Source organism: Hanamia caeni (assembly GCF_003721595.1).
Taxonomy (GTDB): Bacteria; Bacteroidota; Bacteroidia; order Chitinophagales; family Chitinophagaceae; genus Ginsengibacter; species Ginsengibacter caeni.
Map to the genome: position 1 here is coordinate 115,344 of NZ_RJJR01000007.1, position 115,343 is coordinate 230,686.

A 115,343-nucleotide genomic window follows, 5' to 3' on the forward strand; every position below is an offset into this window, starting at 1 on the left:
GCATTTAATTTTTCAAATACCAGGGCATCCCATGGATTAAGCCAAACAAGGCTTTTTTGCTCAAAATCTACATCATCGTTCCAGAGAAGATTTCTAAAAAGGCCTTTCACATTTTTTACTTCGAAGTTCAAGCCTTGTTCGCTGCAATTCAAAATCACAAAAACCTGGCTCGATTTGTATTTCCGTAAATATGCAAACACATGCTCGTCTTCGGGATGGGATATAATTTTGGTGAGCACATCCGGGTCGCCACTTCGCAGTGCTTTATTAGTTGATTTTAGCGTGAGCAAAACTTTGTAAAAATTATGGAGCTCAATATGACCGTTCCATTCAATCTTATCCTTATCAAAAAATTTCAGTCGTTTTTTGTTGGGCAATTCCTGGCCGGAATACAGCAGCGGGATGCCGTCCCATGTACACGAAAACACGGCCATCAGCTTTACTGCATCCCCATACTTTTCATATTCGGTTCCGTTCCAGCTATTTTCATCGTGGTTAGAGGTGAAATAAACACGCATGGAGGTGCAGGGAAACTCTGTTACCGATTTATATAATACAGTGAGCAGGCTTTGCAGGCTCATCTTTCCATTGTAAAATTGCTCGGAAGCATGCATCCATTTCCATGTATAAGTGGCATCAAATACCGCATGATATTCAGGTTCCTGGCACTCGCCTAACCAAAACAGATCGTCTTTATATTTGGATACTTTCTTTTTAGCATATTTCCAAAAGTCCAAAGGTACCAGGTGAGCCATGTCGCAGCGAAAACCATCTATATCATATTCTTTAATCCATGATTTAAGGACTGCAGTCATTTTTTTCCAGACTTCGGGCTCTTCATAATTTAATTGAGAAACGTCAGACCAGCCGTGTGGATGCAGGAAGTCGCCGCCTTCGTGCCTTACAAAAAACTCCGGATGCTTGTCAATCCAAACATGGTCGTTGCCTACATGGTTAGCCACAAAATCCATTATCACTTTGAAACCCATATCGTGCGCCTCTTTTACAAGATTGATAAAATCGTCTTTGGTTCCGAACTCAGGATTGATTTCTTCAAAATCGCTGGCAGCATAATAGCTGCCGAGTGTGCCCAACCTGCCTGCTTTGCTGATGGGCAATATTGGCATAAACCATAAAACCTTTACGCCCATATCTCTCAAACGCGGTAAGTGTTTGGCAAAGGCGGTGAAAGTTCCTTCAGGCGTATATTGTCGTACATTCACTTCATAAATATTGGCAGAATAGCTCCACCCGGGATGGAAATTTTTTGACTTTTTATCTGGCATACTCAATTTTCATAAAGCGCTAAAATTAATCATAAATATTTTCATGCTATTTTTCCATGGCTTGTCCTTTGTAACTTCGCGATTGAAAGAAGTACGATATGAAAAAATTTGATGTTCCTGTTTTTTATAGAAGCCCCCTAATTACTGCTATAAAGAACAACCGCAAAGCTGATGATAAATTAAAAAAAGACTTTTCACCCACGCTGGTTGATTTTGGAAACCTGCACATTTATATGGCGCGCCATTTTGGATTTTGTTACGGGGTAGAAAACGCTATTGATATTTCTTTCAGGATTATAGAAGAGAATCGAGGAAAAAGAATCTATCTTCTCAGCGAAATGATTCATAATCCACAGGTAAATGAAGATTTGAAAAGCAGGGGTGTTCAGTTTTTAATGGATACAAAAGGCAACGTACTGATTCCCTTTGAAAACCTTCAACCGGAGGATATCGTTATTGTTCCTGCATTTGGTACTACTTTGGAGATAGAACAGAAACTTTTGGCTTCAGGCGTTGAAATAGAAAAATACAATACTACCTGTCCCTTCGTACGCAAAGTCTGGAATAAAGCTGAAGCAATTGCCAAACAAAATTATACCGTGGTGGTGCATGGAAAGCCCCGTCATGAAGAAACACGGGCTACCTTCAGTCACAGTGCAGTTAACGCGCCCACCGTGGTGATAAAAGACATGAAGGAGGCCATCCGGCTTGCAGATTATATTTTGGGAAGAAAAGAATTGGATAATTTTTATAAAGAATTTGAAGGGCAGTATTCCCCCGGCTTTAATGTGGAAGAAGATTTGAAAAGAATTGGCGTCGTAAATCAAACCACTATGCTCGCAAGCGATACGCAAACTATTGCCGAATACCTTCGCGAAGTGATGATAGTAAAATACCGGTTAACTAAAGAAACTGTGGAGAATCACTTTGCCGACACGAGAGATACATTATGCTATGCTACCAATGACAATCAGGGTGCTGTCTATGCTTTACTGGATACTCCTGCACATTTTGCCATAGTAGTGGGCGGCTACAACAGCTCTAATACTTCGCATCTTGTGGAATTATGTGAAAAAAAATTACCCACTTATTTTATCCGGTCGGCAGACGATATTGTGTCTTCAAGGCAAATTAACCATTACAAAATAGACCGTAAAGAAGAAGTAACCACATTAAGCTATCTGCCCGAAAAAAAGCCGGCGAAAATTTTAATTACCAGCGGCGCCAGTTGCCCCGATGCTTTGGTAGAACAGGTTATCCGAAAGCTTCTGGGATTTTATAAATGCCCTTCCACTATTGACGATGAGATTGAAAGAGTATTAAACGATTATTTTCCTAAGCAAACCATGGCACTTCAATAAGCCCGTTTATCAGTAAAAGAAGAAATAGTATATTTTTTTATTCTGGTATTTTTGGATGCATCTGATTAGCTCTCAGTCTTTTTTTTATTCTATGTCTTGGCTGGATAAAGGCCAATTCTTTGCATATTTTTTTCTATCTTGAATGTATCAAATTGTTTGAATTATGAAATGGATTTTTTTTATGGCACTATTGGTTTTTCTCGGAGGTTGCGGCCTGAGGCAAAGAGAAATTGAATTAAACAAAAAAATGAACGAATTAAATCAAAGAGAACAACAACTGAACCTGCGTGAACAATCGATTGACCTAAAGGAGGAGCAATTGAATCTCCGTGAACAATCAGTAGACAGCACCCAAAAGGTTATTAATGACAGTTTATTTCTTGAACACCAGAAATTGCCCGGCAAGTGGACCGTGGAAATGCAGGCCTCTGAAACGAACTGTGCCGGTTCAGCAGTAGGGGATATTAAAAATGAACAATGGGATTTTTTATTCCAGGATGATATGGTAATCGTTAAGGCTTTCAGTAATAAAAGGCTTGTACGAATTTACACCGGCAATTATATAGGAAATTCTTTAAGGCTTACAGTGAACCAGGATACATCAGAAACATCAGCAAAAATCACAGTTCGTTTGCAAAAAGCAAGTGATAAAGAAATGACTGGCGAACGGGAAATCATACAGGAAAATGGTTGCCGTATTTTGTACGCGCTTAGATTAAAAAAGCAATAATGCTCTCTTTTGATAGTTATAATCTACCTTATGATATTATTAGCAGACTTAGATTTTTCTTTACCTCTTACCAACCCGGTGATTATATTTTCACTGGTGCTTTTTATTATACTTTTTGCTCCTATTTTATTAAGTAAAATAAAAGTGCCCCACATTATCGGGCTTATACTTGCCGGCGTGTTGGTGGGGCCTTATGCATTAAATTTATTGAAACGCGACAGCAGCATTGTATTGTTTGGTACGGTGGGTCTTTTATACATTATGTTTTTGGCCGGCCTTGAAATTGATATCACCGAGTTTAAGAAAAACAGGAAAAAAATTGTTGTGTTTGGATTAATCACTTTTATCCTTCCTCTTGTTTTCGGAACACTGGCCAGTTACTATATATTGCAATACAATTGGCTTTCGTCGATATTGCTGGCAAGTATGTTTTCTACACACACTTTAGTTTCGTATCCTATTACCGGCAAATATGGGGTATCGCGCAACCGTGCTGTGGCTCTGGCAGTAGGCGGCACCATGATTACTGATATTCTCGCTTTATTGATTTTGGCTGTCATTTCAGGAATGACCAAAAGCGACGTGACTTCCACGTTTTGGATAACGCTCGGAGTATCTACGATTGTTTTCGTAGGGATTGTTTTTTTTATTTTTCCGATAATTATAAGATGGTTTTTTAAACGTTATGATGATAGTGTTTCGCAATACATTTTTGTGCTGGCTATTGTTTTTCTTGCGTCATTTCTTGCTGAAGCCGCAGGGATAGAAGCTATCATAGGGGCATTTTTCGCGGGGCTTGTATTAAATAATTTCATACCTCACTCTTCGCCGCTAATGAACAGGATTGGATTTGTAGGAAATGCTTTATTCATTCCCTTTTTTCTTATCGGTGTAGGAATGCTGGTTAATTTCAATGTCTTGTTTCATGGCTGGGGCGCGTTAAGGGTAGCCGGCGTGATAGTTACCGTTGCAATAGCCACCAAATTTTTAGCGGCATGGTTTACCCAAAAAGCTTTCAAGCTTTTGCCAGATGAGGGCAAAATGATTTTTGGATTGAGCACTTCTCATGCTGCCGCTACGCTAGCGATTATATTAGTTGGCTATAATATAATAATTGGCGAAACACCCGGCGGAGAACCTATCAGGTTATTGGATGAAGATATTTTAAATGGCACCATCTTACTTATCCTTATTAGTTGTGCCATCAGCTCGTTCGTGGTTGAAAAAGCCTCCGCGAATCTTGCATTGGAAGAGGAGAAAGAGAGCGAAATTCAGGTTGATTCAGGTGAAAAAATATTGATAACACTGGCTTATCCTGATACGGTAACCGAAATGGTAGACATAGGCTTAATGATGAAACCTGCGAAAAATAATGTACCTGTATATGCACTTACTATTATAAGCGATGATGAAAATAACGATACCTCTCAGGTAAGCGGAAAAAAAATGATGGAGAAAGCAATTAACCAGGCTGCAGCAACAGAAAATACAATTATCCCCCTGATGAGATATGATATGAATATCAGCAACGCTATCATTTATACGATAAAGGAACAAAACATAACTGACGTCATCATAGGGTTACATAAAGATGCCAACCAAAAAAATTTTTTAGGTACCATTGCTGAAAATATTTTAAGCAAAAGCAACGAAACTATTTTTATTTACAAAAGCCTTCAACCTTTCAATACGCTGAACCGCATCTTAGTTGTCATTCCACCTGAGGCGGAAAAAGAACCCGGTTTTTTACATTGGTTTTCAAGGTTGATGACGATTGCCAAAACAGGCGGGCTGTCTTTCCAGTTTTTTGCCAGCGAAGCTACGCTTGAGCAGTTGAAAGAATACATGCTTAATTCGCCGAATCCTGTGCCTAGTACTTATAATGTTTTTACCAATTGGGAAGATTTCTTGATCCTTAGCCGAGAATTAAAACCGAACGATTTATTCGTGATTGTTTCCTCCCGAAAAGGACATATTTCGTATGATGATAAACAGGAAAAATTGCCTTATTATTTATCAAGGTATTTTGTGCATAACAGTTTTATCATCATCTATCCCAAACAAAAAGAATCTGATATATCAGACGAAGATAAGCTACACCATGACAGTTCTTTACTCGATACATTATCCGAAAATTTGCAGGTAGTAAACAAAGCCGGAGATTACATCACCCGGATTTTTAAAAAGAAAAATCAATAGCCTTCTTTTTTTAATTTTTTTCACTTTACTTTTGTGCTTCATTATTAAAATCTAAACGATACAAAGATGAAAGAAACAAGCGAAGAAAGAATGGCCCTGAGAGGCGCTTTACTGGTAACTCTTTTCGAAATTTTAGGCATTCTTTTCCTGGTATCCATAAATCTTTAAACTTTCGCTGATTTCATTTTCTTTTCTGTTGGTTAGCTGTAGCTGACTCTTTTTTCTTTTTCTGTATTTTTCTTTCCTGAATCTGGACTATTTTTTGCGGAAATTTTTTTTGTTTTAATTATAAATTATAAATCAATATAAAAAGATGGACACAAACAGATTGAGCGAAACAATTTGCAAAGCTCTTAATTCCCAGATGACTAAAGAGGCTCATGCATCTCAAATTTATTTAGCTTATGCAAGCTGGGCCGACGCCCAGGGCTATGAAGGCATAGCCAATTTTTTATTCAGGCATGCCAATGAAGAGCGTAATCACATGATGAAATTTTTGGAATATATTCTTCAACGGGGCGGAACGGTAAAGATAGAAGCGATTCCCGATCCGGGGCCGCTACCGGTCAGCATTTATGATTGCTTTCAAAAAACTTTTCAGCAGGAAGTAGACAATACGGAATCGATTTATAAAATTGTGAAACAAAGTTTTGATGAGGCAGATTGGGCTTCATGGAACTTTTTGCAATGGTTTGTGAAGGAACAAACTGAAGAAGAAACTTTAATCATGAACATGCTTGATAAATTGAAAATCGCTGGTGGTGATAAAGCATCCGGAGAGAGTTTATATTCTATTGACAGGGATCTGAAATCTACACCTGATGAGGCAGAACTTGCGCAGGAAAAAACTGTTGAGCAACCTTAATGGTATCAGCACTTATTTAATTTCAACAAATGCTTTTGTATAATATCTTCTCAATGAATCAAGAATTCTTGTAGTATCTGAAAGTGGCAGGGCAAAAGGTTCTGCCACTTTGTATGTTATAGAATCATTGGTGTAAATTATCGCGTTCCGGTTATTGGTTTTTAATTGCTTCAATCTTTTTTCAGCGCTGAAAAGAGTGTGGTATTCATTTACGACTATATTGAATTGAACCGTATCCGAAGCCGCAGCAGCAACGGGTTGTGAATTGGCAATTGTTGTTGAATCTGCTTTAAATGCTGAATCTTTCACAGGCACGATGCCTTCTGTTGAAGTGATAGGCGGGGCTTCCTGCTTTTTTGTAAAAGCATACTTCCATACAGCCCACACTGCAAATCCCAGAATAAATATGACTAAAAAAGTAAGAATGGTTTTGCCGCTGTTGCTGGATTTTTTTTCGTTGGGGTATTCGCCGAAAAGCCGCTCCTGCTGCGCTTCCGTATCCGTTTCTTCTTCTTGTTTTAGCCGGTTAGGTTCCATCCTTTGGGCAACCTGGTGGCCGGGGACAAAAATCAAAGAGCCTGAGTTTTGCTTTTCCAACGTGCCAATATGAGGAAGATTAAATGGTTTGCCAATATTCAGAAACTGCCTGCCGAGCGATAAAAATGAATCAAGGTCAGAAGCTGCCAGCGGTTTTATTTTGCGTGTGTGTTCCACTATAAAATCTACCAGGCCCTCATCTTCAGTGACTCTGGGATTATAGTCGAAGGAAATTGCATTGTCAGGAATAGCAATCGGTTTGTCAGAATCTGAGGTGTCGGGTACCGCCGCGTCAAGGTGAAATGTTCCGATGCCTTGTAAGGTGAGTTGTTTGGTTTTTAATAAATAATGTACAAGTACTTGCTCAATTTTCACAGAGGATGTTTTAATAAGAGCAAACCTACATTTTATTAATTTAATTCACAAAAATGGCTTTACTGTAGCTTCGCTCATCTTTTTTCATTTTATACTCATTAACTTCGCAGCATGCTTACAGATGATGAAAAATCATTTATAATTTATTGGGAAAAAAACCGGGAAAAAGATAAAAAAATCGTTTCCAAATTTTTATATGGCTCGCCTTACGGGCTGCTGTTTGCGCTTCCTATCCTGGTAGCTGTTATATTTCATGACTGGTATAAAAATATGATTTATATATCACCAACTTTGATTACGCTGATTATTATCGGTGTTCTTGGGATAGCAGTTTTTTATACTTTGTTCAGTATGCAGTTTAAATGGGACAGGAACGAGCAGATTTATAAAGAGTTAAAATTTAAACAGAGCAGGGAAGACGCTGCGCATTTGTAAATTTTATGCTCTTTATTTGCAACTCTAAATTTTATAAATGGTTAAAAAGTTTTTTTTCCTGGGTTGTCTTTCAATAATAGTTTTTGCTGCATGCAAAAAAAATGACACTGGATGCAATCTCACAGATTCAAACGTGGTGGCACCTGTATCCGAACAGAAAGCTTTACATGATTCGCTGACAGCGCTTGGTATTAATGCGACTCTTGCTCCTTCCGGTTTTTATTATATAATACACCAGCCCGGCGACGGCGCATCGGTTCCGGCTCCTTGTTCAACCGTTGCGGTATATTATCGCGGTGGTTTTTTAAATGGCCAGGTGTTTGATTCTACCTCTGCAGGAAATCCAGCGGTATTTCAACTGGGACGTTTGGTTCCTGGCTGGATAAAAGGTTTGCCATTAATAAAAAAGAACGGAGAAATTACCTTGTATCTTCCGCCTGCTTTAGGTTATGGATATAAAGACGTGAAAGATAACAGCGGACAGGTGGTTATTCCGGCTAATTCAAACCTTGTATTTAAAATAACATTACTTGACCTTCAGTAGATGTTTACCAGAAAATAAATTTGAATTATTTATTCGTTTACTAAGGAAAATGGATTGAGAATAATTTAAATCATGATATTCCACATATTCCTTTGACCATATTCTCCCCAGGTTTTCATTAATTTTTTCAGTTCTTCTCTCAACTGAGCTTCGGTGATTTTGTCTCCTTTGGTTGGAGGAACAATCGTTTTGATGTCGACTGGTGTGGCTTCAACCTTTGTAGCATACCAGCTTGTGTGAATTCTGTTTATTACCAATCCCAAAATCATTCCCGGTAAACCGGAAAAACTTTCCGGGCCGCCCGGAACGGTTATTTCATCAGTATAAAATGCCACCACAAATACGGAATCCATAATAATGGTGGTAGCCCTTCTGCAATTAAATCCTGCTATTTCCCTAAAGTCATTTTTTATTTTCCATTCTGCATGTCTAAGGCTATCCCTAATCAAAAATGTTTTATCAAATACATCTTTCTGCGCCACAGATTGGCCGGCATTAAAATCGCTGAAAACAATATTTTCATTTGCGGGAAGATTAAAAAAAGGAACAGGCTTATCGCTGGATTCGCGGCCAGGCTTATAAACTGTTTTACTTCCATCGAAGATCAAATCAAAAAAGGAGCTTTTAAATTGAGGAATTGATTTTTTTAATTCTTCTGCGAAGCTGCCTTTTAAATCAGCCCATACATTTGTGCGTTTTTCAAATTCTATTTTTCCCTTGGATAAAAAAATTGCCTGGGCATGAAGCTGGTGATGCAAAAAAAATAGTATCGGTAGCAATAAAAGCTTCTTCATTATTTATAAAAATTTAAAACATTGATTTGGGGGCGCCGGCGCCTCCTTTATTATTGAAATTCCATGTGAAAGTGATTAATCCATACCGTTGATAGGTCAGATAATGTTTTTCTACAATAGCATAAGATTGTACTGTTCTGTTATATCCTTTGTTTTGGTTTAAAATATCGTGTATGCTAAACCGTAATACCAATGCATCGTTCTTAAGAAATTTCTTTTCGATGTAGGCATTCCATAAGATAACATCAGTGTTCACATCAAACGTGTTTAGCTTTTGACGGAAATTCATATCTACATCAGAACCTATTTCCAGTTTGCCCGGCAGCGAGTAACTACCATCAACAGAATAATTATAGCTCCAATAATTGCTACCGGCTACTTTGCTGATACTTGATTTTGAAATGTTGTACGAAGGCGATGCAGATACATTAAACTGGTATTTATCTTTTACATAAGTTCTCAAACTCAATCTCATGGATAGTCCGGTGTTTGTGGTTACATTTCTCTGGCCGTTTACAAAGTTGGTATTTTTAGAAAGATTAGCCTGCGGGCTTACACCTGCATTGATTTGAGTTTTCGGTATTTTGATATAATATCCGGCATAAAAATTTCCAAAATAATTGCCATTTACGTTCCTGAATTGTGTGGTTCTTTTTCCAAGGTTATCGATAGTATAGGTGCTGCTGATGGCGTCGCTTGTGGAAGTAAAATTGGTACCAATATAAATTGATCGCTGGCTAAAAACTTTGTAGTTATTAAAGCTCAGGTTAAATGAGTTGCGGAATTCCTGGCGTAGGTTCGGGTTTCCTATAACAACATTGAGGGGATCATCATTATTTCTTAAAGGCTGTAGCTGATCTATCGTAGGCTGATTTGTACTACCATTATAATTAAATCTTATTCCGCTATAGGCGTTGAATTTGTAGTAAAAATTTGCCCTTGGAAAAAGATTGTAATAGCTATATTTTCTTGAAGTGTCCTTTACTAAATCGGTTTGCTGAAATGCAGTATTTGCAATATTCCCACCAAAAGAGAAATTAAATTTCTTTTCGTTATACCGGTAATTTAGCCCGGCGCTATTGGTTTTATATAGATATTTAAATTCATTGCTCAGCGAGTCCACCAGCGCAGAATATTTACCACCAGCATCTTTATCATAACTGAGTCTGCTTTGAGAGCTGTTGTTGTTATAAAAGGAATAATTAATTTCCAGGTATGTTTTTTTTGAGAGTGGTTCAGTGTAGGTCGCTCTTATCCCCGCGATGTTTGAGGTAGTTGTGTTTATTTTGTTTTGATCGGTAGAATCTCTGCGAAAAACAGAACCGCCTGAATTGTAAAATTCAGATACATTATTCAGATAACCGTTACTGGTGTTGTCGGTATAGGTTTCATCAATATTTATTGAAAGGGTTCTTCCCTGTTTTTTAAACTTTTTTCTATAGAGCGCAGAGGCACGTAAACCTTTGTTGTCGCCTTTGCTGGATGTGAACCTTTTACTTGTATTAACTCTTTGATTATTTTCGTCAAGTGCTTGAGATTGATAGTCGCTGTTGGATTCGCTTGTCCCCACATATCCGTCGGCAGTAATTTTCACCGATGATGAAGAATCCAATTTTATTTCCGTCATGCCTGACAAAGCATGCCTCATTTTATCTGAATGGGTATTTTGGGATTCACGGGTGTAGTACACTGAGTCCTGTAAAATATTTTGCGTATAGGTATTGCCGGTGCTTCTCACTGCAAGTTTATTAAACAAGTAATTTCCACCGGCATTGAATTTATCATCATCCCATTTGTTAGAAAAATGGATACCAGCTTTCATACTCTCAGGCAGGCCTTGTCCATAAAAGCTTTGGGTTCCAAGGTCGTCGGAATTGGAGGTTATCATAATTCCTCCGCCTTCCATTACAGAGATGTTATCGTTGCTAAATCCATAGCTCCGCGAATCCTGCCAGTTTAAACCGGTTGCATCGGTGCTGCTGGCAATAGCGAAGGCCGACAGTTGCCTTTTACCTTTAAAGGCATTGATGAGCGCCTGACCATTATAATATTTATCAAGAGCGCCCCCAGAAAGCTTTCCGAAAAATCCGTGTTTGGCATTCTCTTTCAATTTAAGGTTTAATGTTTTTGTCGTTTGCCCGTCATCAATTCCTGTAAATTCCGCCTGGTCGCTTTTCTTATCAAAAACCTGCACCTTATCTATGGCATCGGCACGTAAATTCCTGGTAGCAACGGTAGGATCATCGCTAAAAAACTCTTCACCATCTACTAAAACTTTTTGCACCTGCTGGCCTTGCGCAGTAATTTTCCCATCTTTATCCACCTGCAGCCCCGGAAGTTCTTTCAGCAAATCTTCCACCGTGGCATTGGGTTTTACGTGAAAGCTGTCTGCTGTAAATTCGGTTGTATCGCCTTTAATTCTTACTGCCGATTGCCGTATAATAATTTCCTGCAAAAGTTTTGCCTTCTGAGTAAGATAAATTGTATTAAAATTAAAATCCTCTCCTTTTTTTAAATCAAACAGGTCAACATAATCTCCATACTTGGGGTAAGAAACAAGGATAATATATTTTCCGGAATCTAAATTTTGAATTTGAAAATTTCCGTTTTTATCGCTCCTTGAAAATTTAACTAACACTGAATCCTGCTGCCGCAAAACAGCAACAACTGCATTACTCACAAGTAAATTTGAGGAAGAGTCTGTAAGCTTGCCTTTGATATCTGAGATTTGACCAAAGCCGTTGTAAGAAGCAAATACGATGAAAATAAGACCAAAGAAAACTTTTTGCATTAAATTTTGGGTATATGTAATCATCAAAAGTGTCTCTTTATTATCAGTAAAAATATATATGATTCTTAAATTTATGTTAACGTAATCATGTTGAAGATGCACGATTTAAAGAATTCCATAAGGTTTATCCAACATATAAAACCGTAAATTGCATTATGGCTATCAGAAAGACCCCATACGAAGAAGAAAATTTTGTTGACTCCACTAAGCCGGTCTGGAACTATTCTTTGTTTGATGAGGAGGAGATACGCAACTTTCAAAATGGCACCAATTATAATTTGTATAATTTTTTCGGTTCTCATCCTCAAACGGTATTAGAAACGGAAGGGTATTATTTTGCAGTATGGGCTCCTAATGCCACTTACATCAGTGTTGTTGGCGATTTTAATAATTGGAATACAGAAAGTCATCCTTTGTTTGTGAGGCTTGACCATTCAGGAATCTGGGAAGGTTTTATCCCTCACATAAAAGAATTTGAAAGCTATAAATATTATATTGTCGGGTTCGAAGGCGCTCAGTTATACAAAGGCGATCCCTTTGCCAGGCATTGGGAAACACGGCCATTTACTGCTTCGAAAACAAAGGAAATTCGCTACGAATGGAGCGATATAACGTGGATGGATAAACGAAAAGATCACAATTCTCTGGAATCGCCATGGAGCATTTATGAAGTGCATCCCGGAAGCTGGATGAAACCTAATCCTTTTGACGAGGATTCTTTTAATTCTTATGATCAGCTGAGAGAACGGCTTGTGCCATACGTAAAAGATATGGGCTTTACTCATGTAGAATTTATGCCTGTTATGGAATTTCCTTTTGATGGAAGCTGGGGATACCAGGGCTGTGGTTATTTTGCGCCCACTTCGCGGTTTGGAATTCCTGAGGATTTTATGCGACTGATTGATGCCTGCCACAAAGAAGGTATCGGGGTAATTCTTGATTGGGTGCCTTCTCATTTTCCAAACGATGCACATGGACTATATATGTTTGACGGCACACATACTTATGAATATGCCGACATGCGAAAGGGTTTCCATCCAGACTGGAACTCTTACATTTTTAATTATGAAAGAGCCGAAGTGCGTTCTTTTCTAATCAGCAATGCGCGCTACTGGTTTGAAATGTATCACATTGATGGAATGCGGGTTGATGCGGTTAGTTCCATACTCCGGCTGGATTATTCGAGAGAAGAAGGAGAGTGGGAAAAAAATGAATTTGGAGGAAATGGCAATCTTGAAGCGATCGCATTTATTAAGAATCTGAATGAAATGGTCTATCGCGATTTTCCTGATGTGCAGATGATAGCCGAGGAATCCACCGATTGGCCGGGCGTGACACAACCTACTTTCGCCGGTGGGCTTGGTTTTGGAATGAAATGGATGATGGGATGGATGCATGATACATTGGATTATTTTGAAATCGACCCTCTTTACCGTAAAGATTACCAGAATAAATTTTCCTTTAGCATGGCGTATTATTACGATGAAAATTTTATTCTTCCGCTGAGTCATGATGAAGTGGTTCATGGAAAATCTCCAATGATTTATAAAATGCCAGGCGATGAATGGCAAAAATTTGCAAACCTGCGCGTGCTGTATTCTTATATGTACACACATCCCGGAGGCAAGCTGCTTTTTATGGGTAATGAATTTGGCCAAACCACTGAATGGAATTATAAAACTGAATTGGGCTGGTATTTATTACAATACGAGCCGCACCAGAAGCTTCACGCATTTTTTAGAGATCTTAATAATTTGTTTACATCCAACCCGGCATTTTACGAATACCAGTTTGATCCGAAAGGTTTTCAATGGATCGACCTGGATCACAGAGATGAAAGTGTGATCGTTTATATGCGAAAAGGTAAAAACGAAAGTGAAAATATTTTGGTGGTTTTCAACATGACACCCGTTGAAAGATATGATTGGAAAATCCGTGTTTACGGCAAAACCCACTGGAAGCAGATATTCTGCAGCGACGATGCAAAATATTGGGGCACAGGAAAATTTTCTGAACAGGAGATTCAACTGGAAGAACTCGATAAAAAAACCAGGCACATGGAAATAAATCTGAACCTTCCGGCGTTAAGTGCAATAATACTTCAATAGAAGTTTTCCCATTAAGCAGTAAACAAGCAAATAACCGGAATCTTATTTCTTAGTTATCAGTATTCCGTTATCGAAATTCAAAAACATGAAAACCCTTATCATTTTTTTTGCATCGTGCGTATTTTCCGTCATAACTTTTGCCCAAAATGCAGACAGCGCCAATTTTTATTACAATAAAGGATTGAAAGCGCAAACTGATGGATTGTTTGCAATTGCTGCAAAAGATTTTGAAAAGGCTGTCGACTTTAATCCTTCATTTACACAGGCGTATATAGCTAATGGCGAAACTAACCTATCAATGCGGGCGATTTCCAGAGCACAGGAAAATTTTAATAAGGCCTTCCAGTTGCAGCCAGACAATGCCGAAGTTATTCGCCATCTTACCACTTTATATTTTAATAATCATCAGTATCAAAAGGCAATTGAATTTGCGCAAAAATGCAAAGCCTGTGATGATGCTGGCCGCATATCGGGCATGAGCTTTTATCACCTGGAAGATTATGGAAAAGCTGAAAAATATTTAACCGGCTATCTAAATAATAACAGCACCGATGCTGAAGCCTTGTATACATTGGCGCAAACTTACGTTGAGCTTGAAAATGAAAAAGCGGCTATTAATGCAATGCAGAAAGCTGTGGAATTAACTCCGGGAAAAAGTGCGTGGCTGTATGATTTGGGAATGATGTATTATAGCCAAAACGATTTTAAAAAAGCGCTTACTTATTTCGATTTGGCCGCACAAAATGGCTACAATAAAACAAATGCATTTTATGAGAACTATGGTTTTGCTCAATTGTATTCCGGTGATACCGAGAATGGAATTAAAACCCTGAACATTGTTTTAGAAAGAAAGCCAAACAATAAAGAACTGCTGAATAATATGGCTCATGCCATGTATGATACCCAAAAATATAAAGAAGCATTAGACTATTTTACAAAAATCCTGGATACGGATTCTACGGATGCCACCACGCTTTATATGGCGGGCATGACTTTTCAAAAATTGGGTCAAAAAGAAAAAGGCCAGAAGATTTGCGATCATGCAATTGAAATGGATCCGTCATTAGCCAAATACCGGCAGAAAAATCAAATGCCAATGGGGCTTTAGAGGGGAATCTCTATTTAGTGCATTCTTTTTTGAGGCAATCATCATTGCTGAATTCAGTTTCCAGGGTTATATGCTGAATGTTCATGTGCTCCAGCCGGTGCTTCAATTTATTTTTAATCTCTTTTATCCCGTTAATATTATCGCAATGCTCAATTACCATGTGCGCCGTCATTGCATTTTCAGTGGTGCTCATTGCCCAGATATGGATATGATGCAAATTTTTTATTCCATCCAGATCTTCTGCATTTTTTTTAATTTCTTCTATACTGATATCCTTTGGAACGGCGTCCAGCGTGAGCGCGAGGCTTTCCTTAAGCAGGCTCCATGTGCTGCTTAGGATAACAATCACAATTATTAAGCTGAAAACCGGGTCAATCCAATAAAGTTGAGTAAAGTAAATAATAATTCCTCCTATCATAATTCCAACGCTTACCAAACCATCAGCAAGCATGTGGAGATAGGCTCCTTTAATATTTAAATCGCTGTTCTTGTTTTTCAAAAACATAAAAGCGGTTGCAAAATTTATGACGATTCCGATGCCGGCCACGATGGCAATTGTTTTACCAGGAAGGGGAGGGGGATGTGAAAATCGTTGAAAGGCAGCGTAGGCAATCGCTCCGACAGAAATAAGCAAAATAACACCGTTTACCAGTGAGGCAAGAATGGTAGTTTTTCTGTAGCCATAAGTATATTTATTATTGGGCTTTATTTTCAACATCCTGAAAGCCAGGAGCGATAGCGCCAGGCTTCCCACGTCTGCAAGGTTGTGGCCGGCGTCTGATAATAAGGATAAGGAATCAACCGAAAACCCTATGACAGCTTCTACCACCACAAACAAACTGTTCAGCACAATGCCAGTTACCAGCGCCGTGTTAACGTTTGTCAGCTTTTCAAAATGGTCATGAGCATGATGAGAATGATTGTGCTCCATCTGTAAAGTTTATTAAACAAAGGTATCTTTTTAAGCCAGAGATTATTCCTGAAATTATTTAGATAAATTTTAAAAAAAGCAGGATGCCGTGGGATAGTGTATTGAAATTATCCACATTCTTAAAATATTTTTATATAATTCCTTATATTGCAAATACATTTAATCCAAAATAATATTAATGAACCCTGTTGAGATGTGGAAAACTGTTGACGGTTATTCGCCTCTTGTTTCCTTTTTAAATACTGTTTCTCCGATATCCAAGGAAGCTATGGATTTTCTAGACAAAAGCACAACCTTGTTATCCATAGAAAAGAAAAAATTTTTACTTAAGCCTGGAGCTGTAGTCACTGATTTTTATTTCATTATCAAAGGTGTAATTCACGGATTTATTAAGGAAGGGGATAAGCAAATAACAACATGGATTAATGAAGAAGGAGAAATTGTGAGTTCTATCCGCAACCTGGGCACCAATAAGCCTTGCGAAGAATACCTGCAGGCGCTTGAAGATTGTGTTTTGATTGCCATACCTATCGCAATAACAGAAGAAGCTTTTGAAGTTTATCCGGAAACCAACGCCGTGGCTCGCCGCTTATGGGAAGACAATTACCGCGGCGCTGAAGAGCGGGCGTATCTGGGCCGCATTCCTTCGGCCGAAAAAAAATATAAAAAGTTTATTGAGAAAAATCCAAATTTAATGAACCGGATTCCCCTGAAATATATTGCTTCTTACCTGGGCATGACCGTAGAAACACTATGCAGAATAAGGGCAAGGCAACGATAAAGGCCGTATTTATAAATCTTTTTTTGAAGATCGTTTCATTGTGCAAATAAAAAATATACATTTTTTATTTGTTTACTGCCAGATACAAAGTTTGCAGACGAATCCCCCGGCGATTAAACAATCTGCTTTGTCCCGTGTATATAAAATTATTTTGATTTTTATCAATATTTCAATGAGATGAAAGTTAATTATTTCATTGTAGCATTGGATGATATCTTCTGAAAGTAAAGCTGGACAAGCATTTAAGGTCTATATAGCTCTTTTATATTACTTTTTTTAAAGATTTGCCTGTTTAGCCAAAATGTAGTTTTAATACTACAAGCTTAAAGTTTTCGTTTTCAAATTAAATATTCTTTCACTGGCAGAATGGTATTAGGCCGTATTTAAAAGAAGAACGTTAATTTATAAAGCAATAAGTGAAATTCCAAAATCTGATCATATTAATAGTTAAAAAGAAAAGGCCTGCCGCGTTTCCATCAAAAGGCTTAGCGTTATTTTTTTGGAATTTTTTCAAAACAGCTTTTTCTCATCCGATTTTAAATAAATTAGTACTTCTTTTTTTTGGCTCTGTTTTTATGTGTTTAAGCTCCTCCGCTGATTATATTGTTGCAAATGGAGTAACTATAAATGCCGCTTCTCTTGTTGGACAATCCGGCGTACTTACTATTAATGGAACAGTTACAGTTTCCTCTGACGTAACATTAGCTGGAATTACCGATGTAATTATTAATGCGCCAAATGGCAAAATTTACTGGTCTAATAACAGCAATCTGATTTTTTCTGTGGGAAGTAATATCACTATCAATAATTCTGCGCCGGGCCTGCAAGCGAGCGGAAGTAATGGCGCCCAAAGACTATACATTGGGAATGCAATAGTTGCGGTATCGAGCGACAATGCTAATAATGCTGATTTTAGTTTTGCAGAATTTAATCAGCTCGGAGGCCTGCCGAAATACAATATCAATTTCAATTCAAATGTATGTAGCGGCAGTGCAATTATTTCTTCCGTAATACCAGCAAAAAGTGCCCCGGGGGTAACGTACAGTTTTTCATGGTCAATCACACCTTCCGCCGGAGCCTTTACATATAACAGTGATCATTCTGTTTCAAATATCTTTCCTGCTAACGGAACTTATACAATCACTTGTATTGCAATTGCCAATACTTACGAAACAATTTTTAATTTCAATATCACAGTTAGCGCTGCTTATACATGGAAGGGTATTAATACCAATTGGAGTGATGCTGCCAACTGGTGTCCCGGAATTCCGGGAACTGCTGCATCAGTTACTATACCTTCCGGCGTCCAAAGCCCGGTTATTTTATCGGGGAATACAGCATCTGTCCATAATCTCAATATCGACAATGGTGCTTCATTAACCGTAAATGGAACACTGCGGATTGCAGGTTCTGTTTTAAATAGCGGATCACTTGATGTCACCAACGGAACAATAGAAATGAACGGAACTTCTGCTCAAATCATTGCCGGCAGCATGTTTACAAACAAAGCAATTAAGGATTTAATAATAAACAATACAAGTGGAGCAGGCTTATCTGTTTCATCAGCCGCCAATGACACCTTAAAAATAACTGATGCGCTTACATTTGGTAATGCTGGTAGCAAGTTTCATACAGGTGATAACATTACCCTTGTTTCAAATTCTTCGGGAACAGCAAGAGTAGGAATAGTAGGCCCTGGAAATTCAATCACCGGCAAAGTAATCGTAGAAAGATACATCAACACCGGCACCGGCGCGGGTCAGCACGCAAAGTCGTGGCAATTTCTATCCGTTCCCAGCAGCGGACAAACCGTAAGACAAAGCTGGATGGAAAATGGAAGTACATCCGGTAATTATGGAACCATGATAAGCGGTCCGGCAGGCACCGCAGCAGGCTTTGATATGTATTCCGTAGCACCTTCTCTGAAATATTTTGATGAAACCATAAACAATTGGAAAGGCGTGTCAAGCGCTAACGACCTGATAGCCAATACCGGCGGATATATGGTATTTATAAGAGGAGACCGCACCGTAACCGGGACCACCCAGGCCAGCAATCGGACGGTATTAAGAAGCAAAGGCACACTGTTTACAGGTACCCAAATGCCAATAACCGTAAAAGCCAACTCATTTCAATCTGTAGGCAACCCCTATGCATCGCCGATAGACTTCGCTTTAATCACAAAAGACCCCTCAATAGATAATGTCTTTTATGTGTACGACCCGTACCTATATGGCAGCTACGGCGTAGGTGGCTACCAGACGCTTAGCGGCGTCAATAACTGGAAGCCCGTTCCTGGTGGAACCAGCGCATATCCAACAACTATTTTTTCTTCCATTATCCAGTCAGGGCAGGCCTTCTTCGTGCATTCCGGCAGCAGCACCGATGGCAGCCTTACTATAGCAGAAGGCAGTAAATCCGCAACAGGAAGGCCCGGCCATTCCAACAGGGAAGCTACGGGCTCAACCGTTGAAGGCAGGCAGTTTTTACGTGCCAGCCTTATTACCTCAACCGGTGTCATGGCCGATGGCAATGTAGTGGCCTTCGATAAAACCTACAGGGATAATATAGATGGCAATGATGCCGTAAAAATTGTAAACAGCGGAGAGAACTTTGCTGTAAAGAGAGAAGGAAAGTTGTTGACCATAGAAGCCAAAAGCCCGCTTTCAGAAAACGATACCATCTTTTACAACCTCTCGAACCTCAGTAAAACGACTTATAAGCTCATTTTTGCTCCTGAGAATATGTCAGCTTCGGGGTTTCAGGGTATATTGATAGACAAATACCTGAACACAGAAACCGCGGTAAGCTTAAGCGACAGCACCATTATCGAAGTAGCCATAACCTCAAATGCAGCCTCATCGGCGGCAGCCCGGTTTAAGATGGTCTTCAGACAAATGGCCGCATTGCCCGTAAACATTACCTCTATTACAGCGATAAATAAAGAAGCAAAGAATATCATCCACTGGAGCGTTGAAAACGAAAGCGATATACGGCAGTACGAAGTAGAAAAGTCGACAGACGGAAATCAGTTCTCCGAAATGGCCGTGGTAAACCCGGAGAATACTAAAAGTGGAGACTACATTTCCGAAGATGGGAATGTAAACGCTGCCATCAATTATTACCGTATCAGAATCGTAAGCAAAGATGGTAAGGTAAGTTATTCGACGGTGGTGAAAGTAAACATTGGAAAAATAATAGCTGCTATCGAAGTTACACCCAACCCGATTCTTAACGAAACGATTCACCTTGTATTCAGGAATGAACCGCCCGGGAAATATACCATAAGCCTGTCGAACCAATTGGGGCAGGCAATTTTATCAAAAACGATCCTTCACACCGCAGAAAGCGCTTCAGAATCAATTTCGGCTAATTCGATTAGTAAAGGGATCTATAATTTATTAATTGTGAAACCGGATGGAAATAAAGAAGCTTTGAAGATCATTTATTAATTAGTAAATGTGAAAAAGTTAAATGATGTACTGATTTGTCAATTAGCCAATTACGATGAACAACGTGATTTACATTATAAATTAATTCATAATCTGGAAATACTGGAGTAAACAATAACGTGGCTTCTTTTTCGTTGGATTATCAATTCATGTTGATTTTGAATGAATGTTCAGCTGACCAACGCCATTAAAATAGGAACGAAACACTTCCTGTATTTCCTGATGCTCATTATTCTGATGTGCACTGGCACCGGTATGGCTTATGCAGCAGGTGATAACGGAAATCCGGGAACCATTAACTATTCATTAAAAACCTTAAGTACTTCCTGTGGTGTTCAGATGCAGGATTCAGTGGTTGGATATACCAAATCTAATACGAATAACCAGATATTTTACCTTCTTACCGTAAAAAATACTGGAAGTGCAAGAGACTCTTTCAACTTCAGCTATACCGCAAGAAGCACCCCATTGTACACCTTTATTGAGACAGTTAACGGAACAATTATTACAAAAACACCTGGTATTGAACCTGGGGCCAGCTATCAATTTATCATTCGCTTTGTGGTGCCAAATGGTTCGCCGGCTGAAACAACCAATTATACAAATCTTGTTGCATCTTCTTCAATATGCGGGACTACTACCACAGATACTACTCATCTTTTAACTAACCTGTATAGCGGTAAGGTTAGTACGGGGGATAGTTGTGATGTTCAGATAAAAAAAACATCTGATAAAGGAACGGTTACAGCCGGAAATACTATTACTTATACCGTTTCCATTATTAATAATCTACCTGGAATAGCCAATGATGTATTCGTAAACGACACACTTGCGTCTTCACTTGTTTACCAGTCCTCAGCGGTAACGGTGGTACCTTCCAACTTCAGTTATTCACTTACCTATAACTCAGCTTCCCGTGTAGTACAATTCAGGGCACTAACCGCCCTTGGGCAAAGCCAGCCCATTACGTTCACGATAAAGGTCAAAGCCGTTTGTACTGCCGTTCCTTCTGTTAATAATAAGGTGGTGGTAAGTTCTTCTACCTATGACAATAAATTCAGTAATGACACTTCAAGTGTTGCTACCAATGTCACTACCTCCTATACTAGCCCAACTGCAGTTCCTGTTACCAGTTGTTATAATTCATCAGCAACGTTAACTGCCTCCGGAGCTGCTTCAGGCATAGGATACAAATGGTATACTTCAAGTTCGGGAGGAATTCCCCTGACTACAGGCTCAACCTATACGACACCTGTTTTAAATAGTTCCACCAGCTACTATGTTTCGTATTACAATGTAGATACAGCAGTGTGTGAGGGTCCGAGGACAGCGGTTGCCGTAACTGTAAAGTCAGCGCCTGTTGTAACCGCCCCTTCCGGTACTACAGTATGTCCGAATGATGCTGTTACTTTTACGGAAAGTGCATCCGGCACAAGTCTTACTTACCAATGGCAGGTTAGTACCAATGGGGGAAGTAGCTGGACTTCATTAACCAACACTGCTCCCTATAGCGCGGTAACCGGTTCAACGCTTGGTATCAGCAGTGTGACCTACCTGATGAACGGCTATCAATACCGCTGTAATGTAGCTTCCGGTGGATGCACGAATACCATTTCCAGTTCCGCTGCCACCCTTACTGTAAGAAAATCTTATACCTGGCTGGGCGTAAATACAGATTGGGATGATTCGCAAAACTGGTGCTCAGGAGTGCCAGATTCATCTTCAGATGTAACAATCCCCCCGGGATTGACTTATTACCCCGTAATAACCGGAACGGCAAGTGCCCATGACATCTATACGGGTAGCGGCACGACGGTAACACTTGATGCGGGGACGATAAGGATCTTTGGGACAATTACCAACAATGGGGTTTTCGATGCGCGGACAGGAATCGTAAATATGAAAGGAAGCAGCGCACAAACCCTTGCAGGAAGCATGTTCACCAATAAAACCATAAAAAATTTAATCATTAGCAATATAAGCAGCTCCGGGCTATCGGTTTCCTCAGCTCCCAATGACACACTACTAATAACCGGGGCGCTTACCTTCGGTAACGCCACCAGCAAATTGAACACTGGTGATAACATCACACTGGTTTCAAATGCTTTGGGAACCGCCCGGGTTGGAATTATCGCCCCTGGGAATACCATCACAGGTAAAGTAACGGTTGAATGTTATATCAACACAGGCACCGCCACAGGCCAGCATGGAAAGGCATGGCAGTTTTTATCGGTGCCCACTTCAGGCCAGACAGTAAAGGAAAGCTGGATGGAAAATGGAAGCACTCCTGCAAATTATGGAACCATGATAAGCAGCCCCGGCGGCACAGGCGCAGGCTTTGATATGTATTCAGTAGCTCCTTCAATAAAATATTTTGATACCACAACCAATAATTGGAAAGGCGTATCCAACGCGAATGACCTTATTGCAAATCAACAGGGATACATGGTTTTTGTAAGAGGCGACCGCTCCGTTACTTCAATTACAGCGCCCGCCAACACAACAGTTCTTAGAACCAAAGGAACCCTATTTGCTGGAAACCAGCCGGCCATAACCGTAAAAGCCCACTCATTTCAATCTGTAGGTAACCCGTATGCTTCACCCATAGACTTTTCTTTAATCACCAAAGATGCCAACGTAGATGAGGCGTTCTATACTTATGACCCATACCTGTATGGCACTTATGGAGTAGGAGGCTACCAGACCTTAAGCAGCGTAAATAACTGGAAGCCCGTTCCCGGGGGAACCAGTTCTTATCCAACCACCGTGCTATCTTCCATCATCCAGTCAGGACAGGCATTTTTTGTGCATTCATCTTCTGCAACAGATGGTTCGCTTTCATTGACCGAGGCTTGTAAATCCACTGCTCCAAGGCCGGGCCATTCATCCCGCATCGCCGCAAAAACCAATGAGGGGCAAAAGCAGTTTTTGAGAGCCAGCCTTATCACCAATACAGGCCTTATGGCCGATGGCAACGTAGTAGCCTTTGATAAGAGATACAGGGATAATATCGATGGCAATGATGCCGTAAAAATAGTAAACAGCGGAGAAAACTTTGCCGTAAAGAGAGAAGGAAAGTTGTTGGCCATAGAAGCCAAAAGCCCTCTGTCTGCAGAAGACACTATTTACTATAACATCAGCAATTTAAATAGAACTAATTACCAACTATCCTTTGTACCCGAAAACATAAAAGCTACCGGTTTGCGGGGATTTCTTTTAGATAAATTCCTGGGTACAGAAACCCCTGTAAGCCTCACCGACAGCACCTCCATTAATATAACAGTCTCAACAAATTCTGCTTCAGCGGCACCAGATAGGTTTAAAATAGTATTCAGGCAAATGAGTGCATTACCCGTAACAATTACTTCTGTTACTGCGACAGTAAAAGGAATTGATAATAGAGTTCAATGGGCAGTTGCCAGCGAAAGCGGCATCAAAGAATATGAAGTAGAAAAATCTACAGATGGAAACCAGTTCAATCAAATACAAGTGGTAAAAGCAGTCAATATTGGAAAAGGGAATTATGAAGTGACCGACAAAAATGTAAATAGCGGCACTAATTACTACAGGATAAAAATCGTAAGTGTTGATGGAAAGGTAACCTATACCCAGGTTGTAAAAGTAATTAATGGAAAGCAGCAAGGAACGATTTCCATATATCCGAATCCAATTAATGATGATGTAATCCATTTGCAACTCAATAGCCAGCCTTCAGGAATCTATAAAATAAAATTATACAATGCAGCAGGACAGGTATTACTTTCCAAAAATATTTCTTATGCCGGAGGCAGCAGCGCAGAAGATATTAAATGTGATAATTTGCCTAAAGGGATTTACCAGTTACAAATCAACAAGCCTGATGGGAATAAGCATGTTGCAAAATTTATTTATTAACTCCTGGCGACCTCTTTTCACTATCAAAATTAAAAATGTTCTTTTTTATTCGTTTACTATATTCGGTCTTAAGAACTCCAATTGTAAGTCGCTCGACTCATTCATAATCAGGATTACTTAAGATAATAACCACAGAGCCATTTGAAAGAAAGCTATCATATTTAAGACCGCAAATGTTGACATCGCACTATTGCGTGAATTTACGCTTCGGAAAAGTTCACAAGGTTTCTATAGGGTTGCTTTTGGAAATGTAATCAGGATCAATTTCGGTAAATTGAAACCTGGGAAGCCATCTTATGTGGTTTTCATCAACAATCAATAGTATTATTACGAGTTTAAAAATAAATGGTTGCATTAATCCCTGATGATTTACGAAGGCTGATACGAAAAAGTACGAAAAAAATTTTCGAAAAAACTTTGAACTTCCATTACGGATATTATCTTTGTAGCCCCTAACAGAATATTTCATAACACTTACACTATTTGTCTGCTTTACAAGGCAAAAATTCCCAATTTTATCGTTCGCCTTTATCCCCTGAATAATAACCATCCTTTCCTTTCGGTTTAACCAAAACAATCCGCATCCCTTGTAATGCCTCATTACATTTTAAACCAAGGAAAAAATATTTAGTCATGAGGATCATTTTTATTCTTTTAATTGCAGGATTATTAAACACACTAACTGCCCAGGTAACTAACGCGCAATCACCTGTCATCAACAGCCTTGTTAAAAAATCATACAACGGATCGGATGTAAGCTGCTATGGCATAAAAGACGCACAAGTAACCGTAAATGCGAGCGGTGGCACAGGAATATTGAAATACTCTGTTAATGATGGTGCTTACCAGGAAAGCAATGTTTTCAGCAATCTTGAAAACGGGCATTATTTTTTTAAAGTAAAAGATGCAAATGGAAAAATTGCGCGCAGAATGGATATTGATGTTAGTACCCCTAATCCACTTCGCATCACCAGCCTTTATAATACAGGAGGAACTTATGGAGGAAGCACCTCTTGTTTTGGATCCGCCGATGGCTCATTTGGAATTTCGGTAGATGGTGGAACCGGAACCGTGCTGGCATCAAAAGATAACGGTGTTACCTATCAGTCGGCTTATTATTTTGATAAACTGACTGCCGGACCGTATGCCGTCAAAATTAAGGACGTGAATGGTTGTATGGCGACAGGCAATTATACCGTAAAGGGCCCTGACCCAATAACTGCAACTTTTAATCAGACAGATTTTTCCTGCAGTGCTTCAAGAGGTACAGTAGTAATCACCCCATCAGGCGGTGCAGGATCATATTATTACAACGTAGATGACGGAGCTACCACCTGGAGCACTAAATTACAGAACCTCTCCGAAGGGACTCACAACGTTAAAGTAAGTGACTACAGGGGTTGCAACGCTGTGGTGCCAGTCACTCTTTCTAAAAACTATACCGGCACGATTTCCGGCACTTCTGCTATTTGCACCGGGTCAACTACCACGTTCAACATCGCTATCTCCGGAAGTGTCAGCAATAGTTTTAGTGCTGTTTATCAAGATAATTCCGGTAATAACTTTACTGCGAACGGCCTCATCTCCGGCAATAACACTGTTATTACCCAGCCTGTGATTGTCAACAATCAATCTTATTCTCTTGTATCTGTTACCAGCCAAACCGGTTGCTTAGGTGTCGTAAGCGGATTAGCAACTGTTAGGGCTACCAATCCCGGCACATGGTTAGGCAACAACAGCAACTGGAATGATGGCAGCAACTGGAGTTGTGGCGCCATTCCTACCCTGAGCACAAATGTAACTATTCCTTTAACGAAAAATAACCCGGTTGTTCCTTCAGGAATTGCAGGTGTTAAAGACCTTACCATCAACCAGGGAGCGACTCTTACTATAATCGGTACTTTACAAATTGCAGGTTATATTGGAAATAAAGGTGAATTTGATGTAACAAACGGAACGCTTGAATTTGATGGAGGATCAACTTCAGCAAAGGGACCAACCGCACAAACCATTTCAGGTAGCTGGTTCGTAAACAAAACAATCAATAACCTTAAAATAAGCAATACCAAAGGGCTTAGCCTTTTCTCAACTGCAAACGACACTTTAAATATTACAGGAATTCTTTCTTTCGGTAAAAGCAACTGTACTTTTAATACCAACAATAACCTCACTTTAAAATCCACAGCCAAAGCCACCGCAGGTGTTGCGGATATTACGGCTAATGGTACATTGAAAGGCAACTCAATTAACGGAGATGTAACCGTAGAACGGTATGTAAATATTGGTGATTTGCCTGGCCAACATAACAAGACCTGGGTGATGGTTTCCACGCCAACAAAAGGCAAAAGTATTTACCAGACATGGATGGAAAATGGCGACAAAAATGTCAGCGGATTTGGAACACAAATAACAGGAAAAGGAATTGATTTTGATGCAAGCTCTGTAGCCCCGGCTATTAAATACTTCAGTGATGCCACTAATAATTGGGTGGCCGTTACCAACACAAATGATCCGGTGTATAATCCTCTGGGCTATATGCTTTTTGTAAGAGGCGACAGGAGAACCGTTTATCCAAACGTAAGTAATACAACGTTGAGAACTACCGGCAGTTTAATCACAGGCTCAACTAATGTTATTGCTGTGAAAGCTGGAAAGTTTCAGTCAATTGGAAACCCTTATGCTTCTGCGGTAGACATCAGGAAAATTTCAGCCACCGGAATAAATCCTGACATTATTGTTTGGGATCCAACGCTAACAGTTGGTAATCCTTATGGCGTGGGTGCTTATCAAACGCTGTATAAAGATGGCAGTAACTATCGTAACTTGTTAGCATCGCCAACCTTTGGCCCGGCAGGCACAATTAATAACAATATAGAAAGTGGCGTTGCATTTTTTGTACAATCATATAATACAAATGGACAGGTATATTTTACTGAAAGTGCGAAAGTTTCTACGGTCGGAAAAGGTATTGCAATGAGAGAACAAACTAATGCGGATGATGTGGCGGGCCTCAGCGTAAGATTGTTTGTAGTAACCGGCAACGGTTCATCGTACGTGGCTGATGGCGTTCTTCAACAGTTCAGCTCACAATTCAGCAATGAGATTGACGGTATGGATACACGAAAAATTTATAACAGCGCTGAGAACCTGGCAATCATTTCAAATAACCAAAAACTGGTAATCGAAAGAAGAAAGGAATTATCAGCAACCGATACTATTAACTATCAGATTACGAATGTAACCAATCAAAAATACCGGCTCGTATTTACCGCTTCAGGTATCGAAAATTCTGCAGTCAATGGCTTTGTCCTCGATAGCTATACAAAAATCGAAACTCCATTAAACCCTGATGGCGATACCCAGCTTGATTTTATTGTTTCTTCTGATGCTGCCTCAAAGGCTGCCAATAGGTTTAAAGTTATTTTCAGGGCTTTACAAACCACTCCTGTGACAATTGCCTCCGTAAAAGCGAATGCTCAGAACGATAAAGTGTCTGTTGACTGGAACGTCGAAAACCAAAGCAACATGAAACAATACGAAGTAGAAAGGTCTGCTGATGGAAAAAATTTCAGTATAGTGGCTCAGATAGCTGCGAACAACAATTCATCTTCTTCTTACAATTGGTTAGATGAAAACGCGGGTCAGGGGAATAACTACTATCGCATTCGCAGCGTGGATGTAAATGGCAAAATCGAATACTCATCCATAGTAAAAGCACAAATAAGCAATGTTTCTGTTGCGGTAAAAATATACCCGAATCCTGCAGTTGATGCAAAGGTGAATATCCGGTTTGAGAATCAGCCGGGAGGTGTTTATTATGCCCGCCTTCTGAATTCTATTGGACAGGTAATAACTTCTAAAAAAATCGTTCGCACCGCAGGCAACAGCATTGAAACTATTGAATGGAATAAAAATGCGGCAAGAGGAATTTATAACCTGCAAATCACTATGCCGGATGGAACGATGAATGTAAGCAGGATTCAGTATTAATTAATAAGCGCTTTTTAATCCTTACAGTCTATAAATTCAAAAAGGTTTTGTCATGCAATCGCAAGGCAAAACCTTTTTGTCAATTTATACAAAAGTTAAATCAACTATTACCACACTTCATAAGCGAGTAATTTATTTTCTTCTTTAATTCTTCTGCCTTCTTTAATAGTATAATAAACAGCGGCACTTACAATCACTGCACTTGTTATGAAAAAAAAGGCAGTGCTGCTTTTTTTCTTTTTTTTATTTGGGGTTTCTTTTTTCATCTTCTTCGCGCAAAAAATATATTGCAATATAAGAAAACAGGCTTTTAAAAAAAAGGCAGCATTTCAAAAATGTGTTTGTTTTTTGTTATCAAAATCATTAAAGATGCTGAAATGCAAGGCCGGTGACGTTTGCATTTTTTAATGATTTAAAATATTCACCGGCAAAATAATTTCCCACCGGTTGCTGCCTTTGTTTCCATATATATCGCTATCCAAAAGCCGGCTGTACCTGATACCAAATGAAATATTTACCTGGTTCCACCATTTTGTATCAAAGCTTAATTCTGAACCCAGCGAACGAAATGTTTGAGAAAATAAATTATTTTCTTTATCCCAGTCTTTAACCTCCGTATCATCATAAAAAATATTAGATCTTATGCGAAGAAGGTAGAGTATATTTCCGAAACCCTTATCAGGAAAGGCGAGCGGTAAATGATAATTAATTCCCCATTTAAACATTTTATAAAAATTCAAGGCCTGATAACCCCTTGAAAATGGAAACGCATTGGAGAAATTGAGTTGACGCAAGGTGTCTCTCTGTAGCCATGCCATATTCAAAACCAAACTGTGCGTTTTGCTGATTGCGGGTAAATAAAAATTTCCATTTGCTACAAACTGATAGCCCTTTACATTTTGAACTGCAGTTTTGTAAGAAAGAGAAATGCTTTGAGCGAAAGAAGGAAAAATTTGTTGTGATGCTTTTTGCTGCTGATTGTTAAAAGTCAAAAAATTATTGATATAGCTATACGAAGAGGATATCGAGTCTTTATAAATTCCTCTGAAAAATCCCTGGCTATACACGTATTGCGATCCAAAATTTAAATTTGTAAAAGACCGGCCCTTACTAAGGTTTAGCGGAATGCTAAAGCCTGCAAACGGTTCTATCTGGTTGTAGCGAATTACGTTCTGATGATACAAAACCTTTCTGTCCTGTAAATAATTTAAACCGCCGCTTACGAAAGGAAACCATGCTCCATAAGTACCGGCGAAAGAAATTTCTTTTGATTTTTCTGCGCTGTTGTAGGTAAGTGAAAGGCTCGATTGAAAGGTATTTAAAATATTTTCACCTACCACGCTCAGCGTGTACAGCGGATCATTAACAGCAGGTTCTATGCTATGGAAATTAAAAAGCCTGAAGCTTTTTCGGTATTTCGAAACAGCAAAAGAATCACCAGGAACTTCCTGTAATAATCCTGCGTTGGTGTTGTCTAAAACCGTTACTCCAAAATTTGATATCTTTTCTTCCAGTTCAGCCGGATTTATTTCTTCGAAAATCACGTCTGATTTTTTAATTTTTTCCAGCCGGTAACCTTCTGCTGTAAACGTGGACCAGCCTGCAAAATCTTCATTTATGAAAGGATGATATTTGCCAATGCCGGCAGATTTGCCAACATTAATTAGCCATAGCTTTTTATCAGAAAATGTAAAAGCAAAAAGGTCAACATTTTTTTTAAACGCTAAAGAAAAATAAAGTGTGTCATTAAAAATGAAAGGAAATCCGGAAACGTGATAGCTGAATGGCAGCAGAAATTTTGTTTCATTATTTTTCAAATCAATTTCGGCAATAGACATTTTTCCTGCCGGGTTTCTTACTGCTGAAATAATTTTATTGTTTCCATAATATTTGGGATAGGTATAAAAAAGATGATTCGGATTTGGAATTTCCTTTATCAGTTTTCCGGATTTGGAATTTAGCAAATGCAACGAGCTTTTGCCCGAAGGTGGTGCATTTACAACTATGATAGATTGCCCATCTTCACTGATATCCGGAGAAAAATATTTCGTTTTGTTAGAAATCGTGTATTCATCACCGTTAGTGACATCTATTATTTTTAAATTATTAAAATCACGATAGCCCCAGCGCGTGTCAGGCTTGTAGGAACTATAAATTATTTTGCCGTTGCGATAGCTAAAATAATTATCCAGTGAATAATCCTGTACTCTTAATTTATGTTCTTTGCCGTTCTTAAGAATGATAAACTGAGGTATCTCTTTTGAAGATGATTTTACGAAAATGATTGCGCCGTCCTCAGTAAACGAAGGAAACTGCTCATTTTTTATTTTGCCCGGAATGGGATGGTTTTTTTCTCTTTCATCATCAAACTGTCTTTTGAAAAACTCAAATGCATTGTTCCTGAAAGAGGCATAATTAACGCCGGCGTATTTTTTTATTGCATGTTGAAAGGGATAGATGGGGCTTTTAAACGAAGCTGCATCGTGCGTTACTTTTTTCCAAAACTCATCGCCATATTTTTGCCGCCCGTAAGCTACCAGCAGGTAGCCAAGCGCATAATGGTCAGGAACAAAATCTTTTAAAGATCCGTTTCTTAATTTCATCCAGCTATAATGCTTTCCCGCCTTCCACAGCGAACGGTAGGCATCGAAAAACTGTGGCAGATTTCCCCGGCCCTGGGCGCTCAAATTGGTCTCGTTATATACCGCATCGCCTTCGTAAAACCAGTTAGGGATGGCTGCGTTGTTGGCCACGGCTCTTCCTTCTTCACCAAAAATTTTACCCATTAATTTTGAAAGGCCAACGTTGAAATTGTTATATTGCTCCACGTGCCTGTATTCATGAATGGCCAGTTCATCGGGCCACGGAAGGCTTCCCATTTCAAAACTGTTGGGTTGGGGATTTAAAAGAAACTCGCTTCTGAAAGGGCCAAGACCTACATAACCATTTGAAACGAGGGTTTGATTTTGCAGCACTATGTTTATCTTTTTCGAGTAATGGCCAATGGTTTGTTGTGTAGGTTTTGCCGTAAACGAAATTATATTCGTAATCCGGTTTGCCACTGAATCAAGCCTTTTCGGGAAAATGACTCTCGAATAGGAGGTGTTGATCTGTCGCCATTTTATTGAAGGAGGATCGCCCCCGAATATTTGTGAGTAAGATGGAAAAGCAAAAAGAATGAAAAAAAAGATGAACAAAATTCTTTGTAAAAAGGGCATAGTATATTTTCTGAAATAAAGATAACAAATTGTTTTTCGGAAGATTAACGCACTTCTGATGGTTTTGAACAAACTCATTTATTTGCCAGTCAGATTTCCGTCCCGTTTTATCAAACATTTTATAATTTTATTATTCAGGCGGCGTTAGTAAGCAAATAACTTTCACTTCTTTTTCAATGAAAAGATTATTCACTTTTATATTTCTGGTATCGGTTGCTATTGCATTTTCATGTAAAAAAACTGTACATAATATCAGCAATTCGCTGGCGGAAAAATATTTTGAAAAATATGTTATTGGAAATGATTTTGTAGTTACCCTGGCAAAAGACAGCACTGCCGATTTTACTGCCGATTATAAAAATTATAAGTTTATTCTTTTGGAAACCGACTTACTTCACGGCCCGTTAAAAGCAGTTTCCGGAACTCAAACTTACATGGGCTCGTGGCAAACAAATGACGATTACAGCAAGCTTGATATATCACTTCCAGACTCGATAGTTGCATTTAAATTTCTTAGCCGGAGCTGGCGTTTTACCAAAAAAGCAAATCCTACACTTGAACTGGCGCCCTGGGGAAGTACGGCGCCCATTGTGCTTCACATGACGCGCAAATAGATTCGCGCATATTGCTGCTTACGCTTTTTTATTCTATAAGAAATTAAGATTTGTTTTAGTGAAGCAATAAATAACTAACGTTTTGCGTTTTAAACAGGTTATAATTTTATTGATCTTTTCTTAAATATCCAAATCTTGAAGACCCTAACCTTCTGTAACTATTTAATAAAAGCTAAAAAACACCTGTCTCTATTTGCAGTTTTTTTTCTGTCAGGATTTTTAGTAAAAGCCCAATTAAAGGCAAATTTTGAAGCCACGCCTACCTCAGGATGTGCTCCATTAGTCGTTCAGTTTTCTGATTCCTCTTCCGGAAATCCCAGCCAGTGGAAATGGGATCTTGGAAACGGCACCTCGTCTGTATTACAGAATCCCTCAGTTGCCTATTTCAGCCCTGGAACGTATACGATATCTTTAGTAATTAAAAATGCCTATGGCATAGATTCGGTTACAAAAGTCCAATACATAACTGTTTATTCAGCGCCGGAAATTAATTTCAATGCATCAAAAATTACCGGTTGTTTCCCCCTGACTACCAATTTTTTTGATTCCAGTGTGGCTGGCGATGGCACACTAAGCACATGGCAATGGGATTTTGGTGATGGAAATTTTTCTGATATCCAAAATCCGCAGCACGTGTATACATCTGAAGGCAATTTTAATGTGTCATTGAAGGCTACAAATATTTATGGATGTGTCACTTCCAAAACAATTAAAAATTACATCGCGATTAATACAGGGGTAAAAGCAGATTTTTCAAACTTAGCTTCTAAAACCTGCAATGCGCCTGCAACAATCAGTTTTGTGAACAAATCTTCGGGCGTGGGTAATCTCAGCTATACCTGGGATTTTGGAGATAGCGCCTCTTCATCGCTCGAAAATCCCAAACATACGTTTACTAATTCCGGCAGTTATTCAGTAAGCCTTATTGTGAATAATGAAGCAGGGTGCAGCGATACGCTCTTAAAACCAAAATTGATAAATGTTGGCAGCACTGTGGCCGATTTTGATATCCCGGCTGTAGTTTGTGCCGAAACCCCGGTGCTGTTACAAAATACCAGCAAACCTACGCCCTCAGGTGCTTCGTGGAATTTCGGGGATGGTACTTTTTCGGATTCTGTAAATGCAGTTAAAATTTTTAAACTCCCAGGAGAGTATTCCGTTAAGATGAAAAGTAACAACGGTGCCTGCATGGATTCTATCACGAAGCTTGTTACTGTTTTACCGAAACCGGTTGTCAATTTTACCACCGCCGATACGATCTCATGCGGCGCTCCCTTTACGGTAAATTTTCAGGACAAATCTTCAGGCTCGTCCAACTCATCCCGCAGCAGGATAGCAGGCCAAAGTTATCAGTGGGATTTTGGAGATGGTTCCATTTCAAATGAGCAAAATCCAACGCACACTTATACTAAGGAAGGAAGCTATACGGTAAAATTGTTTGTAACCAATGCAGCAGGCTGCACGGATAGCCTCGTGAAAAAAGCGTTTGTTAAAATAAAAGCGCCGGTAGCTGTGCTCAATGGTTTGCCGAAAAGTGGCTGCGCTCCGTTAACTCATCAATTTTCATCTTCCATCAACTCGCTGGAGAAAATAAGCAAATATCATTGGGATTTTGGTGATGGAACTTTTTCAGATTCAATCACCCCTACTCATACGTACACTTCCCCCGGATTTTATACCATCACACTTACCTACACAACAGTAGGCGGATGTACAGATTCAGTGGTGAAAACGAATGGAATTGTGATAGGCCAGAAACCAAAGGCTACCTATATAGCTGATCCGCTGGAAACCTGCGCATTTAAACCTGTAAATTTTAAGGATAACAGTGAAGGTAATCCCGACCAGTGGGTTTGGTTTTTTGGAGATGGATCAAGTGCTACAACTCAAAATCCATCTCATTTGTACAATGATACCGGCTTTTTTTCAGTAACACTGATTGCGATTAATAACGGTTGTGCAGATACACTGACAAATAAAAGCCAGGTTCACATCAATCCGCCCGTTGCGCGCTTTACTTATCAGGCAACCTGTTCAACCCCGCGCCAGGTGATTTTTAAAGATCAGTCTGTGGGCGCTGATTATTGGTTATGGAATTTTGGCGATGGAACTACTTCTACCGAACAAAATCCATCCCATGTTTATAACAATCCGGGCCTTTATGAAGTTACTTTGACAGTAACCAACCAGGCAAGCGGCTGTTCGGAAAGCAAAACAATATCAGTAAAAATAATCCGTGAAATCGCAGATTTTACCTTGAGTAATGCAGAAACCTGCAGAAACGCTCCTGTCACTTTTAATGCGGCCAATATTAACCCGGCCAACATCAATTTGTATACGTGGAAGTTTGGCGATGGTGCTACTATCTCCGGTACATCTTCCTCCGTGGTTCATAATTATAAAAATGCATCTTCCTACAACGTATCATTAATCATCCGTGATGTAAATGGTTGTATTGATTCAATTACCAAACCAACAGCGGTGACCGTTAACGGGCCTACTGCTGTATTCCGTTCAACAGTAGATGGAACTTGCATAAATTCAACTGTAAACTTTCTCGACAGTTCTTATTCTGACGGTAACCACCCCATCCAGCAATACAAATGGAACTGGGGCGACGGAAAGACTGAGGAATTGAGTTCCGGATCTTTTAATCATGCCTACACTACTTCGGGCAATTACACAGTTTCGCTCGTCGTAACTGATACCAAAGGTTGTTCCGATACATTGAAAAAAGTAAGTGCGGTTGTTATTTCGAACCCTGTAGCGGCTTTTAAAGCAGATACCTTATCATGCACCAGTAAAGCAATAAATTTTACTGATTCTTCTTCCGGCCCATCTTTAACTTATACATGGGATTTTGGTGATGGAACTACGTCTAACCAAAAAAGCCCGGTTCATCTTTATCCCGTTGAAGGATTTTACAATGTAAGCCTTTCTATTGTTGATAAATATGGTTGCAGCAGTTCTGTATCCAAACCATCTTATGTGCATATCGGAAATCCCGTTGCAGATTTTACCGTGAGCGATACAATCGGAACTTGCCCTCCTTTAATTGTAAATTTTACCAACACGTCTGTAAATTATTCAAAATGGAGATGGGATTTCGGCGATGGCACTTCCTCAAATGAACGCAATCCTTCGCATTTTTATTCCACTGCGGGCACGTTCTATGCTGTGCTCACCATTTATGGTGCTACAGGATGTGAATCTTCCAAAACACAAAAAATTGTGGTGAAAGGGCCTTCCGGTGCGCTTTCTTATACAACAGTCAGCGGATGTGCGCCTTTAAAAGCCACCTTTCAGGCACATACAAAAAAGAACATTTCATTTGTTTGGGATTTCAATGACGGAACTACCATCACCACCAATGATTCGAATGTGGTGCATACGTACACTTCGCCCGGCAAGTATTTACCTAAAATAATACTGCAGGATGCAAGTGGCTGCAAGGTAGCCGTGAAGGGAAAAGATTCTATATCAGTGTATGGAATTACAGCGTCTTTCGACCATAATGGAAGACTGGTATGTGATTCAGGCGAAGTAAGTTTTGCCAATACAAGCCTTACCAATGATGTGGTTTCCTCCTATTATTGGAATTTTGGTGATGGCACAACATCTTCTTCCGCATTTCCAAAGCATGTATATACCACGCCGGGAAGTTATAAAGCTTCTTTAAAAGTTGTAACAAAAAATGGCTGTGTAGATTCTGTTCAAAACCCTGCGAAAATCATTGTAAATCCGAGCCCCAAACTAGCTATTAAGGGAACTGCAGGCGCTTGTGTTCCTGCCACTATCAGCTTCACGGGTGCAGTTTCTAACCCGGATACTTCAGTGGTTTCATGGAAATGGGATTTGGCAAATGGCAATGTTTCAACACTTCAGAACCCGGTAGCCCAAACGTATGCAACATCCGGAAACTACACGGTTAAAGCAATCGGTTTAAGCACTAACGGATGTAGCGACACAGTAACCAGGCAGGTAGAAGTGTATCCTTTGCCAAAATTATCAATTGCCGCTGATACCGTAGTTTGTTATGGTTCTTATCAAACCTTAACGGTGAGCGGCGCTGAAACTTACTCATGGAGTTCGTCAAAATATTTATCATGCACCAATTGTGCTGCGCCGGTTGCACGTCCTGATTCTGCCATTACATACCATGTAAAAGGCACCAGCAGCAAGGGTTGTGTATCTTTTGACTCTATTTCGATTTCTGTTAAATATCCGTTCAAACTTTCTGTAAGTAAAGCCGATACTTTATGCATAGGTAAATCTGTAAAATTAACAGCCAGCGGCTCTGAAAAATATTCATGGTACCCGGCGGCCGGCTTGAGCAGCGTTTCAATTGCCTCGCCGGTTGCTTCGCCCGATAGCAGTACCACCTACCAGGTAGTAGGTTCTGACTCAAAAGGATGTTTTACCGATACTGCCTACATTCCCGTGAAAGTGTATCCTATTCCACAAGTGGATGCCGGCGCGGACCAAAGCATTAATGTAGGAAGATCCATAAAGATTACGCCTACGCTCTCGGCAGATGTAACAAGATTCGAATGGTCGCCCACTATTGGGATTGTTTCGCAGGAAAATCCAGACATTACAGTGAAGCCGACGCAGTCTGTCGAATATACGTTGCGGGTTAAAAATGCGGGCGGTTGTATCGCTGAAGATAAAGTATCGGTGTATGTTTTGTGCGACAACTCTAACATTTTTGTGCCCAACACTTTCTCTCCTAATGGCGATGGAAATAATGATGTTTTCTTTCCAAGAGGAAGCGGTGTATTCAAAATACAAAACATCAAAGTGTTTAATCGGTGGGGCGAAGTGGTTTTTGAAAAATCAAATTTCAATGCCAACGATGCGGCCGCCGGATGGAATGGGACTTTCAAAGGAAAGCCACTTGCTGCAGATGTGTTTGTGTATATCATGCAGGTGATTTGTGACAACAACAGCACGCTGACTTTTAGAGGAAACATCACCCTGCTACGATAGAAAATTAAGAATCCAATTAAGAAAAAAGAATAAATCCTTATGAAAACTGTTATCCTGAAATCCATTTTTGTATTGGCCTTGTTTTGTGTTTTTCAAAACAAAGGCGCAGCACAAGACCTTCATTTTTCCCAATTTTTTGAAACGCTTCTTTTGCGAAATCCCGCGCTGGCTGGTGTTTTCAGCGGCGATGTAAGATTGCAGGGCGTGTTTCGCAGCCAGTGGGGTTCCGTTACAGTGCCGTTTCAAACCACATCACTTAACGGAGAATACAAATTACCTGTAGGCAATGCAGATGATTTTCTTACGCTGGGCGGCGCCATTCTATATGACAAAGCCGGAACAATTGGTTTAAATTCCACAAGCGTGATGCCCGTTTTGAATTATCACAAATCATTGAGCGAGGTAAGAAATACCTATCTGTCGGCGGGTTTTTCTGCAGGAATAGTGCAGCGTAAATTTGACCCGTCAAAAATGACAACCAACAACCAGTACGATGGTTTTGGAGGCAGTAATTCCATGCCAACCGGCGAGGAATTTGGTGAAAGCAACTTATTGTATTTTGATGGAAGTGCAGGATTGAGTTTTAATACGCAGGTGGGCTCGCGGCCAGATAACAACCTGTATTTTGGAGTGGCCTATCATCATTTTAATAAGTCTGCAAAAATTTCATTTTACAACAATAGCAAGGTGCATATCGATCCGAAATGGGTATATTCTGCGGGACTAAGAACGACGGTGAACGATTATGCCTATATCACTTTTTATGCTGACTATTCCACACAAGGGCCTAATTCGGAAATCATCGGAGGAATGTTGTACAGTTTGAAATTGGATGCTTATCCTGACGATCCGCAATACGTTATTTCCGGCGGTGGCTTTTTAAGGTGGAACGATGCTTTTATTCCCGTGGTTAAACTGGATATGAATCCATTTACATTTGCCGTAAGCTACGATGTAAATGTTTCAGCCCTCAAAACCGTCAGCCAGGCCAGGGGAGGATTTGAACTCTCACTTTCTTATCAAAGATTTCTTGACAGGAACAACTCCACTAAAAATTCAATCAGGTGCCCGAGGTTTTAGAATCGTTTTAAATATGCACGCCTCGCACATCCGTTCTTTTTTTGTAGTAAAGCAATAAAAAGAACGGATTTTTATTTTCGCTTTCGCGTGATTCTTTATTAAGGATTATCTTTAAAATTCTTATTGTTTACAACAATCTAAACTGCCCCGAAAGCAAATGAAAATAAAAGACATCACCCAATTTCTTGAAACCGTTGCTCCGCTTGACTTACAGGAATCGTACGATAATGCAGGACTTGTTGTAGGCGATGCTCAAACAGAATGCTCAGGCGTTATTACCTCGCTGGATGTTACGGAAGAGGTGATACAGGAAGCCATCGATAAAAAATGCAACCTCGTTGTAGCGCACCATCCTATTATTTTTAAAGGATTAAAAAAACTTAACGGCAAAAATTATGTAGAGCGAACCGTGATGATGGCGATAAAAAATGATATTGCGATTTATGCGATTCATACCAATCTTGATAATGTTTTAGAAGGAGTGAATCAAAAAATTGCTGAAAGGTTGCAGCTTCAAAATTGCAAAGTGCTTTCACCACGGGAGGGCACATTGGAAAAGCTGGTCACCTTTGCACCGGTTGACAAAGCCGCCACGGTTAGAAATGCTTTATTCACTGCCGGGGCAGGAACGATTGGAAATTATGACCAATGCAGCTATAATGTAGAAGGCACGGGCACTTTCAGGGCTTTGGAAGGCAGTAATCCTTATGTGGGACAAAAAGGCACGCAGCACGAGGAAGAAGAAGTCAGGATAGAGGTAATATTTCCTTCGCGGTTACAATCAACCGTAATTGAAGCGCTTAAGAAAGCACACCCTTATGAAGAAGTGGCCTTTTATGTTCAATCGTTGAAAAATACATTGGAGACTGTTGGCAGCGGCCTTGTGGGTGAATTGCCATCTGCGCTCAGTGAAAATGAATTGCTGCAATTGCTCAAATCTGCATTTCACGTTAAGGTAATCCGGCACACAGAATTCCTGAATAAGCCTGTTAAAAAAATAGCTGTTTGCGGCGGCTCCGGATTTTTTCTGTTGCCAGCCGCTATTGCAAGCGGAGCGCAGGTTTATATTACCGGCGATGTAAAATATCATGAATTTTTTGACGCAGACAAACGCATTCTGCTTGCGGATATAGGCCATTACGAAAGCGAGCAGTTTACAATAGAACTATTAACTAAACTTTTGCAGGAAAAATTCAGTAACTTTGCCGTCCAAAAAACGGAAATAAATACAAATCCTGTAAGGTATTTCAGCTAAAACAGGAAGCATCATTTGCCGTTTAAAATAATAAATCATCAAAAAATATGGCACAGGTTAAAGATTATTCTGTAGAAGAAAAATTAACATCACTTGTAAAACTTCAAAAAGTTGACAGCAAATTAGATGGAATCGAAATCCTCAAGGGAGAATTGCCAATAGAAGTAAGCGACCTTGAAGACGAAATTGCCGGACTGAATGCACGCCAAAACAGGATTGAAGAAGAAATAAACGGAATGCAGCAGTTTATTGAAGATAAAAAAGCTGCGATTAAAGAATCACAGGAGCTTATCAAAAAATATGAAAAGCAGAGTGATAATGTAAAAAATAACCGCGAGTTTGAAGCCATCAATAAAGAAATTGAAATGCAAACGCTGGAAGTGAAGCTTTCAGAAAAACATATTAAAGATGCCACCGAAGATCTTGCTGAAAAAGCAAGACAACTGGAGGGCGCCAAAAAAGCCATTAGCGTAAAAGAAGGAAACCTGAAAGGGAAAAAAAGCGAGCTTGAAAAAATTATAGAAGAAACAGACAAAGAAGAAAAGCATTATAAAAAAATGCAGGAAGCCGCCCGCAGCGCTGTTGACGAAAGGTTATTAACCAGCTACGACAGAATAAGGAATAATTACCGTAACGGGTTGGCCGTGGTGCCGATTGAAAGAGATTCCTGCGGAGGCTGCTTTAATGCTATTCCCCCTCAAAAGCAAAGTGAAGTAAAGCAGCGCAAAAAAATTATTGTTTGTGAAAACTGCGGTCGCATTCTGGTAGACGACGATTTGGAAAGCATGGTTGAAATTCAATAACCGCAAAATTGAAATACAGAAATCGGGGCGCAATGATTTGCGCCTTTTTTTATGATTAAAATTATCCCGGTTTCACGGAAAAGGAACGGGATAAAAACAACAGAATATTGTAATTTGCCCTCGTATGCTTCAGCAATTACAAATCCATAATTACGCAATTATTGACTGGCTGGAAATTAATTTTTCAGGCAATCTAAATATAATCACCGGCGAAACCGGCGCAGGTAAAAGTATTTTAATGGGTGCGCTTGGGTTAATCCTGGGAGAAAGAGCTGATACTTCGGTTTTGCTTGACAAAGGAAAAAAATGCTTTATTGAGGGTGTTTTTAAAACAGATTATTCTTCAGTAAAAAACTTTCTTCTTAAAAATGATTTAGATGCTGAACAGGAAATGCTTATCCGGCGCGAGATTTCAACGAATGGAAAATCGCGTGCCTTTATCAACGATACGCCCGTTACGCTTGTTCAGCTTAAACAATTATCTCAATTGCTTGTTGATCTTCATCAACAGTTTGATACGCTTGAATTAAACAATAACGATTTTCATCGCGAAGTAATTGATGCCCTTGCAGGAAATGGAAGGCTGCTGGAAGATTACCAGTCTGTTTTTAAAAAATATAAAGCAGATCTACATGAATTAGAAAAATTAAAAACTGAACAACTCACTGCCAATAAAGAGTTTGATTACAACCAGTTTTTATTTGATGAGCTTAACGAAGCTGATTTTTCCGAAAATGAGATTGAAAATATTGATTCGGAAATTAAGTTAATGAGCAATGCTGAAAATATAAAATCAACATTGTCGGAAATTTATTTTGCAATGGAAGAAAGTGAACAACCTTTGGTTCAGCAAATAAGAACAATCCATCAAAAATTGCAAACGCTGCAAAAAGTATATCCTGAAATAGAAAATCTGAGTGAAAGATTGTCATCTGTTCAAATCGAATTGAAAGATATTTCTTCGGAAATAGATTTTATAAACAGCAAGGTAAATTATGATGAAGAAAAAATAAGTCGGCTCAATGACAGGATGGCTGTGGGTTACGCGCTTTTAAAGAAACATAATGTAAACACTACTACTGAATTAATTGAGATAAAAAATCAGCTGGAAAGCGAATTGGAAAAAGTGACCAATCTTTCTGAAGCCATCGCGGCAAAAGAAAAAATGGCGAACCAACTTTTTGATGAAGCAATCAGTAAAGCCAAAACAATTTCTTCAAAAAGACAAAAAGAAATTCCTTCTTTCGAAGAAAAAGTAAATCAGCTTTTATCGCAAATGGGAATGCCTAATGCAAAAATAAAAGTCGAAATAAAGGAAGATGAAAATTTAAATCTTTTTGGAAATAATAAGATGGAATTTTTATTCAATGGGAATTTGTCTTCCGGCCACCGACAATTTGAGCCGGTGCGTAAAGTAGCCAGTGGCGGCGAATTGAGTCGTTTGATGCTCAGCATAAAATCATTAGTGGCAAAGAGTGTTCAATTACCTACTTTAATTTTTGATGAAATAGATTCAGGCATCAGCGGGGAGGCTGCGCGACAAGTTGGGATAATTATTAAGGAGCTTTCTTCGGCACACCAGGTTGTTGCAATCACGCATCAACCACAGATTGCTGCGAAGGCCAACACTCATTTTTTTGTTTACAAAGAAATTAAAGATGATAAGATCATTACAGCAATAAAAACACTTGACCAGGATGAAAGAATTACGGCTATCGCAACCATGTTGAGTGGTGAAAAGCCCACTGCGGCTGCGTTTGAAAATGCCAGGGAAATGATTGGGAATTAATTTGAAAATTTGATGTCGTAAGTAAAAATCTGGATTTTGGTTTACCGGGGAATGAATGAGAATCAACGATAAAACAATATAGCAGTATAACAATAAATAAGAATTCTTACTTTGTAAAAAAATAAAACTATGCCGTACAATTTATTGAAAGGGAAAAAGGGAATCATTTTTGGAGCGCTTGATGAAAGATCCATCGCCTGGATAACAGCGGTGAAGTGTTACGAAGAAGGCGCTGAAATAATTTTGACTAATGCGCCAATCGCAATGAGGATGGGAGAAATAAATAAATTGGCTGAAAAAATCAGTGCACCCATAATTCCCTGTGATGTAACAAGCAATGACGATATGCTTAATTTGATCACCAAAGCGAAAGAACATTTTGGCGGCAGCTTCGATTTTATTTTACATTCTGTGGGCATGAGCATGAACATGCGAAAAGGGAAACCTTATACAGAAATTGATTACGGATTCAATCAGAAAACACTTGATATCTCTTCCACAAGTTTGCATCGATTATTGGCGACTACTTATAAACTGGATGCTTTAAAAGAGTGGGGTAGCGTGGTGGCGCTTACTTATATTGCGGCCCAGCGCGTGTTTCCCGATTACAGTGAAATGGCGGATGCAAAAGCTTTGCTGGAAAGTATTGCGCGTAGTTTTGGGTATCACTATGCGCTTAAAAATAAGGTGAGGGTAAACACGGTTTCTCAATCGCCCACCAGGACTACTGCCGGAAGTGGCGTAAAAGGTTTTGATGGCTTTATAAATTATGCAGAACAAATGAGCCCGTTAGGAAATGCGACTGCTGAAGATTGCGGAAATTATATCGTTACTCTTTTCAGTGATCTGACTAAATATGTGACTATGCAAAATCTGTTTCACGATGGAGGTTTTTCATCTACCGGCGTAACCCATGCCGTGATAGAGCAGATGGAAAAGTGAAGCCTCCTAACCTCCAAAGGAAGGACATTAGAAGGTTCTGAAAAAAACAAAAAACCGCCTGGCAATAGGCGGTTAATTTTTTTATTTGAAAATGAAGGTTTTTTTCTAAACAATCTAAACCTTCCTAAACTTTTCTAATCGCAATTCATCAATATTCATCTTCATTAAAGAAAAAATCTTCCTGGCTGGGATAATCAGGCCATATATCTTCAAGACTTTCATAAATATCTCCACCGCCTTCGTCTTCCAATTCCTGCAAATTTTCAACAACTTCCAATGGTGCGCCACTGCGGATTGCATAATCAATCAGCTCGTCTTTCGTTGCCGGCCAGGGTGCTTCCTCCAGGTGAGATGCAAGTTCTAATGTCCAAAACATATTTACTAATCTTTAATTATTATAGGGTTTAAAAATTAAAAAGAGGCTTTCTAATTTTCCGCAAATGTAAAAGTTATATTGAGAAAACCAAATATTGTTTTTGACGCGCCTCTGTCTTGGTAGTTTACGATTTTTAACCGATAATATTGCATACCTCTGTGATTATTTTTTTATTTTAAAATTTCTGTTTATCCTTACATTTAAAGATGTTAATAGCAACCGACATTCATAAAACTTACGGTCCACTCGAAGTGTTAAAAGGCGTGGACATCCGGATTGAAAAAGGTGAAATTATCAGCATTGCCGGTTCTTCCGGTGCAGGCAAAAGTACCTTGCTGCATATTCTTGGTACGCTTGACCTGCCAGACAAAGGTGAAATTGTAATTGACAATGTGAATGTGAGCAACTTGAGTGGCAAAAAACTGGCAGCCTTTCGGAATGAACACATTGGCTTCGTTTTCCAGTTTCATCATTTACTTCCCGAGTTTTCCGCGGTGGAAAATATTTGCATTCCTGCCTGGATTGCTGGCAAACGAACCAAAACCGTTGAAAAAAGGGCTCATGAATTATTAGAATTGTTAAATCTAAAAGAGCGTGGCGACCACAAGCCGGGCCAGCTATCAGGAGGCGAACAGCAAAGAGTGGCCGTCGCCCGTGCGCTCATTAATAATCCTTCTGTAGTGATGGCAGACGAACCCACGGGCAATCTCGACTCGGCAAATGCAAAAGAATTACACAATTTGTTTATCGACCTGCGAAACCGTTTTCAACAAACGTTTTTAATTGTTACACATAATGAAGAGCTGGCGCAGCTCAGCGATCGCCTGCTGCATATGAAGGATGGAAGAATTATTAATGAGATGGCAAATTCAACAAAATAAAAATCCTGGTTATTTATGGGTTTTCTGTCCAAATTGGAAGGAACTTACTTTCAAAAATTGATTAAAAGATTTTATGATTAGGGAAAAGATATTGGTAATTGGAGCATGTGGGCAAATAGGCGTGGAGCTTACTCTAGAGCTTCGCAAAATTTATGGCGGCCATAATGTAATCGCCTCTGATTTGCGCGCCGAAAACGATCTCTTAAAAGGAACGGGGTCTTACGTAAGCCTTGATGTAATGAACAAAGAAATGTTGCACGTGCAGGTAATCCGGCAGAATATTACCCAGATTTATTTATTGGCTGCTATCCTTTCAGCTACAGGAGAAAAAAATCCAAATCTTGCATGGAGCCTGAACATGACGAGCCTTTTGAATGTGCTGGAAATTGCCAAAGATGAAAATGTACATAAAGTATACTGGCCGAGCAGCATCGCGGTATTTGGCCCTACCTCACCGAAAATAAACTGCCCCCAGCAAACCATTATAGAGCCTATAACTGTCTATGGTATCAGCAAATTTGCGGGCGAATTCTGGTGCAATTATTTTAATCAGCGTTATAAAATTGATGTCAGAAGCCTTCGTTATCCGGGCCTTATCAGTTATAAAAGCGAGCCTGGCGGAGGTACCACTGATTATGCCGTTGAAATTTTCCATGCTGCTGTGGAAGAAAATCATTTTGATTGCTTTTTAAAGGAAGACACGTACCTGCCAATGATGTATATGCCGGATGCCATCAGGGCCACCATTGAGCTGATGGAAGCGCCGGTTGAGGAAATTTCTGTGCGCACTTCGTATAATATTTCAGGCGTTAGTTTTTCACCTAAAGAAATTGCGGATGAAATTAAAAATCATCTGCCGCGTTTCACCATTTCCTATCATCCTGATTATCGCCAGGCCATCGCACAAAGCTGGCCGCAAAGCATTGACGACTCTTTAGCAAGAGAAGATTGGGGTTGGAAACCTAAATATGATCTTCCTGCTTTAACTGCTGAGATGTTGAAAAATGTAAAAAAAGAAACCGAAAAATAAATTCCCGAAATGTTACCTGAATCGGATTTACTTTTGTTATCAATTTGAAATTATTTAAATCTATTTAACCGTATTTTTTAATTGTAAAACTAAAAAAAATGAAAAGGACAATTTTAATTTTAGCACTTGTTGGATTGTCAACATTAGGCGCAAACGCTCAAACTAAGCCAAGGCTAAGCATTGCAGCTAACATTGGCGCGCCCACTACTTCAGGATATTCTTTTGCATACGGCGCAGACTTGCAGGCAGATTTTGGGGTTGCTTCTACTACTTTCATTACTTTGAGTGGCGGATACGAAGGCTATTCATGGAAAGGAGGTGGAAGTTCAGGAATAATTCCATTGCTCGCAGGTGCTAAATTTTTCTTTGGTGAAGCCAACAAATTATATGGCCATGCGCAATTAGGTTATGCATTTTCTTCCAAAGGCGGCGGTGGCGGCGCTTTTGCTTATGCACCCAGTCTCGGCTATTATGTAAATCCGAATTTTGATATCGCACTTAAATACCTTGCCTCAAGCAAAAATGAGTCTACCGTGGGTTCCTTAAATGTGAGGTTTGCATATAACTTTTAATTCATTTTTATCTTTATAACAAAAAGGCTTCCATTGTGGAAGCTTTTTTATTTTGCAAAGTTTCTAAAACCAAGGCTGCCAGTAAATAAACCTGTTTACCAGTAGATAAACAAATTTCAATGATTTTTATTTTGCTAAAAATTCAAAACATCTTTCATTGAAAAAATACCTTTCCGCCCGCCGATATACTCGGCAGCCAGTACAGCGCCTTCGGCAAACCCTTTGCGGTTGTGGGCTGTATGAATAATTTCAATATCATCAATATTTGAACTATATTTTATGGAATGTGTTCCCGGCACTTCATCAATCCGTTTGCTGATGATAGAAAGCTCATTATCATTATCATTTTCGCTTTTCTCGTTTATCCATTTATTTTTTGTGTCAGAAACAGAAAGAATTTGTTCTGCCAGCGTAATCGCAGTGCCGCTTGGTGCATCTTTTTTATGAGTATGATGAATTTCTTCAATTGCTACATTATAGGCGTGGTGCGGCTTTAGCAATGAAGCCAGCTTTTTGTTGAGCTCAAAAAAGATGTTGACACCCACACTAAAATTACTTGCATATAAAAAACTGCCATTTAATTCCTTGCATGTATTTTCAACAGTTGCAAGATTTTTTAACCATCCCGTAGTACCGCAAACGACTGCCACATTTTCCTTTAAACAAAACAAAATATTTTCCATTGCGCTATCCGGGTTTGAAAATTCAATAGCTACGTCTGCCTTGCGGATATTTTCTCTCGTTAAATCATGCAGGTTTAAATCATTTATGGTAAGCACTATTTCGTGGCCGCGGTTTATAGCGATTTCTTCTATAGCGTGTCCCATTTTTCCATATCCAAGTATTGCTATTTTCATAAATTTATTTTTTTTAAAAGTAAAATTAGGGGAGTGGCGACAAAGGCCGTGAGCTTTTATCTTTGAAAAAGAATACCAGCGAAAGCCCCTTCACGTCGCCCGAAAGGCTTGGCGTTAATTTCATTCCGATATCCGGCGATACATCAAAAGCTTTCAAATGTGCATCTACAGTGGCGTCTACTACATTCAATCCCCACAATGCGAGGAAAGCCAGCACAGAATAATCAATATTTTGCCGGAACGCATTCCGGTTTACGCGCAAAAATTGCGTTGAAAATGACCTGAATTCCTCCGGAACCAACAAACTATCTGCATGGGTATTTCTTGCGCGGTAGATTACTGATTGCCTCAGTTCGCGGTAAGTTTTCAGGTTGAAAAAAAACACGCCGGCGCTGATGCCCAATGCGCCGTAAATAATCGGGATTTTCCAATATTTTTTATTATACCATTGGCCCCATCCCGGAATAATAGCCGAACGCAGCATCGCTACTTTTGGATTGAATTTTACGCGGGTGGTAGTATCTAATGCAAGTATATTTTTTCCTGAAACGCCTGTGTCACGACTGGTTACCACCAGCGTATCGCTTTTTTTTAATTGTTCTTTTAAATGAAAAGTATCAGATAACGGGGTTAAAGTATCAGGGCTGTTGGTGTGCAAAGTATCCCCGTTCTGTTGCGCAAAAAGCATTTTCCCCGGCAACAAAAAAATTAGAAATAAAATGAAAAAAATGCCTGGACGTGCCATAATTAATCTACCGAAACCTGCATCTTATCTAAAAGTGAGCTCAATTCTTCAATAGAAAAATAATCAAAGGTGATGCTGCCGGTTCCTTTTTTACTGTGAGTCATTTTTACTTTGGTGCTAAAGTGGGATGCTAAATTATCTTCAATTTTTTTCAGAGATGGTGGAAGGCTGCTTTTTACCGAATTATTAACAGGTATTTTCGGCGTATAGATGCGCCTTACCAATTCTTCAGTTTGCCGTACGGAAAGTTCCTTGCTTCTTATTTCATTAAAAATATACAGTTGCTTTTCTACCGCGTCTACGTTGATGAGCGCCCTCGCGTGCCCCATGCTGATGGCGCCGCTGCGCACTGCGGCCTGGATATCAGGCGGCAATTTCAAAAGCCGGATATAATTTGTAACGGTGCTTCTCTCTTTGCCCATGCGCTCTGCAAGCTGATCCTGTGTATAATCCAATTCTTCCATCAGTTGGCGGTAGCTCAGCGCAATTTCAATTGCATTTAAATCTTCGCGTTGAAGATTTTCAAGCAAAGCTAATTCGAGGATTTTTGAATCCTTAACATCGCGAATGTAAACGGGAATGTCGGCCAGGCCGGCAATTTTTGCTGCACGAAATCTTCTTTCTCCTGCTATAATCCTGTATTTGCCTGCGGCGGTTTGCGTAACTGTGATGGGCTGTATAATATCGTGCATCTTTACAGAAGCAGCAAGTTCGCTCAGCGCATTATCGTCAAAATCATGCCGCGGCTGTTCCGGATTTGCCTCTATCTGGATGAGCGGAATTCTTTTTTGCGCCACATGTGTTTTGTCTGAAGACTCTTTTATGAGGCTTTTCTCTGTAACTGACAGGTCGGTGTCGATATTTTGCAAAAGTGAACGGATGCCTTTTCCTAATGCCTCTTTTCTGTTGGGTGTACTTTTCATGAACTTAAATCAATAATTTTTACAATTTATGGATGCTCCAATATTTTATCAGATTGACTAATTTTTGTCATGTTATTTTTTTGCAATACCTCCTTTGCAAGATTCAGATAATTGATGGCACCTTTGCTGTCTGCATCATATAAAATCGCCGGCTTACCAAAACTTGGAGCCTCGCTCAGCCTTGTATTGCGGTGAATGACACTGTTGAAAACAAGCTGTTCAAAATGATGTCTTACTTCATTTACCACCTGGTTGCACAAACGCAATCTTCCATCATACATAGTCATCAACAAGCCTTCAATCTGTAAATCAGTATTGAGCCTGCTTTGCACAATTTTAATCGTATTTAATAATTTGCCCAACCCTTCCAGCGCAAAAAATTCTGCCTGAACGGGAACCACTACGCTATCTGAAGCTACCAGCGCATTCACCGTGATCAAACCTAAAGATGGCGAACAGTCAATGATAATGAATTCATACTGATCACGTATTGGTTTTAAAACATTTTTCAACACAGTTTCCCTGTCAGGGTAGTTTATCATTTCAATTTCTGCGCCTACCAAATCAATGTGAGAGGGCATTAAATCCATGTGCGGAATTTCTGTTTTCAAAATAACATCTGCTGCCGGTGTTTCGTTCACCATGCAATCATACAACCCGGTGGTAATGTTATGCAGATCGAAACCCACGCCCGTAGTGCTGTTAGCCTGCGGGTCTGCATCCACGAGCAGCGTTTTATATTCAAGCACAGCAAGGCTTGCCGCAAGGTTAATTGCTGTAGTTGTTTTGCCAACGCCGCCTTTTTGATTTGCAATTCCTATTATTTTTCCCATAATTCCTTTCGGTTAATCTCTGAATTTGTGCCGGACAAAAAAGTGACTTATTTCTCTGCCTACCGGCAGGCAGGTTCGTTTACTATAGGTGAATATAAATTTTGGCATTGCCCTGATAATTTTTCCTATTTGACAAAGAATTCCTTTTATATCCAGGTTAATAAGCCATTATGGCAAATTTAATTATTAGGCATAATATTCCGGCAATTTATAGGAGCTAAATGGCTTTATTAATCCCCTAACTTCTAACATTTTGTTATTTATGAAGAAGGATAAATTGAAAAGCCTGTAATTTTATAATATGTATACGATAATAAGCGGCACGAATCGCGTGGGAAGTCATACAGAAAAAGTAGCGAGAGAATACCGTGAAATTTTGGAAACTAAAAATATCAAGGCTAATCTTTTTTCTTTAAAAGGGCTCGATGTGCTTCACCGCAATGAGGCAATCAAAAAAGTTGAAACAGAAATTCTTATCCCCACCCAAAAGTTTATTTTTATCATTCCTGAATACAATGGCTCTTATCCCGGCGTATTAAAAGCCCTGATTGATAACAGCGATATCAACACGGTGTGGAACTTTAAAAAAGCTTTGCTTACCGGCGTAGCCACAGGAAGAGCGGGCAATCTCAGGGGCATGGATCACCTGTCGGATACACTGCATTACATGAAGATGAATGTGTATTATAACAAGCTTCCTATTTCAGTTGTAAACAAAGTAATGAACGAATACGGACATTTAAACGATGAAACTTTGCTAGCTGTCAACCGGCAATTAGATGGTTTTATTGAATTTTAAGTTTAAAAATTATCTTCACTTATGCGCACACCCATGGGAACGGCAATCACAATCTGCATAATGATTTTGCTTGATTTGTACGTTTTTGCAGCCATAAAATCAGTATGCAATGGCGTTTCCGATAGAACCAGAAACATCATTTATATTTTGTACTGGTTGATTGCTATTACCGCTCTTTTTGGGTTGATACTTTTTATTTTTACCGACAGGACTTTTTTGTCAAAAAAAATAAGAACGTATTTTTTTGCATCAGTTCTTGCTTTCGTGTTTGCCCAAATAGTTGCCGCTGTATTTTTTTTGGTTGACGATATAAGACGCGTATTGCAATGGACTGTTGGCAAAGTTTTCTTCCGCAACACGGAAATTTCTACAATGAGCGGAGATGGAATTAGCCGGTCTGTATTTCTTAGCTGGTTAGGCCTGGCAGCCGGAACTTCTCTTTTTGGCTCTTTGATTTATGGCTATTCCAATAAATACAAATACAGGGTAAAAAGAATAAAAATTCCTTTTGATAACCTGCCTGAAGGATTTCACGGGTTTCGCATTGTTCATTTCAGCGATGTTCATTCCGGAAGCTTCATGAATAAAAAAGCAGTCATGCATGGAGTGGAAAAAATTGTGGCGGAAAATGGCGACATTGTTATTTTCAGCGGCGACATGGTAAATGATCGCGCGACTGAAATGCAAGACTACATGGATGTGTTTGATAAAGTGAAAGCACCGATGGGCGTATACTCTACCTTTGGAAATCACGACTATGGGGATTATGCCAGGTGGCCTTATGAAGGCGTTACTAAAGAACAAAATTTAATAAACCTGGCAAAGGTGCACCAGCAACTGGGATGGAGACTGATGATGGATGAACATTTGGAATTGGAAAGAAACGGTGATAAGATTGCGCTTATCGGCATTCAGAATTGGGGCGCAAAAGCCCGGTTCCCAAAATATGGAAACATGAAAAAAGCATACGCGGGAGCTGAAAAATACCCTTTTAAAATTCTAATAAGCCATGATCCGAGCCACTGGGATGCGCAGGTGCGGCCGGAATACCCCGACGTAGATTTAATGTTAAGCGGCCATACGCATGGGATGCAATTTGGGGTAGATATACCGGGATTTAAATGGAGCCCTGTGCAGTATATGTATAAACAATGGGACGGATTGTATGAGCAGGGAAAACAAAAATTATATGTAAATCCGGGCTTCGGTTTTATTGGATATCCGGGGCGTGTGGGCATTTTGGCCGAGATAACTGTGATTGAATTAGTGAAAAGTAATGAGGTATAAATTGAAACAGATCAAACCAAGAAAGTTTACTAAGAAGCTTTTTGTTTTTAGTTGTCTTGAAATATGTTGGCACAATCGTACGGCAAAAGTTATTTAGATAAAACATAAGCAAATAAAAAAGCTTGAGTTAGTAACTGAAAAAATTACTTCTCTGTGTTCTACTAAAAACGAACTCAATGGTTGATGAAGGTGTAAAAAATATGGAAGAACTAAACCTTTGTAGACAACTAAATTGTATTTTTATACCTGCCTTTTTTACGAAAACTTCGTCCACTTTATTTTTTCTAAAACCATTATCATGAATATAAAATTTAGAAAAGCCGCTCATTTATTGTTGGCGGCCTGTTGTTTCACCATTCTTTTTTCTTCCTGCAACCAGGCTAATAAAGATACTGCCGGAAATAACTACCTCGGCAAAAGCGGGATGGATACTTCCATTCGTCCGCAGGATGATTTCTTTCATTATGTAAACGGGGGATGGATAAAAAAAACAGAAATTCCTGCATCGGAAGCGGACTGGGGAGCGTTTAATATTCTTCAGCAAAATACAATGCTGGAATTAAAGTCGCTGCTGGATTCATGTGCCCGATTAAATGCACCAAAAGGCAGTAATGCCCAAAAGGTAGGAGCCTTTTACGCCAGCGCCATGGACTCTGCTGCTATTGAACAAAAGGGTCTTACGCCTTTGCAGTCTGACCTTGAACGTATCGCAGCCATTAAAACTGCTAAAGATCTTTTACATGAAGTATCAGTAGAATATAAGATGACAGGGATAGGTGCAGTTCAATCTTATTTATTCTTGTTTTATGCGTTGCCCGATCAAAAAAACAGCGATAAAATGCTTGCTCATTTTGACCAGAATGGACTAGGGCTGCCAAGCAAAGATTATTACGAGAAGCAGGATTCTTCTACCATCAATATCCGGAAGGCATATCTAAATTATGTATCCGGCATTTTGCAATTAACCGGTGACGATACAAATACCGCTGATAAAGATGCAGCCTCTGTAATGGCAATAGAAAGCGCTCTGGCAAAAGCTTCTAAGAATCCTGTTGAACTGAGAGACCCTGAAGCTAACTATCATAAATTAACTTTGGAGGAATTGAATAAGGAAACTCCAAACATCAACTGGAACGAACTAATGGATTTTATGGGAGTAAAGCAGGATACTGTTTTAGTAGGCCAGCCTGGCTTCTATAAAGAATTAAGCAATTTATTACAAAAGGTTCCTATAGCTGATTGGAAAAGCTATTTGCGTTTTCATCTTATTGATAATTATGCAGATTATTTAAGTTCTCCATTCGTAAACGCCAGGTTCGTTTTCAACAAATTACTTACGGGTCAAAAAGAATTACAGCCACGATGGAAAAGAATGGTTGCATTTACCGATAACCAGTTGGGCGATGCTTTGGGAGAGCTATATGTGGCAAAATATTTTCCACCCGAAGCCAAAAAAAGAATCCTGGATTTGGTAAATAATATCCAGCAAACCTTCGGTGAAAGAATTCAAAACCTTTCATGGATGAGCGATACCAGCAAACAAAAAGCCATTGTGAAATTAGATGCCATTGTAAAGAAAGTCGGCTATCCCGACAAGTGGAAAGATTATTCATCAGTTGAAATATCTAAAAATGACCTGATACAAAATTATAAGAACACAGGTCATTTTGCATATCAATACATGATCAATAAAATTGGTAAACCGGTTGACCGCGCAGAATGGTTTATGACGCCACCCACCATTAACGCTTATTATAGCCTCGCAGCCAATGACATCAACTTTCCGGCAGGAATTCTGCAGCCTCCTTTCTTCTATAGGGATGGTGACGATGCTATAAATTATGGTGCAATCGGTATAGTGATAGGTCATGAAATGACGCATGGCTTTGATGACCAGGGCAGGCAATTTGATGCGGATGGAAATTTAAAAAACTGGTGGTTGCCTGTGGATTCAGCTAATTTTAGAAAGCGTGCCAACCGTGTGGTAAATCAATACAATCATTCATTGGTGGTGGATACATTGCACATCAATGGCGAATTAACTCAAGGCGAAAACATTGCCGATATCGGTGGTGTTATGATTGCCTATGATGCTTTTAAAAAAACAGACGGAGGCAAGTCTGATAAAATGATCGATGGATTAACGCCCGACCAGAGATTTTTCGTGTCGTACGCAGAAATCTGGCGTAGTAAAATGCGGCCGGAAATTCAAAGAACACAAGTGTTGACAAATCCACATTCCACGCCGCAATACCGGGTTAACAATCCTCTGTCTGATATTCCAGCATTTTATAAGGCATTTAATGTGAAACAGGGTGATAAGATGTACCTGCCGGATAGTTTGAGGGCCCAGGTTTGGTAGTCTAAATTTTTTCAGATTAATAAAATTGACAGTAAATAAAGAAATAACAATGTTTTTTATTTCTATATAAAAATAATCCCGGAGGCAGGTACCTGTATTTTATATTGCCCTGCTGTTGCCAACTCTCGACAAGCCAATTTTAATTCTGGATTTCAATAAAAGCTTGAGATATATACTTACCTCGCTTCTTTATTTTTTAGAATGGAACAGCTTTAGCTCTCAATAAGATTTATGGCAATTATTTTGAAAATAGTTATATTGCTTAAAATCATTTATTATGAAATGTCTGTTAATTGCATTTTTCGGTGTGCTTTCTTTATCAGGAACTTGCCAGCATAAACTGGAAAAAATCTGGGAAACTGACTCAATAATCCCGGTTCCTGAATCGGTACTTTTTGATGGAAATATTTTATATGTTTCTTTAATCGATGGCGGAGGCTGGGATGCTGATGGCGTTGGCGGTGTAGGCAAATTATCTTTGAACGGAAAAGATTTTGACAGCAAGTGGATTACAGGTTTAAATGCGCCGAAGGGGCTGGGTAAGTTTGGCAACAAATTATACGTAGCTGATATCAGCGAGGTAGTAGTAATAGATATAAAGAATGATAAAATAGAAAAGAAAATTCCGATAGAAGGCGCTTCGGGCTTAAATGATATTACCGTTAGCAGCAAAGGCATTGTGTATGTTTCCGATTCCAAAACTTCAACCATCTGGAAAATCCAGAATGATAAAGCTTCAGTTTATCTGGAAAATATCAAAGGCGCAAATGGCTTAAAAGCTATCGGCAACGATTTGCTTTTTGCACAGGGGAAAGATTTGATGAAAGCTGATGCAAAAAAAAGTGTGAGCAAAATAGCAGAAGTTACCGAAGGAATTGATGGCATAGAGCCTGTTGGCAATGGCGATTATATTGTTACCTCCTGGGTGGGTTATATTTATTATGTGCAGGCAAATGGGCATTTTGAAACTTTGCTGGATACCCGTTCTCATAATAAAAATGCCGCCGATATTGGCTACGATGCCGCAAAGAAAATTGTGTATGTGCCTACTTTTATGGGCAAAACGGTAGCTGCCTATAAGCTGAAATAAAAATCTTAAAATTCGCGCGGTTAAAATTTATTTTTCCACATCATGCTTTCTACGGGTGTGTCGGGCTGGTTGCTGTATTTCGCATTCTTTTTGGAATCGTAAGAAACTTCTACTTCTCCTTCTACCGGAAAATAGATGAGTTGGCCAATGGGCATACCGGCATAGATTCTTACCGGCACTTTGCAACTGATTTCTAATGTCCAGTGGCCGCAAAAGCCTACATCTCCTTTTCCCGCCGTAGCATGAATGTCAATGCCCAGCCGCCCTGTTGAAGATTTTCCTTCCAAAAACGGAACGTGCGCATGTGTTTCAGTATATTCAGCCGTTACGCCAAGATATAATTCGTTTGGCTGCAAAATGTATCCTTCTTCAGGAATTTCAAAATGCCTGATGGTGTTGTGCTTTTTAGCATCCAGTATTTTATCAATATACACGGCTATATTTTTTCCTAAATGCACATCGTAACTGTTCGTTCCTAATTTGCTGCGATCGTATGGCCTGATAATAATTGTTTTCTTTTCAATTTCTTCCAAAATTCTCTTGTCAGATAAAATCATTTAATTGCCGTTATTTTTATAGTTGCAAAATAATTCATCAATTTGCAAAAAGACGGATAAATATTGATTCATGCCCTTGTTTTATCAACATAATATCAACCAGCACACTAAGCTGGCGGTTTGGAAGATAGCAGAACCTGAAATTTTTTTCTTGGAAAAGGTATCCCTTCAAAAGGAAATTACCCACATGCACAAAAGGCTGCAGCACCTCGCGGGCCGCTATCTTTTGCAGATTTTATATCCCCGGTTTCCCGTTGAATTGATTGAAATCGCTGAATCAAAAAAACCGTTTTTGCCTGAACAAAATTTACATTTTTCAATTTCTCACTGTGGTGATTTTGCAGCAGCTATCATCAGTAAAGATAAATTGGTAGGCATCGATGTAGAAACGGTTTGCGCTAAAATTGAAAATATTAAACACAAATTTTTATCAGCAGCCGAGTTGGAGATTGTTGCAACAGCCGGGCAGCAATTGAGTATTAAAGATTATGTTTTTCTCACTCTTTTCTGGAGCGTAAAGGAAACCATATTTAAGTGGGATGGAAAAGGAAAAATAGATTTTAAAAAAAACATGACTATTCAGAATTTTTCATTTAAAAATGATGAGGGATTTGTAGAAGCGCGTTTCGAACACGGACAACCCGTTTTACTGAAAATAAATTTTAAATTCTTCGAAAACCTTTGCCTTACCTGGGTCTACTAAAAATAAAAATGTTTTTTTATTGATTTACTATGGCACAGGTATGCAAATCGTGCTGTCGCGGTCGTATTTTGGCAAAAACCACGAGCCATCATGATCACCGGTTACATCCGCATGAAAATGAATTCTTTCATCTCCTTCTTTAAATCTTACACTTACAGAAATATAGAAAGTAGGGCTTACAAAGCTATCAAGTGTCGGCGTTTCTAAGATAGTGCCGCAGCGCATTTGTCCTTCCGTAGGGTCAGTTGTTTTATCAACGTCAGTTTTGTTTTTGGTACAAGCTACAGCCGAAAGCATAAACACGGCTAACAATATTTTTTTCATTTATTATTTAGGAAATGTCTGTTTATAAAATTCTATTGATTCATTTATAATGTCAAAAGCAATTTCCTTTTCCTGGAAATCATTTATTTCGACTTTTTTATTTTCTAAAACTTTGTACTGCTCAAAATAATTTTTCAATACTTTGAAACTGTGGGGCGGCACTTCAGCAAGGCTTTTTATGTAGTTCACCGAGGGGTCGTTTACAGCAACTGCGATAATCTTATCATCTATGAGGTCGGTGTCAATCATTTGCATATTTCCAATCACCAGCGCTTTTACGAGACACAAAGGTTGTATGGGTTCTGAACACATTACCAGGATGTCAAGCGGGTCGCCATCCTTGCCCAGCGTCTGTGGAATAAACCCATAATTAACAGGATAATGAAATGAAGAATAAATCACGCGGTCTAATTTTAGAAGCCCGGTTTTTTTATCAATTTCATACTTCGACTTGGATCCCTGAGAAATTTCAATGAGCGCGTTAACTATTTGCGGTGCCTCTTCGCCATGTGAAGCACCATGCCATGGATGTAAAACGTACATAAGGTTGATTTTATTGGTTGGTTTATTATTGATTAATTATTATTATTTAATTATTTTATTAATCAATTATTAATTATTGACTTTCGCTTTTCGCTTTTTGCCTCTTGCCTTTTTTGCCTTTCGCTTCTTACTCTTTTACTTTCTGCCCGATTGATAGCGGATGACTTGTGCTTTTTCAATGGTAATCAACCCGCCCGATTTAGATTCTTCAAAAAGCTGTTCCACAATTGCTATAAATGCATTTATTTTTTCGAGCGTATCCACAATCTCAATTATAATGGGAAGGTCTGTCGAAATATCAAAAAGTTTGGAAGTATGGATTCTGCTGTTGGGCCCAAAGCCCATAATTCCGCGCAAAACTGTAGCGCCCGAAAGCCCTTGTTTTTTTGCATCAAAAACAATCTTTTCATAAAGTGGCTGCTGGTTGTATTTATCCGCTTCTCCCAGGAAGATGCGGACTAATTTAGCATCGGGATTGTTTACCATTTTATAAATATTTTATTAATGATATTCCGCCAATCGTTGCCGCAAGGCCGATGATAATGCTGAAGGCTATGTAGGAAAATGCAGGCACATATTCTGCATCGCGAAGCATACTAACAGTTTCATTTGAAAAGGTAGAAAAAGTAGTAAAGCCACCCATCATGCCGGTCGCAAGAAACATCCGCCACAAAGGCGAAAGGCTTCCACGGTCGCTTAGTGCATATATAATGCCTATTAAAAAGCATCCCAGTACATTTACGAACATGGTTCCAAAAGGAAAGGTAGTAAGAAATTTATTTTGGATAAATAAAGTAACCAGGTATCTGCAGATTCCACCGATAAAGCTTCCTAATCCGACGGCCAGGATAATTTTCATCTTTTTGGATTGTGATTGAAAGACCGAAATTTAATTATCTGTAAATGTATATTTAAAATCCACGAGCCATTCATTATTCTTTTCTACGAGTTTTATTTTTGAAGGTTTATTTTTAAAGCTGTTGGTATAATAGATAATGTCTACAGAATCGGATTTTGAAATAGAAGAATCGATAATAATATTCGCATCGCTATAGCCTCTCCTGGTTTCGGCATCCAGCTTTGAGTTGAAATCTTTAAGCCCCTGGAAATATTCCATGTTGGTGCTGTCTTTCAATAAATATTTTTCTGCTACTTTATAATTTCCCTTCAACGAAGCTTCAATAAATCCCCTGCCAGAAATAAGCGGGTCGCTTTTGTCAACCTCCTCGCTGCTGTTACATGATATGGCCCAAATCGCGAAGACTGACCATATAATCAAACGGACTTTCATTGTTTATTTTTAAGCCTGAAGGTAATTATCTTTGAGCTTACAATAAAAAAACACCTTTTAGAGCGGTGTTGCAGATATTCAAAAGAGTTATTAATTAATGGCTGTTAGAATCGCTTCCACTATGAATTTCGTTTAATTTTTGCATAGCACTGTCCATTTTATCTCTTGCCTCAGGGCTATTCAGGTCCATGCCGTGTTCTTTCATTTTTTTAGAATCCATCTTCATTAAAGTGGACATATCAAATGCTACTTTCCAATCCCCTTTTTCTTTTTTCAGCAGAAAGTCGGTTGATTCATTCGATTTTGAATCTGTTACTTCTACCGTAGCTTTATCTCCTTCAATTTTAGCAGGACTCATTTTCATGTTTTTTACCAGCTCCATCATTTTGCCGGCGTGACCTTCATCAATATTGTTTCCCATTTTTTGCATGCCCATCTCCATCATACTTATCATCCCATCGCTATCTTGTGTGGCATAGGTTTTTGCTTTCGGGAAATCTCTTTGTGATAAAGCCATCAAAAAATTGTGAAGCACTTTTTGCGGATCGCCCTTGTCAGATGATTGGCAACCGGAAAAAAGCAACAACGAAATTGACAAGGCGCATATTAAAAACTTTTTCATAAAACAAAACTGTTTTAATTGTTTCACAAAAGTAGGGTATTCAATAAAAAAGGCGGCTCCGGGCCGCCTTCCTTGTTGAAAATTTTTACTTTAAGTCTTCGAGCTCTTTTAATTTTTCCTTGTCGTAAGCTTTGATAATTGCCTTCACCAGCTTATGTCTTACAACATCTTCTTCATCCAATACCACATGCCCGATGCCTTCAATATTAGCGAGAATCCTCACAGATTTTTCAAGTCCGCTTTTCACTTTTGGCGGAAGATCTATCTGTGTAATATCACCGGTAATGATTGCCTTGGCGCTGGCGCCGATTCTTGTCAAAAACATTTTTAACTGAAGGTCAGTAGCATTCTGCGCTTCATCCAAAATGATAAAAGCATTATCAAGCGTGCGGCCACGCATATAAGCTAATGGTGCAATTTCAATGGCCCGGGTAGTCATGTAATATCCTAACTTGTCACTGGGAATCATGTCGTCAAGTGCATCATAAAGCGGCCTCAGATATGGATCAATTTTTTCCTTCAAATCGCCTGGAAGAAATCCCAGGTTTTCACCTGCTTCAACTGCGGGGCGTGTAAGAATTATTTTCTTTACCTGCTTGTTTTTTAATGCCCTTACTGCCAGGGCCACAGCAGTGTAGGTTTTCCCGGTTCCGGCAGGTCCAATGGCAAACACTATATCATTCTTATCAATAGACTTTACCATTTTTTTCTGGTTAGACGTACGTGCCCTTACGCTTTTGCCGTGTGGCCCAAATACCAATACATCTGTCTGGTTTTTATCTAAAAAATGATCAATTGCATTGTCATCATCTCCGCCTAATATTTGCTCAAAATAATTCTCGCTCATGTTGCCATTGCGTTCAAGATATTGAACCGCAAGATTTATTTTATCTCTTGCATTTTCAATTTGCTCAGGAGCACCGCTTAATTTTATTTGCGTGCCACGGCTTAAAATTTTGAGAAGCGGAAACTTCTTTTTTAGTATATCAAGTTTAGCGTTGTTAACACCAAAAAATTCAAGCGGATTAACTGTTTCAAGGTTTATAATTGTCTCTGTCAATAGGGAAATTTTAATAGGTTATAGAATGTAGTTAGTTCATATTCAAATATAAAAACCAGCCTCTATACTTACTAAATTACTTATTAACATCAGAAGAAAAATGTTAAAAACTTAATATGTATTCGAAAATAAAAATATGTTGAGGTGAATATTTTTTAATACATTCGAAAATAAAAACGTTAGATATGAAAAAAAGTTTTCTGATTGTACTTGCATGTATTGCTTGTGTTTTTTTATTCCAGGCGTTCACTAATCATCAACAACCTCAATGGAAAAATTTGAAAATTCTTCCGCAGGATATCTCTAAAGATGGTCTTGATAGCGTAATGCATCATTTTACTCATTCGTTGGGTGTTAAATGTACTTATTGTCATGCCGGTAATCCTGCAGAACGCAAAATGGATTTTCCAAGCGATGAGAAACCCGAAAAACTGATTGCCCGAAAAATGATGGAGATGACGATTGACATTAATAAAAATCATTTCCAGCAAATCGCAGAAATGATGGACAGTGGAAAAGTAGCTGCAAATACTGACACTTCCTCTGTAAGTTATATGTTGAAATATGTGACATGCTATACATGCCACCATGGTGATGCTCATCCGGAGAATCATCCTCCAAAAGGAGCTGAAGAGAATCGCCTTCCTCCTCCACCGCCTAAGCCTTCAAATAATTAAGAAATTAATTTTGCATCTTTAAATGCCAGGGAAAGGAAACTTTCCCTGTTTTGTTTTAATCACAAAGCAGTAAACAAAGAAAAAATCAGAATTTTTATTCTACTTCAAATAGCAGTACCTGCGCCCGTTCCAGCGGATTAAAGTTGTTGTCGGCAATAAAAATTAATGACCTTTTACCATTAGATAACTTTGGGCCAAATGTTACCCCTTCTATGTTATCAATATAGATTCCAAGATCGTCCATGTTTAATAATAATTTTTTACTGAGCACCGGCACGTTGGTTTTCCCTTTCAGTGAATCAAACGACTGAATATTTTTAGCGTTATCAATACTGGCAAGAAATACTTTGATAGTGCAAGAAAGCGCTCCTGTAGAAAACGAACGCTCAATCACCAGCAGTTTATCATTACCAAACGACAGAATATCAGAAATACCATTTATTCTGAATCCGGAAGATGGAGCCGGAGGATGAGCCACCGGGTCAATTTTGTATGCATATTGTGCCACCGGTTTCCTGGAAGCAACATCAAATTTTATCATCCTGATGATTCCACTGGAATCACCGGCGCCTGCCTCTGGGCCGTCCTGCAACAACGGAACTTCCACGCTTACGAGCAATGATTTGTAATCATCTGAAAAAGTTAATCCTTCAAAAACGCCATTTCTGCGCGGGCCATAGTTGTGTGTCGTCATCAACATTTGCCGCGGCAATGTAAACGTGTCGATAAAATTGCCGTGTGAATCAATAATGGTAACTGCAGGATTTACAAGAATAGATTTGGTGGCTGTAACGATTCTTTCTCCTTCGCTGCCCCAGATAAAAGTGTTATTGTTTCTATCAAAGCGCAGGCACTCCGGATCAGGTGTACGATAAGGATTTAGTTGAGATGAAGGATAATTTTTTCCATCGGGGCCCTTTAGGAAAGTGGATTTTAAAAAATAAATGCTGTCAATTTTGTCATCGTTTAGTGTAATACCCATGGTGTAAAATCTTGCAGCATTTTTATCGGACCTGTCATCAGAGATGCAATAATATTCATTTTTTACAGGGTTGTAATCGATTCCTGAAAGGCCGCCTACCGTGGTATGATCGTATTGGTAATTGTAAGGAATTACATAACTGCTTAAAAATTTGAGCTGGCTGATTTCTTTGAAATCCTGGCTCGATTTGGAGGAAGTGCACGCAGAAAAAAGAAAGAATAAAAGAATAAAGAACCGGGAGATAATTTTCATGAAGGTTAAATTAGAAAAAATTTTCAAAAATGAAACTAAGATATTCTTTTGTATACGAAAAATTAATAGATTTGAAAATCGTTTAAAATCCATTTTAATTATACCAGAATTAATTTTTAAAATAACGTATTGAAATTACCTGTCATCAACTGACTTTTTATATTTTTTAAATCTTTATTAACAAACAAAAATTGAAATGAAAAAGATTATTCTTACGGTCGTAATTATACTTTTTGTTATAGTTGCCGGCGTAGCTTCGTATGTTAAGTTTGGATTGCCAAATGTTGGGGACCCCGAAGATATTCACATTCAAAGTACGCCGGAAAAAGTAGCCCATGGCGCCTATCTCGCTAATCATGTAACGCTCTGCATGGATTGCCATTCTACCCGCGATTGGTCTGAATTTTCCGGGCCACTGATGGCCGGAACTGAAGGTAAAGGCGGTGAAAGATTTGATCAGAAAATGGGATTCCCCGGCGTATTTTATTCTAAAAATATTACCCCTGCAAATATTAAAGATTGGACCGACGGCGAAATTTTCCGTGCCATCACTACGGGCGTAGATAAAGATGGCAATGCGCTTTTTCCTGTGATGCCTTATCATTATTATGGAAAGATGGATAGGGAAGATATTTATGATATTATCGCCTATGTGCGGACGTTGGCACCAATTGAAAATGAAACGCCTGATCATAAAGTAGATTTTCCAATGAACTTTATTTTGAATACTATTCCGGTGAAGGCTGAGTTTACGCAAAAGCCACCAAAATCTGATACATTAAAATATGGCGCCTATCTTGCTAATGCCGCAGCCTGTATGGAATGCCATACACAAGTAGATAAAGGCCAGATAATTCCATCGCTCACATATGGCGGAGGAAGGATGTTTGAAATGCCCGGCGGAAAAGTATATTCTGCCAACTTAACTCCCGACCCTGAAACGGGGATTGGCGGTTGGACAGCAGAACAGTTTGTGGCAAGGTTCAAAGCCTATTCTGTACCAGGAAATGTTCCGAAAATGGCTGCCGGCCAGGTAAATACAATTATGCCATGGGTAATGTATTCAGGGATGGATAGCTCCGATTTACGCTCCATTTTCGCTTATTTAAAAACCGTTAAGCCAATAAAAAATCAGGTGGTGCATTTTGTAGCAAACAAATAGGCTTTCAAAAAGGAAATTGTTTTACAGCAAAATGTGTCTATATTTTTATACTTATGATGTAGATGAATGAAAATAAAAGTTCACCTTATTTGTGCTTTTACTGCGGTTCTTAAAATAGTCTTAATTGAATGTTTTTCTCTTCGTGAAGGGAAGGCTTCGCATCTCCAAAAACGGTTTTGCCGCCATATTTCCATGAATCATTTCTTTCCTTTTCAATCACGGAATCCAAATTGTTATCAGGCATAAAATTTTTTTCTGCCCGCGATGAAATTTCATGGAGTTTTTTTATCGCTATATTTTTTTCAGATACCCCAATTTTTGCTTTGTGAACTGCATTGTGCAAGGTTTGTATTGTTTCATCATATACTTTTAAAGGCACCGGAAATGGGTGCCCATCTTTGCCGCCATGCGCAAAAGAAAAACGGGCAGGATCTTTAAACCTTGTAGGCGTGCCATGGATTATTTCACTTACCAGGGCCAGGGACTGAATGGTGCGCGGCCCAACGCCCTGTAATAACAACAGAGATTCAAAATCTTTTGGCTGGTGCTCGTGGGCAAGCCACAATATGCTTCCAAGCCGCTTAAGATTGACGTCTTTGGATGTTACGTCGTGATGCGAAGGCATTTTCAATTGCTGGTAAGTATCGATAATTTTTTCGGGTATTTCTGAATTGATTTTTAAAATTCCATCCCTTGTGCGGCTGGCTTCTTTGGCAGTAAGATTTAAAATATTTCCCTGGTTGATACCCGCAATACCACTGTGTGGCTCTTCCACAAAGGATTGGAGATTTTCAGAATGCCAATGATACCTGCGCGCTAATTTGTCGGTTGTCCGCATTCCCTGTTGAATCACAGTCCATTCGCCCGTATTGCTTACAATAAAATTATGCGTGTATAATTGAAAGCCGTCCTGTATAGCTGAATTGTCCACCTTAGCGCTAAGCTTGCTGCATCTTACTAATTTATCTCCATTGAGACCTGTGGAATCAGCAATCCTTGTTAATTCAGCAGGTGTTTCTTTCGAAAATTTTCCCTTCCCGCCACAGATGTAAATACCGAGCTCGCGCGCATGGGGATTAACCGCCCTTTTTAAAGCGCCCATGACTGAAGTCGTAATTCCTGACGAATGCCAATCCATGCCCATCACAGCACCAAAGCTCTGGAACCAGAAGGGATCAGAGAGCCGGCGTAACATTTCTTCTTTACCATATTCAGTAATGATGGATTGCGTAATGGCAAGGCCCAGCCTAGACATACGTTCAGCGAGCCATTTAGGCACATATCCATAGTGCAGCGGAAGGTCAGCGGAACCGGATCTTTTCATTAGATAAAAATACGGCTTTCAACAAAGTGGAATCGTTAAAAAAGTATCGAAATTATGCCAAAGGAACGTTTGTGTTTGACACAAATGCTCTTACAATATGCCTAACAATTTCCACATTTTTTTTCTCACCTCATTTACTTTGCCATCATAGTTGTTGATAACAAAAGAAAACGTGTATTCGTTACCGTTAGTTCCTTTGATGTAGCCCGTATAAGAAACGACTCCGGTGATGGTGCCGCTTTTCATTTTGATTCCGCTTATGGTAGGTAAAGCATTGTAGAACGATGAAAACCAGCTCTGCTTGCGCGCATATTCCATTACGGTTACCAGTGATTTTGTGGTTACCCGGTTGGAAGGGGAGAGGCCGCTGCCGTCGATAATATTAATGGCGTACGGCTCAATGCCTTTGTCTTTCCAAAAATTATGAATCACATTTACGCCGCTATCTGTTACGCCATATCCGGCAAACTGGTAGCCAAGCGTTTTTATCAGCGACTCACCATACAGGTTAATACTTCTTCGGAGAAAATGAAAAATAATATCGTCCAACGGGGGAGAAGCGTGTGTGTAAAAAACCGTAGCTTTCCCCGGATCATTTTCTTTAGTGTAAGCAGTGGCAAGTTTTTCTACTGGCTGTTTTTTCACAGAAGCTTCAAGCGTTAAAGCAAGTTGGGCCGCAGCATTGGGCATAGCGCCCGAAATCGTGAAATGATTTTCATTCACGGGTGTAGTGCCCCTTACATATCCATACTCATCGCCCAATGGTGAATAAATATAATTATTGTCGCCACTCCCTTTTGCCCCTGACGTAACTTTCGATTTCAGGTGCAAACCGTAAACGAACGAAGGCTTTGTGCCGGTGATCAATACGGGATCGCCCACCTGTTTTCCCGACTTTAAATAAAGATCATATTGATTTTCGCGCCAGTTCAATGGCCTCGCACCGGCGCCGTAATAATTTCCAATGTCCTGCCATATCCATCCATCCGGTGTTACTTCACTGTTCCAAATGCTTTCATCTGCCAAAACATGGCCGGTAATTTCGTGTATGCCTTCCCGTGATGTTGCTTCTTTAAATTCCTCAATGATTTTATCTTCCTTCGTTTCATCATATCGCCAGCTTCCAAGCGTTGGATCGCCGGTGCCTTTCAAAATAAGATTTCCATTTAAAACTCCGTTTACTAACTTGCCCGTATAGGCCAGGGTCGTTTTATATCGGTAATCGTGACCTAATAAACTGAAGGCAGATGCTGCTGTTATCACCTTTTGGCAACTCGCCGGCGCCACGCCCGTTTCAATATTTTCTTCGGTGACAGTTTTGCCTGTTGTTGTGTTGATTACATAAAGGCTAATGGTGGCATGACTGAAAGTGGGGTCCGCTTTCATGGTTTTAAAAGCGCTGTTAAACTGGTTTTCTGCGTCCTGTGCAAATGCGACTGATGAGGCAAGAAGGCAACAAAAGAAAAGTAATTTTTTCAAAATGATAATTTTTGTCCAAAGGTTCAAATCTAAAGATTCTGATGAATTGTTGTGCATTCATTTCGAAAATCTGCATAGAAATTCCCTAATAACAATAATTTATACAAACAATTAAACAATTAAACCATGCAACAATGAAATAATAAAATAATGAAATAATAAAATAATAAAATAATGAAATAATAAAATCATTAAATAATTATCCCGTTTAAATCTCTATATCTTTAATTTATGAAATCAGAAAAAGAAAAAATGGTCAGCGGGGAAATGTATAACCCGCTTGATGCAAGGCTTACAGAAGACAGGCAAAAAGCAAGATTGTTGCTGAAGAAGCTGAATGATTCGCTGGGAAGCGATGTTCAGACAGGAACAGCCATCTTGAAGCAGCTTCTTCCAAATGCTGGCGATGGAATATGGATACAGCCGCCGTTTTATTGCGACTATGGATATAATATAGCTACGGGTAGGAATGTTTTTCTGAATTTTAATTGTGTGATTCTTGATGTGGCGCCCGTCACTATTGGCAGCCGTGTGATGATGGGGCCTAATGTGCAAATTTATGCGGCTACCCATCCTTTGGATCATAAAGAAAGAACATCAGGATTAGAATTTGGAAAGCCCGTAATTATTGGCGATGATGTCTGGATTGGTGGCAGCGCTATCATTTGCCCGGGCGTTTCTATCGGCGAGAAATGCGTGATCGGCGCAGGAAGCGTTGTCACAAAAGATATACCTGCCGGCGTTTTTGCAGCAGGAAATCCTTGCAAAGTTATCAGGGAATTATAAAGCGGCACTTCAATTAGTTTATAAAATTTTGAATCAAATTTTTGCTTTTTAAAACATAACGGCGATCAAATCATCTATTGTCATTTTATGAAAATATTTTTCAATCTCGTATTTGCTTAAGATATTCCTGATTTGCTGTTCCTCGTGCGGAATATTTTCCAGCGCTTTTTCAATTTCAGAAATGTCTTTTTCATTAAAAAAATCTCCATAAATTTTTACTTTCTGAATCACACCTTTATGGACGTTCAGGTTCATCTCTATGGTGCCGCCTTCTGTCCTGGCGCCTTTTTTAAAATTATAATCCGGCGATTTTCCATAGTTCCATTCCCATGTAGCATATTTCTCATCGCGTATCTTTTGAATGGCAGCAAGGTCTTCTTCACTGAATTCATAAGAAACACAATCCGCATAGGTAGCAATAATGTGATCCATTATTTTGTGCGTAAACTCTTCCAGCGTAATTGGCGTTTTCAAATGCTCGCTTATGTTTGTAACCCTTTTGGGAACTGACTTTACTGCCTTATCTGAATATTTCAATGGGTTAATTTTTAAGGCTCCGCTTACGTTTTTCATTTCAGAAGTAAACAACAAAGTGCCATGATGAAGCACTTTATTTTTAAAGATATGCTCTGCGTTTCCTGAAAATTTTTTTCCGTCGATCGTGAGATCGTTCCTGCCTTCAAATCTGGCATCTACGCCCAGGCTCTGCAACACTTCCAGTATTGGCAAAGTATATTTTTTGAAATCCACCATTTCAGAGCTGTCACCCGTTTTGGTGAACGAATAATTAAGGTTACCCATATCATGATACACCGCGCCGCCGCCGGAAAGCCGTCTCACCACTTTGATACCGTGTTCTTTTACATAATCTACGTTTATCTCCGACAAGGTATTCTGATGCTTGCCCACGATAATCGCATTATCATTCTGCCAAAGCATAAAACAATCTTCATTGATGTGTTTAAAAATATATTCGTCGGTCGCAATATTGAAATACGGGTCAACAGAACGATGGTAAATACAAAGCATTTTGGTTTTGACCAAAAGTAATAAAGGTTAATTAAAATGTTAAGTGATTGTCAACAGTAGACAAACAAATAATTTATGTTTTCATTTTGTCCGGGACAAACCAACTACCCAATCAACCAACATAAAAAAAACAGCAAAAAATATTTTGATAGCTAATAAATATTTTCTTACTTTGTATTTCAAAGTACTTTTAATAAAATGAAATCAGAAATTATTTTAAAAAGCAAAATGAGCAAAATGCTTTCCCTTCTGACAGTGGTTTTAGGAATTGTGCTGCTTATTTATATGATTATGGTAGAAGATGAACCCGGCGCGTTGCCGTTGTTATTAATCGTTACCGGCGTGGTATGGTTTATTATAAGCAGAAACCAAATTAAAAAGAAAGTGCAACAATGATAATGTAAACTTTAAGATTGTTGGGGAGATTACTTTGAAATGAGAAAAAATTGCCACCAAAATGAAAAAGATATCAATAATATTTTTCCGGGCCCTAATCGTCATTACCGGTATTGCCGTGTTTGTTATGCTAATCAGGTTTCCGTTAACTGAGGGAAGAGCTGCACACCTGGACTTGTTCAGCATCTACTTTGACCCATTTATTCTTTATGGATACGCCGCATCCATTTCTTTTTTTATTGCACTGTATAACGGTTTCAAACTGCTTGGATATTTCGGCCAGCATCAACTTTTGTCGTCTAACGCAGTGAAGGCTTTAAAGAATATCAGGTTTTGGGCAATCTTATTTAGCATTTCAATTGCGATGGCAGGAATATTTATAGCACTGTTCCACAATAAAGAAGATGACCCTGCGGGATTTCTCGCTATTTGCATAGTGGTTACTTTCGCCTCCGCCGTGATTGCTACTATTGCGGCAATATTTCAGAAACGTTTGCAGAGCGCAATAGCTATGAACGCTGAAAATGACAACATTTAGTAAAGAATCTTTATTTGTTTATCAGCTTACTGGCTGATTTTCGGATAATGTCGTCCTGGTGTGCTGCCGATATTTTTTTCAGGCGCGCTTTGAACTGATCTGCCATCTTTAGATCATGTACAGCACTGATACCCATTTTGAGTACGCCTGAATCATTATCATTCATAATTTTTTGCAGGACAGCATTAGCGGATGCCGGTGACAATTTTTTAGCGCCAAAGCCTGCAGCGATCCTTACCGTTGCAAATTTATTGGACGCGGCTTCGGCGAGAATGTTAGGAACTGATTTATCGTTTATGAATCCCGCGAGGTAGGCCGCTTTGGTAGCCAAATTTTCATCATCGGTTTTTATTAATTCCTGTAAAATAGGGAGGCTTGCAGGGCCAAATTTGGCAGCACCTGCAGGATAATCCAGTTCATCCTGTCTTAAAAAACTTATCAGCTCCTGGTTTAACTTATCGTTATTTGATTGCATTTTCTTTATTTTTAAGTGATTCAAATCGCAGTACTCAGATTACTCCCGATCATTGAACTTATTTCTGAAGAAATCAGATCCGGCGGCGGATTCGTAATATTGAAGGTGCCGTTCCCTGTCATTAGCCTATTGTTATCATCGACATGTCTTAGAGATAAAACATGCCCTAATTCATGTCCGAGTGTCCACCTTGACGCGCTTCTTACAACTACGGCCCCTGGCCTGCCTGATGGATAAGCTGCACATCCGTTGTAGGCCGGTATCGTACTTCTCACGAAATATACAACGGCTTCGTTAGCACCTACAAAATTACGGTGACCAAAGAGCGAAACCTGTTCTGAAGTAGTGCTTCCCATAGTGCAACCACCAACATCTACGTCCTCTAAAGAAGGAAGACTAAGGTTTTCAGTTGTAACCCAGTCTACCCTTATTCCTGCTATAGCATACACTTCCTGCATTGCCGCAAATTGCTCATTGAGTGTAAAAGTAACAGGCGCTACCAGACATTTTACGTGCACCCGATATTTTTCCTTTAATACTCTGACGCCTGCTGTAGGCGACCAATAAATGCTGCCTGTTTGAAAATGAGATATTCGTCCAACGCCACCATACACAGGCAATTCATCAGAAATAGGATATTTAAGCGTGCTCTTTTCCCACCCGATGGAAGCCCAGTAATTGCGTATGGCACCATGTACTTCGTGCGCGCCGGTCGCCGGGCTCCAGTAAATACTGCCTCCCTGGAAGTGATTGTACCTACCTATTCCGTCCGGACACGTTGATTCATTGGTAAGCGGGTACTTCAAAAAACTTTGCTCCCATCCCAGGGCTGCATATTTATTTCTTATGTCGCCGTGCAATTCCCAGGCCCCGGTCGCCGGGCTCCAATAAATGCTTCCTCCCTGGAAATGATTGAATCTACCTACTCCGTCAGGACATTTGCTTTCATCCGTGAGCGGGTAGCCTAGAAAACTTTTTTCCCAGCCCAATGAAGACCACCTTGAACGGATTAGGCCATGAACTTCATGAGCGGCCGTTTGCGGGTGCCAGTAAATAGAGCCATTGGCATAATGCTGGTACTTGCCTACGCCGTCCGGACAGGTATTAATTCCGGTAAGCGCAGCGCCTAACCACCCTGATGCGCCACCCAATGAATTATATTTTAATGTGATTGGATGCAAAAATTTAAAAACATCCGGGTCAATCCTGATGTGGTCAAGAATAGGATTGGCCTTAACTTCCGTGATTTTTTTAAGCTTTGATGTTGAGATTGATTTAGACATTTGGGGAATATTTTGGGATGAGAAGCGTGAAGTATATTTTCCTAATTTTTAAATATAAAATTAAAATAGTATACGAATTCTTTCGAATTAGCAAGCGGGATTATTTATTGGGTAAACGGGGTATTATCAAAAGCAAATGGTGAAATTAACTTCTACTAATCAGGCACGCGCCGATTTATCCTATGCGGTGTAGCACGGAGAAGCAGAACCGGATTCTAAAATTCACGGGCAGTCCTTATTTTCTTCCCATAAAAAAAATCATTATTATACGTTGCTTTACTGGGTTTCGATTTTTAAATGAAGCCCAAATATCAATTGAAGGCAGATAGCCATCCGGTACATTTACGATGAATAGTTACGAAAAATAAAAATGTCTTCACATCAAAACGCAATCTTTTTAGTTCTTGATCTCAAAAAAGCTTCTACCTCGCTGGAAGAATGAAATTTGTCGCCGAGACTAACAAAATTTTTGGCAAGAAGATCATAACGTTTTCTCATCAGCCACATAAAAACATGAAGAAAGTGAATGCCATCAAACACGATGGCATCGTTGCTCACATATTTATCAAGTGTCTTTTTAAAATACAGGGGATGTTCTGTCCAATGCATTGTTTGCTTTTCATGATGGCTTATGTGATAGCCGTCGTTCCAGCATTTCACGTTATATTTGGTATTGATGCAGGTGATACTGTTTTTATATTCATTTCCCGGATCTGAAGCATCTACGAATGAATGCTGCGCCCAGTTTCCCATCATGGCCACCAGCCTGTAAATGAACATCGGGATAATGAAAACCCATAACGTGGCTTTGAAGCTGACAAAACTCATTGCAACACAAAACAGGATAAACAAAAGCTCGCCTCGCACAGAACGGAACATCAGCTTCTTTCTTTTTCTGTAAAAAAAATATCTTGCCAGATCATACACGCCCCTGATTAAAAATTTTCCAAAATAGATTGAAAAATCTCTTATTGAATCTCTTTGAAATGGCATAGTGCTGCTCTCATCAGCTTCCAGGTTATTTTCCGCGTGGTGCATGCCGATATGATGTGTGAAATAAGTTTCAGGAGAATGCCCGAAAAACGGAGCTACTACCCATGGCAAATAATAATTCATAAAAGAATATTTCTTCTTAAAAAAAACGCGGTGGCTTGTGCAATGTAGCATCAAACCAAACGGGCCTTTGAAAACAAAATTATTCAGATAGGCATAAGCAGCGGCGATAAGCCACCAAACCCAGCCATTGATAAAAGGCATATACAATAATATTCCGACAGGAATAAGCGTCAGCGAGATTTTGAGGGTCAGGTATATAAAAGGAAGATCGCGTTCATCACGGATAAATTTTAAAAAGAATAAATCAGCGAATGTATATTTTATTGGCCGGGCAAAAACCGGATCAGTAATCGTTGTGAGGTTTTTCATTTATTGATATTGGTTAGGTGCTCAATTTTAAGCACTGGTGTTTAAGGTTATTTAAAGAATTTTTTTCAGCGGAGCTGAACCAGTGCGAAGTTTTACCGGTAAGAATAATGTAGAAAAAACACAAGATCCGTGGAAAATCGTACAATAAAAGTATCGTGCTTCATGCGCAGGCCTAATAAAGATAGCCTTATTATTTTGTTTTTCAGGAAATAAATTTTGTGAATTTGAAGCTATTTAATTCTTAACTCTTGACTTTTCAACTTTTAACATCCGGCTTCCGGCTGGCAAAAAATGTCACAAAATACCACCAAAATTGACCTGTTTACGTATCCTCTGTTTTTCAGGCCCGCGTTACTTTTGAAATTGGATTGATAGCATCTGGCTAAGATAATGTCCGTAAAAAAATAAAAATAATTTTTTAGAAAATATTTTCTAAACTGATTTCAAAATAAGAAACGCAAAAATTAATAGTATGCAAAATCAAATGACTGACAGGATTTGCTTTGAGCTTTCCAATAAATCGACAAATTATCTACCTGAAGATCTGATTGAGCTTATTGATAACGAACGGGCGACTGTGGCTGAACCAGATAATAATAATGATTCACCTAATCTAGGCAGGCTGGATCATATAAAAGACCATAGTTTGATTGATGATGCAATCAAACCATTCTTAGAAAATTTTTCTTTTCAGCAACAGGCAGAAATTTTATTAGTAGCAGGCCGAAAGAAAAAGACGAGACTTATAGTAAGACGTGGCGCTACTTACTTTGCATTGAAACACTCTGATATTGCCCTTATCTATACGAGCGATAAGCTGGTGTATGTGATTGACCGCGAATCAAAAAAATACATGGCGGACAAGAGTTTGGCTGAACTTGAAAATGAATTGGATCATTCTATATTTTTCAGAGCCAACAGGCAGTTTATTGTCAATTTTAATTTTATAAAAAGTTTTAAATCGTATCAAAAAGTGAAGCTGCTGGTGACTATGGATGTTCCGGATTTTGAAAAGCCTGTTATTATCAGTCAGCAGATATCTTCGGCCTTTAAGAAATGGATGAATGATGATTAGCTATTTGCAGATAGTATTCTTTTCTTTAAAAAAGATAATTGAATATATGTTTTGCTAAATATGGCAACAACGAACGCGCGTAAAAGAACAAAAAACTGTTCAAAAATTTTATTTAAATTTTTGGCGGTACACTAAAGGAGACACACCCGATACTTTTTTAAAAGTAGCCCGGAATGCTTTTGCATCGCTATATCCTGACTCATACATCACTTCCTGAACGGATAGTTTATTTTCCTCTAATAATTTTTTTGCAGCTTCAATTCTTAGCTTTTGAACATATTCTTTCACCGTAAGATGAGTGGCTTTCTGAAATCTTCGCTGAAAGGTTCTCCGCCCGAGATGTACAAGGTCTGCAAGGCTATCTATATTTAATTTTTCAGTGAAAGAAGTTTCAATGTGATTTTGCGCTGCAAGTACCGCGTCATCACCATGCAGTTTACTGCCTTCAAAAATCGTAAATAAAGACTGGCTATCACGGTTGCGCTCCACTTCAAAATATTTGGATGCCCAGATAGACGTTTCCCGGTCCGTAAATTTTTCAATCAGGTACACCAGCAAGTTCCAATACGAATTAGAACCGCCACTGGTGTACAAGCCGTTGTGATCAGTAATTATCTTTTCATCCACCAAATCTATTTCAGGAAAGCGGTGTTTGAATTCGTTGGCAGACTGCCAATGTGTTGAACATTGTTGCCCGTTCAATAAACCTGTGTCTGCCAAAATAAAAGATCCTACGCACAGGCTGGCCACTTCTGCGCCACGGCTGTGCTGATCAATAATCCAGGAAACATATTCCTTATTGAGATCAACGTTTTGAACCATGTCGCCGCTCATGGGCGGAATAATAACCAGGTCAGTTTCATTGAATGTATCCGTTGTGGTATCCACGTGTATAGTAAACACACCGCCATTTAATTTCATTTCCTTTTTTGATCCGACAAGCTTCACGTCGAACTTTGGCTCTTTGCCGGATTTTTTCAAAAAATTATTAACCATATCAAATAGATACCGGGTATTGCCGATTGCGGCAATAATCGCATGGTGAGTGATAAGTATCGCTACGCGTTTCATTTTGCAAAATTAAGGGGATATGCTTTTGTCCGGGATCTGGTGTTCCATTTTCTACTGCTGTAATCAACGGGCATGAAAATTCTGAAATCGTACGATGAATTTTATTGCGTTCAAATTAGCAGCAGATGGAGAAATAACGCGATTTTTTATTTTGGACTAAAACGTAGAGACAAGGCATGCCTTGTCTCTACCCGATTCACGCGGTCTTTTGAAAATTTAATCAGCAATTTTTCGCGTTATGAATATCATCTGTTATTCTAAATTTGCAGCTTGTTAATGATTATTGCGTATCGCTTTTAATGCTAAAACGCGAAAAAAATTTATAAAAGTAAAATTTAGTCATGAGTAAAATCATCTTTGATAGTGGGATATCCCTTGATGGCTTTTTCGCAGGTGATAACAGGAGCCCGGCCAACCCGATGGGCGGCGTTTCGGGGAAAATACACCAGTGGATGTTTAAACAGAAAGCATTCTGGAAACACATCAAAATGGAAGGCGGTGAAGAGTATGGTGATGATAGTAAGTTGATTGATGATGTATTTGAAAGAACAGGTGCTTATATAATGGGAAAACGAATGTTTGAAGAGGGAGAGGTTCACTGGGCAGAGAATTTATATGAAACAGATGTTTATGTTTTAACTCATGAAAAGAGGGAGCCCTGGGTTCAGGAGGGAACAACTACATTTTATTTTATTAATGATGGAATACATAGCGCTTTGGAAAAGGCACGACAATCGGCCAAAGGAAAAGACGTAAGAATCCAGGGAGGCGCAAATACGATTCAACAATTTTTAAATGCGGGCCTTGTTGATGAATGTATGATTCACATTGCCCCTGTTATTTTAGGCAGTGGCATAAGGCTTTTTGACGGTATTGATAAAAACAAATACGATATCCGGATTGTAGAAGTCATACCCTCAGAACTGACAACGCATTTACGATATCAGCTGGTTAAAAAATAAATGTATTTATTTGCTCAAAGGTATTCGGCAGTTAAAAATAACTTGTTGCCAGCCGGGTAATTTTTAGAGCGACCCTGTCTGTTACCAGGAGCGAAGGCAAAAATCATTACACCTCACGATAATGGTTCCGGGGGAGGGCCACTTGAAGCAGGCTTTGAGATTTCATTTGGAAGCGGAATAAACACTTTATTATCCGTAGGAGGAAGCTCAATCCTTCCGGCTTTCCAGTCAGCTTTAGCCTGTTCAATCCGTTCTCTTCTTGAAGAAACAAAGTTCCACCAGATGAAACGTTCTCCCACTGGCTCGCCGCCTAAAAGCATCAGCGTCGAGTGTTCTTTTGCAAGTAGCGAGGGATCTTCTTCTTTCGCAAATACCAACATTTGTCCGGGAGTATAGGTTCTGCCCGAAAGTTCAATGCTTCCCTTGGCAATATAAATGCTCTTTTCTGAATGTTCTTTTGGGAGGTTGAAACGGGTGCCCGCGTCTATGTTCAAATGGATATAGAATAAAGGGGAATGCGTTTTTACATCGTTTGCCAGTCCGTAGGCATTACCGGCAATCAAACGCATCCAGATGCCCTTATCAGTATATGTTGGCAGAACTTCCGGCTTATAGTTGTGGAATTCAGGATTCGATTCTTCGGCTCTTTCGGGTAAAGCCACCCACGTTTGAATCATTTCCAACACGCCTCCCGCAAGTGCATCCGGCTCTTCAAAGCGCTCGGAATGAGAAATGCCGCTTCCTGCCGTCATCCAGTTTACCTCGCCCGGCCTGATGATCTGCTCCACTCCTAAACTATCGCGGTGCGTAACCTGTCCGCCAAATAAATAACTTACCGTTGATAAACCGATATGTGGATGCGGCAAAACATCCATGGACGACATAGCTGCAGGCTGTATATCAACCGGGCCCGCATGATCCATAAAGATAAAAGGACCAACCATTCGCCTTAACCGGAAGGGTAAAATCCTCCTGACACTCAAACCCGTACTCAGCGAAGCTTTGCGGGCTTCAATGATAATTTGTGGCATAGCTGTTCGTTTTCCTGTTATAGGAATTAAAAACCCTCCAAAGTTTCGGAGAAATACAATTTAATGATTAAATCAAAAACCATATTGAAATTAATTCGTTCGTTTTAACGCCGGGTGAATCGTGAAGATGCTGCAAATAGAAATATCCATGTGATAAAAATTGTAAGAATTAAGATATTGCAGTAATGCCTTTTAAAATTTAATCATTGCGTATTGGCGTGTAAATTTGAATCAAAATTGAAAATACAATCTTAATGTTCATTATAAATCTAATATACAAAGTGCCGCTGGAAAAAGTTGACCAGTTTTTAAACCAGCACAATGAATACCTGGATAAACATTATGCGCTTGAAAATTTCCTTGCTTCGGGGAGAAAAGTGCCAAGAACGGGTGGAATAATATTATCCAAAATTCACGATAAAGCAGAAGTAGAAAGAATTATCGAAAATGATCCGTTTAAAATAAATGATTTAGCCGATTACGAATTGATTGAATTTATTCCCGGCAAGACTTCTGAAGAAATGAAATTTCTGATGAAGTAAATGCGACGCACGTAGTATTTAAAAAAAAACTGTACTGCTCCAGCAAAATAAACTTCTGTAGGTTTCCGTTTGCAGACATTGTTTCCGGCCGTAACCGGGCTGCGGGTCGAAATCTTGCAAGGGATCATGATAAGATAAAAGCCGACTGTCGGGCGCCTGCTGTGACACTTGCTAAGCTATTCACCCTGAGAACGAATCCAAATTCTTTGTAAATTTGAGAACGTTTATTGTAAATCTTTTTAAAATAATCCACCATGTCAAATAAAAATTATCGCAGACTCTTTTTAAGTTTTGGCTTTTTATTCTTCATTGCTCCCTATAGCTTTGCTCAAATGAAAGTATTGTCAAAAGGGTCCAAAGCGCCCATGTTTACCAGCGAAGCAAGCCTGGCTGGCAAAGAATTTGTTTTTTCCTTAAAAAAAGCACTCGATAAAGGCCCGGTAGTATTGTATTTTTATCCCGCTGCCTACACAGGCGGCTGCGACTTAGAAGCGCATACTTTCGCCGAAATGAAAGATAAGTTTACCGCGGCGGGCGCTACCATAATTGGCGTGTCAGCAGATGACATTGCGCGGTTGAATTCGTTTTCGGCCAGTCCTGATTATTGCGCCGGAAAATTTCCCGTGGCTTCAGACGCCGGGGGCAAAATCGCAGCCACATATGGTCTTGAGCTAACCCCTCCGAAAGCCGGTGTTAAAGATGTAACGGGGAAATTGGTTACACACGGCTTCATCCCGCGCACCACATTTGTCATTAATAAAAACGATGAAATTGTAGCTGTATTTTCATCAGGTGCCGATCATATATCACCCGATGAGCACGTGAAAAAATCATTAGAAATAGTGAAGAATCTTTAGTGGTTCTTAAAGTTGCGAAAGCCTGACCGTTTAATATTCTTTCGGGATAAAATCTCTCTTATTTGTCTACCTACCGGTAGGCAGGTTCTTTTACTATCTCAGCTACTCTCGTGCTTTGAAATGGCGCCTGTAATTTTTCATATTTTATTTTGCAGAAACTAATCGCACTCAAAATTGAAAACATTGAGCGAAGCCATTGGGTGGCGATTCAATAACGATGCCCGACACAGATTAATTTTAAATAACCAATTTTATCAACCGCATAAAAGCAAATCAGCCTGCTACAGCACTAAGAACAGCTTTATGGAGAGCCCTGCACGTTTCATTTAAAAGTTTACCCGTGGCAAAATATAAAATCGGGCTAAAAGTTCTTTTACTGTGCCGCAAAAAAGCAAAGCCTTTTAATTGCCTCCGGAGGTCACAGCTTCAGGTTTTATTTCCCAAACCAATGCACTGGCGCCAAGAATAGCCGCGTCTGATTCTTTTAATTCGCTGAATAACAGTTTTACTTTATTCTGAAAAATGGGAAGAAGATTTTTTTCCATGCTTTCTCTTGTGGGGTCTAATAAAAGCTTTCCGGCTTTAATCACGCCTCCAAAAAGAATGATGGCTTCGGGTGAAGAAAACATTACAAAATTAGCGAGCGCTTCCCCCAAAATATGCCCTGTTACCTGGAACACTTCATTGGCGATGGTATCGCCTTTAATAGCAGCTTCGCATATTTTTTTGGATGTGATTTCTTCATTGGATAATTTTCTTAACAGGCTGTCTTCATTTACTCTTTCTGCCAATATTTCTTTTGCAGTAATGACTATGCCTGTAGCAGACGCATAGGTTTCCAGGCTTCCTTTCATCCCGGTGCCCCAATGCAGGCGTCCTCCGGGCCTTATGATGGTGTGGCCAAGCTCGCCTGCAAATCCATCGTGGCCATAAATAAGCTGACCGTTTGCCACAATGCCGCTGCCAACGCCGGTTCCCAATGTTATCATAATAAAATCCCTCATGCCGCGCGCAGCGCCATACATCAGTTCGCCGATAGCCGCCGCATTTGCGTCGTTGGTGAGCGTGCAGGGCTTATTAAATTTATTGGTGATCATTTTAGCAATGGGGATAATTCCTCGCCACTGCAGGTTTGGCGCGTAATCAATTGTGCCTGTATAATAATTGCCGTTGGGCGCTCCCAATCCTATGCCTTTTATCACGTCTAATCCGCCGACAGACTTTATAGCAGGCTTAATCATGGCGTATAGCTCGTCAATAAAATCATTAATGTCATCGTGATTGGTGGAAGAAATTTCTCCTACATTTGAAATATCACCCCTATGATTTACAATACCGAATTTTGTATTGGTGCCTCCAATATCTATTCCGATGGCATATTCTGCGGCTGTCTCCATAATTTTCGTTTTAATATAAAATGCTGTTAGTAATGGGTTGAAAGTTACATCCTAAAAATACTTTTCTTTTATTAAAGACTAATTTCTACCAGTAAATAAATAAATACGACTGATTTTTATTTTTGATTTGGCGTTTGATCAAAAGCGCTCTCGGGCGCTGTTGGCATATCTTCCATGTCTACCGGGTTTTCATAATCAATTCCCTGGCGTTTCAATACTCCTTTCACAAAAATGGCGAAGAAAGTGATGTATGCATAGCATAGCAGGGGTATCCAGTAAGATTCATGGATTCCTGCACCGGGAACGTCGCTCCTGGAATCAAGAAAATCAGCAAGCTTTCCCTGTATTGGAGGAATAACGCCACCTCCAAGAATCATCATGATTAAAAATGCTGAGCCTTGCGTTGTGTATTTCCCTAAACCTGCAACAGATAAAGTAAAAATCGCCGGCCACATTATCGAACAAAATAATCCACCGCTGATAAAAGCATAAATCGCAATTTTACCGGTGGTGGCCAGCCCAACTGCCATCGCTATCACGCCGAGGAATCCAAAAATCATCAGCATCCGGGCGGGTTTGTCTTTGCTCACATAAAAAGCGCCCACCTGTATTAGCACACAAACGATATAATAATACAGTATTTGCACCGCATAGCCGGAAGCCGCGTTAACCAATAATACAATCACAAAGGCAACCATCGGAACAATAAAGGTGAGCCATTTTTTGGCAGATTCCGAAAGCTCAAATGCCGATATGGAGCCCACCCAGCGCCCAATCATCAAGCTGCCCCAATACATGGAAATGTAAAGCGCAGCCTGCGAAGAAGGTATGCTTCCAAATTCGGGCTTGCTTAGCAAATCGCTCAAATTACTTACAATGGTTACTTCCGTTCCTACATACAAAAACAAGGCGAGCATTCCCAGAATCAATTGAGGATATTGCATGGCGCCCCAGCCACTGGGTTTTTTCTGGGCGCTTATGTATGAAATTAATAAACTCAGGATGACTACCGCCAATGCGCCGAACAGCCATTTTACGCGGTAAGTTTCCATTGCTATCTTGTCGGTTTCAGAAGCATTGGTAAGGTCCACTTTATAGCTGCTGAATACCGGCACAAACATAATGATCAAAAGCCCTGTCATTATGAGCAAAGAATATAAAGCCTTATTCGCTTTTTCGGTTTTTTCGGTGGAAATACCGTGAGGCACTTTTTTTGAAAACTGGAAAAGCAAGGCAGCCGCAATAAAAAGTACGCCCACGCAACTGTATAAAATAATCACCTTGCTAAGGCTAAGGCCAGCAATCTGTTGATCGGTGATGGCAGCGGTGGTTCCAAATAAAGCAAACGCTACTACCAGAGGGCCAATCATCGTTCCAAAAGAATTTACGCCTCCGCCCAGATTTACGCGGCTGTTTCCTGTGGAAGGGTCTCCCAGTTCTATGGCAAAAGGCTGCGCTGCCGTTTGCTGCAATGAAAATCCAAGCGCTACAATAAATAATCCGGCCAGCATGCCTACAAAAGCATCTGCATTTACGGCGATTATCATTGCTATAGCGCCGATAGCAGAAAATACTAATCCATACACAATGCTTTTTTTATAACCCCATTTGGCCACCAAATCTTTTCCCCCAAAAGAGCCGTAGGCAAAAAGGGCAAGCGCTCCGATATAATAGGCAAGATAAAATGCAAAGTCAATCAATTGGCTTTGAAACTGGTCAAGGTTAAAATAATGTTTGCAAAAAGGAATAAAAACACTGTTGCCAGCGGCAATAAATCCCCAGAAAAAAAAGACAACTACAAGAGTGCTCAAGGCCCCGTAATTAGTAGGTTGCAGTTTTCCACCGGAAGCTTTTGCGGGCCTCGACAAATTCATTGAAGGAGTCGCCATTGAATATTTAGTTTATTAAAAATTAGGATTGAAAATAGAAATTTTTTTCAAAGTAAGGCCTTTTATTATATTTTTTAAAAAGAAAAATCATGCTTAATTTGAAGCGCTAATTAATCAGTATGGAAATAATTCACGTAAGCGCAGAGTGTTATCCTGTTGCAAAAGCCGGTGGTCTCGGGGATGTGGTGGGCGCCTTGCCAAAGTACCAGAATAAGCTTGGACATATTGCCAAAGTAGTGATGCCGATGTATCGTACCAAGTTTTTATACGCCCATTCTTTTGATGTGGTTCATAAAGGCGCGTTTGGAATGTCACATTATTGGTTCGAGTATACAATTATAAAAGAAAGTTCAAATGTGCTCGGATTTGATTTGTACCTCGTGGATATTAATAACCTGTTAGATCGTGAAAAAGTATATGGATATGATGATGATATTGAAAGATTCGTAGCATTTCAGATTGCTGTAGTAGATTGGCTTAGCAAATGGCAGCATCATCCGGATATCGTTCATGTTCATGATCACCAGGCGGCGCTGATTCCTTTTATGATGCAGAATTGCTACGCATACAGGCACCTGTCTTCCATAAAAACAATCCTTACGATTCACAACGCCCAATATCAGGGCTGGATGGATTGGGGCAAATCGTGGTATATCCCTGATTGGGATAACTATAAATGGGGGATGCTTGAATGGAATCATACAATTAATGCACTTGCTTGTGGCATTAAATGTGCTTCAAAAGTGAATACAGTTAGCCACGGATATTTGGAGGAGCTGCGCTATAATGCCAATGGGCTGGAAAGCCTGTTTAATTATGAAAGAGGAAAATGCTTTGGCATCCTCAATGGGATAGATAATGAAGTGTGGAATCCGCAGACGGATCATTACCTGGATGTAAAATTTGGTACACATGACTTTAAAGAAGGCAAAAGCAAAAACAAAAAGGATTTGTGCATGAAGTTTAATCTTGATGAAGATAAACCGCTTATTATTTTTATCGGCAGGCTTGTTGGTGAAAAGGCTGCCGATCTTTTGCCCGCTGTGATTGGTGATTCAATTCATTATATGGAAGGCAGAATGAATTTTCTTGTGTTAGGAAGTGGTGAATGGTATATTGAAGACCAGTTAAGCAAAATGCACAACCATTTGTTCGGATATTTTAACTCCCAAATCGGGTATAATGAATTGCTCAGCCACAGGATGTATGCAGGAGCCGATTTTTTACTGATGCCAAGCAGGGTAGAGCCTTGCGGGTTAAACCAGATGTATTCGTTGCGGTATGGAACTGTTCCAATCGTCAGGCGCACTGGTGGACTGCGCGACACGGTGAAAGATTTTGGAGAAGATGGAGGATTTGGAATTTGTTTTGATACAGCTTCGGTGGGCGACATCTGCAATGCCATTCATCGCTCGCTTGAATTATACGATGATCAGAAAAAGATGAACAGCGTTATTAAACAAATTATGGAGATTGATCACAGTTGGGAAAAGAGCGCCGGAATTTATATTAACCTTTATAATTCTTAAGAGAAATCAATTGAGCTTAAAAGCGCTAATAAAACAGAAATTGCTATTAGTACGGTTGAGCCAAATATATTTACTGATACGGAAAGAAACCTTAATATTTTTTTAAATAATAAAATATACCTTTTAATTTTAAAACATGAAAACAATGCAGACTAATATGTGGATCAGTAAATCACTGATAGCAGTAATCCTTGGCGGAGGAGCCGGTAGCCGTTTGTATCCCCTTACACGAAGCAGAAGCAAGCCTGCGGTTCCCATAGCTGGTAAATACCGTCTGGTTGATATCCCGATTTCAAACTGCATCAACTCCAATATCAACCGGATTTTTGTATTGACACAATACAATTCGGCTTCCTTAAATAAGCACATCAAAAACACTTATCAGTTCAGCAATTTCAGCAGCGGTTTTGTTGACATCCTGGCGGCAGAACAAACTCCCGAAAGCTCTGAATGGTTCCAGGGAACAGCAGATGCGGTAAGGCAATCTTTAAAATATTTAGTAACCAAAGAATGTGATCATGTATTAATTTTATCGGGCGACCAATTATACCAGATGGATTTTGGAACGATGTTCAGAAACCACGCAAAGGAAGGTGCAGATATTACGATTGCCACTATCCCTGTTACTGAAAAAGAAGCGACAGAATTCGGCATTTTGAAAGCAGATGAAGAAAACAAGATCACTTCATTTATTGAGAAGCCTGCATTAAACCTTTTGCCCGATTGGGTCAGCGAAACCAGCGAAGAAATGCAGCGCCAGGGCAAACATTACCTCGCCTCCATGGGTATTTATCTTTTTAAAAGAGAAGTATTAATCGATCTTTTAAATAACGAGAAAAAAAATGCCACTGATTTTGGAAAAGAAATTATTCCTTTTGCTATCCAGGGATATAATGTTTGCAGTTATCAATACAGCGGTTACTGGACTGACATTGGAAATATCGGCTCCTTTTTTGAAGCCAACCTGGCGTTAACAGACGAGCTGCCGCCTTTCAATTTGTTTCATAATGAGCAAAGGGTATATACAAGGCCAAGAATGCTGCCGCCGGCTAAGTTTAGCGGCACTTCAATGGTGAACAGCATCGTATCGGATGGATGCATTGTTCATGCTGAACGTCTGGAGCATTCAGTAGTAGGCATCAGAACAAGAATCGGCTATGGCACCAAAATATACAATACGTATCTTATGGGAAGTGATTATTACGAGACGATTGAGGATATGGGCGTTGATGAAAAAAAGGGCGTTCCAAAGCTTGGCGTAGGCGATAATTCATATATCAATAATGCAATTATAGATAAAAACGCACGAATAGGAAATAATGTAAGAATCAATGGTGGTGCCCATTTACAGAATACCGACCATGAGCTATATACCGTTAAGGACGGCATTGTTGTAGTGAAAAAAGAATCTGTCATTCCGGATGGATACGTGATTGACTAGGCATAATCTGGCCGAGGATATTAGTGCAAAAGGAAAAATAAGAAGAGGAAGATTTTAAAATCTCTTCTTATTCTTCCTTTTTTCATTTGTATTTTCTTTGGGAAAACAAAATAAAACCGGGCTTTTTTGTGCGTTTACTGTAAAGCCGAATTATCTGTCATTAAATTTCCCTAATAAAAGCTAACTATCCTTTTTTGCTGTATTTTTATCAACGTGTATTTTTTACATAAAATTTATTGAAAAAACGGATTGCTATGCCTTCAATACATCCTGTACCTAAACACAGGCTCACGTTCAGACAGATTATCAATATGAGCTTTGGATTTTTCGGAATCCAGTTTGGCTTTGCGCTTCAGAATGCAAACGTTTCACGGATTTTTCAAACCCTGGGGGCAGAGGTAGATAAAATAGGATTTCTGTGGGTAGCAGCGCCTTTAACAGGATTGCTGGTACAGCCGATAATCGGCTATTTAAGCGACAGAACATGGCATCGTAAATGGGGTAGAAGAAGGCCTTTCTTTTTTATCGGCGCTGTGCTTGCTTCCATTGCGCTTTTTCTAATGCCTCAATCTACCATGCTTTGGATGGCGGCGGTTTTGCTGTGGGTGCTGGATGCCTCCATCAACATTTCTATGGAGCCTTTTCGGGCATTTGTTGGCGATAAATTAATTTCAGCCCAGCGCACTACCGGTTTTGCTACGCAAACTTTTTTTATCGGCCTCGGCGCTGTTATCGCTTCTTTGCTGCCTTATATTTTTACGAATGTTTTCAACATAAGCAATACCGCACCCGAAGGTCAAATAGGCGATTCTGTTAAATACTCTTTTTACATCGGCGCGCTTGTTTTCTTTCTTTCCGTTTTGTGGACCGTTATTTCTTCCGACGAGCTTCCACCTGAAAATATTGAGGAATGGAAGCAGGAAAAGGCACAATCGAAAGGCATATTTGCTGCCTTGCGTGAAATCAACAATGGGATTTTTTCAATGCCCAAAACAATGAGCCAGCTTGCAGTTGTACAGTTTTTTACGTGGGTTGGATTTTATTGCATGTGGCTTTATACCACAGCCTCTATTGCCCAAAACGCTTATGGCACTGTCGATACCACTTCAAAAGCCTTCCAGGATGCGGGCGATTGGGTAGGAGTAATGTTTACGGTTTATAATGGAATTTCGGCTATTGCCGCCTTTCTGCTTCCGTTGCTGGCAAAAAAAATTAAGAGAAAATATACCCATATGATTTGTCTGGTCATTGGAGGCATGGGGCTCGTATCGCTTGTATTTATTACATCTCCCCAAATTCTTTTATTGCCAATGGTAGCGATTGGCCTTGCCTGGGCATCAACGTTGACAATGCCTTACGCCATCCTCGCCGGCGCTTTACCACCTGCGAAGATGGGATTTTACATGGGCGTGTTTAATTTTTTTATCGTAATTCCTCAATTGGTCGCCTCATTTGTAATGGGCTTTTTGATAAGAGATATTTTTCATGACCAGGCGATTTATGCGTTGGTAATAGGCGGAATTTGTATGGTTGTAGGCGGAGTGATGAATTTTATTGTGGTGGATAAGGATGAGAAAGAGCAGGACGTAATTCCAATGCAGTTGGTAGTGGAGTAACATGCGGGATTTTAATTAATTTTATAAAAAAAGAAATGAATAGTTTTCGGAATTTTACTGCAATAATAGAAAAAGAGGATGATGGATATGTCTCTCTTTGTCCTGAAATCGATGTGGCCAGCCAGGGCGATACTATTGAAGAAGCGAGGAATAATCTGAGGGAAGCAATCGAATTATTTTTTAAATATGCTTCGGAAGAAGAAATTCGCACAAGATTAAAAAGTGATTTTTTTATAACAAATATGCAAATCAAAGTTGGGTAAACTAAAAGTACTTTCTGGCAAACAAGTTTGTAAAATCTTATCTCAGAATGGTTTTATCTTAGTCCACCAGAAAGGAAGTCATATAATTATGCAAAAGAAAACGGCCAATTCTACGATCACTGTTCCTGTTCCAAATCACAAGGCAATCAGAATTGGAACTTTACAATCTATAATCCGGCAATCCGGTATTTTGCGTAGCAATTTTGAATTGTAACATTTTACTTTTTTTCAAACCAGCTTTTTCGTTTCTAAAACTATTGCTTGTGAAAAAAATATTTTTCCTCCTCTCTTGCTTCCTTTTCTCCAATCTTTTTGCCCAAAATAATTCCTTCCAATGTTATCCTACGAATTGGTGGACAGGGATGAAATGGAACCATGTGCAAATTATGATTTATGGAAAGGGCATAGGTAACGCTACCGGCTACATGATAAACTACCCGGGCGTTACGTTAAAAAAGTCACATCGTGTTGACAATATCAATTATGAATTTCTTGATATCGTGATTGCGCCATCCACAAAGCCGGGCATTTTGAAAATTCACGTAAAGCAGAAAGACTCTTCATTCGTGATTAATTTTCCGATAAAAAAAAGAAGACCAGGTAATGGAAATTCTTTTGCGCAAGGCGTTACTTCTAAAGATTTTATTTACCTCATCATGCCCGACCGGTTCAGTAATGGCGATACCACCAATGACCGGATCGCCGGAATGCGCGATCAGAGCTTAAATCGCGATACAGTGTTTATGCGACATGGCGGAGATTTGAAGGGAATTGAAAATCATCTCGATTATTTGAAATCACTTGGCGTTACTGCGCTCTGGCTTAATCCCGTGATTGAAAATGACATGCCCGAACGCACAGAACACGGATATGCATTTACCAATCATTATAAAATTGATCGGCGCCTTGGCGGTGAAAAAGCGTATCACAGTTTGGTAAATGCCGCTCATGCAAAAAATATGAAAATTATCCAGGACGCGGTGTATAATCATATTGGGAGTTACCATTTCACCGTGCTTGACCCGCCGATGAAAACCTGGCTGCATCAATGGCCCGACTATACGAATACCAGCTATAAAGACCAGGTTCTTTTTGACCCGTACGCAAGCGATAAAGAAAAAAAGATCATGCAGGACGGCTGGTTTGTTCCTTCCATGCCCGACCTGAACCAGGGAAATCCTTTCGTGGCTAATTTTTTAATTCAGCATGCGCTGTGGACGGTAGAAGAATTTGGAATTGACGGGTGGCGTATTGATACTTACATTTATAATGATCTTGATTTTATGAACCGGTGTAATAAGGCGCTGATGGACGAATATCCGAAGATCACCATGTTTGGCGAAACATGGGTACACGGCGTTTTGAATCAAAGCTATTTTGTACAAAATAACTTCAACATTCCCTACAAAAGCAATTTGCAGGCGGCTACTGATTTTCAGACTTTGTGGGGAATAACAGATGCCATGACAAAAGATTTTGGCTGGACGGAAGGCGTGAATAAGTTGTACACAACACTTGCACAGGATTTTGTTTATAAAGACCCGATGCGCAATGTAATTTTTTTAGACAATCATGACCTGTCGCGTTTTTATTCGGTGGTGGATACCAATATGCTGAAGTATAAAGCTGCGCTGGCGTGGCTTTTCACCTGCAGGGGCATTCCGCAGATTTATTATGGCGATGAAATCGGGATGCAGGGGTTTACTACTCCAAACGACGGCCATGTTCGGCTGGACTTTCCGGGAGGATGGGCTTCAGATGGTTCCGATAAATTTACAGAAGCCGGCCGCACAGTAAATGAGCAAAAAATCTGGATTTATATTTCCACGCTGACGAATTTCAGAAAAAATTCTTCTGCAATTACTACGGGAAAGATGATGCAGTTTGCGCCGGTAAAAGGCGAATATGTTTTCTTTCGATACGACAGTAAACAAACAATTATGACCATTTTAAATACTTCGAAAGAGAACGTAAATATTTCTATAAAAAATTATTCTGAAAGAACAAATGGCTTTTCCAAAATGAAAAATATTATTACCGGTGAAATCTCGCTATTGGAGGATTTTTCTATGAGCCCGATGGAGAGTGGTGTATGGGAGTTGGAAAAATGATGGGTGGAGGTTTTGAATTTTTAAACACTATTTTTTTCGTGAAGAAAAAAGATTTTGCAGTAAAGCAACAAATAACCGGGATTTTATTTTACCGTTAACGATATGCCACTATCATGCAAAGTTGCTGAGAGGCTATAAAAAGTAACGGTTATGTACAGGTCCGGCTTATGCTACATTTCCCTTGCTACCAGACCTGCGCCAGAGAGGATGTAAGCGGCTATTATTTCTGTCTTGCTATTTTAATTGCAAAATTTAGTTGTACATCTTTATTTTCAATAATATCACTAATATTTGGTTTTACAATATAATCTGGAATAATTCCTCTGTCTCTAAACTTTTCCTTTTGTACAGCCATAATATATTTAGTTGTCGGTATAGAAATAGTAATTTTAGAATTTGGCAAAGTCGTGTCAACAAATTTTCCGGATGTGTTTCCATAATACCCTCCTCCAGTTTCTTCTCCGATGAATTTTCCTCTTTTATTGCTTCGTGCTATTGAACAAAATTCGGCTGTCGCAGAAAAGCTCAAGCCATTTATTAAAAAGAACACTTTTCCGGTAAAGTTGTTTTCATTTGGTATTTGTGTTTGTAAATTAGGATGTTCTTCTGCTGTTAATTTTCGTTTAGTTGTTTCTAATGATGCATAATACCTAAAATTTTTATCAGTCAAATAAGAATAAAGTAAGGAACCATATATATCTCTGCCTCCGCCATTTCCTCTTAAATCAATTATCAATTTATCAATTCTTTTTTCTTTAATTTCTTTGAATGCGGATTGAAGAAAAGTAGGAAAATCTTCTTTATTTTCTGATAGTTCTTGATAAATGAATGTCTTAATAGTAAGTAGGGCGATTTTATGTGAAGGGAAAGAAAGTTGAAGATTTTTTTCTTGCGGCAAATTATTTTTATCACATTCGATATTCTCCTTCAATTCTGAATTAACTATCGTGCTATCGATTTTTCGATTTTTTTCTTTGTATTTAATATTAAAAAATGACTTTTGTCCATAAACCATATTATAGTAAAACCAAAAAGTGTTGCTTAAGATATAATATTTTTTAGTTTGGATAGCGCCATCAGAAACTATATATTGGAAAAGATTTTTCCTGATAGTATTAATTGGAATTCCGTTAATACTTAATATTTGTGTTCCCGGCACCAAGTATGTTTTTTTGCTGCAAACGACAAAAGCATTATTTCTTATAAATTTGAGTTGCAACGGAAAATATGTTTCATATTCATCGTAATATTTTCTGAACTCGTCTGAAGGGCTACAGTACAAATGTCCATCTTCAAGTGAACTTAAGAGAAACTTTATTATAGAATAAAACTTTACTTCTGTTGTTGTTTGATTAATTTCTGAATAACAACTATCAAATAATTTATCTATTGTTTTTTTGTCGTTGTACCGATACAGAGAAGGATAACTTTGTTTTAATGCGGTTTTGAACACAAGGAAGTCTTTTTTGAAAAGCGAAGGGTCAATAATCTTTAAGCCGTCATTAATTGACTGGCTAAAAGAAACTGCATTACAAAATATTAAAAAGAAAACTATTGTAATATGTTGTCTTGTCATTGATGTGCTAATTAGTCGCGTTCAAATAGCCGCTTACTTGCTAATTTAGTTATAATATGCTATAGCTTTAAAAAATTGCATTTCATAATCATAATGTACCGTTATCAATTCCATTTTGTCATTAATGAAATAACTAAACATGATTTCGTGTTGCAGTAATAAATAATGGTGATTATTTATTACTGCTTATCAAATCCCATACTTCCTTTTGATATCCCGGTCGGCTTCTCTTGATTTGATGGTTTCTCTTTTGTCATAAATTTTCTTTCCTTTTCCAAGGCCGATCTCGATTTTTGCAAAGCCGCTTTGCGAAAAAAATATTTTTAGCGGAACAATTGTGTAACCCTTCTCTTTAATTTTGTTTTCGAGCTTGCGCAATTCCTTTTTCTGCAATAATAATTTGCGCTCCTGCATGGGTTCATGGTTATAATGCGTACCAAAGTTATATTCAGAAATATGCAGGCTTTTTACATACAATTCCCCTTTATTAAAAATGCAATAGCTGTCGTTAAAGCTGGCCTTACCTGCTCTTAACGATTTTACTTCTGTTCCGGATAATACTATCCCCGCAACATATTTTGTTTCTATATTGTATTCGTAATAAGCTTTTCGGTTTCTGATATCCATTGTAATGAATGGTAGTGAGTGGTGAATGGTGAGTCGTGAGTTGTGATTATTACGATTCACGCTTGCCTTTCCCGATCCCCTTTCTTGCTAATGACTGAATAAAATCAGAAGCTGTTTCAGCTTTTCTCTTAAATCTTTTCTTGAAACTATAAAATCAAGGAAGCCATGTTCAAGCAAAAACTCACTTCTCTGGAAGCCAGGCGGAAGGTCTTTTTTAATCGTTTCTTTAATCACGCGGGGACCAGCAAATCCGATTAGGGCGCCCGGTTCGGCCATGATGATGTCGCCAAGCATCGCAAAAGATGCAGTGGTTCCACCAAATGTTGGATCAGTACATAGAGAGAAATATGGGATCCTGTTATCAGTGAGCAGGGATAATTTTGCGGAAGTTTTTGCGAGTTGCATCAGCGAAAAAGCGCTTTCCATCATCCTGGCGCCTCCGCTTTTGTTGATGATCATAAAAGGAATGGAATGTTTTACACAATAATCGCACGCTCTCGAAATTTTTTCACCCATCACACTTCCCAGGCTTCCACCAATAAATTCAAAATCCATGCTGGCAATCACGATATCGATTTCGTGAATTTTTCCATGCGCTACGGTGATGGAATCATGAAGGTTTGTTTTGGCATACGCTTCTTCCAGCCTTTTGGAATAAGGCTTCAAATCCACAAACCCGAGCAAATCCTTTGATTTAATATTGGCAAAAAGTTCTTTGTAGCTGCCTTCGTCAAATAATATTTCAAAATATTCAGCGCTTCCTATCCTGTGGTGGTACTCGCATTTGGGGCATACAAACAGGTTTTCTCTTAATTCTGTAACGGTACATGTATACCGGCATTGCGGGCATTTGGTCCACAAGCCATCGGGTGGTTCTTTTTTATCCTTTGTTGAAGTGGTGATTCCCTTTATCTTTCTCCTAAACCAACTACGCTTTATTTCTTCCGCCTCACCTTCTTCACCCGCCAGATTAGCATCGAAATCTTCGTCTTGTTTCATTTATATTTTTTTGTAAATCAATACTGATTTCCCTAAATAACGCCATCCGAATTTTCTCCAAAACCTGAAAGGCCTGCTACGGTTATTGCCAGGCAGCAAGCCTTTATTAATACAACATACATTTTGCTAAGCTATCGTAATGCTTTCATCCAAATATACATCCTGCGAAGCAATTAATAATTCCACGCCTTCTTTAAATGGCCTTTGAAAAGCCTTTCTTCCCATAATCAAACCCATTCCGCCCGCACGTTTATTAATAACAGCCGTTTCAACTGCTTCTTTTAAATCAGACTCCCCGCTGCTTGCGCCGCCGCTGTTAATCAAACCAATCTTTCCGCTATAGCAGTTTAACACCTGGTAACGGCACAGATCAATTGGGTGGTCTGATGATAAATTTTTATACACCAGGGGTGAAGTTTTTCCGTATTTTACCGCATTATAGCCTCCATTGTTGGTAGCCATCTTTTGCTTAATAATATCAGCCTGTAAGGTTACTCCAATATGGTTTGCCTGGCCGGTAAGGTCAGCGCTGGTAGAGTAATCGGTTCCGTTTACTTTGAACCCATCGTTGCGAAGATAGCACCATAGGATAGTACACATGCCTAATTCATGGGCCAGTGCAAATGCTTCGCTTACTTCCTGCAATTGGCGGGTGCTCTCTTCACTTCCCCAGTAAACTGTAGCGCCTACGCCAACAGCTCCCATATTATAAGCCGTTTCAACTGAGCCATACATAGTTTGGTCAAATTTATTTGGGTAGCTTAATAATTCATTATGGTTCAATTTCACAATAAATGGAATCTTATGCGCATATTTTCTGCTTAAAATTCCTAAAACGCCAAAGGTGGATGCTACGCCATTGCAACCTGCCTCAATAGCCAGCTTTACTATGTTTTCGGGATCGAAATAAATGGGATTGGGAGCAAAAGAGGCTCCGGCACTATGTTCAATCCCCTGGTCAACCGGGAAAATGCTGCAATAGCCTGTGCCGCCTAACCGGCCATGATCCAATAATTGTTGCATGCTGCCAACTACCCGGTTGTTACGGTCGCTTTGTACAAAAATATCATCAATGTACGAGGGAGAAGGAAGCGTTAGTGTTGATTTGTCTACTTTACATTTGTGGTTTAAAAGGTCTTCCGCTTTGTCGCCTAAAATATCCGCGATCTTTTTTGATGCCATTGTTTAAGTTTTAATTTTCGCAAAAATAGGAAATTACGCGCTTAACCTGATTTTGGTTAAAAAATAGCAGCGTCGCTAATATTCAGCTTATGACTTTGAGAAAGGGATGAAACATTATCTACTCATTTCAATCTGGCTTTAATACCAGCTTAATATTCGCCATCTGCAATTCTCATTAATCTTTAAGCAATAATCGGGTGAGTTTGCCCATTAGGTATAGATATTAAAAAAAACTTCTGCAATCAATCGACTGCAGAAGTAAATTTTTTACTGCCTAAGCAGTTCCTCTGGGATGTTTACCGGGTAAGTTAGCCGGATTTTAGGTTTTTACAAGGATAAGATTCAGTTCTCCCAGTTTTTTCGGACGGTTTTCATAAGATAAATTCGGATTTGAAACGGGTAACATTTCAAAAAAACGGTTTTTGATTTCCTCTTTAATTTCATCAAAGAGCGGATATTGGAAAAGTTAGAAGTTGACTGATATCGGATTTTCCGGTTTTCAAAAGGAATTTGGATAGATTCTGTCTTTAATTGGATATTGGATATTTTTGATTAATGCCTGTCGCAACATCAATCAACTTCTTATGCAAAGATAATTACGCTCACATTTCCATGAAAGAGCATTATTGACCATTTTTTGAAGATATAGAAATACGGTTAAAATCGTAAATGACGCAAAACTTATCCGTATTACTGCGATTTTATCCGCAAGTATTTTTACGATTTAATTTATTTAGCAGACTGATTATAAGTTGATTATGGTCTTTACGTGAACTTTTATACACAGGTAAAAATTAAATTACAATTATTTATTTATTCACTGTTTAAAGTGTTTATCGTACAAGTTAAACGCTATTTTGCCAGACTCTGGATAATGTCATACTTAGTAACAATATGATAGTTGCCGGATTCATCTTTACTCAGTACGGCGCCGTTATGTTTTGATATTAATTTGCTCAACTTTCCAACCGGCATCGTAAACGGAACCACCGGATATTCGGCTTCCATTACGGAAAAAATTTTTTCTTCCTTAATGCGATGGTCGGATAAGATTTTATTAAACAATCCTCCTTCACTCAACGATCCCACCATCCCTTCCTCGTTCATTACGGGGATGTTTTCAATATCATATTTGCTCATCAGGTTGATGGCTTCAGATACCGGCTGCTCAGGATGAACGGTAATTAACTTTTGGCTTCCACGCCCCGACACCAGGTCTTTAAACGTTTTCACTTCCAAAAAGCCCCGCTGCATCATCCATTCATCATTGTATATTTTACCCACGTAGCGGCTTCCATGGTCGTGAAAAATGCAGACAACCACATCTCCCTTTTTTAGCCGGTCTTTTAGTTGAAAAACTCCCTGCAAACAGCTTCCGGCGCTGTAGCCAATAAACATTCCTTCTTCTTTTGCAATACGGCGGGCCATTACGGCGCCATCCTTATCGGTCACTTTTATGAAGTCATCAATGTATTGCATATCAAAATTTGCGGGAACAAAATCTTCCCCAAAGCCTTCGCTGATATAAGGGTATACTTCTGTCTCGTCAATTTCTCCTGTATCAAAGTATTTTTTCAATAAAGAGCCATAACTATCTATTGCCCAAACCTTAATATCAGGATTTTTTTCTTTTAAATACTTGCCGGTCCCCACTATGGTTCCTCCGGTTCCGCTTGCCACAACAAGATGCGTTACCTTTCCTTCAGTCTGTTCCCATATTTCGGGCCCTGTTTGTTCATAATGCGCCAGGCGGTTTGCCAAATTATCGTATTGATTTACATACCACGAATCAGGAACTTCTTCGGCTAATCTTTTTGAAACGGAATAGTAGGAACGCGGATCTTCAGGCTCTACATTGGTAGGGCAAACAATTACCTCGGCCCCAACGGCTTTCAATATGTCAGCTTTTTCTTTGGATTGTTTATCAGTAGTGGTAAAAATACATTTATAACCTTTGACGATTGCCGCCAGGGCGAGCCCCATTCCTGTGTTGCCGGATGTGCCTTCAATAATGGTACCGCCGGGCTTAATTTTCCCTTCCTGCTCGGCTACTTCGAGCATTTTTACCGCCATGCGGTCTTTAATTGAGTTGCCGGGATTGAAATATTCCACTTTTGCCAATACGGTACATGGCAAATCTTTAGTAATTTTATTGAGCTGAATAAGCGGAGTGTTTCCTATCGTTTCCAGGATGTTCTTTTTCCACATAACAATTTTTTTGGCTAAAGATAAAAAATTTAGTGCAGTGGATTTAGAAGAAAGGCTTTCTAATTTATGTGAAGGAACTATTTTTTCTTTGGCTTTTCAGATTCTGTTTCTTTCTTGTTATGAGTTATATCATCACCTTTAAACTCCTGTTCTTCGTTTTTGCGGCTGTCAAGGTTGTCTCGTACATCGGGCCGGGAGGTGTTTTTACCTTGCGGAGTTTGCGGCTTTTTATTTGTATTCATGGTACTTGTTTTTAATAAAAGCGCTTAAAAACTATGCCATAAACATGGGAATTATAGTAAATGAAAGCGTGAATTTATTTTGCTGATAAAATATCTTTCATTGGTTTCATTAATTGCAATGCCCTCTGAACGGTAGAATCAAACTGGTTGTTTACTTCGTAAAAGCCTTCCGTACGCCATATCTCCCGCGCGGTCAATACTTTAATTTCGCGTTTGAGCATGGCATTTACCCTGGGATTTTCAACAGATAAATGAATTGAATCGTTTTGGGCATAATTTTTTAAATCGCGGAGCATTGAATCGCTAACCTGGAATTTTTGTTCAAATTGCCGGGGAGAAGTAAATTGTTTGAACTCCTTTTCATTTTTCAGGTAATTCTTATAAACAAATTTCGAGAGCGTTCCCTTCATCATGGCATGCATCACTTCTTTGATAAACAGAGAAGTGTCGTAAGGAACAAAAATATCCGGTGTAATTCCACCTCCTCCATATAAAACTTTCCCTGAAGCAGTCTGGAATTTCTTTTCATCGGTATGCTTAATTGAATCAGCAAAAGTCATTTCTCCTCCCTTAAAGCGCCTTACCAAATCGCTATCATACACGGCAATTCCATCCTTATACGATTTTTGGATGCTTCTGCCAAGAGGTGTAAAATACCTGGCAACCGTTAACCTGAGGCCCGATCCGTCGCTTAGCTCAAATTGCTCCTGCACAAGCCCTTTCCCAAACGTGCGCCTGCCAACTATGATGGCGCGCTCCCAGTCTTGTAAAGCCCCGCTTAATATCTCACTCGCCGAGGCCGTTCCTTCATTCACCAATACAATAACTTTGCCTTTTTCAAATAAACCCTCTTTTTGGCAACGATAATCTTTCCTGGGAGAATGTGCACCTTCTGTATAAGTAATTAATTTATTCTCATTCAAAAATTCATCTGCGATATTGGTTGCCTGGGTAAGAATTCCTCCTCCGTTGTCGCGTAAATCAAGAATCAATCCTTTCATCCCTTTCTTCAATAAGGATTCCATAGAATTCATAAATTCTTTATAGGTTGTCTCTGAAAACTTATTCAGCCGGATATAACCCACCGTGTCAGCAATCATATAAGCTGCATCCAGGCTATAAAGCGGAACCGGCCCGCGAACAATCTTAAAATTTTTTTCTTCACTATTTCGATACACTGTAATATTTACAGGCTGGCCGGCATCGCCATCAATTAACTTTCTTAGTTTTTTAGCTGAAATATCGTTTCCCGCCACTACAGAATCACCTACTTTAATTAGCTGATCGCCAATCAGCAATCCCGCAGTTTCAGCCGGTCCTTTGGACAACACGTTTACCACATTAACCGTGTCATTTATAATGTTAAATTCTATTCCTATGCCGAAAAACTGCCCTTCCAAATCTTCGTTTACCATTTTCAGCTCCTGCGCCGGCAAATACACAGAATGAGGATCAAGCCTGGAAAGTATGGTTTGAATGGCAAGATCTCCCAAAGAATCCATGTTCTCATTATCTACATATTTCCTGTTTATCAAATCAAGCACCTGCGTTACCGGCTTTTCTCTTTCTATATAAAAAATCCCATTATCAGGCATGTTCCCGTTGATCCTGTAGCCGATAAACATACCTGCAACCACACACAAACTAAGCAACAAGGGAAGCCAAACCTGTAATTTTTTATTACGCATACTTATGATTGTTCTATTTTTATTTTTAAGAAGTTGCAAATTTCCTCAATAAACACGATAAAATGATACCTTCTATAAAATTGATTGCTGACAGTGGATCCACAAAAACAGAATGGTGCCTGATAAAAAACAAGGCTAAAACTTTGTTTACTACCCAGGGCCTGAGCCCTTATTTCGTAAATGAGGCACAGGCTGAACAAATCTTAAGTAATGAAGTGATCCCCATGCTAAAGCGCAATAAAATAGATGAAATATTTTTCTATGGGACAGGTTGTAAAAATCCCGCCAACATTCAAATGTTTAAAAAAGTATTTAAAAAAGTGTTTCCGGGGGCCAAAGCTACCGTTGATAACGATTTGTCAGGGGCAGCAAAGGGATTATGCGGAGACGAAAAAGGAATCGCCTGTATTTTGGGAACCGGGTCAAACTCCTGTTTTTATAACGGAAAAAAGATCGTCAGGAATAGCCCGGGTCTGGGATTTATTTTAGGCGATGAAGGTAGCGGGGCGTATCTCGGCAAAAAGGTGATTCAGCACTATTTATATAGAATTTTTGATAATGAGCTAAGAGAAAAATTTGATGCGGCGTTTCAAACTTCAGACAATGAAATACTTGAATCGGTTTATAAAAAGCCGCTTCCTAATCGTTACCTTGCCTCTTTTGTTGCCTTCCTGGTAAAAAATCGCGGCCATTATATGATTGAAAACATTATCGAAGACGGCCTTAACGATTTTTTCTTCACCCACGTTATCAGCTATAAAGAAAGTCCAAAATTGCCAATCCATTTCACGGGGGGCATCGCTTATGGGTTCAGGGAAGTGGTAGAACAGCTTTGTTTAAATTATGATTTGCAACCGGGTAATTTTTTAAGAACGCCGATGGAGGGTCTTATTAAATATCATCAAAAAAAATAAAATCATCCCGTAATACATCATTGTTCACTGTTAATATTACGCATTGCGAAAAATGCGGATTTTTAAATGATTTAACTTTGCTTATAAAAAAAATTTATGCTCGATAAGATAGAAGCAGCTATTGAAGATATTAAAAAAGGCAAGCTGGTGATAGTAGTTGATGACGAAGACCGCGAAAATGAGGGCGATTTTGTGACTTCGGCAAAAAATGTAACACCTGAAATAATTAATTTCATGAGCAAACATGGGAGGGGATTGATTTGTTTGCCCTTGTCAGAAAAAAGATGCGATGAACTGATGCTTGATTTAATGGTCAATAAAAACACTGCGCTGCATGCTACGCCGTTTACCGTCAGTGTGGATTTATTGGGCCATGGTAACACCACAGGAATTTCTGCGCATGATCGTGCCAGAACGGTGAGAGCAATAATCGACCCGGATACCAAGCCTGAAGACCTTGCAAGGCCGGGCCATATTTTTCCTCTTCGCGCTAAAAACGGTGGCGTTCTTAGACGGGCCGGCCATACAGAGGCAACCATTGACCTGGCCAAATTAGCCGGGCATGAACAAGCAGGCGTATTAGTGGAAATAATGAATGAAGATGGTACGATGGCGCGTTTGCCTCAACTCAGGGAAATTGCAGACAAGCATGATCTCAAATTAATTTCTATTAAAGATCTCATCGCCTATCGTCTGGAAAAAGAGACATTGATAAAAGAAGATGTAAGAGTGAAAATGCCCACAAAGTATGGTGAATTTGAACTCATTGCTTTTACGCAGTTAAACACCGGCGAAGTACACATGGCGTTAAAGAAAGGTGATTGGGAAAAAGATGAGCCGGTTTTGGTAAGAGTGCATTCCAGTTGCATGACTGGTGATATCCTCGGCTCGCTCCGGTGCGATTGTGGCGATCAGTTGCACAATGCTATGAAGATGGTTCAAAAAGAAGGCAAAGGATTAGTGCTTTATATGAACCAGGAAGGGCGCGGCATTGGCTTGCTGAATAAATTAAAAGCGTATAAGCTGCAGGAAGAAGGAATGGATACGGTAGAAGCCAACATTAAATTAGGCTTCTCGATGGATGAAAGAGATTATGGCGTTGGCGCACAAATTTTGCGATACCTTAATATTTCAAAATTAAAACTCATAAGTAATAATCCCAAGAAGAGAGCCGGACTGCTCGGATACGGACTGGAAATTGTAGACACCGTTCCTATTGAAATTTTGCCCAATAAATACAATGAGAAATACCTGCAAACAAAAAGGGATAAAATGGGGCATACGATTTTGAGTAAATAATTAGAATAGTTTAGACAGTTGAGAATAGTTTAGCAGGTTTAGCCTAAACCATCTAAACCCCTAAACCTTCTCAGCTCCCAACTCCCAACTTTCAACTCTCACCCTCTGACTTTCTCACCTCCCACCTTCTCACTCTCTAACCAAATTCCCTTATTTTTGATTGAAATTTATATGCTATCATCTTAAAATATTTTTATGAGCACTATAGACCTGATAATGCCTAAACTGGGAGAAAGCATCATGGAGGCCACGATTTTGAAGTGGCATAAAAAGCCAGGTGATAAGGTAGAAACGGATGAGACTGTGCTCGATATTGCCACTGATAAGGTAGATAGCGAAGTGCCTTCAACTACAGATGGAATTATTACTGAGGTTTTATATAAGGAAAACGATGTGGTTCCTATCGGAGAGGTGATTGCTAAAATTGAAACCTCCGGAGAGGCGCCTGAACCTGAAGAAAAATATTCCAATCACCAGGAACATGAAGAGGCTGAAATAATGGAAGAAGTCCCTTATCAGCCTGAAGAAAAGAAATCAGTAAGCAATGCAGGGTCCGGTATGCGGTTTTATTCTCCTCTGGTCTTAAACATTGCTTCCAGCGAGGGAATTTCGATGAGCGAATTAGAAAATATGGAAGGCACGGGACAGGACGGAAGAGTAAGCAAAAAAGATATTTTGGCCTACCTGGAAAAAAGAAAAAATGCGCCGCGGCAAAAAGAGGATAAGAGCTTTCAATCTGCACATGTTCACGAAGTGCCGGCTACCACTCAGCGGCAGGATTTTAACGCAGCTGTTTATTCCGGAAACGTAGAGATTATTGAAATGGACAGAATGCGGAAGATGATTGCGAAGCACATGATTGACAGCCAGAATACAAGTGCCCACGTCACAAGTTTTTCGGAATGTGATGTGACTAATCTTGTGTTATGGCGTGAAAGAAATAAAAAGGAATTTGAAAAAAGAGAAGGAGAAAAGATAACATTCACGCCGCTTTTCATTGAAGCTATTATCAAATGCATTAAGAAATATCCGCTCATCAATAGCAGCGTTGATGGTGACAGAATTATTATTAAAAAAGATATCAATATTGGAATGGCAACTGCAATGCCATCCGGAAATTTGATTGTTCCGGTTATTAAAAACGCCGATCAACTCAATTTAACCGGACTCACCAAACAAGTGAATAATCTGGCCAATGCTGCGAGAAATAATAAATTAAACCCGGATGATACTGCTAACGGAACATTTACTGTCACCAATGTGGGCACATTTGGAAGCATTATGGGCACACCTATAATTAACCAGCCCCAGGTTGCCATACTTGCTGTAGGCGCTATAAAAAAACGCCCGGTGGTTATCGAAACCGAGCAGGGTGATAGCATCGCCATCCGCCACATGATGTTCATTTCTATGAGTTATGACCACCGCATTATCGATGGCGCTTTAGGCTCTACATTCTTAAATGCAGTTGCAAAAGAGCTGGAAAATTTTGATGGAAAAAGAGGGTTTTAGCGTCCGGCACCAAAAGGCACAGCGGTCGGCACCGGACGTCCCGCCGTTAGGAAAGTCCAGTGAACAAGCTAAATAGTTGAGATTTAATTTTAAGACTCTCAACTTACAACTCCCAACTCTCAACTTACAACTTTTCCTGTTAATACCTTCTTTAAAATTCTCTTCAGATAAGGCAGCTTCCTTTTAAAGTCTTACTTTTGCGCCTCAAAAAAATTGAGGAATGATAAGTGTAAACAATGTGACGCTGGCATTTGGCAAAAGAGTTTTGTTTGACGAGGTAAATATCAATTTCGTTAAGGGAAATTGTTATGGAATTATCGGTGCCAATGGTGCGGGGAAATCTACTTTTTTAAAAATTATCAGCGGTGAAATCGAGCCTAATAAAGGCTCCGTGTCTATTTCGCCGGGCGAAAGGATGGCCGTTCTGCGCCAGGACCAGTTTGAGTTTGATGAGGTGACTGTGTTAAATACGGTTTTGATGGGCCACAAAAAAATGTGGAATACCATGTTGGAAAAAGACGCTATCTACATGAAAGAAGATTTTAATGAAGAAGATGGCATGAGAGCCGGTCACCTGGAGGCGGAGTTTGGTGAAATGGGAGGTTATACAGCAGAAAGCGATGCGGCTACTTTATTAAATCAATTGGGCGTTCCTGATGATATTCACCAAATATTGATGAAAGATGTGGCGGCAAATATGAAGGTGCGTGTTTTACTGGCGCAGGCGCTTTTCGGAAATCCTGATATCTTATTGTTGGATGAGCCAACAAACAACCTTGATGTGAATACTATTTCATGGCTTGAAAATTTCCTGGCCGATTATGAAAATATTGTTTTGGTAGTGAGCCACGACCGTCACTTTTTAGATGCCGTTTGTACGCACGTTGCTGATGTGGATAAACAAAAGATAAAAATTTATACCGGCAACTATACTTTCTGGTACGAAAGCAGCCAGCTTGCCGCCCGCCAGGCTACTGATAAGAATAAAAAGATGGAGGAGAAGAAAAAAGATCTTCTTGAATTTATTGCACGGTTTAGTGCCAATGCCTCCAAATCAAAACAGGCTACTTCCAGGAAAAAAGCGTTGGACAAATTGGTGTTTGAAGACATCACGCCCAGTAACAGAAAATATCCCGGTATTATTTTTAAACCGGAAAGAGAGCCAGGAAATCAAATCCTAAATGTTCAAAAATTATCAAAGAGCATTGAAGGAAAAATATTGTTTAAAGACGTTAGCTTCGATATAGTGAAAGGGCAAAAAATCGCTTTTTTAAGTCGCGATCCTGTGGCGCTTACTTCCTTCTTCGAAATTATCAATAATAAAATAAAACCCGATCACGGGCAGTTTGAATGGGGCACAACTATTACCACGGCGTATTTGCCAAATGACAATTCAGAATATTTCGAAAACAATCTTACTTTATTGGATTGGCTTCGCCAGTTTGTGCCTGCTCATTACACTGACGTAGATGAAGATTTTTTAAGAGGCTTTCTGGGTAAAATGCTTTTCAGTGGCGATGAAATTTTAAAGAAAACGAGTGTGCTGAGTGGCGGCGAAAAAGTAAGGTGCATGATCAGCAAAATGATGCTTCAAAATCCAAACCTGGTAATGCTCGATGAACCTACGAACCATCTCGACCTCGAAAGCATCACGGCTTTTAATGATGGGATGATCAGCTTTCCGGGAATCGTTTTGATGACTACCCACGACCACCAGTTTATGCAAACGGTTGCCAACAGAATTATAGAAATTACACCTAAAGGCATCATTGACAGATTGTATACTTATGATGAATACCTGGCTGATGACAGAATAAAAAATCTGCAGGAACAATTATATAATTAAATAAAAAAAATCAACCGGATTATTTTTTATTTTGACAATCCGGTTGATAATAATTATTTACCTAAAAGAAATTTGAAGCCTATTCCGAAATTGTTTATGAGGTTTGCATTCAAGTTTACGTTGGCAGAAAAATTATTCCCTTTTTGTGGTGAAACACCAGCAGGCAGTTTGCTGTCAACTGTTTTAATGCTGGCATAAGAAATAGTGGCAAGATTTGGCATGGTTAATTCCAGTTGCAAATTTTTTGTCACTGCATAAGAAAGGCCTGGTATGAAACTTAATTGTATGCCGTTCAAATTGGTATAAAGATTTTGACCCACATTAAAAAAATAGGTTCCATAATTTGATCCGTGTTGAAATACGGCATCCATTTCAGCAAAAAAATTGAGCTTTTCTACAAGGGGTTTATATTTACGATAAAAAATTCCTGCATTGTACTGGTACAGTTTATAACCATTATTTCCATAATGATTTTTCGATGCAGATAATGAGCCGGTGATTCCAACAACGGTATTTAATTTTACAACTTTTCCAAATTGAAGATTTAAATATCCCGAATTGTTATTATCAGTACTTGAATTGTAATAAGAAGCGCTTCCTCCTAATAAATACCTCCCTTTTGTAATCTGTGCATTGGTATTAATTATTGCGAAAAATAAAAGAGCAAACGATAGTAGAATTTTTGTTTTCATAATTATTGTATTTTTTAGTTACAAAAGAATAGCACAGAATTAAGAAGCACAAGCAACCACTTTTGTTTAACAAAAAATTATCCTAATCTTATTTTAAATCTTAATACCGGAGCAGCGTTTATAATACTTTTGGCCAACGATATATAAATAAAGAAAAAATTTTCTTTACACTTTTTTAAACAATATTTTTGCGGCTAAATTAAAATCATGGTCATGAAAAAAGCAGTATTTCTTTCACTTTCTTTTCTCTTTTTTGCAGCGCTCGGTGCTAACGCTCAAACCTACCAAACGTCTCTCGGTGCTAAATTCTACATTGGAGATGGTTCCGTTGGAGGTCTGAACGTTCGCCATTCTACCGCAGTAAACACTGCTCTTGAGGGTTCGCTTCTGTTCTACAGCGGTGGCGTAGGCATAGAAGGTTTGTATGAGTACCAGGCCCCGATCAATGGCGCTGAGGGTTTGCAATATTTTGTGGGTGGTGGAGGAATGCTTGGCATCGGTACGGGCAATCATAGTGGCGCCTCATTTGCATTGCGGCTGACAGGCGGCCTTGATTACAAAATCCCTGATGCCCCTGTTAATGTGAGTTTGGGTCTCGATCCATTTTTCTACCTGGCCCCTTCTACAGGCTCTACACTGGCACTTGGTATTGGACTTAGGTATGTTTTAAAATAAAAAAATTCACACGTAAAATGTTTACAAAAATTCCCGGCCAGTTTCCGGGAATTTTAGTATTCACTCACAACGTTTTTTAATGCGGGAAAAAATCATTTCATTCATAGATTTTTTTTATCCTCCTTTTAAAAAGATAATGCCCGAACAGACATTTCGCTATGCTGTTTGCGGCGGAAGCAATATGTTGCTCGATATTTTTCTTTTCTACATCAGCTTTAATTTTATCCTTCAAAAGCATGATCTTAACCTGGGTTTCCTTGTGTTGAAACCTTACAATGCCGCACTTGGCATGGCCTTTTGCATTACTTTTCCCCTTGGATTTTTACTAAACAAATACCTTGTATTCAGCGGATCATACCTCAGGGGTTATACACAACTCTTCAGGTATGTGCTGATAGTAATTATCAACCTTTTTCTTAATTATGTATTGCTGAATATAATGGTTCAGTATTTTCATTTTTATCCTACTATTTCCAAAATATTTGCGACCGTAATCATTGTTACCTTTAGTTTTCTTTCTCAAAAGCATTTTACATTCCGGGTGAAAAAGCAATCTTATTAACAGCGCAACAATATTCCTTAATCTCTTTTGAAAAAGTCAATTCGTTATTGAGAGATTGATTGCCTCATTACAACAAGATACCTGACAGGCCTTATTGTATTGTAATACTACCTGCGGGCAACACTAAACCGCTATCTCCGCACGTTTTACTACAGGATTCCTTGTGTACAACAGCGGCATAAGTCCGGGATATCCCGGACTTATGCCGCTGTTGAGTGGGCGATAGTATGGCTTTGGTATGAAGATGCCTTACTTAAGACAGGGAACATTAATGCATAAACCGGCAGAGAGAGATGCTTTACCTATCACTATAAAACAGATTACTTATGCCATCACAAATTAATTTACAGATCACCGGGAAGATCGGGAACATTATATTTTATAAGCGCGGTGATAAATACTATGCGCGTTCTGTCTCCGGCGGTATTAAACAAACCAAAGCCACTAAAAAGCGGGCGACCGAATTTGGTAAAGCATCCCGTGCAGGCAAAATTTTGCGGCAGCAACTTCTTCCGGTGATCCCGTTTCCGGCAGATAATAAAATGCAAACGAGGCTGGTGTCTGATTTGTTCAGTTGGCTACGTTCCGGGTTTGACCCTGGGCAACCCTGTGATCCGATACCCGTTTTGAATGACTTTAGCTTTACAGAAGGCAATACGATTGCAGAAAGATGGAGGGTTCCCCTGGAAGTAACGAAAACCGCTGACGGTATGCTGCAAATAAAAATACCGGCGTTTGTGCCTGCCAAAAACATTGTGGCTCCTGCTGGTACGGTTTTAGTAAAATGCCATATCGCAACAGGTGGCTGTGATTTGAAGATTGGAAGAGAAACTGGTGGTTTCAGTACTTCTTTAAATTTTAATTATAATCAAGAGCCGGTTTCTGAGCAAATCATATCCCTACCTACACCTACGCTTTCTCAAACTCTTATTGTAGCCGGTGTGTCACTTGAATATTATTTTAATAAAAACGGGCACTTGCAAAAATCGATGAACAAGGCTTTTATGCCGGCAGGGATTGTGAAAGCAATGTATTTATAATTCACACTGTCCCCTTCAGAACCTCAATGTAAGCCGCATGAAAAATTTTTAAGGTTAGAAGAAAGTTGCTTGCGGCGTGGCCATTTCATCGCGTTGAGAATTTGAATATAATCGGGAAGATATAACCGAAACACAAGGGAAATAGAAGTTGATAAAATTTTTTTCGAACTCTTGTTCACTCATTACAATTGTTGAGCAAATTAAAATTTATTACATCGAATAGCAATTGTTCCTTATCTTGTAATCCATTATTTTCTTGCCTTACTGCTTTTGCCTTACGTAGTTTATGAGATTTCGGCTTACATTACAAACTGTTACTAAGATTGCGAAAATTCCTGTGAATTATCAATATCCGTTAGCATCGGCCATCTATAAAATATTGCAAAATGCCGATGCGCAATATTCCTCGTTTCTTCATGAAACGGGTTATGGCAAAGGATTTAAACTATTTACTTTTTCGGATATAAAATGCCCTTTCAAAATTGATGGCGACCGGTTGATTTTATTATCCAATAAAATCGAAACCGTTGTTTGTTTTCATTTGCCCATGGCGGCAGAAGCATTTATTAAAGGATTGTTCCTGTCGCAACAAATAGATATTGCCGACCGGAAAAGCAAAACCAGTTTTACGGTAGAGCAGGTGGAATCTCTTGCATCGCCTTTGGATTTGTTTCAAAAAGATGAAGAAATAGAAGTTCTGTTAAGGCCACTGTCGCCGGTAGTTTGCGGATTAAAAAATGAAAACCGGAATTACACTTTTTTATCGCCTACAGATGACCGTTATGAAGAAATGCTTTTTGTAAACTGGGAGGAAAAATGCAAAGCGGTTTTTGAAAATGAAGCAGCAGAGCAGATTATGGCAAATGCATTTATTCAAGTCCTCTTTTATAAAAACCCACCAAAATCCCGGTTAATCACTATTAAAGCCGGTACGGATGCGGAAACCAGAATCCGCGGATTCAACAATTTTGAGATCAAAATGAAAGGTAAAAAAGAAGCCGTTGAGTTATTGTTGAATTCTGGTGTGGGATTGTACAATGCACAGGGGATGGGATGTGTGGAAGTAGTTTAGTAGAGGAGTGAGAGAGTGAGAGGGTGAGAGAGTGGATGCAAAAAAACGATAAAATAGACTATGGATCAGCAGAAAATTCAAAGACTGTTACGGCTTTTAATGATGCTGGCCGGCAAGCGCTGGCATTCTTTAAACGAGTTGATGGAGAAAATTGAAAGTTCCGGGAGGACAGTGTATCGATACCTGGAAACTCTTGAAACAGCAGGCTTCGTGTTAGAAAAGAATAAAGGCAGCTATCGTTTACAAAGAACTTCTGCTTCCACACGCTCACTGCAAAACCTGATGCACTTTTCGGAAGAAGAAGTGCTGATATTGTACGAAACACTTGCATTAATAGAAGGCTCTTCGCCAGTAAAAGAACAATTAATCCGAAAATTGAATTCGCTTTATGATTATAAAGCATTGGCGCAGTTACAGCAGAGCGATGACCTTACCAAAATTCAACTATTGAGCGAAGCGATCCGGAATAAAAAACAGGTAAACCTCAAAAGTTACCGCTCCTCCAACAGCGATAAAATAAGGGACAGGAAGGTGGAGCCATTTGATTATCTGCCGGATTACAGATCCGTTTGGTGCTACGAATATGAAACCAAAAGCTGCAAGCAATTTAAGCTGGCGCGCATACACGAAATTGAATTGATAAACCGGGATTGGGAAAATGAACTTTTACATAAAGTTCCTTTTACAGATGCATTCAGAATTTCGTCTGCAAAACCAATTGATAATGTGGAAGCCAAGCTCAGTTTGAAAGCCTGTAATTTGTTGCTGGAAGAATTTCCTTTATGCCGCGACCATGTTAATGAAGAAGATGGGCATTATCATTTAAAAATTCCTGTAGCCGGCTACCAGGGCATCGGGCGTTTTGTAATGGGCTTGCCGGGAGAGGTAGAAGTATTGGATAGCAAAGGTTTTAAAGAGTTTTTGAAGAAAGAGAAAAAAAAGTTTTTTGACTGACGGTAATTGACAGTGAGGAGGAATAAGTTTGTGGGTGAGAAGGCCGGAGGTGGTGGGATTTTGTTTAACGCTAAAGCTATTATAAAATAAGATGACTAAAGATACTACCATATCAGAGATGCTGAAACATTGTGACGGCAAGGAGTTACACCAGTTTATTCTTGATTATTTCAACAGGAACCAGGAATTCAGGAAGGCATTCAATGACCGTTTTAATCCCGTAAAAAAAATAGCAGGAAATAAGAAAAGCTATGCAAACCAGGTAAGAGCGGCTTTCCTCAATAATTCTTCGAGGTCAGGAAATCGTTATAATCAATGGGATGATTATGGATTCGATGCACAAGATGTAGCGGCAGATATGGAAGAATTACTGGGTAAAGCCAGGTTTTTTTTGGAGGCGGGTAATATAGACGAAGCCGCGTTGATATGCCAGGCGCTGATAGAAACCATTCCTGATGAGTGGAATCCTGATTTTGATTACGAAGGCGATGTACAGGTGATGTACGACGGTGCTATTGACCTTCTCACCGAACTGCTGGAAGAAAACCGCTTATCCAAAACGCAAAAGGAAGCGTTGTTTGAGTGGTATAGTAAAGAACATAAACTCACGGCAAAACATGAATACGTAGGACTGAATACCGATTTGAGTGCGCTGGAAAGTTATTTTACCGATACCCCGGAAATGCTGCAAAAGAATCTGGCCGATATGGAAGAACGCATCAGCAATGCAGGTTCTGATTACAGAAGAGAAGAAGCGGCTGTGAGCAAAATCAACTTGCTGCAAAAAGCAGGACTGGATGATGAAGCAGAAAGAGCCATTAGCGAATACATCCATTTTAAAAAGGTACGCAAACTGCGTATGGAAAAATTAATAAAAGAAAAGCGGTATGCCGGTGCAATAGAACTGATACAGGCCGGAATAAAAATAGCCATCCAGGAAAAGCATCCCGGAACGGTAAGTAGCTGGAAAGCTGAATTGCTGTCTATTTATAAGCTGCAAAAAAATCTTGATAAAATACTTTCTACATCTGAAGAACTTTTTTGTGAGGAGCGAAGCGGCAGCAGAAAATATTATGGGGAACTAAAAAAATATACGCCCGAAAAAGATTGGCTGGCAACATTGGAACGTCTGCTTAGTAAAATGGACAATGGTTTTTTTGGTTTCAACGACCTGAAGGCAGACATGCTGATAGAGCATAAAATGTGGGAACGGCTTTTTGCGCTTTGTGTAAAATCGGGCGCGGAAAAGTTGGAAGAATATCAAAAATACCTGAAGCCGCTTTATGCCAAAGAAATATTTGATGCGTACCAAAATTATGTGGAAAAGCAGGCTCTCATTACTGACCAAAATGCATACAATAATGTGGGCAGGGTGTTGAAGAAAATGAAGGGATTTGAAGGCGGGAAAGAGGTAGTTTCCAAATTGCTTTTGAAGTATAAGGAAGTTTATAAAAGGAGGAAGAATATGATGAGGGTGTTGGAGGGGGTGTGAAAAAACATAGATTGTACATTTAGAAAGAATTAAAATTGTAACTTATGAGTTTAGACACAGTTTTAAAAATTGGTAAAGCATTGCGAAATGCCCCTGATAACTTAAAGTATTTTAAGTATGTTTCGCCGTGCCCAACAGACAAAGATGGAAACTATCCGTTTTGTATTTCGGTTCCGGTGTTAGAGGATTTTAGCTTTGATTGGAATAATATAAAAGAAACACCGGAGAATGCAAGGAACAAACTTTATTATCTAAGATTTAAAACTTCCGATAGTGATGGTTTGATGAAATATATTTTTGGCGACATTTATTACTCAACAACTGCTACAATTAAAAAAGATGGTTCAGTTGAAACAGCTGAAGGTGGCGGTTACCGCTTAGAAAGCAAAAATGCCAAACCGCCATACAACAAAAGTTCTTTTGACAGAGGTGCAGAGGATTTTGAGAGTATCATTAAAAACATTGACAAAGAAAAATTTGTTCTGCTAAAATTTAGAAATGCCTTTTCAAAAGACCAGACAATTATAGAAACTATTTTAGGCAAAATTTCCGCTGTTAAATATTACTTAGAAAATCCATCAAAAAAGGATTTTCTTTCTTTTATAAAGGACGATGCTTTCATTAAAGAATATACAATCAAAGAACTACTTCAAAAAACAAGTAAAGCTACTCTGAAAAAATTAGGAATTAGTGAAGCCGAATTAGACGAAGAAAAAAGAAAGAAACTTTTAGAATATGACAATGGTGAAATTTTTATTCAATTTGAATTTCCGAAGAATAAACAATGGTACGACTACAAAGAGGAATTAGCTCAGATAAATGAAAAAATGTTTTTAGACTTCGTTGATAAATCTGATAATGGATTTGTTTTAAAGAAAACACTCTACAAAACTTTATGCTCAGGAGATAAAAAGAATGATATTCAATTTCCTGGATTTGACCTGGCTGCTAAGTTTAAATCAAAATCATTTTCTAACGAGGAAATACAAGACTTATTTTATGCAATTGATTTCTCTAAAAAAGGCAAATTCATTCCAGGAACTAATATAAAAATTATTGTGCTACCACATGGAAATAATTTGACTGCTGACAACTATGTTGAGTTTCAACAGAAGGGAGACGAAGAAAGAATAGTGGATGAAAATGAGAACAATTCGGAAAATGAGGGAGAGCCTTTGTTTGATATTTTTGAAAAATCAGACATTGAAAACATAACCAGTTTTGATGTGATTTTTTCCAAAAAAGGGGAAAGAACGGAAGTTGATTTGTCAGAAATTTCGGGGATTGAAAAAAGTAAAATACGAGCCACTATTCAAAGAATAAGGAATAGAGGATTGAATATTTTCCCTAAAGGAAAGCAATTTAAGTTGGAATGGTCTTTAACAAATATAATGGGGAAGGCCATTTTTGATGAAAAAGAAAAAAGAGTAAAGTTTGTAAATAGAACTAAAACTGGCAGTGGGTTAAAACCTGTTCCATCTTATCAATCTCATTTTTTGAAAATACTTCCTCTAATATATACGGATAATTATCATTTCGATGGTACTTTATTTCCGCATTTCATTCAAAACGTTGAATTTTCGATTAGAGCGGGTGACCCGAAATTCAATTTCTTAAAATTCGACTTAGAATTTCTTCTTTCAATTCAAAACAATCAAAATAACAGATATATGGATATTACAAATTCTGCAAGCTATCAAATAGGAAATCTGTTGGGTAGCTTAGCCAAAAATTTTTCAGGCGACAAGTCGCCGATAAAATCCTTTGAAAAAAATTTCGTAGGTAATTTATCCCGGCGGATAAGCACAATAAACGATTTTGTAAAACTTAAAAATGATATTGAGCAGAAGCTCATCATGCACGAAAAAACGAAATTCACTTACCAAACCTCTTATGAGTTATCTCAAAAAGTGAAAGATTTTAAAGGAGTTTACGACAGGGAAGAAAGTGCTTTCGGATTTTTTGAGGCATACTTCAAACCAATTCCTAAAAAAGAAATCACAAACAGCGAAAACTAATTTACTAATATTTAAAACAAATTAAAATGGCTGATACTATTCAACACAAATCGGAAATACTGTTTGTGTACGACACTACGTACAACATTCCCAACGGCGACCCTTTTACAGGTGAACAACGCTTTGATGAAGAAACCAAAAAGATATTGGTAAGTGATGTAAGAATAAAGCGATATGCAAGAACATATTTTGAAGAAAAAGGATGGCCGATATATGTATCGGAAAATACGGGAGCAGGTAAAACCGATTCCAAAGGAGTTCTGAAATGGATAATAGAAAATAGAAACCCCAATAAACTAACTGATATTGGAGAGGTACTAAAAGAACAAATTGATGTTAGACTTTTTGGAGGGATTTCAACACTAAAGGATGATGAAACAAAAGCTCTTAAAGTTGAAGGAAAGCCATGTAAAAACGGTCATGTTCAATTTACAGGTCCTGTACAATTTGCGTTGCTTAATCCATCGCTAAATAGCGTTAATCTAAGAATGCATCAAAACACAACACATTTTACGTCAAAAGCAGAAAATACTCAAGGCTCAATAGGAACAACAACTGTTGTACCATATTCCATAATTCAAATTCATGGTTGGCTCAATCCTAAAGTTGCAGAAACAACAGGACTGACAGACGATGATTTGAAAAAACTCTTTGAGGCACTTTGGTATGGAACAAGCGGTGATGGAAGTTCTCATTCCCGTACCAAATCAGGACAAAATTCTATTCTGCTTTTGGAAATAGTTTATGCAGAAACCAATAAAAAGGTTTATAGCATTGACCAGCTTATTAAACTGAAAAATAAAGAAGAAAAAAAAGATGAACAACTGCGTTCCATAGAAGATGTTGAATTTGATTTCAGCAAACTATTGACTGTTGCGGAATCAGATAAAATCAGCAAAATCAAATTTTATACTGAAATAGATGCAATTAAAAACGAGTTTACAGGAAAAGATAAATTTGAAGAAATTCAATTTTGACTTGTCAAATAATGAAAAATGAAAGCATTTCAATTTATGGCTGAAGGCAATTGGGGACATTTCAAAAAGCCTGAAACCAACAACAATCCGCTTACACATGATTTAATTACCAAAACGGGAGTTATTGGTTTAATTGGTGCCGTGTTGGGAGTTGAAAGGCAGGAAATGAAAAAATTATTTCCGCAATTATCTGACAATTTATTGTATGCAGTACAGTTGCTTAGCCAGGTAAAAAAAGTGTCTTGGGGCTTTACCAGTAGAACGGCAATAAACCCCACTGCACCGGGCTCGCCAAAATATTTTGAGTTTTTGAGAAACCCTGCATTCAAAATAACGCTTGCTTTAAAAAACGATGCTTCACAAAATGAGTTTGAAAATTTTTTAGCAGCAATAAAAAATAATGAGGCTATTTACACACCCGTGTTAGGCTGGCATAATTGCCCTGCAAATTTGAAGTTTGAATCGGAAGGTACAATTTCAGAAATGCAGGAAAGTGAATTTGGAACTTCTTCTTTTGTTTCAACAATACATAAGCCAAAAGTTTCAGGACAATTCAGAGTCGGGTTTGATAAATTACCTACTTATCAAAATGATGACTTTTGGAATTTGCCGGACAAATACCAGCAAATTATTTATCCTGATTTCCCCTATAAACTTATTGTTGAAGGTAAATATTATCATTATCAAAACACAGAACAAGTTACAGAAAATTTATGGCTGATGTAGGACAATTAAAATCGCATCCTGACAAACTTCTGTTTACTCACGTAGATGGAGTAATTATTAATACTCAAAAACTAACTAAGAATTTAACAGTATCAAAACTTGCAGAATTAGCAGCTATTTTTCACGACTTAGGAAAGATTAATCCTTTTTTTCAGGACAGGTTAAATCAAAGAAATAACGGATATTCTCACCACGCTTATTTATCAGCGTTTGCATTTTATGCTGCTTTCAGGTGTAATAAAAACAATTTTGATTGGCTTAAAAAATGGTTAGGTGTTCAAATATTAACCGAAAATGAATTAATCGCCTTACTGATAATCATAGCTAAACATCACGGTCATTTACCGGATTTCATCCCAAAGGCTAATTTAGAAACAGAACCGTATATTTTGAATAAGGATGAAATAAAGGAGCTATATACTTTTCTGAGTAAGAAAGCCAATGGATTACCGAGTGAAGAATATACAAAACGATTTGAAGATTTTAAACAGATAACATCATTTAAACAGCTTTTAAATGATGATAAAGTTCAAAATCATTTTTTAGATAAAATAATATTCAATCCAAAACATACTAAAGAATATTTAGACTTTTTTCTCAATACACAATTTGCCTTTGCATCACTTATCCAGGCAGATAAAGCCGATGCAATGAACGCCAAAACAATAGATGAGGATAAGAATAAAATTGAAAGTTTCTGCAAAATCTATCCTGAAACACTTAAAAAGTATATTTCAAAATTTCAACCAAATTCTGAATTAAATAAACTAAGAACTGAAATCAGAGAAGAAAGCATTAAGAATATTCAAGGTCTTTTGCAAAAAGATAAAAGAGTATTTGAGCTAACAGCACCGACAGGCTCAGGAAAAACAATTATGTTACTTTCCTTAGCTTCTGAAATTATTCAGACTAAAGCCAATTATCGTATAATGTATGCACTTCCTTTTTTGTCAATTACTGAACAGGTTGAGAAAGAAGTTTTGGATATATTTAAAGAATATAGACAAGAGAATTATATACAGCGAATTGATTCCAAAAGCGGCAATCAACTGTTTGATAAAATTCAGGAACTATTGGACGCTAATCCTTCATCTGAAAACATTAAAGAGTTAGATTTTCTGGCATTTCAGGAACAGGTATTTGCTTATCCGTTTGTAATTACAACCTTTGTCCGGTTTTTTGAAACACTTTTAAGCAATCATAATGCGACACTTTTAAAGTTGCCGAATTTTTCAAAATCCATTTTCCTTTTAGACGAAATACAATCTTTGCCACCACGATTATACACATTCTTTGTTGCTTACCTAACCAAATTCTGCGAAAAATTTGATTGCTATGCAATTATTTCTACAGCTACACAACCAAATTTTGAATTGCCGCAGGAAGATAAAATAAAGAATTTCTTTCCTGATTATGAAAAACCTGCTTCTCTGCTTGAACATCAAAAATATTTTGAAAGCAATGTTTTCAATCGTTATCAAATAGATTATTGGAAAGAGCCAATCAATATTCAGCAATTAACAGAGAAGATTATAGCAGAAAATAATTCTGTATTGGTAATTCTGAATACCATTGATGATAGTAAGGATTTATTTAAAGATTTATCTGAATGCTTTACAGCAAATGAGTTGTATTTGCTCAATACGCATTTTACCCCAAACGACAGAAAGAAAAAACTTGAAATTATTAAAGAACGGCTTGAGAAAAACCAAAAAACAATTTTAATTTCCACACAACTTATAGAAGCGGGTGTAGATATAGATTTTCCTGTTTTGTACCGTGATTTTGCATTGGTTTCAAGCATTGTACAATCGGCGGGACGTTGCAATAGGAATGGCAGATTGGAAAACATAGGGAAAGTTGTTCTTTTCAATTTGGTAAAAGACGGAAAATCAAGAGCCAATTTAATTTATGGAAGTGGAAAAGATAAAGACATTTTGACTTTTACCAAAAATGCTTTAGGATTGGAAACGGCTTTTGAAGAAAAAGAATTACTGAGGGTTCAAAAAGCATTTTTTGATAAGATTGCAACAGAACTTCATTTCGCAAAACATTCCCAAAAGGCATTCAATTTGGAACTTGATTTTTTGGAGGATATTAAAGAGTGTGCTTATGCAAAAATTGGCAAGTTTCAGTTAATAGATGAACAGACCTATGGTGAACAAAGGCAATATTATGTGCCAATAAATAAGGATGATATAAATTTTGAAACGCTTTTGGATTTGAATATGGAAGTACAAAGCAAAATTCAATCACAACAAAAAGATTGGGCAGCAATTAAAATTTTGAATCTGAAAATGCAAACTTTGTTGAAAAAAATGTCAAATCATATTGTCTCGGTAAGATTGAGAAATAAAGACATTGCGCCGGTTTTGGGGCATAATGAGAAATATAATGAATTATTTAAATTAAGCATTGATGCTTATGATTCAGATAAAGGGGTAAAAATATCGGGTGAAGATTTTTTAATTTAAAGTATTATTGAAGCATTCTTTTTCATTATGATAAAATTCTTTAAAACAATATTCTGGCAAAGCCAATGAACCCCAACAACCCCATAGACGAAATCCTCATCATGCTTCGGTCGCTGAAAGACAAACCGGAACAACTGGAAAAGTTGCATCAGTATATGCTGAATGAACTTTATACAGAAGACGATGCTACAACCGAAACTATTGCTATTCCCGAACGTTATGCATCGCTGGTGAAAGATGTGGCTGACAGTTTGAGCGCCGGGCTGGTTTGCTATATCAATCCCGATACGTTGGAAATAATTAATATTCCACAGACAATTGCTGATACCATGATGTTTGATGAAGATGAGGATGATGAGAATGAAGATGAGGAAGAAGGCGAGCCTTTTTATGCAGACCTGAAACGTATCAACCGCGATTGGGAAGGAACGATTACCATCAACCCGCCGGATTCAACGGAATCATTTTCGTTTATGGAACAATTTGTAAGCATCTTGCCTGAAAGCCGCATCAGCAAAAGATTGTCAGATGCCTTATCCGGGCGAAAACCTTTCAGCCGTTTTAATACCATCATCCATCAATCGGATGAAAGAGAAGCCTGGTTTGCTTTTCGTCAAAAATGCGTAGAAAATTATGTGGCCGAAATACTTGCAGGAAGATTGTGGAAAAATGAATTCACCAATTAGAAACCAAAAATCCAGCTATCTTAAAAAAATAAAAATTCTCATTATTTGTTGCTTCACTGTTTAAAATTGAAGGTGTCTTCTTAAAGCCTCTTTTTACCCCGGTAATTAGTAATAAGCAGTATAGAAAAAATGAACATCACCGCTACGCACATCAATTACTATCACATCTGCCATCGAAAACTGTGGTTGTTTGCCAACGGAATTAATATGGAACATACTTCCGATACTGTTTATGATGGAAAATTATTACACGAAACGAGCTACCCGCAAAGAGCGGAAAAATACCGTGAAATTGATTTGTCGTTTACGCTAAACAATGGAATGGATTTGTTTGGCAAAATTGATTTCTATGATGCTAAAGAAAAAATAATTCATGAAATAAAGCGCAGCGACAAAATAGAAGAGGCGCACGAATGGCAGGTAAAATTTTATATCTACCTGATGGAACTAAACGGAATAGAAGGCGTAACGGCCATACTGGAATACCCTAAATTAAGAATCACCAAGGAAGTAACCCTTTCATTTGTTGACAAGGAATATCTGAAAGTTATGTTTTTGAAAATA

Annotated in this window: 97 protein-coding genes (2 of these 97 cut by a window edge); 58 read left to right on the forward strand and 39 right to left on the reverse strand. The window is 38.9% G+C overall.

Going from position 1 to position 115,343, the window contains the following annotated elements; translation table 11 throughout:
• Window positions 1-1,286, reverse strand: the 5' portion of a protein-coding gene (locus EFY79_RS09865) for an alpha-amylase family glycosyl hydrolase (RefSeq protein ID WP_123120541.1). It extends 7 nt beyond the left edge of the window; 1,286 of the gene's 1,293 nt are visible here — the first part of the coding sequence; it begins with the start codon at window positions 1,284-1,286; its stop codon lies beyond the left edge, outside the window.
• Between the two features lie 98 nt (window positions 1,287-1,384).
• Between EFY79_RS09865 and EFY79_RS09870 the strand changes: the two genes are divergently transcribed.
• From EFY79_RS09870 to EFY79_RS09885, 4 genes are all read left to right on the forward strand, one after another.
• Window positions 1,385-2,647: a 4-hydroxy-3-methylbut-2-enyl diphosphate reductase gene (locus tag EFY79_RS09870; protein ID WP_123120542.1), complete on the forward strand. Its 1,263-nt coding sequence runs from the start codon at window positions 1,385-1,387 to the stop codon at window positions 2,645-2,647.
• Window positions 2,648-2,810: 163 nt separating this feature from the next.
• Window positions 2,811-3,377, forward strand: a complete 567-nt coding sequence (locus EFY79_RS09875; RefSeq protein WP_123120543.1) for a hypothetical protein — start codon at window positions 2,811-2,813, stop codon at window positions 3,375-3,377.
• Between the two features lie 30 nt (window positions 3,378-3,407).
• Window positions 3,408-5,576, forward strand: a complete 2,169-nt coding sequence (locus EFY79_RS09880; protein WP_123120544.1) for a cation:proton antiporter — start codon at window positions 3,408-3,410, stop codon at window positions 5,574-5,576.
• Between the two features lie 313 nt (window positions 5,577-5,889).
• Window positions 5,890-6,441 (forward strand): ferritin, encoded by a 552-nt coding sequence (locus EFY79_RS09885; RefSeq protein WP_123120545.1) that lies wholly within the window; start codon window positions 5,890-5,892, stop codon window positions 6,439-6,441.
• Window positions 6,442-6,453: 12 nt separating this feature from the next.
• On the opposite strand, the gene EFY79_RS09890 is transcribed toward EFY79_RS09885, so the two are convergent.
• On the reverse strand, window positions 6,454-7,353 hold the full coding sequence (locus EFY79_RS09890; RefSeq protein ID WP_123120546.1) for a hypothetical protein: 900 nt from the start codon (window positions 7,351-7,353) through the stop codon (window positions 6,454-6,456).
• Window positions 7,354-7,464: 111 nt separating this feature from the next.
• Here EFY79_RS09890 and EFY79_RS09895 point away from each other — a divergent pair, with 111 nt between their 5' ends.
• Together EFY79_RS09895 and EFY79_RS09900 are read left to right on the forward strand one after the other, a co-directional pair.
• Window positions 7,465-7,788: a hypothetical protein gene (locus EFY79_RS09895; RefSeq protein ID WP_123120547.1), complete on the forward strand. Its 324-nt coding sequence runs from the start codon at window positions 7,465-7,467 to the stop codon at window positions 7,786-7,788.
• A 37-nt stretch (window positions 7,789-7,825) separates the two neighbouring features.
• Window positions 7,826-8,332 (forward strand): FKBP-type peptidyl-prolyl cis-trans isomerase, encoded by a 507-nt coding sequence (locus EFY79_RS09900; protein ID WP_123120548.1) that lies wholly within the window; start codon window positions 7,826-7,828, stop codon window positions 8,330-8,332.
• Between the two features lie 65 nt (window positions 8,333-8,397).
• Here the strand turns inward: EFY79_RS09900 and EFY79_RS09905 are convergent, their stop codons facing one another.
• Complete coding sequence (locus tag EFY79_RS09905) at window positions 8,398-9,126, reverse strand: GLPGLI family protein (RefSeq protein WP_123120549.1); 729 nt, start codon at window positions 9,124-9,126, stop codon at window positions 8,398-8,400.
• 13 nt (window positions 9,127-9,139) lie between these two features.
• Entirely contained in the window at window positions 9,140-11,917 is a 2,778-nt protein-coding gene (locus EFY79_RS09910; protein WP_158605191.1) for an outer membrane beta-barrel family protein, read from the reverse strand.
• A gap of 155 nt (window positions 11,918-12,072) precedes the next feature.
• On the opposite strand from EFY79_RS09910, the gene glgB reads away from it, so the two are divergent.
• Both glgB and EFY79_RS09920 read left to right on the forward strand, forming a co-directional pair.
• Complete coding sequence (glgB, locus tag EFY79_RS09915) at window positions 12,073-14,025, forward strand: 1,4-alpha-glucan branching protein GlgB (RefSeq protein ID WP_123120551.1); 1,953 nt, start codon at window positions 12,073-12,075, stop codon at window positions 14,023-14,025.
• 85 nt (window positions 14,026-14,110) lie between these two features.
• Complete coding sequence (locus tag EFY79_RS09920; RefSeq protein ID WP_123120552.1) at window positions 14,111-15,133, forward strand: tetratricopeptide repeat protein; 1,023 nt, start codon at window positions 14,111-14,113, stop codon at window positions 15,131-15,133.
• Window positions 15,134-15,143: 10 nt separating this feature from the next.
• On the opposite strand, the gene EFY79_RS09925 is transcribed toward EFY79_RS09920, so the two are convergent.
• The gene (locus tag EFY79_RS09925; protein ID WP_123120553.1) at window positions 15,144-16,064 is read right to left on the reverse strand and encodes a cation diffusion facilitator family transporter; all 921 of its coding nucleotides are present in this window, start codon (window positions 16,062-16,064) and stop codon (window positions 15,144-15,146) included.
• Window positions 16,065-16,242: 178 nt separating this feature from the next.
• On the opposite strand from EFY79_RS09925, the gene EFY79_RS09930 reads away from it, so the two are divergent.
• The 4 genes from EFY79_RS09930 (at window position 16,243) to EFY79_RS09950 (ending at window position 28,181) form a co-directional block, all read left to right on the forward strand.
• Window positions 16,243-16,845, forward strand: a complete 603-nt coding sequence (locus EFY79_RS09930; protein WP_123120554.1) for a Crp/Fnr family transcriptional regulator — start codon at window positions 16,243-16,245, stop codon at window positions 16,843-16,845.
• A 575-nt stretch (window positions 16,846-17,420) separates the two neighbouring features.
• Entirely contained in the window at window positions 17,421-20,297 is a 2,877-nt protein-coding gene (locus EFY79_RS09935; RefSeq protein ID WP_148041899.1) for a T9SS type A sorting domain-containing protein, read from the forward strand.
• Window positions 20,298-20,459: 162 nt separating this feature from the next.
• Entirely contained in the window at window positions 20,460-24,191 is a 3,732-nt protein-coding gene (locus tag EFY79_RS09940; protein WP_123120556.1) for an Ig-like domain-containing protein, read from the forward strand.
• Between the two features lie 633 nt (window positions 24,192-24,824).
• Window positions 24,825-28,181, forward strand: coding sequence for a SprB repeat-containing protein (locus EFY79_RS09950; protein ID WP_123120558.1), 3,357 nt, complete (start codon window positions 24,825-24,827; stop codon window positions 28,179-28,181).
• Window positions 28,182-28,288: 107 nt separating this feature from the next.
• On the opposite strand, the gene EFY79_RS21425 is transcribed toward EFY79_RS09950, so the two are convergent.
• Both EFY79_RS21425 and EFY79_RS09955 read right to left on the reverse strand, forming a co-directional pair.
• Window positions 28,289-28,447: a hypothetical protein gene (locus EFY79_RS21425; RefSeq protein WP_158605192.1), complete on the reverse strand. Its 159-nt coding sequence runs from the start codon at window positions 28,445-28,447 to the stop codon at window positions 28,289-28,291.
• Window positions 28,448-28,585: 138 nt separating this feature from the next.
• Window positions 28,586-31,399: a hypothetical protein gene (locus tag EFY79_RS09955; RefSeq protein WP_123120559.1), complete on the reverse strand. Its 2,814-nt coding sequence runs from the start codon at window positions 31,397-31,399 to the stop codon at window positions 28,586-28,588.
• A 176-nt stretch (window positions 31,400-31,575) separates the two neighbouring features.
• Between EFY79_RS09955 and EFY79_RS09960 the strand changes: the two genes are divergently transcribed.
• The 7 genes from EFY79_RS09960 to EFY79_RS09990 all read left to right on the forward strand — a co-directional run bounded on the left by EFY79_RS09960 (window position 31,576) and on the right by EFY79_RS09990 (window position 42,871).
• On the forward strand, window positions 31,576-32,013 hold the full coding sequence (locus tag EFY79_RS09960) for a hypothetical protein (RefSeq protein ID WP_123120560.1): 438 nt from the start codon (window positions 31,576-31,578) through the stop codon (window positions 32,011-32,013).
• A gap of 135 nt (window positions 32,014-32,148) precedes the next feature.
• On the forward strand, window positions 32,149-37,002 hold the full coding sequence (locus EFY79_RS09965) for a PKD domain-containing protein (protein WP_123120561.1): 4,854 nt from the start codon (window positions 32,149-32,151) through the stop codon (window positions 37,000-37,002).
• Between the two features lie 39 nt (window positions 37,003-37,041).
• A complete protein-coding gene (locus EFY79_RS09970; protein ID WP_123120562.1) occupies window positions 37,042-38,082 on the forward strand; it encodes a PorP/SprF family type IX secretion system membrane protein in 1,041 nt (346 codons plus the stop codon).
• A 157-nt stretch (window positions 38,083-38,239) separates the two neighbouring features.
• The gene (locus tag EFY79_RS09975) at window positions 38,240-39,337 is read left to right on the forward strand and encodes a Nif3-like dinuclear metal center hexameric protein (protein ID WP_123120563.1); all 1,098 of its coding nucleotides are present in this window, start codon (window positions 38,240-38,242) and stop codon (window positions 39,335-39,337) included.
• Window positions 39,338-39,384: 47 nt separating this feature from the next.
• On the forward strand, window positions 39,385-40,140 hold the full coding sequence (locus tag EFY79_RS09980; RefSeq protein WP_123120564.1) for a zinc ribbon domain-containing protein: 756 nt from the start codon (window positions 39,385-39,387) through the stop codon (window positions 40,138-40,140).
• Window positions 40,141-40,264: 124 nt separating this feature from the next.
• On the forward strand, window positions 40,265-41,929 hold the full coding sequence (recN, locus tag EFY79_RS09985; protein ID WP_123120565.1) for a DNA repair protein RecN: 1,665 nt from the start codon (window positions 40,265-40,267) through the stop codon (window positions 41,927-41,929).
• A gap of 129 nt (window positions 41,930-42,058) precedes the next feature.
• Window positions 42,059-42,871 carry an enoyl-ACP reductase FabI gene (locus EFY79_RS09990; RefSeq protein WP_123120566.1) on the forward strand — a complete coding sequence of 271 codons (813 nt, stop codon included), beginning with the start codon at window positions 42,059-42,061 and terminating at the stop codon, window positions 42,869-42,871.
• Window positions 42,872-43,019: 148 nt separating this feature from the next.
• Here the strand turns inward: EFY79_RS09990 and EFY79_RS09995 are convergent, their stop codons facing one another.
• Window positions 43,020-43,247 (reverse strand): DUF2795 domain-containing protein, encoded by a 228-nt coding sequence (locus EFY79_RS09995; RefSeq protein ID WP_123120567.1) that lies wholly within the window; start codon window positions 43,245-43,247, stop codon window positions 43,020-43,022.
• A 206-nt stretch (window positions 43,248-43,453) separates the two neighbouring features.
• On the opposite strand from EFY79_RS09995, the gene EFY79_RS10000 reads away from it, so the two are divergent.
• The 3 genes from EFY79_RS10000 to EFY79_RS10010 all read left to right on the forward strand — a co-directional run bounded on the left by EFY79_RS10000 (window position 43,454) and on the right by EFY79_RS10010 (window position 45,730).
• Window positions 43,454-44,128 carry an ABC transporter ATP-binding protein gene (locus EFY79_RS10000; protein WP_123120568.1) on the forward strand — a complete coding sequence of 225 codons (675 nt, stop codon included), beginning with the start codon at window positions 43,454-43,456 and terminating at the stop codon, window positions 44,126-44,128.
• 73 nt (window positions 44,129-44,201) lie between these two features.
• On the forward strand, window positions 44,202-45,158 hold the full coding sequence (locus EFY79_RS10005; protein WP_123120569.1) for an NAD-dependent epimerase/dehydratase family protein: 957 nt from the start codon (window positions 44,202-44,204) through the stop codon (window positions 45,156-45,158).
• Between the two features lie 98 nt (window positions 45,159-45,256).
• Window positions 45,257-45,730, forward strand: a complete 474-nt coding sequence (locus tag EFY79_RS10010; RefSeq protein WP_123120570.1) for a hypothetical protein — start codon at window positions 45,257-45,259, stop codon at window positions 45,728-45,730.
• A 134-nt stretch (window positions 45,731-45,864) separates the two neighbouring features.
• On the opposite strand, the gene dapB is transcribed toward EFY79_RS10010, so the two are convergent.
• The 4 genes from dapB to EFY79_RS10030 are packed head-to-tail and all read right to left on the reverse strand — an operon-like array spanning window position 45,865 to window position 49,088.
• Window positions 45,865-46,587, reverse strand: a complete 723-nt coding sequence (gene dapB, locus EFY79_RS10015; RefSeq protein WP_123120571.1) for a 4-hydroxy-tetrahydrodipicolinate reductase — start codon at window positions 46,585-46,587, stop codon at window positions 45,865-45,867.
• Window positions 46,588-46,612: 25 nt separating this feature from the next.
• Window positions 46,613-47,332: a DUF5683 domain-containing protein gene (locus tag EFY79_RS10020; protein ID WP_123120572.1), complete on the reverse strand. Its 720-nt coding sequence runs from the start codon at window positions 47,330-47,332 to the stop codon at window positions 46,613-46,615.
• A 2-nt stretch (window positions 47,333-47,334) separates the two neighbouring features.
• A complete protein-coding gene (locus EFY79_RS10025; RefSeq protein ID WP_123120573.1) occupies window positions 47,335-48,255 on the reverse strand; it encodes a ParB/RepB/Spo0J family partition protein in 921 nt (306 codons plus the stop codon).
• Between the two features lie 26 nt (window positions 48,256-48,281).
• Complete coding sequence (locus EFY79_RS10030) at window positions 48,282-49,088, reverse strand: ParA family protein (protein WP_123120574.1); 807 nt, start codon at window positions 49,086-49,088, stop codon at window positions 48,282-48,284.
• A gap of 301 nt (window positions 49,089-49,389) precedes the next feature.
• Here EFY79_RS10030 and EFY79_RS10035 point away from each other — a divergent pair, with 301 nt between their 5' ends.
• From EFY79_RS10035 to EFY79_RS10050, 4 genes are all read left to right on the forward strand, one after another.
• Window positions 49,390-49,887: an NADPH-dependent FMN reductase gene (locus EFY79_RS10035; protein ID WP_123120575.1), complete on the forward strand. Its 498-nt coding sequence runs from the start codon at window positions 49,390-49,392 to the stop codon at window positions 49,885-49,887.
• A 21-nt stretch (window positions 49,888-49,908) separates the two neighbouring features.
• Window positions 49,909-51,174, forward strand: coding sequence for a metallophosphoesterase (locus EFY79_RS10040; protein WP_123120576.1), 1,266 nt, complete (start codon window positions 49,909-49,911; stop codon window positions 51,172-51,174).
• A gap of 298 nt (window positions 51,175-51,472) precedes the next feature.
• A complete protein-coding gene (locus EFY79_RS10045) occupies window positions 51,473-53,536 on the forward strand; it encodes a M13 family metallopeptidase (RefSeq protein WP_123120577.1) in 2,064 nt (687 codons plus the stop codon).
• 277 nt (window positions 53,537-53,813) lie between these two features.
• Entirely contained in the window at window positions 53,814-54,626 is an 813-nt protein-coding gene (locus tag EFY79_RS10050) for an SMP-30/gluconolactonase/LRE family protein (protein ID WP_123120578.1), read from the forward strand.
• Between the two features lie 20 nt (window positions 54,627-54,646).
• Here the strand turns inward: EFY79_RS10050 and dcd are convergent, their stop codons facing one another.
• Window positions 54,647-55,183: a dCTP deaminase gene (gene dcd, locus EFY79_RS10055; protein ID WP_123120579.1), complete on the reverse strand. Its 537-nt coding sequence runs from the start codon at window positions 55,181-55,183 to the stop codon at window positions 54,647-54,649.
• Between the two features lie 70 nt (window positions 55,184-55,253).
• Here dcd and EFY79_RS10060 point away from each other — a divergent pair, with 70 nt between their 5' ends.
• Window positions 55,254-55,886, forward strand: a complete 633-nt coding sequence (locus tag EFY79_RS10060) for a 4'-phosphopantetheinyl transferase family protein (RefSeq protein ID WP_123120580.1) — start codon at window positions 55,254-55,256, stop codon at window positions 55,884-55,886.
• A gap of 27 nt (window positions 55,887-55,913) precedes the next feature.
• Here EFY79_RS10060 and EFY79_RS10065 read toward each other — a convergent pair whose 3' ends face one another.
• The 7 genes from EFY79_RS10065 to EFY79_RS10095 form a co-directional block, all read right to left on the reverse strand.
• Window positions 55,914-56,210, reverse strand: a complete 297-nt coding sequence (locus EFY79_RS10065) for a hypothetical protein (protein ID WP_123120581.1) — start codon at window positions 56,208-56,210, stop codon at window positions 55,914-55,916.
• A 3-nt stretch (window positions 56,211-56,213) separates the two neighbouring features.
• Complete coding sequence (locus EFY79_RS10070) at window positions 56,214-56,753, reverse strand: inorganic diphosphatase (RefSeq protein ID WP_123120582.1); 540 nt, start codon at window positions 56,751-56,753, stop codon at window positions 56,214-56,216.
• A gap of 135 nt (window positions 56,754-56,888) precedes the next feature.
• Entirely contained in the window at window positions 56,889-57,239 is a 351-nt protein-coding gene (locus tag EFY79_RS10075) for a DUF190 domain-containing protein (protein ID WP_123120583.1), read from the reverse strand.
• Between the two features lies 1 nt (window position 57,240).
• Window positions 57,241-57,612, reverse strand: a complete 372-nt coding sequence (gene crcB / locus EFY79_RS10080; protein WP_123120584.1) for a fluoride efflux transporter CrcB — start codon at window positions 57,610-57,612, stop codon at window positions 57,241-57,243.
• Between the two features lie 30 nt (window positions 57,613-57,642).
• Window positions 57,643-58,044, reverse strand: a complete 402-nt coding sequence (locus tag EFY79_RS10085) for a hypothetical protein (RefSeq protein ID WP_123120585.1) — start codon at window positions 58,042-58,044, stop codon at window positions 57,643-57,645.
• A 94-nt stretch (window positions 58,045-58,138) separates the two neighbouring features.
• A complete protein-coding gene (locus tag EFY79_RS10090; RefSeq protein ID WP_123120586.1) occupies window positions 58,139-58,666 on the reverse strand; it encodes a nuclear transport factor 2 family protein in 528 nt (175 codons plus the stop codon).
• An 85-nt stretch (window positions 58,667-58,751) separates the two neighbouring features.
• Window positions 58,752-59,726 carry a PhoH family protein gene (locus EFY79_RS10095; protein ID WP_123120587.1) on the reverse strand — a complete coding sequence of 325 codons (975 nt, stop codon included), beginning with the start codon at window positions 59,724-59,726 and terminating at the stop codon, window positions 58,752-58,754.
• Window positions 59,727-59,911: 185 nt separating this feature from the next.
• Here EFY79_RS10095 and EFY79_RS10100 point away from each other — a divergent pair, with 185 nt between their 5' ends.
• Window positions 59,912-60,403 carry a c-type cytochrome gene (locus EFY79_RS10100; RefSeq protein WP_123120588.1) on the forward strand — a complete coding sequence of 164 codons (492 nt, stop codon included), beginning with the start codon at window positions 59,912-59,914 and terminating at the stop codon, window positions 60,401-60,403.
• A gap of 94 nt (window positions 60,404-60,497) precedes the next feature.
• Here EFY79_RS10100 and EFY79_RS10105 read toward each other — a convergent pair whose 3' ends face one another.
• Window positions 60,498-61,637 carry an esterase-like activity of phytase family protein gene (locus EFY79_RS10105; RefSeq protein WP_158605193.1) on the reverse strand — a complete coding sequence of 380 codons (1,140 nt, stop codon included), beginning with the start codon at window positions 61,635-61,637 and terminating at the stop codon, window positions 60,498-60,500.
• A 196-nt stretch (window positions 61,638-61,833) separates the two neighbouring features.
• Between EFY79_RS10105 and EFY79_RS10110 the strand changes: the two genes are divergently transcribed.
• Entirely contained in the window at window positions 61,834-62,799 is a 966-nt protein-coding gene (locus EFY79_RS10110; RefSeq protein ID WP_123120590.1) for a c-type cytochrome, read from the forward strand.
• A gap of 109 nt (window positions 62,800-62,908) precedes the next feature.
• Here the strand turns inward: EFY79_RS10110 and EFY79_RS10115 are convergent, their stop codons facing one another.
• Both EFY79_RS10115 and dacB read right to left on the reverse strand, forming a co-directional pair.
• Window positions 62,909-64,123 (reverse strand): DUF763 domain-containing protein, encoded by a 1,215-nt coding sequence (locus EFY79_RS10115; RefSeq protein ID WP_123120591.1) that lies wholly within the window; start codon window positions 64,121-64,123, stop codon window positions 62,909-62,911.
• A gap of 90 nt (window positions 64,124-64,213) precedes the next feature.
• Entirely contained in the window at window positions 64,214-65,602 is a 1,389-nt protein-coding gene (gene dacB, locus EFY79_RS10120; RefSeq protein WP_158605194.1) for a D-alanyl-D-alanine carboxypeptidase/D-alanyl-D-alanine endopeptidase, read from the reverse strand.
• 231 nt (window positions 65,603-65,833) lie between these two features.
• Here dacB and EFY79_RS10125 point away from each other — a divergent pair, with 231 nt between their 5' ends.
• Window positions 65,834-66,388, forward strand: coding sequence for a sugar O-acetyltransferase (locus EFY79_RS10125; RefSeq protein ID WP_123120593.1), 555 nt, complete (start codon window positions 65,834-65,836; stop codon window positions 66,386-66,388).
• Window positions 66,389-66,436: 48 nt separating this feature from the next.
• On the opposite strand, the gene EFY79_RS10130 is transcribed toward EFY79_RS10125, so the two are convergent.
• Window positions 66,437-67,417, reverse strand: a complete 981-nt coding sequence (locus EFY79_RS10130; RefSeq protein ID WP_123120594.1) for a lipoate--protein ligase — start codon at window positions 67,415-67,417, stop codon at window positions 66,437-66,439.
• Between the two features lie 198 nt (window positions 67,418-67,615).
• On the opposite strand from EFY79_RS10130, the gene EFY79_RS10135 reads away from it, so the two are divergent.
• Both EFY79_RS10135 and EFY79_RS10140 read left to right on the forward strand, forming a co-directional pair.
• Window positions 67,616-67,813, forward strand: coding sequence for a hypothetical protein (locus tag EFY79_RS10135; RefSeq protein ID WP_123120595.1), 198 nt, complete (start codon window positions 67,616-67,618; stop codon window positions 67,811-67,813).
• 61 nt (window positions 67,814-67,874) lie between these two features.
• On the forward strand, window positions 67,875-68,351 hold the full coding sequence (locus tag EFY79_RS10140; RefSeq protein ID WP_123120596.1) for a DUF2975 domain-containing protein: 477 nt from the start codon (window positions 67,875-67,877) through the stop codon (window positions 68,349-68,351).
• A gap of 10 nt (window positions 68,352-68,361) precedes the next feature.
• Here the strand turns inward: EFY79_RS10140 and EFY79_RS10145 are convergent, their stop codons facing one another.
• The 3 genes from EFY79_RS10145 to EFY79_RS10155 form a co-directional block, all read right to left on the reverse strand.
• Window positions 68,362-68,826, reverse strand: a complete 465-nt coding sequence (locus EFY79_RS10145; RefSeq protein ID WP_123120597.1) for a HEAT repeat domain-containing protein — start codon at window positions 68,824-68,826, stop codon at window positions 68,362-68,364.
• A gap of 20 nt (window positions 68,827-68,846) precedes the next feature.
• On the reverse strand, window positions 68,847-70,109 hold the full coding sequence (locus EFY79_RS10150) for an LGFP repeat-containing protein (protein ID WP_123120598.1): 1,263 nt from the start codon (window positions 70,107-70,109) through the stop codon (window positions 68,847-68,849).
• 381 nt (window positions 70,110-70,490) lie between these two features.
• The gene (locus EFY79_RS10155; RefSeq protein ID WP_123120599.1) at window positions 70,491-71,534 is read right to left on the reverse strand and encodes a fatty acid desaturase family protein; all 1,044 of its coding nucleotides are present in this window, start codon (window positions 71,532-71,534) and stop codon (window positions 70,491-70,493) included.
• Between the two features lie 472 nt (window positions 71,535-72,006).
• On the opposite strand from EFY79_RS10155, the gene EFY79_RS10160 reads away from it, so the two are divergent.
• The gene (locus EFY79_RS10160; RefSeq protein ID WP_123120600.1) at window positions 72,007-72,609 is read left to right on the forward strand and encodes a LytR/AlgR family response regulator transcription factor; all 603 of its coding nucleotides are present in this window, start codon (window positions 72,007-72,009) and stop codon (window positions 72,607-72,609) included.
• 108 nt (window positions 72,610-72,717) lie between these two features.
• Here the strand turns inward: EFY79_RS10160 and EFY79_RS10165 are convergent, their stop codons facing one another.
• Entirely contained in the window at window positions 72,718-73,680 is a 963-nt protein-coding gene (locus tag EFY79_RS10165; RefSeq protein WP_123120601.1) for a GlxA family transcriptional regulator, read from the reverse strand.
• Window positions 73,681-74,021: 341 nt separating this feature from the next.
• Between EFY79_RS10165 and EFY79_RS10170 the strand changes: the two genes are divergently transcribed.
• Window positions 74,022-74,642 carry a dihydrofolate reductase family protein gene (locus EFY79_RS10170; protein ID WP_123120602.1) on the forward strand — a complete coding sequence of 207 codons (621 nt, stop codon included), beginning with the start codon at window positions 74,022-74,024 and terminating at the stop codon, window positions 74,640-74,642.
• Window positions 74,643-74,755: 113 nt separating this feature from the next.
• Here the strand turns inward: EFY79_RS10170 and EFY79_RS10175 are convergent, their stop codons facing one another.
• Window positions 74,756-75,673, reverse strand: coding sequence for a pirin family protein (locus EFY79_RS10175; RefSeq protein ID WP_123120603.1), 918 nt, complete (start codon window positions 75,671-75,673; stop codon window positions 74,756-74,758).
• Between the two features lie 254 nt (window positions 75,674-75,927).
• Here EFY79_RS10175 and EFY79_RS10180 point away from each other — a divergent pair, with 254 nt between their 5' ends.
• Both EFY79_RS10180 and EFY79_RS10185 read left to right on the forward strand, forming a co-directional pair.
• A complete protein-coding gene (locus EFY79_RS10180) occupies window positions 75,928-76,215 on the forward strand; it encodes a YciI family protein (RefSeq protein ID WP_123120604.1) in 288 nt (95 codons plus the stop codon).
• A 254-nt stretch (window positions 76,216-76,469) separates the two neighbouring features.
• On the forward strand, window positions 76,470-77,072 hold the full coding sequence (locus EFY79_RS10185) for a peroxiredoxin (RefSeq protein WP_123120605.1): 603 nt from the start codon (window positions 76,470-76,472) through the stop codon (window positions 77,070-77,072).
• Between the two features lie 401 nt (window positions 77,073-77,473).
• On the opposite strand, the gene EFY79_RS10190 is transcribed toward EFY79_RS10185, so the two are convergent.
• A complete protein-coding gene (locus EFY79_RS10190) occupies window positions 77,474-78,469 on the reverse strand; it encodes an ROK family protein (protein ID WP_123120606.1) in 996 nt (331 codons plus the stop codon).
• A 116-nt stretch (window positions 78,470-78,585) separates the two neighbouring features.
• Window positions 78,586-80,358, reverse strand: a complete 1,773-nt coding sequence (locus EFY79_RS10195) for an MFS transporter (RefSeq protein ID WP_199727502.1) — start codon at window positions 80,356-80,358, stop codon at window positions 78,586-78,588.
• A 119-nt stretch (window positions 80,359-80,477) separates the two neighbouring features.
• On the opposite strand from EFY79_RS10195, the gene EFY79_RS10200 reads away from it, so the two are divergent.
• From EFY79_RS10200 to EFY79_RS10225, 6 genes are all read left to right on the forward strand, one after another.
• A complete protein-coding gene (locus EFY79_RS10200) occupies window positions 80,478-81,887 on the forward strand; it encodes a glycogen synthase (protein WP_123120607.1) in 1,410 nt (469 codons plus the stop codon).
• A 136-nt stretch (window positions 81,888-82,023) separates the two neighbouring features.
• Window positions 82,024-83,328: a glucose-1-phosphate adenylyltransferase gene (locus tag EFY79_RS10205; protein ID WP_233577972.1), complete on the forward strand. Its 1,305-nt coding sequence runs from the start codon at window positions 82,024-82,026 to the stop codon at window positions 83,326-83,328.
• A 254-nt stretch (window positions 83,329-83,582) separates the two neighbouring features.
• Window positions 83,583-84,944 carry an MFS transporter gene (locus EFY79_RS10210; protein WP_199727503.1) on the forward strand — a complete coding sequence of 454 codons (1,362 nt, stop codon included), beginning with the start codon at window positions 83,583-83,585 and terminating at the stop codon, window positions 84,942-84,944.
• 35 nt (window positions 84,945-84,979) lie between these two features.
• Window positions 84,980-85,207: a type II toxin-antitoxin system HicB family antitoxin gene (locus tag EFY79_RS10215; RefSeq protein WP_123120608.1), complete on the forward strand. Its 228-nt coding sequence runs from the start codon at window positions 84,980-84,982 to the stop codon at window positions 85,205-85,207.
• A complete protein-coding gene (locus EFY79_RS22030; protein WP_123120609.1) occupies window positions 85,200-85,421 on the forward strand; it encodes a type II toxin-antitoxin system HicA family toxin in 222 nt (73 codons plus the stop codon). The genes EFY79_RS10215 and EFY79_RS22030 overlap by 8 nt, the downstream gene beginning before the upstream one ends.
• Before the next feature lie 49 nt (window positions 85,422-85,470).
• Window positions 85,471-87,318 (forward strand): glycoside hydrolase family 13 protein, encoded by a 1,848-nt coding sequence (locus EFY79_RS10225; RefSeq protein WP_233577973.1) that lies wholly within the window; start codon window positions 85,471-85,473, stop codon window positions 87,316-87,318.
• A 220-nt stretch (window positions 87,319-87,538) separates the two neighbouring features.
• Here the strand turns inward: EFY79_RS10225 and EFY79_RS10230 are convergent, their stop codons facing one another.
• The 7 genes from EFY79_RS10230 to EFY79_RS10255 all read right to left on the reverse strand — a co-directional run bounded on the left by EFY79_RS10230 (window position 87,539) and on the right by EFY79_RS10255 (window position 95,840).
• A complete protein-coding gene (locus EFY79_RS10230; RefSeq protein ID WP_123120611.1) occupies window positions 87,539-88,894 on the reverse strand; it encodes a S41 family peptidase in 1,356 nt (451 codons plus the stop codon).
• Window positions 88,895-89,083: 189 nt separating this feature from the next.
• Window positions 89,084-89,521, reverse strand: a complete 438-nt coding sequence (gene smpB / locus EFY79_RS10235) for an SsrA-binding protein SmpB (RefSeq protein ID WP_123120612.1) — start codon at window positions 89,519-89,521, stop codon at window positions 89,084-89,086.
• Between the two features lie 87 nt (window positions 89,522-89,608).
• On the reverse strand, window positions 89,609-90,520 hold the full coding sequence (gene accD / locus EFY79_RS10240) for an acetyl-CoA carboxylase, carboxyltransferase subunit beta (RefSeq protein WP_123120613.1): 912 nt from the start codon (window positions 90,518-90,520) through the stop codon (window positions 89,609-89,611).
• A gap of 126 nt (window positions 90,521-90,646) precedes the next feature.
• Window positions 90,647-91,702, reverse strand: a complete 1,056-nt coding sequence (locus EFY79_RS10245; protein WP_123120614.1) for a class I fructose-bisphosphate aldolase — start codon at window positions 91,700-91,702, stop codon at window positions 90,647-90,649.
• An 852-nt stretch (window positions 91,703-92,554) separates the two neighbouring features.
• Entirely contained in the window at window positions 92,555-93,910 is a 1,356-nt protein-coding gene (locus EFY79_RS10250; RefSeq protein ID WP_123120615.1) for a pyridoxal-phosphate dependent enzyme, read from the reverse strand.
• Window positions 93,911-93,987: 77 nt separating this feature from the next.
• Window positions 93,988-94,152 (reverse strand): hypothetical protein, encoded by a 165-nt coding sequence (locus tag EFY79_RS21585; protein WP_199727504.1) that lies wholly within the window; start codon window positions 94,150-94,152, stop codon window positions 93,988-93,990.
• Between the two features lie 74 nt (window positions 94,153-94,226).
• Window positions 94,227-95,840, reverse strand: coding sequence for a S41 family peptidase (locus EFY79_RS10255; RefSeq protein WP_123120616.1), 1,614 nt, complete (start codon window positions 95,838-95,840; stop codon window positions 94,227-94,229).
• Window positions 95,841-95,902: 62 nt separating this feature from the next.
• On the opposite strand from EFY79_RS10255, the gene EFY79_RS10260 reads away from it, so the two are divergent.
• The 4 genes from EFY79_RS10260 to EFY79_RS10275 all read left to right on the forward strand — a co-directional run bounded on the left by EFY79_RS10260 (window position 95,903) and on the right by EFY79_RS10275 (window position 101,411).
• Window positions 95,903-96,754: a BadF/BadG/BcrA/BcrD ATPase family protein gene (locus EFY79_RS10260; RefSeq protein WP_123120617.1), complete on the forward strand. Its 852-nt coding sequence runs from the start codon at window positions 95,903-95,905 to the stop codon at window positions 96,752-96,754.
• Window positions 96,755-96,850: 96 nt separating this feature from the next.
• On the forward strand, window positions 96,851-98,053 hold the full coding sequence (locus EFY79_RS10265; RefSeq protein ID WP_123120618.1) for a bifunctional 3,4-dihydroxy-2-butanone-4-phosphate synthase/GTP cyclohydrolase II: 1,203 nt from the start codon (window positions 96,851-96,853) through the stop codon (window positions 98,051-98,053).
• A gap of 195 nt (window positions 98,054-98,248) precedes the next feature.
• Window positions 98,249-99,565 carry a dihydrolipoamide acetyltransferase family protein gene (locus EFY79_RS10270; protein WP_123120619.1) on the forward strand — a complete coding sequence of 439 codons (1,317 nt, stop codon included), beginning with the start codon at window positions 98,249-98,251 and terminating at the stop codon, window positions 99,563-99,565.
• 220 nt (window positions 99,566-99,785) lie between these two features.
• A complete protein-coding gene (locus tag EFY79_RS10275) occupies window positions 99,786-101,411 on the forward strand; it encodes an ABC-F family ATP-binding cassette domain-containing protein (protein ID WP_123120620.1) in 1,626 nt (541 codons plus the stop codon).
• Window positions 101,412-101,464: 53 nt separating this feature from the next.
• Here EFY79_RS10275 and EFY79_RS10280 read toward each other — a convergent pair whose 3' ends face one another.
• Window positions 101,465-102,103: a hypothetical protein gene (locus tag EFY79_RS10280; RefSeq protein WP_123120621.1), complete on the reverse strand. Its 639-nt coding sequence runs from the start codon at window positions 102,101-102,103 to the stop codon at window positions 101,465-101,467.
• Window positions 102,104-102,316: 213 nt separating this feature from the next.
• On the opposite strand from EFY79_RS10280, the gene EFY79_RS10285 reads away from it, so the two are divergent.
• The 12 genes from EFY79_RS10285 to cas4 form a co-directional block, all read left to right on the forward strand.
• Window positions 102,317-102,778, forward strand: coding sequence for a hypothetical protein (locus EFY79_RS10285; RefSeq protein WP_123120622.1), 462 nt, complete (start codon window positions 102,317-102,319; stop codon window positions 102,776-102,778).
• Window positions 102,779-102,914: 136 nt separating this feature from the next.
• A complete protein-coding gene (locus tag EFY79_RS10290) occupies window positions 102,915-103,340 on the forward strand; it encodes a GtrA family protein (protein WP_233577974.1) in 426 nt (141 codons plus the stop codon).
• Between the two features lie 326 nt (window positions 103,341-103,666).
• Window positions 103,667-104,380 (forward strand): hypothetical protein, encoded by a 714-nt coding sequence (locus tag EFY79_RS10295; protein WP_123120624.1) that lies wholly within the window; start codon window positions 103,667-103,669, stop codon window positions 104,378-104,380.
• Window positions 104,381-104,666: 286 nt separating this feature from the next.
• On the forward strand, window positions 104,667-105,452 hold the full coding sequence (cas6, locus tag EFY79_RS10300; protein WP_123120625.1) for a CRISPR-associated endoribonuclease Cas6: 786 nt from the start codon (window positions 104,667-104,669) through the stop codon (window positions 105,450-105,452).
• 60 nt (window positions 105,453-105,512) lie between these two features.
• Window positions 105,513-106,406 carry a helix-turn-helix transcriptional regulator gene (locus tag EFY79_RS10305; RefSeq protein ID WP_123120626.1) on the forward strand — a complete coding sequence of 298 codons (894 nt, stop codon included), beginning with the start codon at window positions 105,513-105,515 and terminating at the stop codon, window positions 106,404-106,406.
• 91 nt (window positions 106,407-106,497) lie between these two features.
• Window positions 106,498-107,898 carry a hypothetical protein gene (locus EFY79_RS10310; protein ID WP_123120627.1) on the forward strand — a complete coding sequence of 467 codons (1,401 nt, stop codon included), beginning with the start codon at window positions 106,498-106,500 and terminating at the stop codon, window positions 107,896-107,898.
• Window positions 107,899-107,942: 44 nt separating this feature from the next.
• The gene (locus EFY79_RS10315; protein ID WP_123120628.1) at window positions 107,943-109,916 is read left to right on the forward strand and encodes a hypothetical protein; all 1,974 of its coding nucleotides are present in this window, start codon (window positions 107,943-107,945) and stop codon (window positions 109,914-109,916) included.
• A gap of 26 nt (window positions 109,917-109,942) precedes the next feature.
• Window positions 109,943-110,893, forward strand: coding sequence for a type I-B CRISPR-associated protein Cas7/Csh2 (gene cas7b / locus EFY79_RS10320; protein WP_123120629.1), 951 nt, complete (start codon window positions 109,943-109,945; stop codon window positions 110,891-110,893).
• Window positions 110,894-110,911: 18 nt separating this feature from the next.
• Entirely contained in the window at window positions 110,912-111,619 is a 708-nt protein-coding gene (gene cas5 / locus EFY79_RS10325) for a CRISPR-associated protein Cas5 (RefSeq protein WP_123120642.1), read from the forward strand.
• Complete coding sequence (gene cas3 / locus EFY79_RS10330) at window positions 111,607-114,093, forward strand: CRISPR-associated helicase Cas3' (RefSeq protein ID WP_123120630.1); 2,487 nt, start codon at window positions 111,607-111,609, stop codon at window positions 114,091-114,093. The genes cas5 and cas3 overlap by 13 nt, the downstream gene beginning before the upstream one ends.
• Window positions 114,094-114,158: 65 nt before the next feature.
• Window positions 114,159-114,779, forward strand: coding sequence for a UPF0158 family protein (locus EFY79_RS10335; protein WP_123120631.1), 621 nt, complete (start codon window positions 114,159-114,161; stop codon window positions 114,777-114,779).
• Window positions 114,780-114,908: 129 nt separating this feature from the next.
• Window positions 114,909-115,343, forward strand: partial view of a CRISPR-associated protein Cas4 gene (gene cas4 / locus EFY79_RS10340; protein ID WP_123120632.1) — the 5' portion only. The gene runs 96 nt beyond the window's last position; only the first 435 of its 531 coding nucleotides appear in the window; it begins with the start codon at window positions 114,909-114,911; its stop codon lies off the right edge, out of view.

Bases quoted from the DNA above. Each gene is read 5' to 3' on its own strand.
- EFY79_RS09870 (WP_123120542.1), top strand. From the start codon at position 1,385: ATGAAAAAATTTGATGTTCCTGTTTTTTATAGAAGCCCCCTAATTACT.
- EFY79_RS09875 (WP_123120543.1), top strand. From the start codon at position 2,811: ATGAAATGGATTTTTTTTATGGCACTATTGGTTTTTCTCGGAGGTTGC.
- EFY79_RS09880 (WP_123120544.1), top strand. From the start codon at position 3,408: ATGATATTATTAGCAGACTTAGATTTTTCTTTACCTCTTACCAACCCG.
- EFY79_RS09885 (WP_123120545.1), top strand. From the start codon at position 5,890: ATGGACACAAACAGATTGAGCGAAACAATTTGCAAAGCTCTTAATTCC.
- EFY79_RS09895 (WP_123120547.1), top strand. From the start codon at position 7,465: ATGCTTACAGATGATGAAAAATCATTTATAATTTATTGGGAAAAAAAC.
- EFY79_RS09900 (WP_123120548.1), top strand. From the start codon at position 7,826: ATGGTTAAAAAGTTTTTTTTCCTGGGTTGTCTTTCAATAATAGTTTTT.
- EFY79_RS09905 (WP_123120549.1), bottom strand. From the start codon at position 9,126: ATGAAGAAGCTTTTATTGCTACCGATACTATTTTTTTTGCATCACCAG.
- EFY79_RS09910 (WP_158605191.1), bottom strand. From the start codon at position 11,917: ATGCAAAAAGTTTTCTTTGGTCTTATTTTCATCGTATTTGCTTCTTAC.
- glgB (WP_123120551.1), top strand. From the start codon at position 12,073: ATGGCTATCAGAAAGACCCCATACGAAGAAGAAAATTTTGTTGACTCC.
- EFY79_RS09920 (WP_123120552.1), top strand. From the start codon at position 14,111: ATGAAAACCCTTATCATTTTTTTTGCATCGTGCGTATTTTCCGTCATA.
- EFY79_RS09925 (WP_123120553.1), bottom strand. From the start codon at position 16,064: ATGGAGCACAATCATTCTCATCATGCTCATGACCATTTTGAAAAGCTG.
- EFY79_RS09930 (WP_123120554.1), top strand. From the start codon at position 16,243: ATGAACCCTGTTGAGATGTGGAAAACTGTTGACGGTTATTCGCCTCTT.
- EFY79_RS09935 (WP_148041899.1), top strand. From the start codon at position 17,421: ATGTGTTTAAGCTCCTCCGCTGATTATATTGTTGCAAATGGAGTAACT.
- EFY79_RS09940 (WP_123120556.1), top strand. From the start codon at position 20,460: ATGAATGTTCAGCTGACCAACGCCATTAAAATAGGAACGAAACACTTC.
- EFY79_RS09950 (WP_123120558.1), top strand. From the start codon at position 24,825: ATGAGGATCATTTTTATTCTTTTAATTGCAGGATTATTAAACACACTA.
- EFY79_RS21425 (WP_158605192.1), bottom strand. From the start codon at position 28,447: ATGAAAAAAGAAACCCCAAATAAAAAAAAGAAAAAAAGCAGCACTGCC.
- EFY79_RS09955 (WP_123120559.1), bottom strand. From the start codon at position 31,399: ATGCCCTTTTTACAAAGAATTTTGTTCATCTTTTTTTTCATTCTTTTT.
- EFY79_RS09960 (WP_123120560.1), top strand. From the start codon at position 31,576: ATGAAAAGATTATTCACTTTTATATTTCTGGTATCGGTTGCTATTGCA.
- EFY79_RS09970 (WP_123120562.1), top strand. From the start codon at position 37,042: ATGAAAACTGTTATCCTGAAATCCATTTTTGTATTGGCCTTGTTTTGT.
- EFY79_RS09975 (WP_123120563.1), top strand. From the start codon at position 38,240: ATGAAAATAAAAGACATCACCCAATTTCTTGAAACCGTTGCTCCGCTT.
- EFY79_RS09980 (WP_123120564.1), top strand. From the start codon at position 39,385: ATGGCACAGGTTAAAGATTATTCTGTAGAAGAAAAATTAACATCACTT.
- recN (WP_123120565.1), top strand. From the start codon at position 40,265: ATGCTTCAGCAATTACAAATCCATAATTACGCAATTATTGACTGGCTG.
- EFY79_RS09990 (WP_123120566.1), top strand. From the start codon at position 42,059: ATGCCGTACAATTTATTGAAAGGGAAAAAGGGAATCATTTTTGGAGCG.
- EFY79_RS09995 (WP_123120567.1), bottom strand. From the start codon at position 43,247: ATGTTTTGGACATTAGAACTTGCATCTCACCTGGAGGAAGCACCCTGG.
- EFY79_RS10000 (WP_123120568.1), top strand. From the start codon at position 43,454: ATGTTAATAGCAACCGACATTCATAAAACTTACGGTCCACTCGAAGTG.
- EFY79_RS10005 (WP_123120569.1), top strand. From the start codon at position 44,202: ATGATTAGGGAAAAGATATTGGTAATTGGAGCATGTGGGCAAATAGGC.
- EFY79_RS10010 (WP_123120570.1), top strand. From the start codon at position 45,257: ATGAAAAGGACAATTTTAATTTTAGCACTTGTTGGATTGTCAACATTA.
- dapB (WP_123120571.1), bottom strand. From the start codon at position 46,587: ATGAAAATAGCAATACTTGGATATGGAAAAATGGGACACGCTATAGAA.
- EFY79_RS10020 (WP_123120572.1), bottom strand. From the start codon at position 47,332: ATGGCACGTCCAGGCATTTTTTTCATTTTATTTCTAATTTTTTTGTTG.
- EFY79_RS10025 (WP_123120573.1), bottom strand. From the start codon at position 48,255: ATGAAAAGTACACCCAACAGAAAAGAGGCATTAGGAAAAGGCATCCGT.
- EFY79_RS10030 (WP_123120574.1), bottom strand. From the start codon at position 49,088: ATGGGAAAAATAATAGGAATTGCAAATCAAAAAGGCGGCGTTGGCAAA.
- EFY79_RS10035 (WP_123120575.1), top strand. From the start codon at position 49,390: ATGTATACGATAATAAGCGGCACGAATCGCGTGGGAAGTCATACAGAA.
- EFY79_RS10040 (WP_123120576.1), top strand. From the start codon at position 49,909: ATGCGCACACCCATGGGAACGGCAATCACAATCTGCATAATGATTTTG.
- EFY79_RS10045 (WP_123120577.1), top strand. From the start codon at position 51,473: ATGAATATAAAATTTAGAAAAGCCGCTCATTTATTGTTGGCGGCCTGT.
- EFY79_RS10050 (WP_123120578.1), top strand. From the start codon at position 53,814: ATGAAATGTCTGTTAATTGCATTTTTCGGTGTGCTTTCTTTATCAGGA.
- dcd (WP_123120579.1), bottom strand. From the start codon at position 55,183: ATGATTTTATCTGACAAGAGAATTTTGGAAGAAATTGAAAAGAAAACA.
- EFY79_RS10060 (WP_123120580.1), top strand. From the start codon at position 55,254: ATGCCCTTGTTTTATCAACATAATATCAACCAGCACACTAAGCTGGCG.
- EFY79_RS10065 (WP_123120581.1), bottom strand. From the start codon at position 56,210: ATGAAAAAAATATTGTTAGCCGTGTTTATGCTTTCGGCTGTAGCTTGT.
- EFY79_RS10070 (WP_123120582.1), bottom strand. From the start codon at position 56,753: ATGTACGTTTTACATCCATGGCATGGTGCTTCACATGGCGAAGAGGCA.
- EFY79_RS10075 (WP_123120583.1), bottom strand. From the start codon at position 57,239: ATGGTAAACAATCCCGATGCTAAATTAGTCCGCATCTTCCTGGGAGAA.
- crcB (WP_123120584.1), bottom strand. From the start codon at position 57,612: ATGAAAATTATCCTGGCCGTCGGATTAGGAAGCTTTATCGGTGGAATC.
- EFY79_RS10085 (WP_123120585.1), bottom strand. From the start codon at position 58,044: ATGAAAGTCCGTTTGATTATATGGTCAGTCTTCGCGATTTGGGCCATA.
- EFY79_RS10090 (WP_123120586.1), bottom strand. From the start codon at position 58,666: ATGAAAAAGTTTTTAATATGCGCCTTGTCAATTTCGTTGTTGCTTTTT.
- EFY79_RS10100 (WP_123120588.1), top strand. From the start codon at position 59,912: ATGAAAAAAAGTTTTCTGATTGTACTTGCATGTATTGCTTGTGTTTTT.
- EFY79_RS10105 (WP_158605193.1), bottom strand. From the start codon at position 61,637: ATGAAAATTATCTCCCGGTTCTTTATTCTTTTATTCTTTCTTTTTTCT.
- EFY79_RS10110 (WP_123120590.1), top strand. From the start codon at position 61,834: ATGAAAAAGATTATTCTTACGGTCGTAATTATACTTTTTGTTATAGTT.
- EFY79_RS10115 (WP_123120591.1), bottom strand. From the start codon at position 64,123: ATGAAAAGATCCGGTTCCGCTGACCTTCCGCTGCACTATGGATATGTG.
- EFY79_RS10125 (WP_123120593.1), top strand. From the start codon at position 65,834: ATGAAATCAGAAAAAGAAAAAATGGTCAGCGGGGAAATGTATAACCCG.
- EFY79_RS10130 (WP_123120594.1), bottom strand. From the start codon at position 67,417: ATGCTTTGTATTTACCATCGTTCTGTTGACCCGTATTTCAATATTGCG.
- EFY79_RS10135 (WP_123120595.1), top strand. From the start codon at position 67,616: ATGAAATCAGAAATTATTTTAAAAAGCAAAATGAGCAAAATGCTTTCC.
- EFY79_RS10140 (WP_123120596.1), top strand. From the start codon at position 67,875: ATGAAAAAGATATCAATAATATTTTTCCGGGCCCTAATCGTCATTACC.
- EFY79_RS10145 (WP_123120597.1), bottom strand. From the start codon at position 68,826: ATGCAATCAAATAACGATAAGTTAAACCAGGAGCTGATAAGTTTTTTA.
- EFY79_RS10150 (WP_123120598.1), bottom strand. From the start codon at position 70,109: ATGTCTAAATCAATCTCAACATCAAAGCTTAAAAAAATCACGGAAGTT.
- EFY79_RS10155 (WP_123120599.1), bottom strand. From the start codon at position 71,534: ATGAAAAACCTCACAACGATTACTGATCCGGTTTTTGCCCGGCCAATA.
- EFY79_RS10160 (WP_123120600.1), top strand. From the start codon at position 72,007: ATGCAAAATCAAATGACTGACAGGATTTGCTTTGAGCTTTCCAATAAA.
- EFY79_RS10165 (WP_123120601.1), bottom strand. From the start codon at position 73,680: ATGAAACGCGTAGCGATACTTATCACTCACCATGCGATTATTGCCGCA.
- EFY79_RS10170 (WP_123120602.1), top strand. From the start codon at position 74,022: ATGAGTAAAATCATCTTTGATAGTGGGATATCCCTTGATGGCTTTTTC.
- EFY79_RS10175 (WP_123120603.1), bottom strand. From the start codon at position 75,673: ATGCCACAAATTATCATTGAAGCCCGCAAAGCTTCGCTGAGTACGGGT.
- EFY79_RS10180 (WP_123120604.1), top strand. From the start codon at position 75,928: ATGTTCATTATAAATCTAATATACAAAGTGCCGCTGGAAAAAGTTGAC.
- EFY79_RS10185 (WP_123120605.1), top strand. From the start codon at position 76,470: ATGTCAAATAAAAATTATCGCAGACTCTTTTTAAGTTTTGGCTTTTTA.
- EFY79_RS10190 (WP_123120606.1), bottom strand. From the start codon at position 78,469: ATGGAGACAGCCGCAGAATATGCCATCGGAATAGATATTGGAGGCACC.
- EFY79_RS10195 (WP_199727502.1), bottom strand. From the start codon at position 80,358: ATGGCGACTCCTTCAATGAATTTGTCGAGGCCCGCAAAAGCTTCCGGT.
- EFY79_RS10200 (WP_123120607.1), top strand. From the start codon at position 80,478: ATGGAAATAATTCACGTAAGCGCAGAGTGTTATCCTGTTGCAAAAGCC.
- EFY79_RS10205 (WP_233577972.1), top strand. From the start codon at position 82,024: ATGAAAACAATGCAGACTAATATGTGGATCAGTAAATCACTGATAGCA.
- EFY79_RS10210 (WP_199727503.1), top strand. From the start codon at position 83,583: ATGCCTTCAATACATCCTGTACCTAAACACAGGCTCACGTTCAGACAG.
- EFY79_RS10215 (WP_123120608.1), top strand. From the start codon at position 84,980: ATGAATAGTTTTCGGAATTTTACTGCAATAATAGAAAAAGAGGATGAT.
- EFY79_RS10230 (WP_123120611.1), bottom strand. From the start codon at position 88,894: ATGACAAGACAACATATTACAATAGTTTTCTTTTTAATATTTTGTAAT.
- smpB (WP_123120612.1), bottom strand. From the start codon at position 89,521: ATGGATATCAGAAACCGAAAAGCTTATTACGAATACAATATAGAAACA.
- accD (WP_123120613.1), bottom strand. From the start codon at position 90,520: ATGAAACAAGACGAAGATTTCGATGCTAATCTGGCGGGTGAAGAAGGT.
- EFY79_RS10245 (WP_123120614.1), bottom strand. From the start codon at position 91,702: ATGGCATCAAAAAAGATCGCGGATATTTTAGGCGACAAAGCGGAAGAC.
- EFY79_RS10250 (WP_123120615.1), bottom strand. From the start codon at position 93,910: ATGTGGAAAAAGAACATCCTGGAAACGATAGGAAACACTCCGCTTATT.
- EFY79_RS21585 (WP_199727504.1), bottom strand. From the start codon at position 94,152: ATGAATACAAATAAAAAGCCGCAAACTCCGCAAGGTAAAAACACCTCC.
- EFY79_RS10255 (WP_123120616.1), bottom strand. From the start codon at position 95,840: ATGCGTAATAAAAAATTACAGGTTTGGCTTCCCTTGTTGCTTAGTTTG.
- EFY79_RS10260 (WP_123120617.1), top strand. From the start codon at position 95,903: ATGATACCTTCTATAAAATTGATTGCTGACAGTGGATCCACAAAAACA.
- EFY79_RS10265 (WP_123120618.1), top strand. From the start codon at position 96,851: ATGCTCGATAAGATAGAAGCAGCTATTGAAGATATTAAAAAAGGCAAG.
- EFY79_RS10270 (WP_123120619.1), top strand. From the start codon at position 98,249: ATGAGCACTATAGACCTGATAATGCCTAAACTGGGAGAAAGCATCATG.
- EFY79_RS10275 (WP_123120620.1), top strand. From the start codon at position 99,786: ATGATAAGTGTAAACAATGTGACGCTGGCATTTGGCAAAAGAGTTTTG.
- EFY79_RS10280 (WP_123120621.1), bottom strand. From the start codon at position 102,103: ATGAAAACAAAAATTCTACTATCGTTTGCTCTTTTATTTTTCGCAATA.
- EFY79_RS10285 (WP_123120622.1), top strand. From the start codon at position 102,317: ATGAAAAAAGCAGTATTTCTTTCACTTTCTTTTCTCTTTTTTGCAGCG.
- EFY79_RS10290 (WP_233577974.1), top strand. From the start codon at position 102,915: ATGCCCGAACAGACATTTCGCTATGCTGTTTGCGGCGGAAGCAATATG.
- EFY79_RS10295 (WP_123120624.1), top strand. From the start codon at position 103,667: ATGCCATCACAAATTAATTTACAGATCACCGGGAAGATCGGGAACATT.
- cas6 (WP_123120625.1), top strand. From the start codon at position 104,667: ATGAGATTTCGGCTTACATTACAAACTGTTACTAAGATTGCGAAAATT.
- EFY79_RS10305 (WP_123120626.1), top strand. From the start codon at position 105,513: ATGGATCAGCAGAAAATTCAAAGACTGTTACGGCTTTTAATGATGCTG.
- EFY79_RS10310 (WP_123120627.1), top strand. From the start codon at position 106,498: ATGACTAAAGATACTACCATATCAGAGATGCTGAAACATTGTGACGGC.
- EFY79_RS10315 (WP_123120628.1), top strand. From the start codon at position 107,943: ATGAGTTTAGACACAGTTTTAAAAATTGGTAAAGCATTGCGAAATGCC.
- cas7b (WP_123120629.1), top strand. From the start codon at position 109,943: ATGGCTGATACTATTCAACACAAATCGGAAATACTGTTTGTGTACGAC.
- cas5 (WP_123120642.1), top strand. From the start codon at position 110,912: ATGAAAGCATTTCAATTTATGGCTGAAGGCAATTGGGGACATTTCAAA.
- cas3 (WP_123120630.1), top strand. From the start codon at position 111,607: ATGGCTGATGTAGGACAATTAAAATCGCATCCTGACAAACTTCTGTTT.
- EFY79_RS10335 (WP_123120631.1), top strand. From the start codon at position 114,159: ATGAACCCCAACAACCCCATAGACGAAATCCTCATCATGCTTCGGTCG.